This window comes from Ensifer sp. 22460, from assembly GCF_052044935.1.
Taxonomy (GTDB): Bacteria; Pseudomonadota; Alphaproteobacteria; order Rhizobiales; family Rhizobiaceae; genus Ensifer.
The window spans coordinates 57,091-148,682 of record NZ_JBQENZ010000019.1; the positions used below are offsets into that span (position 1 = coordinate 57,091).

At 60.7% G+C, this 91,592-nt stretch carries 78 protein-coding genes and 2 pseudogenes (1 of these 80 running past the window's edge); 55 read left to right on the forward strand and 25 right to left on the reverse strand.

The window, feature by feature from the left end:
* The 8 genes from ACTJKM_RS22505 to ACTJKM_RS22540 form a co-directional block, all read right to left on the reverse strand.
* A protein-coding gene (locus ACTJKM_RS22505; protein WP_058327568.1) for a VOC family protein crosses the window boundary here: on the reverse strand, positions 1 to 6 show its start. 369 nt of this gene lie to the left of the window's left edge; 6 of the gene's 375 nt are visible here — the first part of the coding sequence; its start codon is at positions 4 to 6; the stop codon falls past the left edge of the window.
* Positions 7 to 250: 244 nt separating this feature from the next.
* On the reverse strand, positions 251 to 1,183 hold the full coding sequence (locus tag ACTJKM_RS22510) for an FAD:protein FMN transferase (protein ID WP_440660968.1): 933 nt from the start codon (positions 1,181 to 1,183) through the stop codon (positions 251 to 253).
* 31 nt (positions 1,184 to 1,214) lie between these two features.
* Positions 1,215 to 1,763 (reverse strand): nitrous oxide reductase accessory protein NosL, encoded by a 549-nt coding sequence (locus ACTJKM_RS22515; protein WP_440660970.1) that lies wholly within the window; start codon positions 1,761 to 1,763, stop codon positions 1,215 to 1,217.
* A complete protein-coding gene (locus ACTJKM_RS22520; RefSeq protein ID WP_058327565.1) occupies positions 1,760 to 2,587 on the reverse strand; it encodes an ABC transporter permease in 828 nt (275 codons plus the stop codon). The genes ACTJKM_RS22515 and ACTJKM_RS22520 overlap by 4 nt, the downstream gene beginning before the upstream one ends.
* Entirely contained in the window at positions 2,587 to 3,504 is a 918-nt protein-coding gene (locus ACTJKM_RS22525) for an ABC transporter ATP-binding protein (RefSeq protein ID WP_058327564.1), read from the reverse strand. Before ACTJKM_RS22525 ends, ACTJKM_RS22520 begins: the two co-directional genes overlap by 1 nt.
* A gap of 2 nt (positions 3,505 to 3,506) precedes the next feature.
* Positions 3,507 to 4,877 carry a right-handed parallel beta-helix repeat-containing protein gene (locus ACTJKM_RS22530; RefSeq protein WP_113513959.1) on the reverse strand — a complete coding sequence of 457 codons (1,371 nt, stop codon included), beginning with the start codon at positions 4,875 to 4,877 and terminating at the stop codon, positions 3,507 to 3,509.
* Positions 4,874 to 6,787, reverse strand: coding sequence for a TAT-dependent nitrous-oxide reductase (nosZ, locus tag ACTJKM_RS22535; protein ID WP_440660971.1), 1,914 nt, complete (start codon positions 6,785 to 6,787; stop codon positions 4,874 to 4,876). The genes ACTJKM_RS22530 and nosZ overlap by 4 nt, the downstream gene beginning before the upstream one ends.
* 24 nt (positions 6,788 to 6,811) lie before the next feature.
* Positions 6,812 to 9,085 (reverse strand): NosR/NirI family protein, encoded by a 2,274-nt coding sequence (locus ACTJKM_RS22540; RefSeq protein WP_058327562.1) that lies wholly within the window; start codon positions 9,083 to 9,085, stop codon positions 6,812 to 6,814.
* Between the two features lie 173 nt (positions 9,086 to 9,258).
* Here ACTJKM_RS22540 and ACTJKM_RS22545 point away from each other — a divergent pair, with 173 nt between their 5' ends.
* Complete coding sequence (locus ACTJKM_RS22545; RefSeq protein ID WP_058327561.1) at positions 9,259 to 10,110, forward strand: ferritin-like domain-containing protein; 852 nt, start codon at positions 9,259 to 9,261, stop codon at positions 10,108 to 10,110.
* A 60-nt stretch (positions 10,111 to 10,170) separates the two neighbouring features.
* On the opposite strand, the gene ACTJKM_RS22550 is transcribed toward ACTJKM_RS22545, so the two are convergent.
* Positions 10,171 to 10,692: an A24 family peptidase gene (locus ACTJKM_RS22550; RefSeq protein ID WP_058327560.1), complete on the reverse strand. Its 522-nt coding sequence runs from the start codon at positions 10,690 to 10,692 to the stop codon at positions 10,171 to 10,173.
* Positions 10,693 to 11,022: 330 nt separating this feature from the next.
* Here ACTJKM_RS22550 and ACTJKM_RS22555 point away from each other — a divergent pair, with 330 nt between their 5' ends.
* The 14 genes from ACTJKM_RS22555 to ACTJKM_RS22620 all read left to right on the forward strand — a co-directional run bounded on the left by ACTJKM_RS22555 (position 11,023) and on the right by ACTJKM_RS22620 (position 24,205).
* Positions 11,023 to 11,226: a Flp family type IVb pilin gene (locus ACTJKM_RS22555; protein WP_058327559.1), complete on the forward strand. Its 204-nt coding sequence runs from the start codon at positions 11,023 to 11,025 to the stop codon at positions 11,224 to 11,226.
* Between the two features lie 98 nt (positions 11,227 to 11,324).
* Positions 11,325 to 12,326 (forward strand): Flp pilus assembly protein CpaB, encoded by a 1,002-nt coding sequence (gene cpaB / locus ACTJKM_RS22560; RefSeq protein WP_058327558.1) that lies wholly within the window; start codon positions 11,325 to 11,327, stop codon positions 12,324 to 12,326.
* A gap of 65 nt (positions 12,327 to 12,391) precedes the next feature.
* Positions 12,392 to 13,879: a type II and III secretion system protein family protein gene (locus ACTJKM_RS22565; RefSeq protein ID WP_058327557.1), complete on the forward strand. Its 1,488-nt coding sequence runs from the start codon at positions 12,392 to 12,394 to the stop codon at positions 13,877 to 13,879.
* Entirely contained in the window at positions 13,863 to 14,168 is a 306-nt protein-coding gene (locus ACTJKM_RS22570) for a hypothetical protein (protein WP_058327589.1), read from the forward strand. The genes ACTJKM_RS22565 and ACTJKM_RS22570 overlap by 17 nt, the downstream gene beginning before the upstream one ends.
* A gap of 100 nt (positions 14,169 to 14,268) precedes the next feature.
* On the forward strand, positions 14,269 to 15,873 hold the full coding sequence (locus ACTJKM_RS22575) for a TadE/TadG family type IV pilus assembly protein (RefSeq protein WP_058327556.1): 1,605 nt from the start codon (positions 14,269 to 14,271) through the stop codon (positions 15,871 to 15,873).
* Positions 15,873 to 16,352 (forward strand): TadE/TadG family type IV pilus assembly protein, encoded by a 480-nt coding sequence (locus ACTJKM_RS22580; RefSeq protein WP_058327588.1) that lies wholly within the window; start codon positions 15,873 to 15,875, stop codon positions 16,350 to 16,352. The genes ACTJKM_RS22575 and ACTJKM_RS22580 overlap by 1 nt, the downstream gene beginning before the upstream one ends.
* Entirely contained in the window at positions 16,346 to 16,969 is a 624-nt protein-coding gene (locus ACTJKM_RS22585) for a TadE/TadG family type IV pilus assembly protein (protein ID WP_058327555.1), read from the forward strand. The genes ACTJKM_RS22580 and ACTJKM_RS22585 overlap by 7 nt, the downstream gene beginning before the upstream one ends.
* Before the next feature lie 28 nt (positions 16,970 to 16,997).
* Complete coding sequence (locus ACTJKM_RS22590) at positions 16,998 to 18,140, forward strand: pilus assembly protein (RefSeq protein WP_058327554.1); 1,143 nt, start codon at positions 16,998 to 17,000, stop codon at positions 18,138 to 18,140.
* Between the two features lie 29 nt (positions 18,141 to 18,169).
* Entirely contained in the window at positions 18,170 to 18,742 is a 573-nt protein-coding gene (locus ACTJKM_RS22595) for a L,D-transpeptidase (RefSeq protein ID WP_082663542.1), read from the forward strand.
* Positions 18,743 to 18,761: 19 nt separating this feature from the next.
* Positions 18,762 to 20,219, forward strand: coding sequence for a CpaF family protein (locus tag ACTJKM_RS22600; protein WP_058327553.1), 1,458 nt, complete (start codon positions 18,762 to 18,764; stop codon positions 20,217 to 20,219).
* On the forward strand, positions 20,216 to 21,169 hold the full coding sequence (locus tag ACTJKM_RS22605) for a type II secretion system F family protein (protein ID WP_058327552.1): 954 nt from the start codon (positions 20,216 to 20,218) through the stop codon (positions 21,167 to 21,169). The genes ACTJKM_RS22600 and ACTJKM_RS22605 overlap by 4 nt, the downstream gene beginning before the upstream one ends.
* Before the next feature lie 7 nt (positions 21,170 to 21,176).
* Positions 21,177 to 22,124: a type II secretion system F family protein gene (locus ACTJKM_RS22610; protein ID WP_058327551.1), complete on the forward strand. Its 948-nt coding sequence runs from the start codon at positions 21,177 to 21,179 to the stop codon at positions 22,122 to 22,124.
* Between the two features lie 17 nt (positions 22,125 to 22,141).
* Positions 22,142 to 23,446: a hypothetical protein gene (locus ACTJKM_RS22615; RefSeq protein WP_058327550.1), complete on the forward strand. Its 1,305-nt coding sequence runs from the start codon at positions 22,142 to 22,144 to the stop codon at positions 23,444 to 23,446.
* Between the two features lie 273 nt (positions 23,447 to 23,719).
* The gene (locus ACTJKM_RS22620) at positions 23,720 to 24,205 is read left to right on the forward strand and encodes a hypothetical protein (protein WP_244495568.1); all 486 of its coding nucleotides are present in this window, start codon (positions 23,720 to 23,722) and stop codon (positions 24,203 to 24,205) included.
* A 201-nt stretch (positions 24,206 to 24,406) separates the two neighbouring features.
* Here ACTJKM_RS22620 and ACTJKM_RS22625 read toward each other — a convergent pair whose 3' ends face one another.
* A complete protein-coding gene (locus ACTJKM_RS22625) occupies positions 24,407 to 24,919 on the reverse strand; it encodes a tetratricopeptide repeat protein (RefSeq protein WP_057249407.1) in 513 nt (170 codons plus the stop codon).
* Between the two features lie 390 nt (positions 24,920 to 25,309).
* Between ACTJKM_RS22625 and ACTJKM_RS22630 the strand changes: the two genes are divergently transcribed.
* The 3 genes from ACTJKM_RS22630 (at position 25,310) to ACTJKM_RS22640 (ending at position 27,690) form a co-directional block, all read left to right on the forward strand.
* On the forward strand, positions 25,310 to 25,771 hold the full coding sequence (locus tag ACTJKM_RS22630; RefSeq protein ID WP_058327548.1) for a hypothetical protein: 462 nt from the start codon (positions 25,310 to 25,312) through the stop codon (positions 25,769 to 25,771).
* A gap of 223 nt (positions 25,772 to 25,994) precedes the next feature.
* Positions 25,995 to 26,447, forward strand: coding sequence for a DUF2721 domain-containing protein (locus ACTJKM_RS22635; protein WP_113513952.1), 453 nt, complete (start codon positions 25,995 to 25,997; stop codon positions 26,445 to 26,447).
* Between the two features lie 391 nt (positions 26,448 to 26,838).
* A complete protein-coding gene (locus ACTJKM_RS22640) occupies positions 26,839 to 27,690 on the forward strand; it encodes an alpha/beta fold hydrolase (protein WP_440660992.1) in 852 nt (283 codons plus the stop codon).
* Here ACTJKM_RS22640 and ACTJKM_RS22645 read toward each other — a convergent pair.
* From ACTJKM_RS22645 to alr, 3 genes are read right to left on the reverse strand one after another with little or no spacing between them, the layout of a single operon-like run.
* Positions 27,575 to 27,952, reverse strand: coding sequence for a RidA family protein (locus tag ACTJKM_RS22645; protein ID WP_058327546.1), 378 nt, complete (start codon positions 27,950 to 27,952; stop codon positions 27,575 to 27,577). The two genes, ACTJKM_RS22640 and ACTJKM_RS22645, sit on opposite strands and share 116 nt — an antisense overlap.
* A gap of 36 nt (positions 27,953 to 27,988) precedes the next feature.
* Entirely contained in the window at positions 27,989 to 29,239 is a 1,251-nt protein-coding gene (locus tag ACTJKM_RS22650; protein WP_058327545.1) for a D-amino acid dehydrogenase, read from the reverse strand.
* A 27-nt stretch (positions 29,240 to 29,266) separates the two neighbouring features.
* Entirely contained in the window at positions 29,267 to 30,400 is a 1,134-nt protein-coding gene (alr, locus tag ACTJKM_RS22655) for an alanine racemase (protein ID WP_058327544.1), read from the reverse strand.
* Positions 30,401 to 30,526: 126 nt separating this feature from the next.
* On the opposite strand from alr, the gene ACTJKM_RS22660 reads away from it, so the two are divergent.
* The 6 genes from ACTJKM_RS22660 (at position 30,527) to ACTJKM_RS22685 (ending at position 36,263) form a co-directional block, all read left to right on the forward strand.
* Positions 30,527 to 31,003 carry an Lrp/AsnC family transcriptional regulator gene (locus ACTJKM_RS22660; RefSeq protein ID WP_058321396.1) on the forward strand — a complete coding sequence of 159 codons (477 nt, stop codon included), beginning with the start codon at positions 30,527 to 30,529 and terminating at the stop codon, positions 31,001 to 31,003.
* Positions 31,004 to 31,088: 85 nt separating this feature from the next.
* On the forward strand, positions 31,089 to 31,928 hold the full coding sequence (locus ACTJKM_RS22665; RefSeq protein ID WP_058327543.1) for an inositol monophosphatase family protein: 840 nt from the start codon (positions 31,089 to 31,091) through the stop codon (positions 31,926 to 31,928).
* A gap of 61 nt (positions 31,929 to 31,989) precedes the next feature.
* Entirely contained in the window at positions 31,990 to 32,610 is a 621-nt protein-coding gene (locus tag ACTJKM_RS22670) for a dual specificity protein phosphatase family protein (RefSeq protein WP_058321398.1), read from the forward strand.
* Entirely contained in the window at positions 32,603 to 34,303 is a 1,701-nt protein-coding gene (locus ACTJKM_RS22675; RefSeq protein ID WP_058327542.1) for a metallophosphoesterase family protein, read from the forward strand. Before ACTJKM_RS22670 ends, ACTJKM_RS22675 begins: the two co-directional genes overlap by 8 nt.
* Before the next feature lie 2 nt (positions 34,304 to 34,305).
* Complete coding sequence (locus ACTJKM_RS22680) at positions 34,306 to 34,599, forward strand: MurR/RpiR family transcriptional regulator (RefSeq protein ID WP_058321400.1); 294 nt, start codon at positions 34,306 to 34,308, stop codon at positions 34,597 to 34,599.
* Between the two features lie 17 nt (positions 34,600 to 34,616).
* On the forward strand, positions 34,617 to 36,263 hold the full coding sequence (locus ACTJKM_RS22685) for a Na/Pi cotransporter family protein (RefSeq protein ID WP_058327541.1): 1,647 nt from the start codon (positions 34,617 to 34,619) through the stop codon (positions 36,261 to 36,263).
* Between the two features lie 9 nt (positions 36,264 to 36,272).
* Here ACTJKM_RS22685 and ACTJKM_RS22690 read toward each other — a convergent pair whose 3' ends face one another.
* The gene (locus ACTJKM_RS22690) at positions 36,273 to 37,262 is read right to left on the reverse strand and encodes a LacI family DNA-binding transcriptional regulator (protein ID WP_058327540.1); all 990 of its coding nucleotides are present in this window, start codon (positions 37,260 to 37,262) and stop codon (positions 36,273 to 36,275) included.
* Between the two features lie 591 nt (positions 37,263 to 37,853).
* Between ACTJKM_RS22690 and ACTJKM_RS22695 the strand changes: the two genes are divergently transcribed.
* The 7 genes from ACTJKM_RS22695 (at position 37,854) to ACTJKM_RS22725 (ending at position 45,955) form a co-directional block, all read left to right on the forward strand.
* Positions 37,854 to 39,704 carry an ABC transporter permease gene (locus tag ACTJKM_RS22695; protein WP_058327539.1) on the forward strand — a complete coding sequence of 617 codons (1,851 nt, stop codon included), beginning with the start codon at positions 37,854 to 37,856 and terminating at the stop codon, positions 39,702 to 39,704.
* On the forward strand, positions 39,704 to 40,834 hold the full coding sequence (locus ACTJKM_RS22700; protein ID WP_058327538.1) for an ABC transporter ATP-binding protein: 1,131 nt from the start codon (positions 39,704 to 39,706) through the stop codon (positions 40,832 to 40,834). Before ACTJKM_RS22695 ends, ACTJKM_RS22700 begins: the two co-directional genes overlap by 1 nt.
* Before the next feature lie 47 nt (positions 40,835 to 40,881).
* Positions 40,882 to 42,018 carry an ABC transporter substrate-binding protein gene (locus tag ACTJKM_RS22705; RefSeq protein WP_058321403.1) on the forward strand — a complete coding sequence of 379 codons (1,137 nt, stop codon included), beginning with the start codon at positions 40,882 to 40,884 and terminating at the stop codon, positions 42,016 to 42,018.
* An 85-nt stretch (positions 42,019 to 42,103) separates the two neighbouring features.
* Positions 42,104 to 43,183 (forward strand): ABC transporter substrate-binding protein, encoded by a 1,080-nt coding sequence (locus ACTJKM_RS22710; RefSeq protein ID WP_245296119.1) that lies wholly within the window; start codon positions 42,104 to 42,106, stop codon positions 43,181 to 43,183.
* 69 nt (positions 43,184 to 43,252) lie between these two features.
* The gene (locus tag ACTJKM_RS22715; protein WP_440660993.1) at positions 43,253 to 44,350 is read left to right on the forward strand and encodes an ABC transporter substrate-binding protein; all 1,098 of its coding nucleotides are present in this window, start codon (positions 43,253 to 43,255) and stop codon (positions 44,348 to 44,350) included.
* 70 nt (positions 44,351 to 44,420) lie between these two features.
* Positions 44,421 to 45,314, forward strand: coding sequence for an inositol monophosphatase family protein (locus ACTJKM_RS22720; RefSeq protein ID WP_057249313.1), 894 nt, complete (start codon positions 44,421 to 44,423; stop codon positions 45,312 to 45,314).
* A gap of 17 nt (positions 45,315 to 45,331) precedes the next feature.
* Positions 45,332 to 45,955 carry a dual specificity protein phosphatase family protein gene (locus ACTJKM_RS22725; RefSeq protein WP_440660972.1) on the forward strand — a complete coding sequence of 208 codons (624 nt, stop codon included), beginning with the start codon at positions 45,332 to 45,334 and terminating at the stop codon, positions 45,953 to 45,955.
* Positions 45,956 to 46,367: 412 nt separating this feature from the next.
* On the opposite strand, the gene ACTJKM_RS22730 is transcribed toward ACTJKM_RS22725, so the two are convergent.
* The gene (locus tag ACTJKM_RS22730; RefSeq protein WP_440660973.1) at positions 46,368 to 47,360 is read right to left on the reverse strand and encodes a GNAT family N-acetyltransferase; all 993 of its coding nucleotides are present in this window, start codon (positions 47,358 to 47,360) and stop codon (positions 46,368 to 46,370) included.
* A gap of 627 nt (positions 47,361 to 47,987) precedes the next feature.
* Between ACTJKM_RS22730 and ACTJKM_RS22735 the strand changes: the two genes are divergently transcribed.
* Positions 47,988 to 48,911, forward strand: coding sequence for an NAD-dependent epimerase/dehydratase family protein (locus ACTJKM_RS22735; RefSeq protein ID WP_058327532.1), 924 nt, complete (start codon positions 47,988 to 47,990; stop codon positions 48,909 to 48,911).
* A gap of 91 nt (positions 48,912 to 49,002) precedes the next feature.
* Here ACTJKM_RS22735 and ACTJKM_RS22740 read toward each other — a convergent pair whose 3' ends face one another.
* From ACTJKM_RS22740 to ACTJKM_RS22755, 4 genes are read right to left on the reverse strand one after another with little or no spacing between them, the layout of a single operon-like run.
* The gene (locus ACTJKM_RS22740) at positions 49,003 to 50,865 is read right to left on the reverse strand and encodes a hypothetical protein (protein ID WP_440660975.1); all 1,863 of its coding nucleotides are present in this window, start codon (positions 50,863 to 50,865) and stop codon (positions 49,003 to 49,005) included.
* Positions 50,866 to 50,871: 6 nt separating this feature from the next.
* On the reverse strand, positions 50,872 to 53,397 hold the full coding sequence (locus tag ACTJKM_RS22745; RefSeq protein WP_440660976.1) for a phosphotransferase: 2,526 nt from the start codon (positions 53,395 to 53,397) through the stop codon (positions 50,872 to 50,874).
* A complete protein-coding gene (locus tag ACTJKM_RS22750) occupies positions 53,397 to 54,239 on the reverse strand; it encodes a glycoside hydrolase family 16 protein (RefSeq protein WP_440638259.1) in 843 nt (280 codons plus the stop codon). Before ACTJKM_RS22750 ends, ACTJKM_RS22745 begins: the two co-directional genes overlap by 1 nt.
* Positions 54,229 to 55,317, reverse strand: a complete 1,089-nt coding sequence (locus ACTJKM_RS22755) for a GNAT family N-acetyltransferase (protein ID WP_440660977.1) — start codon at positions 55,315 to 55,317, stop codon at positions 54,229 to 54,231. The genes ACTJKM_RS22750 and ACTJKM_RS22755 overlap by 11 nt, the downstream gene beginning before the upstream one ends.
* A gap of 175 nt (positions 55,318 to 55,492) precedes the next feature.
* Between ACTJKM_RS22755 and ACTJKM_RS22760 the strand changes: the two genes are divergently transcribed.
* Complete coding sequence (locus ACTJKM_RS22760) at positions 55,493 to 56,542, forward strand: POTRA domain-containing protein (protein ID WP_440660978.1); 1,050 nt, start codon at positions 55,493 to 55,495, stop codon at positions 56,540 to 56,542.
* A 28-nt stretch (positions 56,543 to 56,570) separates the two neighbouring features.
* Here ACTJKM_RS22760 and ACTJKM_RS22765 read toward each other — a convergent pair whose 3' ends face one another.
* Positions 56,571 to 56,873: a hypothetical protein gene (locus ACTJKM_RS22765; RefSeq protein WP_058327526.1), complete on the reverse strand. Its 303-nt coding sequence runs from the start codon at positions 56,871 to 56,873 to the stop codon at positions 56,571 to 56,573.
* A gap of 710 nt (positions 56,874 to 57,583) precedes the next feature.
* On the opposite strand from ACTJKM_RS22765, the gene ACTJKM_RS22770 reads away from it, so the two are divergent.
* From ACTJKM_RS22770 to ACTJKM_RS22790, 5 genes and pseudogenes are all read left to right on the forward strand, one after another.
* The gene (locus ACTJKM_RS22770) at positions 57,584 to 58,429 is read left to right on the forward strand and encodes a glycosyltransferase family 2 protein (protein WP_245296116.1); all 846 of its coding nucleotides are present in this window, start codon (positions 57,584 to 57,586) and stop codon (positions 58,427 to 58,429) included.
* Positions 58,430 to 58,437: 8 nt separating this feature from the next.
* Positions 58,438 to 60,609 (forward strand): glycosyltransferase family 2 protein, encoded by a 2,172-nt coding sequence (locus ACTJKM_RS22775; protein ID WP_440660979.1) that lies wholly within the window; start codon positions 58,438 to 58,440, stop codon positions 60,607 to 60,609.
* On the forward strand, positions 60,569 to 61,441 hold the full coding sequence (locus ACTJKM_RS22780) for a polysaccharide deacetylase family protein (protein ID WP_082663534.1): 873 nt from the start codon (positions 60,569 to 60,571) through the stop codon (positions 61,439 to 61,441). Before ACTJKM_RS22775 ends, ACTJKM_RS22780 begins: the two co-directional genes overlap by 41 nt.
* A gap of 248 nt (positions 61,442 to 61,689) precedes the next feature.
* Positions 61,690 to 62,424: pseudogene (locus ACTJKM_RS22785) on the forward strand (tetratricopeptide repeat protein); the annotation flags it as partial.
* A 1,134-nt stretch (positions 62,425 to 63,558) separates the two neighbouring features.
* The gene (locus tag ACTJKM_RS22790) at positions 63,559 to 68,613 is read left to right on the forward strand and encodes a tetratricopeptide repeat protein (RefSeq protein WP_440660995.1); all 5,055 of its coding nucleotides are present in this window, start codon (positions 63,559 to 63,561) and stop codon (positions 68,611 to 68,613) included.
* 89 nt (positions 68,614 to 68,702) lie between these two features.
* On the opposite strand, the gene ACTJKM_RS22795 is transcribed toward ACTJKM_RS22790, so the two are convergent.
* Positions 68,703 to 69,740 (reverse strand): LacI family DNA-binding transcriptional regulator, encoded by a 1,038-nt coding sequence (locus tag ACTJKM_RS22795; protein WP_113513908.1) that lies wholly within the window; start codon positions 69,738 to 69,740, stop codon positions 68,703 to 68,705.
* 273 nt (positions 69,741 to 70,013) lie between these two features.
* Between ACTJKM_RS22795 and ACTJKM_RS22800 the strand changes: the two genes are divergently transcribed.
* From ACTJKM_RS22800 to ACTJKM_RS22875, 16 genes are all read left to right on the forward strand, one after another.
* Positions 70,014 to 71,348, forward strand: coding sequence for an ABC transporter substrate-binding protein (locus ACTJKM_RS22800; protein WP_440660981.1), 1,335 nt, complete (start codon positions 70,014 to 70,016; stop codon positions 71,346 to 71,348).
* Positions 71,349 to 71,557: 209 nt separating this feature from the next.
* On the forward strand, positions 71,558 to 72,505 hold the full coding sequence (locus tag ACTJKM_RS22805) for a carbohydrate ABC transporter permease (protein ID WP_057249298.1): 948 nt from the start codon (positions 71,558 to 71,560) through the stop codon (positions 72,503 to 72,505).
* The gene (locus tag ACTJKM_RS22810) at positions 72,502 to 73,440 is read left to right on the forward strand and encodes a carbohydrate ABC transporter permease (protein WP_058327521.1); all 939 of its coding nucleotides are present in this window, start codon (positions 72,502 to 72,504) and stop codon (positions 73,438 to 73,440) included. The genes ACTJKM_RS22805 and ACTJKM_RS22810 overlap by 4 nt, the downstream gene beginning before the upstream one ends.
* The gene (locus tag ACTJKM_RS22815) at positions 73,437 to 73,625 is read left to right on the forward strand and encodes a hypothetical protein (protein WP_057249296.1); all 189 of its coding nucleotides are present in this window, start codon (positions 73,437 to 73,439) and stop codon (positions 73,623 to 73,625) included. The genes ACTJKM_RS22810 and ACTJKM_RS22815 overlap by 4 nt, the downstream gene beginning before the upstream one ends.
* 4 nt (positions 73,626 to 73,629) lie before the next feature.
* Positions 73,630 to 74,727, forward strand: coding sequence for an ABC transporter ATP-binding protein (locus ACTJKM_RS22820; protein ID WP_440660982.1), 1,098 nt, complete (start codon positions 73,630 to 73,632; stop codon positions 74,725 to 74,727).
* Positions 74,720 to 75,715: an ABC transporter ATP-binding protein gene (locus ACTJKM_RS22825; protein ID WP_058327519.1), complete on the forward strand. Its 996-nt coding sequence runs from the start codon at positions 74,720 to 74,722 to the stop codon at positions 75,713 to 75,715. The genes ACTJKM_RS22820 and ACTJKM_RS22825 overlap by 8 nt, the downstream gene beginning before the upstream one ends.
* 10 nt (positions 75,716 to 75,725) lie before the next feature.
* Positions 75,726 to 77,345: a dihydroxyacetone kinase subunit DhaK gene (locus tag ACTJKM_RS22830; RefSeq protein ID WP_058327518.1), complete on the forward strand. Its 1,620-nt coding sequence runs from the start codon at positions 75,726 to 75,728 to the stop codon at positions 77,343 to 77,345.
* A 379-nt stretch (positions 77,346 to 77,724) separates the two neighbouring features.
* Positions 77,725 to 78,774, forward strand: a complete 1,050-nt coding sequence (locus tag ACTJKM_RS22835) for a LacI family DNA-binding transcriptional regulator (RefSeq protein ID WP_058327517.1) — start codon at positions 77,725 to 77,727, stop codon at positions 78,772 to 78,774.
* A 3-nt stretch (positions 78,775 to 78,777) separates the two neighbouring features.
* Positions 78,778 to 79,743, forward strand: coding sequence for an ABC transporter permease (locus ACTJKM_RS22840; RefSeq protein WP_082663532.1), 966 nt, complete (start codon positions 78,778 to 78,780; stop codon positions 79,741 to 79,743).
* Positions 79,743 to 80,645, forward strand: coding sequence for a carbohydrate ABC transporter permease (locus tag ACTJKM_RS22845; protein WP_057249398.1), 903 nt, complete (start codon positions 79,743 to 79,745; stop codon positions 80,643 to 80,645). Before ACTJKM_RS22840 ends, ACTJKM_RS22845 begins: the two co-directional genes overlap by 1 nt.
* A 49-nt stretch (positions 80,646 to 80,694) precedes the next feature.
* On the forward strand, positions 80,695 to 82,116 hold the full coding sequence (locus ACTJKM_RS22850) for an extracellular solute-binding protein (RefSeq protein ID WP_440660984.1): 1,422 nt from the start codon (positions 80,695 to 80,697) through the stop codon (positions 82,114 to 82,116).
* Positions 82,106 to 83,311 carry an ADP-ribosylglycohydrolase family protein gene (locus tag ACTJKM_RS22855; protein WP_058327516.1) on the forward strand — a complete coding sequence of 402 codons (1,206 nt, stop codon included), beginning with the start codon at positions 82,106 to 82,108 and terminating at the stop codon, positions 83,309 to 83,311. Before ACTJKM_RS22850 ends, ACTJKM_RS22855 begins: the two co-directional genes overlap by 11 nt.
* Positions 83,312 to 83,327: 16 nt before the next feature.
* Positions 83,328 to 85,427 (forward strand): ADP-ribosylglycohydrolase family protein, encoded by a 2,100-nt coding sequence (locus ACTJKM_RS22860; protein ID WP_440660986.1) that lies wholly within the window; start codon positions 83,328 to 83,330, stop codon positions 85,425 to 85,427.
* 30 nt (positions 85,428 to 85,457) lie between these two features.
* On the forward strand, positions 85,458 to 86,507 hold the full coding sequence (locus ACTJKM_RS22865; RefSeq protein WP_058327514.1) for an ABC transporter ATP-binding protein: 1,050 nt from the start codon (positions 85,458 to 85,460) through the stop codon (positions 86,505 to 86,507).
* A complete protein-coding gene (locus ACTJKM_RS22870; RefSeq protein ID WP_440660988.1) occupies positions 86,504 to 87,721 on the forward strand; it encodes a CaiB/BaiF CoA transferase family protein in 1,218 nt (405 codons plus the stop codon). The genes ACTJKM_RS22865 and ACTJKM_RS22870 overlap by 4 nt, the downstream gene beginning before the upstream one ends.
* Positions 87,718 to 88,560, forward strand: coding sequence for an HpcH/HpaI aldolase/citrate lyase family protein (locus ACTJKM_RS22875; protein WP_440660989.1), 843 nt, complete (start codon positions 87,718 to 87,720; stop codon positions 88,558 to 88,560). Before ACTJKM_RS22870 ends, ACTJKM_RS22875 begins: the two co-directional genes overlap by 4 nt.
* A gap of 98 nt (positions 88,561 to 88,658) precedes the next feature.
* Here ACTJKM_RS22875 and ACTJKM_RS22880 read toward each other — a convergent pair whose 3' ends face one another.
* The gene (locus tag ACTJKM_RS22880) at positions 88,659 to 88,913 is read right to left on the reverse strand and encodes a hypothetical protein (RefSeq protein WP_058327511.1); all 255 of its coding nucleotides are present in this window, start codon (positions 88,911 to 88,913) and stop codon (positions 88,659 to 88,661) included.
* Positions 88,914 to 89,076: 163 nt separating this feature from the next.
* Here ACTJKM_RS22880 and ACTJKM_RS22885 point away from each other — a divergent pair, with 163 nt between their 5' ends.
* A complete protein-coding gene (locus ACTJKM_RS22885) occupies positions 89,077 to 89,265 on the forward strand; it encodes a hypothetical protein (protein ID WP_057249285.1) in 189 nt (62 codons plus the stop codon).
* 104 nt (positions 89,266 to 89,369) lie between these two features.
* Here the strand turns inward: ACTJKM_RS22885 and ACTJKM_RS22890 are convergent, their stop codons facing one another.
* From ACTJKM_RS22890 to ACTJKM_RS22900, 3 genes and pseudogenes are all read right to left on the reverse strand, one after another.
* On the reverse strand, positions 89,370 to 90,353 hold the full coding sequence (locus tag ACTJKM_RS22890; protein WP_440660991.1) for a L,D-transpeptidase family protein: 984 nt from the start codon (positions 90,351 to 90,353) through the stop codon (positions 89,370 to 89,372).
* A 190-nt stretch (positions 90,354 to 90,543) separates the two neighbouring features.
* Positions 90,544 to 90,813 carry a hypothetical protein gene (locus tag ACTJKM_RS22895; protein ID WP_057249283.1) on the reverse strand — a complete coding sequence of 90 codons (270 nt, stop codon included), beginning with the start codon at positions 90,811 to 90,813 and terminating at the stop codon, positions 90,544 to 90,546.
* A gap of 319 nt (positions 90,814 to 91,132) precedes the next feature.
* A pseudogene (locus ACTJKM_RS22900) lies at positions 91,133 to 91,592 on the reverse strand (hypothetical protein); the annotation flags it as partial.

Sequence of the window (91,592 nt, forward strand, 5' to 3'; positions counted from 1 at the left end):
AAACATGAGTTCTCCTGACGTGTGCGAGCCCTGCCTGGCGGTGGGGCCCTCAGTGCTGCTTGTGCTGCAGATCGGTCGTTCCCGGCAGATTTGCATCAAGCCTAAATGGCATGTCTGAGCGATCAATGGCAAGGAACGGAGGCGAGTGACGAGGGGCGGTCGTTTCAGTTGAACGCCAGACACGCGCTGTATCAGGCAGGCTCTGGTGCCAGACGTTTGCCAGTCGGTTCCCGTCAGCCAACAGACCGCATCATCGGCTTTTGAGATGTACATCAACCAAGGTCTGTCGCTTTACCAGTGCATCGATCTCATCAGGCGCCATCAGCGAAAACGCTGTCGAAAGGGCATCAGCCGTCGAAGCCTCCGGCGCAACGACCGAAACCCGGACATATTGCTGTGCCGTTGCGCCGCTCCGTGGGTCCAGGATGTGGCTGAAGCGGCCTTTAGCGTCGAATTGGAACCCTTTTGCAGAGGACGTCGCGACCGCGCGATCGATGATATTCAGGGTCGCGTCGACATCATTCGCATCCTCGAAGTCGGCCAGGCCGATTCGCCAAGGTTGCCCGTCCGCCCTTGCACCGATCGCGCGGTTTTCACCCATGTCGACGAGGCTGCTGGTGACACCGGCCTCACGCAAGAGCTGGACGACGCGATCGGTGACGTAGCCTTGGGCGATACCATTGAGTGTCAGCGCCATGCCTCGGCGGGAGAAAGCGATGCGATTGCGGTCGATGTGTACCTGCGCGAAATCGGTCAACGCCAGCGCCTCGCGCACCTCGCCATGCGATGGCCCGGCAGGGTCGGCATCCGGCCTGGCGAAGTGCCGGGCGTAAAGCGCCCAGAGGGGCTGTATCGCGGGCTCGAACCGCCCGCCGGTGAGAGCGTGAAAACGCCGGGAGATCTCAAGGAGCTCCACAAGCTCCGTCGGCGGGGCTGCAAGGGCACCAAGGCGATTTAGTTGGCGAAGGGCCGAGACCTCGCGGTAGAGGCTGAAGATATCCTCCAGGCGTCGAACCTCTGCCACCACTCGGGCGATCAGCGCCTGCGCCTGTGCTGGGTCTTCATGGTTGAGGACCAGCGTGGCCGGTGCGCCCAGAGCCTGCCCGTGCCATACGACAGGCCCCGCCGGCAGCGCCGCCCAGCCTATTCCGCGCGAAAGCGGCAAGCCGCCGAAAGCAGCCATGATCGTGATGAAACGCCGGCGGCCGACGGGCTTATCCATGGTCGTGTCCTCCAGGTGCTTCCGCGCCGTCATCGCTCTCGTCACCTGCGCCCAGGATGTAGCTCTCGGGAAGAGCGGCGAAACTCACGATGCGGCCGCCATTCTTGGCAATGAAGGCCTGAGCGGCTTCCTCCGAAGAGAAGGGAACCGCTTCTTCCGCGCCCATGCCGCCTCTAACCCGGCTGTCGATGACGAAAACGGCCTTGCGTGCGTCGATCCAGTTATCGGCGCCAGGCTTTTCCCAGCTCGGCGCCTTGCCCATGTCGGATACGTAGATCGCGGCGATTTCCTTCGGTTCGTCCGGCAGCATCGTGAAGGCAACGGTGTCGCGGGCCGACGAAAACCAAATGGCCTCCGGTATCTTCTCAAGGATGATCTGGCCCTTGGGGCCGGCGTGTTCCAGGACGTTCATGCCGCAATAGCGGCCCATGGCGTCCTGGTTAAGGACATAGGGCGCTGGCATCTCTGCCGGCTCTTTGTTTTCGCAACCAGCAAGCGCCAGCGATGCTGCGACGATCAGGGCAAAGTGGACGGGTTTCAAATATCCCTCCTGGAGAAAAGCAGCGTGGCCAGAGCGAGCGGTGCGGCTGTCCAGACGCAAAGTGCGGCGAGCAGGACCTCGCCTGTGAGGATTGAGTTCTTGGCGACACCGCCCATGCCGGAGAGCGCGGCCGCGCCGCCGCTACCGAGATTGAGAAGTCGATAGGCATCCGTGGGATTGGCGAGCAGCAAGAGATCGAGCAGACCGTCCGGCAGCGAACGCCCCTGCGCTGCCACAAGTCCGCCGAGCAGGGCCATGTCGTAGATCAGCACGAAGAACAGCCAGAGCCCGATAGCAATGCCGCCCGCGGTGCTGCGCTCGCCCGCACTGGCACTGACGAAGTATCCGATCGCGACGAAGACCGCGCCGAGCAAGACGGACGATCCCGTCATGGAAACGAAAGCCAGCCAGCTTTGCGCGTCGGTTGCGCCTCCCATCAACGCGAGCGCGATGGCGGCTGCGCCATAGCCGCAAATGGTTGCGAAGCACAGTATGGCGATATGGCCGAGGAACTTGCCGAGTACGATCTGGCCGCGCCCGATGGGATAGCCAAGCAGCAGCAGCATGGTGCCGCGTTCGACCTCGCCAACGATGGCATCGTGAGAGATCAGAAGCGCAATCAGCGGCACCAGAAAGATCGTCAGGCTCGACAGGCTGACGATCACCACGTCGAGGCGGCTCGCCCCGACATTGCCGGTGGGTGCGCTTCCAAGAAAGGTCAACGTCAGCGCGAGTGCGGCGAGGACCAATGTCGTCGCAAGAACCCAGCGGTTGCGCATGCCCTCGCGAACTTCCTTGGCCGCTATAATCAGAATGTTGCGCATTACGCCGCCTCCTGGCTGTTCAGGAAATGAGCGTAGAGGTCGTCGAGTGTCGGCTCTATCATCGTCAGGGTATCGATCCCGGAGGCGGCATCGCTGAGGCGGTGTATCAATGGAAGCCTCTCGGCGTGTGCCACTTCGGTCTCCAGGCTGCCGTCGCCAGCTTCCGTCCACCGGACGCCGGTATCTTTGAGCGGACCGGGCCTTCCGCCGGAGACCGGTCGCACCCGGATGCGGGATGGCAGGCTGGCGATCCGCCTGAGGTCGTCGATGGTTCCGTCTGCGATCTGCGAACCGCGGTTGACGATGATCACGCGTCCGGCCCGATCCTCGAGTTCCCCAAGCGCATGTGAGGACAGGAGGATCGTTGTTCCGCCGGCACGCAGTTCATCGATGAGGGTGTAGAAATTGCGCCGCAGCGCCGGATCGAGACCACTTGTCGGCTCATCCAGAAACAGCACCCTTGGTGCGCCCAACAGCGCCTGCGCCAGACCAAGTCTTTGCCGCATGCCTTTGGAATAGGTGCGGATGGGGCGATCGGCGGCGCTGATAGCGAGCCCGACACGCTCGAAGAGCTCGTCGGCACATTTGACATCCACCCGCTTCAGACGCGCGTAGAAGGACAGGGTTTCGCGTCCCGTTAGCGCCATGTGAAACGATACGCTCTCGGGCAGATAGCCAAGCGCCCGGCGAACGCCGAAATCGCCCTTCGCCGGATCTTCGCCGAGGACGCGTACCTCACCGGAGGTTGGGCGGATAAGCCCGAGCAGCAGCTTGATCAGCGTCGTCTTGCCGGCGCCATTGTGGCCGACGAGCGCGACGGTCTCGCCTTCGTCGAGGGTGAAAGAGAGTTCCCGCAGCGCATCAACCTTGCCGCCATATCTTTTCGAAACCCCTTTGACGCTAACGGTCGAGGTCATGGTCATTGTTCCTTTCGTACCGGCATCGCCATCAGCGGATGGCTGTCGGTAACACCGCCGGGCAGAAGTGCTGGAAACCGCGCCTGGGCCCAGCGCACCACCTGAACGGCAGGGCTGCTCGTCAGCACGCGTGCCTGCGGCGCCGTCCAGAGCACCCGATCGATCAGGTCATTGGGCCGGTAGGCATTGTCAGAGATGCCGTCGCCATCGAGATCGAAGGCCGGGTTGTCGCTCCAATAGTTGCCACGTCCATCCTCGGACCAGTCGAGATAGCGGGCGCCGACATATTTCACCTGGTTGCGGTTGCCGACGAAGGCGTTACCGCTCAGTTTGTTGCTCTCAGAACCGGCGGTGAAATGGATGCCGATCGCGCAACCCTCGAACAAGTTGTCACGCAAGCGGTTCTTGTTGGCGTTGTAGATGAAGACACACTTGTCCGGACCGGGGCGCATCCCCGTCTTGTCTTCGACGGCTCCGCCGTCTCCCGCCGGGATCCCGTGCTCCTGTGAGCGGACGCCGCGCTCGTCCCAGCGCGAGATGGGCTGCAGGCGTCCTTTGACGATGTTGCCCGTAATGGTCGAACCGTTGGCGTAGTTCAGAAGCAGGCCGTGGTCGCGGTCGCCATCGGAGACGTTGCCGGTAATTTTCAGTCGGCTGGAGAACATGATGGCATAACCGACCGAGTTGCCGGTGGAGATGTTGTCGCTGATCTCACTGTCATTGGTATACATGTAATGGATGGCGAAGCGCAGGTTGCTGAAGCGGTTTCCACTAAAGACGTTGCGCTTGCTGGCGTTGGTGGCGATGCCGTCGCGCCCGAAGCTGATATCGTTTCCGGTCACTCTTGCACCCGGCGCATTCCACAGCGTCACGCCATTGCCGGTTTCGCTCAACCGGCCTTCCCCCGTACCGATGATGACGTTGTCTCGGGCAATAGAGCCTTCTGCACCGTGCAGATAGATGCCGTAGAGATTGCCCTCGATCCGGCTCTTCTCGACGACGGCCCGTTTCGCGGTTTGCGCAACGAAGACGCCCGAATTCATCTCTTCGAGAGAACTGCCCGAGCCCGAGACGGCAATGCCGCTGAAGACCACGTCTTCAGCGCTGATGGTGACGACGCTGCCGTTGCCGTTGCCCTTGATCGAAGCGCCGGGTTCACCGCGCAACGTTACCGCCTTGCCAATCGTGATGGGGCCGGAGAACTCTGCGTTCTCCAGCACCAGCTCATCGCCCGGTTTGGCAGCATCGACAGCTTGCTGCAGGGACGGTACGGCAGCAGGCGAGAGACGGATCGTTTCCGCCCCGGCCGTCGCCGGAATGGCGGCGACTACCGCCACCATCCCGAGCATTGCTGCCTCGTGAAGACGCATCATGCCTTCTTCGGCTCCACGAACATCCGGCCCTTCATCTCCATGTGCATGGCATGGCAGAACCAGGAGCAATAGTACCACCACACACCCGGCTTATCGGCAGTGAAGGTCACCGAGGACGTCGCTTGCGGCGCGACCTCCATGTTGATGCCGTAGTTGATGATCGAGAAGCCGTGCGTGAGGTCTTCCACCTCGTCGATATTGGTGACGTAGACGGTCACCTCATCGCCCTGCTTCACCGTGAAGCTCTCGAGCCCGAAGGCAGGTGCGGCCGACGTCATGTAGACGCGGACCTTGTTGCCGTCGCGGATCACTTCGGAATCGATCAGCAGGTCGATTTTGTCGGCCTTTGCCTGGGCGACCGCGTCGGCAAAGAAGCTGTCGTCGCGGCTCCAGACGTTGACCGGGTTGATCTTGGAGTTGTGAACGATCGTCGCATCATGCGGCTCGGCGAAGGTCGGGTTGTCGTGAACCAGCACCATCTCGTCGCCCGAGATATCGATGAGCTGATCGTTTTCCGGCTTCAGCGGGCCGACATTCAGGTAGCGATCCTTCGAGAACTTGTTCAGAGAAATCAGCCACTTGCCGTCGGCATCCTTCGTCTGCCCCATCGATGTGTGGTTGTGGCCGGGCTGATACTGCACGTCGAGCTTCTGGCGGATCGGATTGACCTTTTCGCCCTTGTAGGCGCGCCTTGCATCCTCAAGGTTCCATTTGCAGATCTGGCTGTCGATGAAGAGCGTCGTGTAGCAGTTGCCCCGGCCGTCATAGGCAGTGTGGAGCGGTCCAAGCCCGAGCTCCGGTTCGGCAACGACCGTGTCGCGCGGCTTGATCTTGTCGTCGAACAGGTCGTCGAACAGGCGCACGTCCATGACGGTGACCGTTGGCGACAGCTTGCCGTTGGCGACGATATGAATGCCGTCCGGTGCCGTGTTCATGCCGTGCGGGCCGTTGGAAACCGGAATGTAGCGGGTGTAGGGCGAGCCCTTGCGGCCATCCACCACCGGAACGCCTCCCATTTCCTTGAAGTCGCCTTTCGCGACAGCTTCCTCGATGCGCTTGAGGTTGAAGACGACGATCCAGTCCTGGTCCTTTGCCATCATCTCCGCGAGGTTCACGCCCTCTTCGGAGTTGTAGCAGGTGGCAAAGGCATATTTGCCCTGGTAGTCGGCGTCGACGTTGTCGAGATTGCCGTCGATCATGACCTGCCAAGCGACCTTCATCGTGTCGCCGTCGATCGCCGAGAAGATCGCGTGATACTGCTTGTGGTCGTCGAGAACCGAGCCGTTGTTCGGGATCGGCACACGATCTTCGCCATTGGCGAAGACGTAGCCGGTGCGCGGATATTTCTGCACGCGCAGGCCGTGAACGGTGTGCTGGTTCGGCAACTGGATGATCTTGTCGCACTTCATCACATCGAGGCGGATGCGGCAAACGCGCGTGTTCGCCTTGTCGTTTGCGAAGAGGTAGCGCCCGTCATAGGTGCCTTCCGTGAAAGACGGGTGCGGGTGGTGCAGGTCGCCGTTGAGATAGACGCCGCCCTTGTCCTTCAAATATTCCTTGGTCTCCGGCAGCAGACCTTCGGTCAGGATCTTGCGGCTTTCGTTCGTCTGGCCCCAGCCGGTTGCGCTGTCGCGGTTAAAGACGGGAATTCGCATCAACTCGCGCATCGACGGCAGGCCGAGGATGCGGACTTCACCGCTGTGGCCGCCGGAGAAAAAGACATAATATTCGTCGAGTTCGCCGGGCTTCACTTCAATGGACTGGCCACCGGCAGCCAGTGCCGGCGCCGCAGTGACGGTGGAAATGGTAACCGCGCCGCCGACGGCCGCAGCACCCGCGACAGCCGCCGCGGCGGTGGAGCCGAGCAGCTGGCGCCTGCTCAGCGCAGTTGGGATATTGGGATCTGACATGTCTTTGCTCCTTTTATGATGGCGTCAGGCGGGCTCGCCTGTGGCCTCTTCCTTGCCGCCGATCGGCTTGCCCTTGTGGGTAACCACGGTTTTTGCCGGCGCCTGTCCCCTCGATGCGGGGGTGGAAAGCGCCATGAATTTCTCTCGCTTCAGCCGCACCTGGATCATGTGCGGGCAGCGTTGGTCGTCCTGGTAGAGTTCCTGGCAGTGCATGCAGTAGATGCACTCGTTGACGTTGATCTGCCCTTCAGGGTGGATCGACTGCACCGGACATTCCTTGGCGCAGCGCTGGCAGGGCGAGCCGCATTCGGGCCAGCGTTTCAGCCATTCGAACATGCGGATGCGTCCGGGAATGGCGAGCGCTGCACCGAGCGGGCAGAGATAGCGGCAGTAGAAACGCTCGATGAAGAGCCCCGCGGCCAGCAGCGTCAAAGCGAAGAGGACGAAGGGCCACTCGCGCGCGAACTTCAGAATGATCGCCGTCTTGAAGGGTTCGATCTCGGCAAATGTCTCAGCCAGTGCCACCGAATAGAGCGACAGGCCGAACAGTCCGAGGAAGATGATGTATTTCACCGGCCAGAGGCGCTCATGCAGACCCCAGGGCAGTTTGATCTGGGGCACCTTCAGCCATCTGGCGATGCCGTTCGTAAGTTCCTGCAATGCGCCAAACGGGCAGAGCCAGCCGCAGAACGGACCGCGCCCCCAAAACAGCAGAGCCGCCGCCACTGCCGCCCAGAGAATGAAGATCAACGGCGCCGAGAGGAAAAACTCCCAGTGAAAACCGGTGATCAGCGAATTCACGAACGTGAGGACATTGACGACGGAAAGCTGCGCATTGGCAAACCAGCCAAGCCAGACCAGGGCGAAAAGCAGGTAGCCGCGCCGTACCCAGCCGAACAGTTTCGGCCTGCTGACGAGCCAGTTCTGAAAGAAGAAGATCGCGGTCAGAACCAGCAGTCCGGCAAAGGTGATGACGATGGAGATGCGGCTCATTTCCCAGATTCCGACCCAGAGCGGCGCCTGTTCGTCATCCAGCGGACCTGGCTCCGCAGCGGTTTGCGCGGGGGCTGTGGCAGGCTGGGCTGCCGCCGAAGCAGGAGCTGCTTCGACGATCATGTAATGCTCGGGCAGCGTGTATCCGAGGTCGTAGGGCAGGGTGGCCTTGTCGCGCACGCCGGTGCTGCGCTGGACCAGGAGCTGCAGTTCCCATGGCTCGGTGACGTCGAAGGTGAAGCTGTCGGGAATGATGTAGAGGGCGATTTCGCGCAAGCGAGGGGCGCCTTCGGCGGCGATCTGTGTCAGCCGCGTGTGGTCGCGGTCGCGGAAGCGCAAGCCTTGCCCGTCCTGCAGCAGTTCGATGCGATCGAAGATGCCGCCGCGCACATAGCCTGACCCCTTGAACGAATAGGTACCGTCACCCGCGACCAGGATGGCCGACTGTCCCGGATTCAGCCGCTTGGCAAGGCGCGCATAGCCCTCTTCGCCAAGCAAGCTCTTGCCGATGGAAGGCACGCTGACGGGTGCGAGATAGAGATCGATGAAGCGGTCCTTGGGTTCGGTCGTTTCGGGCTTGTCGGCCGCGTCCTTGTGACCGGCCCTAAGGAAAGCCTCCGACACCTCACCAACGTCGAGTCGAAGGCTGCGGATCGAACCGTCTCCGAGAAGAGTTTGCCAGTCGCGGATATCCTGTTGCGCAGCATCGAGCTTTCGGACCGGTGCAGTGCTGGCAACCGCCCTTGCGGCCTTGTCGCCGAGCCTGCCGCTCCGCACCAGCTTGACGGCCGAGCGCACCACGCTGTCGCCCATTACCAGGACGGTAACGGTCGCGCCGCTGACGATGTCGACCTGAGGCGGGCGCTCGGCGCCCGAGGCAACGCGAGATAGATCTCGGCCAATGACCGAGTTCAGCGCTTCGACGACGCGGGCTTCCGGTATGCCGATCAGCACGATCGGCTCCTTGTGATCCACTAGCTTCAGCCCACGCACAACGCCGGTCTTGTCGATCCCGACGACGATATGGATCGGCTTGCCGGAATAGCCGGTCGAGTTCGTGAAATCAGAGTTGAGATAGGCGTAGCCGGCGATGTCGGCACCCTTGTAGACGGGCACGATTGCCGGTTCGCCGACGGGGTCACCGAAGCGATCGGCGCCGGCGAAAAGCTCCGTCGGCTGTACCTTGGCGAGGTAGGCGGAGAGGCCGTCGGCGGCGAAAGCTTGGCTCGCAGCGGTAAGGGCCGCGATGAAAAACGCAAGAAAAACGGCCAGACCGTGTTTTCGGATGGGGACGTTCTTCGGCATTCGCATTCCATCTGGCGCAGCGGCTGTTCTCACATCGATCCTGTGCCGCGCCGCGATCTTCGGCACAGGAATTCGGGCGGAAGTTAGCGGCACAGACGGCGTAATCGTTGCGCCAGATCAACCAACGGTTTTTTTGTTTCCGTAGGATGGGGCACTAATATCGGAGAGACTTCATGCCAAAATTGACCGAAGAACCGCCCGTGCTGGATACCATGGAGGGCCTGATGCAAACGGCCGCGCGTATGGAGCAGGAGGCAATCGACGGATATGAGGCGCTACGAGACAGGATGAGCGCCGAGGGACGACCCGAGCTGGTCGCAGTCTTCGAGCGCCTGATCGCTGAGGAACGATCGCACTTGTCTGAGGTCACGGGCTGGTCGAAAGCAAGCGGCGTTGAAGCCACCGGAAACGCGGCCGGGCTTTCGTCGCCGCCTGATCTCTTCGACCAGGAAGGCGCCGATTTGATTCCCGCCGAAGCCCTAAGCGCCTACCGTGCCTTCTCCATCGCGGTCAGAAACGAAGAGCGAGCCTTCGAATTCTGGAGCTACGTTGCCGGGCGAGCCCCCTCGTCAGAAATCCGGCAGGCAGCCGAAAGGATGGCCGGCGAGGAATTGGGGCACGTCGCGACGTTGCGGCGCGAGCGGCGGCTGGCCTTTCATCGCGCACGCCAGGATGCCGCCTCCGGTGCCGACCCCACGCTTGAAGATCTCGAGCGGCGGCTCCACCAGCAGCTGCTAGGACTCGGAGATCTTGCAGATTTGCGGGAACTAACCCGCTTTGTGAAGGACGCGAAAGAACGTCTCGCGAGATGTAGCGACCTTCACGTGGCCTGCAAGCCCAATATCGACGGGTTTTCTCCGGCAGCGTTCGAACGTCCAGCCGTGCTTTGCGGCATCGTGCTTGACTGTTACCTCGATCTCATGGCGCGCGAGAAGAATGAAGATGTGCTTGTCTTCGCCCAGGAGGCTGCCTCCCAACTGGTGCAGTGCCTTCTGTTCTTGCGCGAGTTGCCGCCGCGGGCGTGAGCTTGCGTTTGCGACGACACTGGATCGGGTCATCTCGAGAGGTCATGACGGGCTGCGTGTCTAAGCCGAGCGGTGACTTAGGGCCATCGTGACGAGTGTGGCGAAGACCATAATGACGCCGTAGGGGATCTTGCGGGTGGTGCGGATCTCCTCGATACGCATGATCACGGCGTAGTGCGCGAACGCCAACGGCGTCGGCAGCCTCAATGCCAGCATGGTCAATATCCCGCCGATCAATAGGAAAACGGCGAAGGGGAGCATGCCGTGCCATCCGACGAAGAGGCCAATCGGCAGGAATAGTTTGGCGTCGCCGGCTCCGAACAGCCGAAAGCCCCAGAGCGCCACCCCGAGCGTGAATAGCAGTAAGCCAGCCCCGATATCGCCACCGACGCTGTCGAGTGAGAAGAGCGCGGCGCCGATGTCCCGTGTTGTCGTGAGCCGGATCATGGCGCCCAGCGCATAGACGGAGACGAGCGCGAGCACGACGCCGTTCGGAATGCGCCAGCTCTGGAAGTCGCTCCAGGCGGAGTAGAGAAAGAGTGCCGCCGCTACCAAAGGGATTATATTGATAAGTTCGGTCATGTTTCACCAGTTCTGCGCGATAGGTGATTTCAGATGCAATTGTGTAGCTCATCCAAAGGCTTCGCAAGAAACCGCGGAACAGAAAAGTTCAAGAAATATTAACGGATGTCATGTTTCCGCAAGCAATCTCTCTATTGACCCTTAAAAAGTAGGGGTTCTGATTTTAACCATAACCCAAAGATGGCCCACACCACTTCGTATTAGAAGTTGACGATATATTAATTAAGGGATTATTAATGATGTCAGTCGGAGAGGTGGTCTCGATGACAGGCGAGGGCCGGGGAAATAAGCGGTCACGCAAAGATAATATTGTGTTGGAGGTAATTCTCGATGAAAGTACTTTTGACAAAATTCCGCGCTTTCGTGAAAGAAGAAGACGGCGTAGCGCTGACTGAATACCTTATTCTCCTAGCTCTGCTCGTCGGCGGAGCAGTCGCGTCGGTCACTCTGATCGGCACGGACCTAGGTACTGCGTGGAGTAGCTGGCAGACGTGGTTCGCTGCCCAGCCGCTCGATGCACCCGCTGCAGGCTGATACAGCCTATGATATATAAAGGGAGGAGTTTCTTAACTCCTCTCTTTTAAATTAGGTAATATTGATATTTCTATTCCGATCAGGTGTGAGTATCGGCAATGCGTTTTTCAGCGATCATTAGCCTTGCAATCGCCCTCGTTCTTGCCGTTGCTGCGGTGTTTGCCACGCGCACTTATCTTGCTGACGAGCGAGCGCGTCTCGCGGCGAACGGTGGCTCCAAGCCATCCGAAAAGACGCTTGTCGTTGCGGCCAAGCCAATGCGTTTCGGCGATCGAGTGCGCCCGGAGAACCTGAAAACCATTCCCTGGCCTTCCGAGGAGAGACCCGAAGGCTCTTTCCAGGCGATCGAGGCGGTCCTCGGCGACAAGGAAGAGCCGCGCTATGCCATGGAGGCGATCGATCCCGGCGAGCCGGTGTTGTCATCGAAGATTACCGGCGCCGGCGAGCGCGCCACTTTGTCGGCGGCGCTTGACGAGGGGATGAAGGCCGTTTCGATCCGCGTCAACGACGTACTCGGTGTTGCCGGTTTCGTGCGTCCCTCGGATCGGGTGGACGTGCTCCTGACCCGTCTAATCCGTAACCCCAAGAGCGGCAATGAGCAGACCTCGGTGGATGTCCTGTTGCAGGGGGTCAAGGTGCTCGCCGTCGACCAGACGGCCGACGAGCGCAAGGACGAACCCTCGATCGTGAAAACCGTCACTTTCGAGGTGACGACCGACGAGGCCCAGCGGCTGACGCTTGGTGCCAATATCGGCACGCTCTCGCTCGCACTGCGCAATATCGCATCGGCTTCTGTCGAATCGACCCGGCGGATCACGGTGGCGGATCTGGGTGGAGGGCCTGTCGCCGCCGAACTCGCGCAAACTTCCGACGACGGGCGATTCGAGCTGATCGAACGCATGGTTCGCAAGGTCGGCGACGACCTTGGCGGCCGGATCAATTCCGTCGAAAGCAAGATGAATACGCCATTTCGCGAAAAACAGGTGCAAATTGTCGAGCGAAATGTCGAGCCGGTCTTGCCGGCGGAACCGAAGTGGGCGACCGTCGGTGTCTGGAGCACGAACAAACGGGAAGAATACCGGGTGGGGCAGATCCAGTAACGGGAAATCCAACCTACCCTGAGGCTGGGTAGGGCCAACTTCGAGGAGAGGGGGCGTACGCCGAAATGTTGAGGGGAAGCATAAAATACAAGGCAAGACGCAGGGGCTTGGCGGCCACCGTTGCGCTTGTTTCGGCCTGCAGCTTTTGGGCTCCCGATCTTATTGGTTCGGCGGACGCGCAGGAGAAGTTCATCAATCTCGGCGGGTCGGTCCAGCAGGTGGTGCTGCCACCGAACGACACAATGACGATCGCGACGGGCAAACCGTTCGGAGATCTTGTGATCGGAAGTGCTGATCTCATTGATGTCGTGCCACTCTCCGACAAGTCGCTTTTTATACGCGGGAAAAAGACCGGGGCGACCAACATCTCTGTCTATGGCGATGACAAGAAGCTTCTTGGTGTTATCGACATTCGCGTCGCCAGTGATTTCAGCGAAGTGGCGTCCGCCATACGCGCAGCATCGCCAGGATCGCGGGTTCGGGTGGTCAACTCGAATGACCGTATCCGCCTGACCGGCATGGTGCGCGATGCCACGGAGTTACAACGGGTGCTCGAAATCGCCCAGTCCTATTCGGAGCAGCCGGTTCTCAATCAGTTGCGCGTCAACGACTCTCAGCAGGTCATGCTGGAAGTTCGGGTGATCGAAGCGTCGCGCCAGACCGGTCGCGATCTCGGCATCGGTTGGGCAGGGGCGGGCAGGAATGGCATCGGCAAGGCCACGACCAGTCAGGGCATCGGAGTGAAGGATGGTGCCCTGGTTCGAACCCTCGAAGATGCAGCGGGCGCAGCCACCGGCATGCAACCCTTTGGGCAACTAATTGCCAAGGTTCTCGAGATCTCCGGCGGCCAGATCGATGTCGTCATCAACGCCCTCGAACAAAAGGGTCTGGTTCGACGCCTCGCACAGCCAAACCTGATTGCCATGAGCGGCGAGACAGCCAGCTTCCATGCCGGTGGTGAAGTGCCGATTCAGACGACGGTGGCCAACGGTGCGACCGTTGCAACGGAGACCGACTACCGCCCCTTCGGTGTGCGGCTGACCTTTACGCCGGTGGTGCTCGATGGCGGGCTGATCAGCTTGAAGGTCGAGCCGGAAGTCTCGGAAATCGATACCTCCATCAACGTCAACGGCAATCCCGGCTTCATCTCGCGCGCGGCCAAGACAACCGTGGCACTGCGCGATGGTCAGAGTTTCGCCATGGCCGGCCTGCTGCAATCGATCAACTCCAAGGATATTCAGCAGCTCCCGGGTTTGGGGCAGTTGCCGGTAATCGGGGCGCTTTTCCGCTCGACGAGCTTCCTGAAACGGGAGTCCGATCTCGTGATCGTCGTAACCCCGCATATCGTGCGGCCGGCGGCACCCGGCGAGGCGCTCTATAGTCCGCTCGACCAGACGCGTTCATCCAATGACGTCGAGCTTTTTGCGCTTGGCGTACTGGAAGTGGACAAGGACATGCTGCGCCGTTTCCGCAATGGCGAGGGCGTCACCGGGCCTTATGGCCACAGGCTTGATCTCGATACGGGAGGCGTCCTTGCTGTTGCAAAGAAGTAAGCGTGCACTCCTGATTCTGGCGGTGGCGAGCCCCGTTTCCGGCTGCGCCGACTACCTGAACCATCGGGACTCGATCACCTTCGGGCTTGGAAACGCGGCGGAGGCCAACAAGGGTATCCACACCCAGGATCCATTCCCGCGTGTCGCACAAAACACGCACATCTCGACCGATGGCAAGGTGGTGAGCAGGGTCATCCGTGGCTACCAAGGTGGGGGCGGCGGGGCACCAGCGATTATCATCCCAGCGCCCGCCCAGACGGGCGGCAACGGAGCTGCCTCCGGCAACTGACGGGGGCAGGCGGAATTCGATGCGGCAGCAGTGCCGGAAAGGAATGCAATAAAAACAACGCGACACGACGGTAAGCCGCCGCGATCGGAGAGGCATGCCAATGTTGAACAGGGCATTCAAACGGTTTTGGGACGACCATCGAGGCTACGTCATCGCGTTGACGCTTATTGCCATGCCTCTGTTGCTTGGCTTCTCCCTCATCGTCATCGACGTCGGACGCAGCGCCAATCTCCACACTGATCTTCAGAATGCGGTCGATGCCATGGCGCTGGCGGGGGCCCGCGAGCTAGATGGTCGCGACGATGCGATCACGCGCGCTGAGGCTGCGATCGAAAAGCTTGCCAACACTGCGGCCTTCGGCGAGGGCGGTGAAGGCATGTCGCTCGGGACATATATCACCGTCTCCTACGACGCCGCAGATGACGACTCGAGCACAGTGACGGTACGGTTCCTGAAGGGCATTCCAGGCGACGGAACCTTCGCGGGCGATGACGATGACCCTATCACCGAGGAGATGTGGGCAGATGACCCAAGCGAGGCAGGCTATGCCTGGGTTACGGCCAAGGACCAGGCAATGCAGACGATCTTCCCGCTGCCAGTCGGCCTCAACCGCGATACGATCAATGTTTCCGCAGATGCGGTTGCAGCCTACCGGGTCAGCGCCTGCGACGTCACGCCGATCTATATCTGCAATCCGTATGAAAACCCGGCGGGTAACAATGACGCAGATGCGGCCGAGGCGCTGCACACGAACTTTGCCAACGGCGCGCTGTATGGGGCGCAGATCGAGCTTCATAGCACCTCGTCGAGTTCTCCCGGTCCGGGCAATTTCGGGTTTCTGTCGACCTATGGGAATGGCGCGAATGTGCTTGCCGAGGCGCTGGCGACGGGCTCACCGGGGGTGTGCTACAAGCAGGACGAGCTGGAAACCAAGACGGGCGCCAATGCCGGCCCTGTCGAAGCCGGCCTGAACACGCGCTTTGACCAATATTCGGGCTCGTTCAAAAACTCGCGCAACGACGGTCGTTACCGTCCGGCCCAGAACGTGCGTGCGGCAAGGAAGGACAACTCCTGCGGCGACTATGATCCGGTGATGGCCGGAAGCACGGTCGGGGATCCAACCAAGGCCGTTCCCCTAGGGTACGGGGCGTCGATGACCACCCTCGCCGGCGGCAAGATCAGTACCGGCAACAATTGGAACTATGCCACCTATTGGAGCGTCGCCCACCTCCAGGGGGAACCGGGTACGACGCCTTCCGTCGACACGATCCTCAGCAACTATTCGAGCTACCCGTCGCCGGCCGGTGCGCCGTCGCAGCCCTCCGCTTACGACGTTTATCGCTATGAACTTGACAATGCCACGCTCATAAGTGACCCCTCCAAGAATGGTGAAACCGGAACGCCCGGGACGGGTGGCCAGTGTTACACGGGGCCGTCGCTTTCGGACTATACCGCGGACGAATATGGCGACCGCCGCGAGATCTTTTCCGCCATTGTCAATTGCAAACACGAGTACAACGAAGGTCGCCTGAGGGGACGTTCCGATACCCGAGCGGTTGCCTTCGCCCGTATGTTCCTGACGAAGCCGGCGGTCAAGTCGGGGAGCGAACGCTATCTTTCGCTAGAGATGATCGACATCACCGGCAAAGGCGGGCGCGGGACGCTGGCCGAGTTCCTGCGGGAAGAAGCGGAGCTGGTCCGATGATCAGGGCTCTGCGAAACTGGATACGTGATCGCCGTTTCGGCCTGTGGTCGAGCGATGACGGAGCAGTGCTGACCGAAGCGTTGGTCGCAGTGCCCTTCATCACGATATTTGCCGCCGGTATTCTCGAATTCGGCAATATCTTCTGGGAGCGAATGCAGATCGATGCCGGTCTCAGGGATGCGGGGCGCTATCTCGCCCGATGCCGGCCGGATTCGGGAACTTACGACCCGACATGCAATGAGACGACCGCCAAGCTAATCGCCTTCTATGGAACGCAGAGCCCCGCGGACGGCGCTGCCTTGCGCGTCACCGGTTGGGGGCCTGATCTTGCAGACATCACGATCGTTCCCGTCGATGCCGATGGCACGATCACGGTGCAGACCTCACATGTCTACCAGAGTTCACCGGTCTTTTCCTGGCTCGGGCTCGATGCAATTACGATCACTTCCTCTCACGAACAGAGGTACATCGGATGGTAGATCGTCGGCCCCACGTCACCTTCTGGCAGGACCAGCGTGGTGTAACGCTCACCGAAGGGCTGATAACACTGCCGCTTGTGCTCTTGGCGATTTCGGCTTTCGTCGAGTTCGGCTACGCCATGTCGCAGTGGAACCAGACGGTCAAGGCGCTGCAATTTGGCGCTCGACTGGCAGCAGTATCCGATCCCCTTACTGAGGACTTTGCCGACGTCTTTCCGACCGATGCGGACGATCCCCTGGACAATGGCGACGCGACGCCGAACGATGCCGCGATATCGTCCACCTGCGGGCCGGCTCTCGCCAATTGCAGCGATGAGTTGAGCCGGGTCGTCATGGGAAGTGACGGCCAATGTGGTGTGACGGGGGACCCGAACCCGGGCATCTGCGACCTCAATTGGCGCATCCAGCCCGCAAACCTCGTGGTGACCTATCAGCGATCCGGCCTTGGCTACTGGGGACGGCCGAACGGGCCGGTTCTCACCATGCGGCTGGAAGTGCGCGACGTTACCTTCGACCTGCCGCTTCTTGGCGGCCTCCTGGGACTGGATCAGATCGAAGTCCCTGCCCATCCGGTGACGCTGACAACGGAAGACCTCGAAACATGTTCAAGCTGCTGAACCCTGCAATATTGCGCTGGGGAGCGAGATGACCGCACATATGAACTTTGCAACGACGACCAAGATCCTCGTTCTCTCCGACGATGCGGCGGCGGCAAGCCTTATGCTCGACACCTTTGGCTCGCTGTCGCGTTACGAGGTGCGCCACATGGCGCTGAGCGCGCTTGGCGAGGCGGGAAAGCTCGATCCGACGCAGTTCAACCTGATCGTGCTCGACGTCGACTGCGGCGACATGCTCTGCCACCCGGAGATTTTTGCGTTTCGAGCCAGCCATCGCAATATTCCGATGGTGATCGTTTCCGAGGTTCTGTCCGATGAGCTGATGCGGCCGCTCTTTCGGCTGAACGGTGACGACTGGCTAAAGAAGCCGCTTGAGCGCCGTGCACTGATCGAGATGATCTCGACCCATGCGCCAGGCGTCGGCGGCAACGAGAGCCGGGTTCATGCCATCGTTGCTGCCGTGGGCGGTGCCGGCGCGAGCGTCATTTCCTCGTCGTTTGCCCATCTCTTGGCGCAGCCGATAAAAGGCGTTACGCCGCGTGTTGGCCTGTTCGATCTTGATTTCTCGTCCGGATCGCTCGGCTACTACCTCAACCTTCTCAACGACTACGATCTGAAGACCGTCATCGCCAATCCGGCGCGTGTCGATCTCGAATTCATCGATCTGGTGCGCAAGCATCACCCGGGTGGCTTCACGCTGCTCTCGTTCAAGCAGCCGTCGGTGCTGCTCGAACCCAAAGGTGCCGAACTCGTGCTGCGCATGCTGGATGTCGCCGCCTTCGAGAGCGATCACCTGGTGATCGACATGCCCTATTACGAAACCCCCTGGAAGAGCGATGTGCTGGGGTCGGTCAACAGCGTTTCCATCGTCACGGAGATGACGATCCCGGCGCTCCATCAAGCCAAAGACCTTTACCTCGATCTCGTACGGTTGCGGGGCAGCGCGGATTCGATCCAGATCGTCATCAATAAGTATCATACCAAGCTCTTCAGCCTTGGGGTGCGCCGCGAGCAGGTGGACAAGGTGTTCAAGGATACGCATGCGCACATCATCCCCTATGACTGGGACACGCTCAGCGAGGCGGTGAACCGCGGCGTTCTGCCCAACGAGGTCAACTCGCGCTCGCCCTTTTGCGGTGCCGTCGGCAAGCTGGGAGCACTCGTGAGATGACGGCACTCCTCCACGGCAGCAGTGGATCGATGGACCGAAGCGGCACTGGATCCGGGCGTGGTCGGTGGACGCTGGCCGTCCTGCTCTTGAGTGGGCTGGCGCTCACGCCAGCCGCGACATTGGCGGGCGGGACCGTGCCACGTAGTCTCGGGCCGAAAACGAGCACGGTCGTAATGATCGAGAAAAAGTATCCGACCGGCACGATCGTCGTCGGCAGTCAGGAGCGGACGCTCGATCTCGTTCTCTCCGGCAAGCGTGCGATCCGCTATCGGATCGGCGTCGGCCGCGACGGTTTCCGCTGGAGCGGCGTCGTGAAGGTGGGGCGAAAAACCGAATGGCCCGATTGGCGGCCGCCGGCCGAGATGAAGGCGCGCGCACCGGAACTGCCGGAACTGGTGCCTCCTGGTCCGTTCAACCCGCTCGGCGCCCGCGGCATCTATCTCTACCGGGGGAGCGCAGACACGCTCTATCGCATTCATGGGACGAACGAGCAGTCGACCGTCGGGCAGTTCGCGTCCTCGGGCTGTTTTCGTATGAGCAATGCCGACATCATCGATCTTTACGAGCGGGTGAAGGTCGGAGCAACGGTGATCGTCAAATAGTGGAACAGGGTAGGAAGCAATGGCAACCGGGTTCATTGGACGTTTCTACAAGCAGCGACAGCCGGATGGCGGGGACCTCAGGGAAGCCGCGGAACCCTCTCCGATGTCAGCGGCCGAAGCTGCCGTCATTTCCGATCCGGAGGCTGCCGGCGCCGCGGCAAGTGCCAGATTGGAAGAGTCGCTCGGGCTCGACATGGTTGCGGAGCGGGTCAGTCTGCACCGCTACCTCCTCGATCGCATCAACCTCGGCATTCTCGACACGATGGACGACGAGGAGATCGCTACCGAGATCAGGCCACTGGTCAAGGACTATATCCGGCGCAACAATTTCCCCCTAAATGCCAAGGAAATCAACGACCTGATCCGCGATATCACCGACGAGATGCTAGGGCTCGGGCCGATCGAGCCGCTGCTTGCCGATGACTCGATTGCCGATATCCTGATCAACGGTTACAACAGCGTCTATGTCGAACGGCGTGGCAAGCTCGAAAGCACGGCGGTGCGTTTCAAGGATGAAGACCACCTGCTGCGGGTGATCAACAAGATCGTCTCCGCTGTCGGGCGCCGAGTGGACGAATCGACGCCGCTGGTCGATGCGCGCTTGAAGGATGGATCGCGTGTCAACGTCGCCATCAGGCCGATCTCGGTCGACGGACCGCTCGTCTCGATCCGCAAGTTCACGCGCAAGCCGCTGACTTTGGAGCGTCTGGTCGAGAATGGCGCGATGGCGAACGCGATGCGGATCCTCCTGAGCGCCGCCGTCAAGGGTAGGGTGTCGATGGTCGTCTCCGGCGGCACCGGCTCGGGCAAGACGACCCTGCTCAACGCCTTGTCATCGCAGATCTCGGTTAAGGAGCGCCTGATCACCATCGAAGACGCGGCCGAATTGCAGCTGCAGCAACCGCATGTCGGTCGGCTGGAAACAAGGCCGCCGACCCTCGACGGCCGCAATGAAGTGCGCCAGCGCGAACTCCTAAAGAATGCGCTGCGCATGCGACCCGATCGCATCATCGTCGGTGAGGTGCGTGGCGAAGAGGCGTTCGACATGCTGCAGGCGATGAACACCGGCCACGAAGGCTCGATGACGACCATTCACGCCAACACGCCGCGCGACGCAGTCGGCCGGCTCGAGCAGATGGTCGGCATGGCGGGCATGCCCATGTCGCAGCTCAGCATCCGCTCGCAGATCGCCTCGGCGATCACGATCATCGTTCAGGTTCAGCGCCTGAGTGACGGCAGCCGCAAAGTGGTTTCGATCTCCGAGATCACCGGCATGGAGGGCGAGGTCGTGCAGATGCAGGAGATCATGCGGTTCAGGCGAACCGCTACCGACGAGAATGGCCGCATTCACGGCGAATTCCGGGCGACCGGCCTTCGACCCCGCTTCGTCGAGGAGTTCGCGCAGCTCGGGATCGTGATCCCTGCGGCGATCTTCGATCCGGGGAAACCGTTGCAGACGGGGGCGATTGAACCATGACCTTGCTGCTTCTCTACGCCGCGGTCTTCATCGCGTCGCTGGTTTCTGTCGAGGCGCTGCTGCGCAGCTACTTCCGGAAGTCCGAACGCAAGCGCGCCGTCAATCATCGACTAGGCCTGCTCAATGCGAGCGAGGACCACCTCAAGACTTACCGAGCGATGCTGAAGGAGCGCGGCGCCGACGAAGATTGGCGATCCTTGCCGCCGGTTCAGCGCATCCGGCAGTTCTATACACAGTCAGGCATCAAGTTCGACGCGCAGCGTTTTGCTCTCTACGGGATCTCCGGCGCGGTGCTGGTCTGGTTTGTCGTCCAATTCCTGGTTCCGAGCACCCTGGTCCGGATTCCCGTCTTCCTGCTAATCTGCCTTCTCATCCCGGTCATCGCCGTCTGGCGCATACGGGCCAGCCGGATCCGCAAATTTACCCTCAAGCTCCCCGAGGCACTCGACGTTGCCAATCGCAGCCTGTCCGCAGGTCATCCGCTGCCGGCCGCGATTTCCCTTGTAGCGCGCGAAATGCCCGATCCGGTCGGAACGGAATTTGGCCTGCTCACGGATGAACTGACCTATGGCACCACCTTGGATGACGCCCTCGTCAATCTCAGCCACCGCGTCGGCGCGGAAGACCTGAACCTGCTGGCAATCGCCTTGAGCGTCCAGGCGGGCACGGGTGGGAATCTCGTCGAAATCCTCCATAATCTCTCAAAGACCCTGCGAGATCGCACGATGCTGAAGGCCAAGGTCAAAGCAATTTCGTCGGAAGGGCGGATCACCGCGATTTTCATGTCGGTCTATCCGTTCATGCTCTATGCGATGATCAAGGCACTCTCGCCGACATACTTCGATGCTGTTTGGGCGAGCGGCCACGGCGCGACGATCGTCGCCGTGCTTCTCGCCATCATGGCGGTCGGAAACGTCATTCTCTACAAGATGGTCAACTTCGAATACTGAGGCCGCGATGATGGGTGAATATGGAATCTACCTCGTCGTCTTCTTCGCGGTGCTGATATTCTCCGGTGTCGCTTCCGAGCTTGTCTTCCGGCGACGCGAGGTCGGTATCCGGCTGTCGGAAACGACGGCGAAGACGAGCGGCGACGACCTCCAGCTCGGCGATAGCACCCTTGTCGACCTCGGCGAGGCGGAAAACCGCTTGATCCGCCGCTATTTCGAAATCACCCGGCGCGACCAAAATGCCAATTCCATCCAGAACCGGCTGATCCGGGCCGGATATTTCGGAGCCCCCGCGGTCACTGTGTTCCAAGTCGTGCGCGCGCTTGCTTGCGGCGCGGCCATGGTCGCGGCGGTCTGGGCCCTGGACCGGTTCGTCCCGGAGATGTCCAGGCTTGCGATCCTTCTCGTCGCAATGATTGTTGCAGGCATCACCTTTGTGCTGGTCAATATCTACATCGACCGCCGTGGCGACGCCAAGGAGCGGGAATATAGGCGGCTCTTCCCCGATTTCATGGACATGCTGATCGTTTGCCTTGATGCGGGCATGAGCATCGAGGCGGCGGCGAACCGTGTCGCGCGCGAGTTCGTCCAGAAGCGACAGGATTTCGGCCTGCATCTTTCGATCATGATGCTGGAGGTGCGTGGTGGTCGCCGCTTGCGCGAGGCCCTGGCCAATCTTGCGACGCGCTTGAGGATCGACGAAGCACGCGCGCTCGCCGTGCTCTTCCGTCAGTCGGAGGAACTCGGAACGAGTGTGACGCAGACATTGCGCGTCTACAGCAAGGAAATGCGCGATCTGCGAATGGTGCGGGCCGAGGAGAAGGCCAACGCCCTGCCGATCAAGATGCTGCTGCCGCTCGGCGCCTTCCTGTTTCCTGTCAGCCTCATCATCGTGCTCGTCCCCATCGTCATTCGTGTCGTCAGTCTTCTCAGTGGTTTGAAGGTCGGCGGATAGGCAAGAGCGAGGTCCAAATGCAATATTCGCCCAGTCAGGATCGTGAAGACTTCGCCGTCGCGCTTGACCCGCGCATGCCGGTAATACCGCTGAGTCTTGAAGAGACCGGGCTTGAGTTGTCGTTCCTGTTGCGGCTCGCTGCCAAATGTGCGACCGAACAGGATACCGTTACAGCTTCGCACCTAGCCGAACGGATGAAGCTGTCGAAAGTACTGGCAAACCTCCTCATCAAGGAATTGGTGAAGCTGTCCTATCTCGAAGCGAGAGGGCTTGCGGGAGAGGACATCAAGTCCGACATCCGCTATGCGCTTTCGATGAAGGGCTTGGACTACGCGCAGACGGCGGCGCGGCAGTCGGGATATGTCGGCCCTGCTCCCGTGTCTCTCGATGTCTTCTGCCGCCAGATCGGCTTGCAGTCGATTCACCACGAACGCGTCACCTGCGAGCGGCTAATTCGGAGTCTGGAAGGGTTGGTGCTGTCGCCGGCGCTGGTCGAGAAACTTGGGCCTGCCGTCAATTCGGGCCGTTCCATCCTGCTCTATGGCCCCCCGGGAAATGGCAAGACCAGCATTGCCGAGCGAACCTCGGAGCTTTTCCTCCAGACGATCTGGGTGCCCTACGCCATCGAGGTCGGCGGCTATGTCATCAGTTTCTATGATGAAGCGACGCACCAGCCTGTGCGCGAGCCCGCGGTTAGGCCGCATCCGAAGGCCGATCAGCGGTGGGTGGAATGCCGGCGACCGGTCATCAAAACCGGTGGCGAGCTCACCCTGGATCTGCTCGACCTGACCTACAACCCGGGGTCCAATGTCTACGAAGCGCCGGTGCATCTGAAGGCATCGGGTGGCGTCTTCATCATCGATGATTTCGGTCGCCAGCAGGATCGGCCGCAGGCGCTGATCAACCGCTGGATCGTACCGCTCGAGCGCGGCTATGATTTCCTGACACTGCATACCGGCAAGAAGTTCAAAGTGCCGTTCGATGAGCTCGTCGTCTTTTCGACCAACATTGCGCCGCGGGAACTCTCCGATGAAGCCGGCCTCCGGCGCCTCAAATATAAGATATATGTGAATAACCCTTCGCGAGATGAATATATCCGCATCTTCGAGTCCTACGCGCGCGAGGTCGCGGTAAATTTGTTGAGCGATGATTTGCGCCTGTTCTACGATCGAAAATACAAGGGAGATACGCTAGCGTCTTGTTACCATCCCAAATACCTCCTGGATTTCATCTCCTCCTATTGCGATTTCAACGACCTGCCGAAGGTCGCGTCGCTGGAGATGCTGGATCGGGCTTGGGGAGGGGTGTTCACACTGGACTGAGGCGGGAACTGAACCGGGCGAGCATGTCGTTAAGGAATGTACGAAATACTGTTGCAGACCAGCCATCGGCGCGATAGCGAGGGATGTCTTGAGTGAGCGTGATCCCGGGGGATCATTCGGGGTTTCGGGGACACGGAAAGTCAGGGCTGCAGCTCAGCTTCGTGACGGAGGAATTCGATGACTCATATTTCGAATGTCGATATCGAGAGCGAGCCGGACGCCAAGCTGCGGCGCAACGAGCACGCCGCGAAGGAGCTAGGCCGTTCGAGGAACATGTCGATCATCGCGCTGGCACTCATGCTGCTGCCGCTCAACGCCGGCATCTTGCTCTACACAGCCAAGAACGCCGCAGATGTGCGAGAAAGCCGGGAGACCCTTTCTGCCCTCAAGCGTTCGATCGACGGCTTGAAGCAGCAGATCAGCAAGCAGGCCGTGAACATCGCAAACGGCGCCAAGGCCGACGATATAGCGGCCGTTCGCAAGACTGTCGAGGACCTGCAAAAAGATGTCGCCGATCTCGATGACCGCATGAGCCCGAGTATCTTTACCTCCAGCGGCGGCAGCATGATCATCAGTGCGCCTGGGAAGGAAGTAACACAGCGGCTGGCGCCATCATCCTATTCGGCCTCCTCTCCGGAAACCGCCGTCGACGATGTCTTGGCCGCAGCCGATCCTCAGGGCGGTTCCGTCGCTAACTTGCCGCGCTATGAACGGTCCGTCTCAGCGGATGGGAAGCTAGTTTTGCGAAAGGTCCGGTAGGGCAAAGCCACGTTGAAATCGATTCTCGCCCCGCAAATTCTTTAAACCGAAGCCGCCGAGGCAATAGCTGTCGTGTTGGCTCGGCGCACTTCGCATGCGCCAGCGATACCACCACCTCGTTCAGCGTGAAACAAAACCGCATGAGGGAACTCACCCAAGCGCTTTGGCGCCTGGCGGACCTGAGTCGGTGGCGTCAGGTCCTTACCGTTGGGCGTATTTGACGCTGTTCTTCAACAGTTCGAGGTTCCTCGCCGTGGTCTCGTTCGAAGGGTCAATCTCATATGCTTTCAGGAAGTAGGTTCGAGCCCCGGGCAGGTCACCGCGCAGCAGATGGGAATAGCCGATATTGTTGTAGTAGACGGCTGTACCACCGATCATCTTGGAAAGCTGCGCATAGGCACGATCCGACGTATCAAAGCGACCAACCATGTCGGACGAGGCCGCAAAGCCCAGCCATGCCGCAGGATCTCGCGGAAAGACCTCAACCGCCCGCTTGTAGATCGCGTAGGACTTTCCGTAGTTCTTCTCCTGGAACTGGAGCTTGCCCGTGGTCACCAGCTCATCGTCCTTGTAGAAGGCGACCGCCGAATCATCGTTGAGCGTTTTCGCGCTATCGCCGAAGGCAGCGACATCGTCGAGTGCATCCGATTGGCACCCGCCTAGCAACAGCGCCCCCGCGAGCAGCGTAACGCGGCCTATTTTGCTCCGAGACATTTCCATTACATTCCCCCGATTGCGGGCATCCTAGCCTCGCCTAGAAATGAGCTCACCGGAAATCTTCCAGAAAAATAACTAATAAAGATAGAATTGAAACTGAGAGTCGCAATAAAGAGACACATGCCGGCTGGCCGGCCGCATCTGCCTCCGTAATTTCGCCTTTCAGCCCCGCAAATCAAGGGGTTGGAGCCGACAGACTTTGATGAGGGCGTCCCCGTGAAACCGCGAGATATTCCGAATCCAGGCTGCAATCCCGTAAGCTTCAATTAAGCATCATCTTATATTTTATGTCTCACACATCCCACATCGGGTGGACGGGCATGAAGGAACGGAGCCATGCGAGCGTTAGCGCTGACAATCATTCGACTTGGGCCCTGCGGAGCCTGCTTGCTCGCAACCATCTCGCTTCTGAGTGTCGCGCTGCTTGGCAACACTCCGTCCAGCCCGCTCGCCTGGGCTTTGTACACGACCATGTTGCCGACGACGCGCACGCTTATACTGACGCTCGTGACCGCTTCCGACATGGTCTTTTGGGGCGTGACCTTTACGCTTATTGTCGCCGCCGCCGTTGGCGGTTATCTCGCGGTTCGGCCGGAGCGAAATCTTCAGCTTCGCTTCATTCATGCGCACGCGGCGCTCATCGCCTCCGGGCTCGCTGTACTTCAGATATCGCAAAACAGCGCCGGGCTCGCCAGTGTTTCGTTTTCGCAACTTCCGCCAGTTGGCTGGTCACTCGTCGACGGCTCGTCTGTGGCGTTCGCCTTGTTCGTTCTGATCCTCTTGGCCTGCCTTAGCGCTCACGCGGCGCTCATCAAGAGCATCCGTTTCGCTCGTCATTGCACCAAATGAAATGACGAGCCTGCCGAGGATATCTTTTCAACGAGAATTCACGGACTTCATATCCGGGGTCGATCTCGCTTCACGCATTGATCTGATGCTATGCGATCAAGCGGACGGCTCTCGGTAAGGAGTTGCAGAAAGTCGTCCGGGCTGCCGCCGGAAAATTGTCTATTTTGCGGCTGTAGGTTGATCGGACGCTACTCACATCAAGGCGAATTTATTAAGAGTACTCATGGAGCCACCAGCAATCGTCAACGACTTGGCCTCGATCATCCAGACGTCCCTGGCGCCTGTCTTCCTGCTCGCCGGTACAGCCGGTTTTGTCAATGTCTATGCGACACGTCTCGGCAGGGTCTCAGATCGGGTTAACGAGGTGGGGGAAAAGGATGGGGACGATGAGGCGCGTCGCATACAACTGGACTATCTGCGCCGGCGGACGTTTGCCCTGGAGATAGCGGTCGCCTTGGGGACCTTGGCTGCGATCTGTACTGGCTGCGCGATCCTTAACCTGCTTGCCGGCGCGCTCGCGTTCGGCTTCCGCGAGGAGAACCTCTTCTGGTTCTTCGGCGGTGCGATCGTCTCGCTCATCGTCTCGCTCGTGGCGTTCCTGTTTGAGATGCTCATCGCCGGGCGGAACATGCTGCGCCAGATGCGGATGGATCAGTCGGCTGCCGGACGAGACTGAGCTTCGCGAAACGACGGCCGGCTGCGAATGCAGCCCGCCGTTTCCCGTCTATCTCGGTTCGCGTTGGGGGGCGTCCGGACCGTTTCAGGAGGGCGTTCCTACGTTTTCCCGTTGAGCTTTATCTCGCCTCGGCAGGCCCTCTGCCTTGCCCATCTAGAAGCCAGGCGATGTTCACCTGCAGAATTCGCGCCAGCATGTCGGGGCTTTCATACCGGAGCTGCGACCAGGTCAGGTGGCCGGAACAACTGACCGTGAGGGAGCCGGAACTGAACTCGGCTTTTGGCTCGAAGCGAGGACTTTCCTTGACGACTTGTCTTCTTTCTTCCGATACCGTCACTCGACTTGCGCGACGAGGTAGTGAGAAATGGCGATGCTTCTGGTTCCGGGTTTCATGCTCGACGCCGATCTTTGGCGTGACGTGGCTCCGGCGTTAGGCGAATATGGCCCTACCACATACGCCGATCTTTCGCAGGACAGTTCCATACCGGCTATGGCCGCCCGCGGCCTAGCGCAAGCGCCGTCCAAATTCGTGCTGGTCGGCTTCTCCATGGGCGGCTACGTGGCTCGGGAAATCGTCCGGCAAGCTGCCGACCGGGTAACCGCGCTCGTCCTCATCGCAACGTCCCCACGTGGTGACAGCGATGTCGAGCTTCAGCGGAAGAAAGCAATCGCCGGGCAGACAGGCAGTGCCGTGTTCAAGGGGCTGAGCCGGACGGCCGTAATCTCGTCGCTGCATCCTGACAATGCCGAGCGGGCAGACATTATCGAACGCATCCAGGCGGCAGGGCAGCGGTTGGGAGGTGAAGTGTTTCGCCGGCAGTCGCTGATCGACCGGCGAGACGAACGGGATGATCTGAAAACGATCCAGTGTCCAACCCTCGTCATCGCGGGGGAACGGGACCGATTGAGGTCTCGAACCGAAGCGCTTGAGCTTCACCAGGGCATCGCCGGCTCAGGCTTCGAAATTATCGAACACACCGGACACATGGTTCCCATGGAGGCGNGCCAAGGTCATCGCGGAATGGCTGGAACGACAACGCGCCGGAAGCTGATGGACGCTGCCGGTGCGATATTAAGCTACGGAGGATGGGCGGCGTTGGCCGCCCACTTGGCGAAGTCTCCGACGCTTAGAGCGCGATTACCGCCTCGATCTCGACCTTTGCACCCTTTGGAAGCGCGCGGACTTCGTAGCAGGCGCGTGCGGGGAACGGCTTGGAGAAGAAGCCGGCATAGACCTTGTTGATTTCGGCGAAGTTGCCGAGGTCGGTCAAAAGGACCGTCGTCTTGACGGTGTTGGCGAGGCTCGTGCCGGCGGCGGCTGCAATGGCTGCAAGGTTCTTGAGGCACTGATCGGCCTGCGCGATCGCGTCATCCGAGTTGAATTCGCCGGTTGCTGGATCGATCGGCAGCTGGCCGGAGACGAACAGCAGATTGCCGACCTTGATCGCCTGCGAGAAGGGACCAACGGCGCCTGGCGCGTCATTCGTGTGGATTTCCTGGATCATGATCTGTTTCCTTGAAAGTGGTTGTACGGAGCCGGCCTAAGCGTAGCGAGCTACTGCGAGATCGGTTGCGTCGATCTCAGGCTTGCGGCCGCTGACGAGATCGGCGATCACTCGGGCCGAACCGGAGCTCATCGTCCAGCCGAGCGTACCGTGACCGGTGTTGAGATAGAGGCCCACGACCCTCGTCGCACCGATGACCGGCGTGCCATCCGGCGTCATCGGGCGAAGGCCCGACCAGAAGCTGGCCCTCGATACATCGCCGCCAGGGAAGAGGTCGGTGACAGAATGCTGCAGTGTGAGGCGGCGGGGCTCGCCGAGATCGTTGGTATAGCCGGAGATTTCGGCCATGCCGCCGACGCGGATGCGATCGCCGAGCCTTGTGATGGCGATCTTGAAGGTCTCGTCCATCACAGTCGATTCCGGCGCGCGCGACGCGTCGGTGATCGGGATCGTCAGCGAATAGCCCTTGACCGGATAGACCGGCAGACGGATGCCGTGTGGCCTGACGAGCAGCGGCGAAAAGCTGCCGAGCGCCACGACCACGGCGTCGGCCTGCAGCGTTCCGTGCGCGGTGACGACGCCGCGCACACGGCCGCCTTCGACGTCGAGGCCGCGGATGATACTGCCGTAGTTGAAGCGCACGCCGAGGTCTTCGGCCTTTTTCGCAAGTGCGTTGCTGAACTTGAAGCAGTCGCCGGTCTCGTCCTTCGGTGTCAGCAGGCCGCCGACGATCTTTTCGCGCACGTGCTTCAGCGCCGGCTCGACCCGGATGCAGCCGTCGCGGTCCAGCACCTCGTAGGGAATGCCGTCCGCGGCGAGCGCCTTGACGTCTTTTCCGGACGCATCGAGCTGCTGCTGTGTGCGGAACAATTGCAGCGTGCCCTGCATCCGCTCGTCATAGGCGATGCCGGTCTCTGTGCGCAGTGTGGCGAGTGAGATGCGGCTGTAGTCGGCGAGGCGCAACATGCGGCTCTTGTTGATGGCGTAGCGCTTGGACGTGCAGTTGGAGAGCATCCTCACCATCCACGACAGCATGGCGGTGTCGACCTTCGGGCGCAGGATCAGAGGTGCATGCTCCATGAACAGCCACTTCATCGCCTTCATCGGAATGCCGGGCGCGGCCCAGGGTGAGCAGTAGCCGAAAGAGACTTCGCCGGCATTGGCAAAGCTCGTCTCCAAGGCGGGGCCGGGCTGACGGTCGATGACCGTCACCTCATGTCCTGCCTTGGCAAGCTGGTAGGCCGAGGTCACGCCGATGATGCCGGCGCCGAGAACGATAACTTTCATGATGTCCTCACGGGAGAAGAGAAGGGGTCAGCGGTATTGCCGCTCGTAGCGCTGGCCGAGGCCGGTCAGGATTTCGTAGGATATGGTACCGGCGTCGCGCGCAATGTCTTCAAGCGCCTGATTGGAGCCGAGCACTTCCACAAGGCTGCCAAGATGCAGGCGACCATCCGGCAAAGCGGAGATGTCGATGGTGATGCTGTCCATCGAAACGCGGCCGACGATCGGCAGGCGAATGCCGTCGCAATAGACCGCGCCCCGGCCGCTCAGGCTGCGCGGCAGGCCATCGGCATAGCCGGCGGCAATGGTGGCAAGGCGGGTTTCTCCCGTGGCAATATGGGTGCCGCTGTAGCCGACGCGCGCGCCGGCAGGCACGGTGCGGGTCTGCACGACAGCCACATCGAGGCGCAGGACGGGTTCCATCGGATTGGGCTGGTTGGCGGTCGGCGCGCCGCCGTAGAGTGCGATGCCGGGGCGGGCAAGTACACCATGATAGGGTCTGCCGAGGAAGATGCCGCCCGAATTTGCGAAGCACAGGTCGAACTCGGGGAATTCAGCCGTGATGCGGTTCATCTCGGCTAGCTGACTTCCGTTCTGCTCGCTCTCGGCCTCGTCGGCCGAGGCGAGGTGGCTCATGATGAACTGGACATCAATGCTACCGCTTGCTGTCAGCAGGCTGGCAACGGCGGCGCGTTCTGCCGGTGGAACGCCGAGGCGCGACATGCCGGTATCGAATTGCAGAGCCGCCGGCAGCTTGCGGCCGAGCGTCTTCGCAGTCTCGTTCCAGCGCTGCAACTGCTCCAGCGAATTGATGACCGGCACGATGCGATGCTCGGCGCAGTCCGTTTCATTGCCGGGCTGGAGACCGTTCAACACGTAGACGGTCGCGTCCGCGGCGAGACTTGGCTGCAGGCGCAGGGCTTCAACAAATTGGGCGACGAAGAAGTGACGGCAACCATGTTCGTAAAGCCTGGCGGCGACCCGGTTGGCGCCGAGCCCATAGGCATCCGCCTTGACGACTGCGGCTGCGCGCGCAGGCGCTACCTCAGCCGCCAGCTTTTCATAGTTGCGAGCAATGGCCCCTAGATCGATGGCCAGGTAGCCCGATGCGCCGCCCGTGGCGGTCGCCGTACCTTGCCTTCTTGCCTGTATTGCCCCGTCCATTCCAGCCTCCCCCGTGTTGGCGGGAGATTAGTGAAACGATCGTGAAATTGCCAAGGAAAGAATGATTGATCGTTGCGTAAAATCATGATCATTAAAAGAAACGATGATAAATTGGAATAATCTGCAATGGCCGCACTTGATGCGATAGACCGCAACATTCTTCGCCTGCTTCGTCTCGATGCCCGGCGCAGCAACGCGAGCCTTGCCGCCGAAGTCGGCCTTTCGCCATCGGCCTGCCTCAGGCGCATAAAACTGATGGAGCAGGCCGGAGTTATCCGCGGCTATACTGCGCTGGTAGACACATCGAACGTCGAGGCCACCATCGCCGTGATCATCAACATCACGCTCGATCGTCAGACGGAGGATTACCTCGACCGCTTCGAGGCTGCGATACGCAGGCACCCCGAAATAAAGGAGTGTTTCCTGATGACGGGCGGATCGGATTATCTATTGCGCGTCGAAGTCGCCAATGCCGGTGAGTTCGAGCGCATTCACAAGGAAATCCTCTCGGCTCTTCCCGGTGTTTCGCGAATACATTCGAGTTTTGCGATCCGTAACGTGCTCGCGACGCGAACCGGTACTAAGCGCCCCATGCGGCCGTAGAGACGACGAGGCGGCGGCGCAGATTCTGCTTGCGCGCCGTGCACACGCGTGCAAATGTGCACGCGTGTGCAATGGAGTCCCACTGATGAACGTTCAAAATCCGCGCTATTCGAATGATCTCGCAGGGCGAGCGTCGTTATGTCGGGACGTCATTCGCTCCGCCGGCGAGCTGGTGCTCGCCGGTTTCAAGGAGAGTTTCAGGCGCGGCTTCTCGTTGAAGGGCCCTCAGGACTTTCTGACCGAGACCGATGCTGCGTCCGAGGCTCACATCCGTCAGGCGATTGCGACACACTTCCCGGGCGATGCATTTCTGGGGGAGGAAGGCGGCGGCTTGATCGCCGAGCGCATGTGGGTCGTCGACCCGGTGGATGGCACTGCCAATTTTGCGCGCGGGATTCCGCATTTCTGCATCTCGATCACCTATGTGGAGCGGGGCAGGGCAGAGATCGGCGCCATCTATAATCCCGCTCAGGACGAACTCTATTTTTGTCGAAGGGGGGCTGGAGCGACATTGAACGAAAAACCCATCGGCATCTCGTCGACGGTCGCATTCGATGCGGCCTCCATCGAAATGGGATGGTCACGCCGCGTGCCGGACGAGGCCTACCTCGAAACCATGCGGCGGATGCTCGCCAAAGGAGCCAATGTCAGACGCGGCGCGTCGGGCGCACTTGCGCTTGCCTATGTTGCCGACGGGCGCTCGGACGCCTATGTGGAATTGCATATGAACCCATGGGATTGTCTCGCCGGACTCCTGCTCGTGGCCGAAGCGGGCGGCGTCGTGTGCCCCTTCATGGAGATCGGCAGCCTTCAGGAGGGAGGGCCGGTGCTTGCGTCGACACCGGCCATCGCCGCTGGTGTGAGCGAGGCTTCGGGCATTCCGGTCAGCGCCCGCGAAATGACGGCTGCGCTTCAATCGGCCTGAAACAACGAGTGGCGGGATCACCGGCCGAACGACGCGTTCGCCGCCCTAGAAGGAAACACCAATGAATGCACCGGTATACGCGCGCCCCGCAATCAGTCTGATCGCAAAGGGGCTCGGACCGCACAGCGCCGATCTCTATATCGGCGGTAGCGACGGCGCGCGCGACATGGATCTGCTCAAGCGCCACGGGATCACCATCGTCGTCAATTGCGCGGTCAACTTGGATATCAATCTGGTGCGCGAAGAGGAAATTGCAGTCAACGATGACCTCTGTGCGAGTGGTTACGCCGACATACGCTACTACAAGCTCGGCATGATTGACGGCGACGGCAGCCCGGACACGATGATGCTCGGCGCTTACTACATTCTCGATGGCGCTTTGCGCCAGACGATGCCGAAACGCTCAACCTACCCCTTCGTCGACGGCGGCAACATTCTGGTCAATTGCCGCGGCGGGCGAAGTCGCTCCGTATCGTTGGTGGCGCTTTTTCTGCACAAGCAACAGCCGCATCTGTTTCCAACGCTGGACGCCGCAGTCGCCCACATCCGGGAGCACCGCGAACTGAGGCCGGACGAATGGTTCGAGACGCCGAAGCCCATGCTGTACGAAGCGGCGAGGCGTGCCTCCGCCTGGATCGATCTCGTCGAAACATCCCGTGCGCAGGTCAATTCCAATGGCTGATTTGCCGCGGATCGCCGTCATTGCCGATGCTCACTTTCATGATCTTGAGGGCAACTTCGAATTTCCCGCCATCGAGGTCGATGGCGAGAGGGTTGCCATCAGAAGCTGGGCCGATACCCGCGAATCCACCCGCGTTTTCAACGAGAGTGCGAAGGCATTGGACGAGGCGCTTGCGGAGGTGGTTCGGCGCGACATCCGGCATGTCGTCCTTCTCGGCGACTACACGGATGACGGCCAAAGGCAAACCACCGAACGGCTGCGCGCCATCCTGGAGCGACACGAACGCGAGCACGATACGCGCTTCTATGCGCTTCCCGGCAACCACGACATCTTCGGCCCGAAGGGGCGCCATCACACGAAGCAGTTCCTTGGCGCGAACGCCGCGAGGGTCATTGTCACGAGCGACGGCGAGAAGGCTGGCCCTGGCACGTACGCAACGCCGCTGATGTACTGTGAGGGATATCCGAAGGGTCTCGCCCCCATGGCCGCGTTCGGATACTTCCGGAGGCCCGGCGACATCCATTGGGAGACGCCGTTCGGCACATCGGACAAGGCCGAGGACCGGCTATATCAGGTTTCATCCCCCGATGGCCGAAACAGCTACACGCTGATGGACGCTTCCTATCTGGTCGAGCCGGCGCCCGGCCTCTGGCTGATGATGATCGATGCCAACGTGTTCGAGCCGCGCGACGGAACGTTCGAGGAGGGCGGCGAGGACGCCTTCGTCGACAGTACCGGCGCCGGCTGGAACGCACTGTTGAGGCTGAAGGCGTTCATCATCGAGTGGATCGCCGAGGTATCGGCGCGGGCCAGGAGGCTCGGCAAAACGCTTCTTGCCTTCTCGCATTACCCGGTGCTCGACCCCTTCGACGGCGCAACGGGAGCCGAAGGCGTGCTCTTCGGCGAGACCAACATTGCCCGCAGGACGCCACGCGAGGCCGTCGCGGAAGTGCTCATCGACGGCGGGATGACGGTGCATTTCAGCGGACATCTTCATGTCGAGGGCGTCACACGCCGAGAACGGGGCGGTCGGCAGCTCACCAATATTGCCGTGCCGTCGCTGGTGGCCTTTCCACCAGCCTTCAAGGTCGTCGAGTCATCCGCATCGGATTTCTTGGTTGAAACTATTGAACTGTATTCCACTGCTGTCGATCCGCGCATCCTGCACGGCTATCGCCGCGAAATGGCGCAACTGGAAGAAAACCTTGATCCCGCCTTTGATCCGTCTGACTACGGAGCGCTCCTGAAGGCGCACAAGCGTGCTCTGGTCCAGCACCGCTATTTCCCGAAGGAATGGCCGAAGGAAGTCGTCGACGAAATTTCCGGGCTCACTGTCGAAGGTGTCTGCGAACGCCTCGGTGGTCCCGGCACGATAACAGATGTGGTCGCGGCATGCGCGCTCGAAGATGCCGGTCAGTTGGCTCGCCTCGATATGCTCGAACTGATCGCCGATTGGTATTGCCTGCGGCAGGCCGCGGTGCTTGCACTCGACAAAATTCCCGCGCCACGCCTTTGGCTTTATCGCGCACTCGCTGAACGGTTTGGGCGCCCTCCGGAAAGCGGCTGGGATGGCTCGACGGACGGGTTCCTTTCGATCTTCTTCGGCGCGTTTGACGCCTTCCTCGATCGCGCCGAGGCTGGCGGTCTTCGCATCCGCATTGAGAACGCGTCCGCGAAAGAGGAGGCGGCCTGAACATGACGCATCAGTTGTCCTTCTGCGCGACCTCCACCGCCCCGCCTGCGACCTTCATCGAACTGCGAGAGTCCTGCCGCCTCGGCGTTCGGCGATTGAAGGGCGGGCGCCTCGAGGTGGCGAAGTTCGTGCTTGCTCACCCCTATGATGTCGCCTTTGCGAGTGCGCGCGAAGTGGCCGAACGCAGTGGTGTCTCGACGACGACCGTGATGCGCCTGGTCAGTGATCTTGGCTTCGAAAGCTACGCGGCCTTTCAGCGGCTCTTCCGGGCCGAGTTGATGCGCGGCAGACAGTAGCGTTCAGGGGAGAGGCCATGGATTCGGCGATCGTCAGCATCAATCTCTTCGGCGCCGTGGCCCTGCTTCTGTTCGGTCTCGGTCTGGTGCGTGACGGCATGCAGCGCGCCTTCGGTGCTCGCCTGAAGGCGGGTCTGGCGACCGGAACGCGCGATGGTCCGCGCGCCTTCTTTGCCGGCCTTGTCGCGACCGTCGCGCTTCAGAGTTCGACCGCCACCGCCCTCATGGTCTCGTCCTTCGTCGAGCGTGACCTCATCCTGCCCCGCATGGCGCAAGTGGTGTTGCTTGGCGCCAATGTCGGAACGGCAATGACTGCCTGGATCGTCGCAATGGGCGTGGGTTGGCTTTCGCCGCTTCTGTTGCTTTCTGGCGTTGTCGTGGGGCGTGGAAGCTCGAACGCACGCAAGGGGGCAGGTGCTGCCCTTGTGGGCATCGGGCTGATGTTGCTGTCGCTGCATCTGATCGGCGCCGCGACGGAGCCGCTTCGCACATCAGCCGCGCTTTCGGCCTTCCTCGCGCTGCTCGACAACGCCTGGCCGGTCGCCCTCATCATCTCCGCCGTCCTCGCCGTGCTTGCCTCGTCCAGCCTGGCGATCGTGGTGTTGATCCTCTCGCTTGCGGCGTCCGGGCACCTTTCGACAGGCCTGCTCATCGTCCTTGTGCTCGGCGCAAATCTTGGCGGGGCCGTGCCGCCGGTGCTGGCCACGCTGCATGCAGCGCCGAGCGCCAGGCGCGTTGCGGTTGGTAACCTGATCGTGCGGGCGGTCGGTTGCTTTCTGGCGCTGCCGCTCGCTGGCTATTCCGCCCAATTGCTCGAACTGTTGCCCCTGTCGCACGACAAGCTGCCGGTCGACGCGCATCTCGGCTTCAATCTTGCGCTGGCGGTCCTGGCTGCTCCTTTTACTGGCTTGCTTTCTCGCCTAACCACGCGGCTTTTGCCGGAGCCGGCTAAAGCCGAGAATGGCCGGTCGTTTCTGGAACACAGCGATCTACAGACACCTGTTGCAGCCCTCGCTGGCGCCAGCCGCGAGGTCCTCGGCGTCGGTGACATGATCGAGCGCATGCTCGTGCAGGCAAACGACGCGCTACAGCAGACGGACATTTCCAAGCTGTCGACGATCAGTGCGCTCGAGGGGCGGGTCGATCGCGTTCAGCACGAAATCAAGGTGTATGTCTCCCGCGTGGACCAGAACGAAATCGGCGACCAGCACCGACGCCGGGCCACGGACATCGTCGACTATGCCATCAACCTCGAGCACATCGGCGACATCATCGAAAAGGGTTTGTTGGCCGAACTCGCGAAGAAGATCACTCGAGGCCTGACCTTTTCCCGCGACGGCCATGAAGAACTATCGCGGCTATTCGCGGTCACGATCGACAACCTGCGCATGGCGCAGGCGGTATTTGCCACGCGCGACAACGCCATGGCGCGGCGCCTTGTCGAAGCGAAAGAAGATGTTCGCAGATTGGAGCGGCAATCGGCCGAACGGCATCTCCAACGGCTACGCGACGGACGCGCCGAAAGCATCGAAACCAGCTCGCTTCATCTCGACATGTTGCGCGACTTGAAGCGCATCAATGCGCATATCGCGTCGGTTGCGCATCCGATCCTGGATCAAAGCGGACTGTTGATCGACAGCCGCATCAGGCCGGCGGCTTCTTGAGGAAATGGCTTAGCGTCTTGCCGTCTTGCGCTCGACCATCGCGACGGGCACGACCTGGAGACGGGTTTCGGCATCGTCGGAATCAAGCGCGGCCAGCACGTGATCGGTCAGCGCGGTAAAGGATTGCGCGACGGTGGTGAGCTCGTAGCTCTTCCAACTCGCCTGCGGAATATCGTCGAAGCCAACGACGGAAAGGTCGGCAGGGATGCGGCGATGCATCTCGGTACGCGCCGCATCTAGAAAGCCGAGGGCGAGCAGATCGGTGACGCAGAATGCGCCGTCAATGGCCTCATCTTTCAGCACCTCACAACCGGCCTGATAGCCACTCTCGTAGCTGGTCGGGCCGCCCGACCAGGCAACGACTTCAACGCCTGCCGTAGCCATCTTCTGCTTGAAAGCCGTTGCCCGACGAACCTGCGCCGGTGTCTGACTGCCGCTTGAAATGACCGCGACCTTCTTGCACTGCGCCTCAATCAACCGAACGGCCGCGAGATCGGCGCCACGGGAATCGTCGCTCAAGACCATGCTCGTATCGGTGCGTTCGAGTTTCTGGTTGATGAGGATCAACCTAACGCCGTTCGCGATGCACTGGTCGACGATCGATTCCGGCGGCTCTCCGGAAAGAACCACGATGGCCTGCGCGCGGAACTCGAAGAGCAGTTCGATCAGCGGCGCGATATCCTTGCGGGCATCCGCGGCATTGAGTAGCAGGCACTGCAAACCCTTTCGCAAGAGGCCGATGCTCAGCAGATCGAGCTGTTTCGAAATGAAGGGTGAGCTGAGGTTGGCGCCGACGACACCGATCAGGTTCGATCGGTCGTTGTTCAAGCCTTGCGCCAGCCGGTTGACACGGTAGCCGAGCTCCCGGGCCGCCTTCAAAACCTTGCGCCTCACGGACTGGGAAACGCTGGCTCCAGGTGTAAAGGTCCGAGAGACCGCCGAGCGCGAGACGCCCGCGCGCTTTGCGACTTCCTCGGCCGTCACGAACCCTCTTGCCATGCCTTCCCCCTTGAATCAGACATTTCCATCAGGGCCATAAAAGCTGCCCCATTCCAACGAAAAAGTGCAAGCAATCGCTTAGGACCGACGGTCCTCGGTTCCCGCTCGACAGCCCCTATCCACGGTACTTTTACCTCCGCGCTCGCCATTGATCGTAGCCCCGGAAAGACCCTTCGATAGGCGATTGATCACGTGTTCTAAAATGAATAGCCAACCATCAAAAAAATATCAATTAAAACAGATGGATAAATCATTGCGCACGTGTGCATTTTTTTATTGACAAGATATCGTCGCCGTTGGATCATGCATTCCACAGCCGGAGAGTTTTTGGAATATTTGTTCCGTCTGTGTTCGCGACAATGGCGGCGCCTTTGAGGAGTTGGAGCTGTCGTTTTGGCAGGGCGTTCGTACCTGTCCGCGAGTGGGGAGGATTGGAGCCGGGCGGGTGCGGTATCTTGTGTCCGTGTGCGGCGCTGCGCGCGCTGCGTAGAGCGAAGCGCGAACTCTGCTTTCCCCATCAATATTACTGGAGCGCTGCCCGGCGTCGATCGCCGCGACAGATTGCGCATGTCGAGTTCCGAGGGGAAGAGCATGGCCTTATTGAGTGAAACAGCCAAGGCGCCGACAGTGCCAGATGGCGCGATCGCGCCGACGCCATGGCAGCGCTGGCGCTATCGCGCGAAGGTCGCTTCCCGAGAGCCGACCACATTGATCGGAATCCTGACGGCTCTTCTGTTCACCTATCTGATCGTCGTGCCGATCATTTCGATCGTCTTGGATTCAGTTCGGGTTCAGTTCGGTCACGAGCGGCGGCTCGGCAAGGATTTTGGTAATCTGACGCTCTACTATCTTGATCGTGCGTTCCTTTCACCTGTTTCGGTTGATCTCTTCTGGCGGCCCCTCCTGAACACCCTGTCGGTCGCCCTCGGGGCCATCAGCCTGTCGCTACTGATCGGGACTGTGCTCGCATGGTTGATCAGCCGAACAGATATGTTTGGGCGCCGCTGGTTCGCGACCGCGCTCATAGTGCCGTACATGCTGCCAGCCTGGACCTTCGCGCTCGCCTGGACGACGCTCTTCAAGAACAGGACGGTTGGCGGCCAACCAGGGTGGTTCGAGGCGATGGGGCTGACGCCGCCCGATTGGGTCGCCTATGGTCGCTTCCCGATCATCGTTATCCTGGCGCTGCACTATACGCCGTTCGTCATCCTGCTGTTTGGTTCGGCTCTTCGCCGTTTCGACTCGCAGCTCGAAGACTCCGCGCGCATCCTGGGAGCCAAGCGTTACCAGGTGGCGATCCAGATCATCCTGCCGCTGATGCGCCCGGCGCTGCTGTCCTCCATGGTGCTGATCTTCGCCAAATGCCTCGGCGAGTTCGGCGTACCCTATGTCCTCGGCCTGCCGGTCAAGTTCGAAGTGCTCTCGACGTCTCTCTTCCGCAGCATCGCCTCCCGTCAGACGGGCGTTGCCGGTGTCGTCGCGGCCTCGATCATGCTGATCGGCATCATTACCCTGATGATCGACGCCCGGCTTGTCCGCGAAGCCAGACGGTTTGTCACCGTCGGCTCGAAGGGCTCGATGAACCGCCAGAGCCGGCTTGGTAAGTATCGTCTGCCGGCGACGGGTTTCGCCGCGCTTATCTTCCTGCTGAGCGTCGGGTTGCCGCTGCTCACCCTGTTCCTGTCCACCATCATGAAGCTGCCGGCACAGTTTACACTCGACAACTTCACGCTCGACTACTGGATCGGCCGTGATCTCAACACCGTGGCGCTGCAGACAGGCATACTCTTGAGCCCGGACCTCTGGGCTGCCGCCAAGAACACGCTCATGATCGTCGGTCTTGCCTCGCTGACCTCCGGCATCCTCGGCCTGCTCGTCGGCTATGTCGTCATCCGCACACCGGTCAAAGCGCTCTCGGTCTATCTGCGCCAGGTGACCTTCCTGCCCTATCTGGTGCCCGGCATCGCCTTCGCCGCCGCCTACCTCTCGCTCTTCGCCGTGCCGCGTGGGCCAATGCCCGCTCTCTACGGCACGGTCACGATCCTGATCCTGGCGCTGATTGCCGACCAGATGCCCTATGCCTCGCGCGCCGGTATTTCCGCCATGACCCAACTCGGCAAGGATCCCGAAGAGGCCGCCCAGATCGCCGGCGCCGGCTGGTTCCGACGGATGATCTCGATCGTCATCCCGATCCAGAAGGGGTCGCTCGTCACCGGCGTGCTGCTGCCGTTCATCTCCGGCATCAAGGGGCTGAGCCTCTTCGTCATCCTCGCCGTGCCGAGCACCGATGTGCTGACGACCTACTCGCTCAGGCTCGTCGACTACCACTACACCCAGGCGGCAAACGCGGTCGTGCTGATCATCGCCGCCATCGCCTATCTCGGAACCCTGGCAGCCCAGAAGCTGACCAAGACCAACCTCGCAGAAGGACTCGGAAGCTGATGCCCACCATCAATCTCAGCGGTGCTCAGAAGAACTATGGCGTGAATTCCGCCAATGCCGTTTCGAACCTTGACCTCGAAATCCGCGACGGTGAGTTCATGTGCCTGCTCGGGCCGTCCGGCTGCGGCAAGACCACGACGCTGCGTATGATCGCCGGCCTCGAAAACCTCTCCGATGGAGAAATCCGCATTGGCGAGCGTGTGGTCGACTCGGTCAGGGCAGGCGTGTTCATACCGCCGGAAAAGCGCGAGATGGGGCTTGTTTTCCAGAGCTACGCGCTGTGGCCGCATCTAACCATCGAACGCAATACCGACTTCGGTCTGCGCCTGCGCAAGCTGCCGAAGGAAGAGCGGGAGCAGCGGGTAGAGAAGGTCATGCAAGCGCTCGACATCGCCAAATATCGCGACCGCTACCCCTCGCAGCTTTCCGGCGGCCAGCAGCAGCGTGTGGCGCTTGCCCGGATGCTCGCGGTCAATCCGGGCGTGCTTCTGCTCGACGAGCCGCTCTCCAACCTCGATGCGCGGCTGCGTCTCGAAATGCGGGCGGAGCTCAAGCGCATCCACAAGGAATTCAAGACGACGATCGTCTTCGTGACCCACGACCAATGGGAAGCGATGACGCTGGCGACGACGATTGCCGTCATGAACGAAGGCACGTTGCAGCAGATGGGCACGCCGAACGATATCTACGACCGCCCCGCCAATCGCTTCGTTGCAGAATTCGTCGGCAGCCCGCCGATCAATATCCTGACCTTCGGATCGTCCGCATCGGCGATGTCGCGGGCCGCCGCAGCCTATCTCGGCGAGCGCTATCCGTCGTTGCGCGGCGTCGGTTCGGCCGGCATCCGGCCGGAAGCGATCGGCTACGCGACAAAGGGCGGGGATGTTCCGGCCGGAAGCTTCACAGGTGAGATGACGGTGACGGGCGTCCTGCCGACCGGCGGCAGCTGGATCCTTGAACTTAGGAACGACAACGACACGCTGTTCCTGACAACCAATGCGCTCCCGCGCGTCGAGACCGGATCCAGGGTCGATTTTTTTGCGCCACCCGATGCGCTGCACCTCTTCGACAAAGACGGCCAGCGCATCGCCGAAGCGGACGCGCTTCTGCGCGCGAGCACGCTGAACTAAGGCGCCACAGCGATAAACCGAAACACGCTCTGAGGGAGGAACAGACGATGCAATTTCGGAAGACTGACAGGACAAGACGGGCAATCAGACGCGCGTTGCTGGCATCGGCCATCGCCACACTGGGTGGCCCGGCGCTGGCGGAGGAGCCGTTCGATCTCAACGCGCTGATCGAGGCTGCGCGCAAGGAGCCGCCGATCACGGTCTACGACAGCACCGGCAAGATCGTCGAAATGGCCAAGGCCTTTGCCGAGAAATACGGTGTGGGCGCCGAGGGTTCCAAGGTCAAGGCGACAGCACAGCTCGAGATGATCATTCGCGAAGCCCGGGCCAACAATATCCAGGGCGATGTCTCGATCATCAGCGACGCGCCGGCCGCGATGGCGCAGCTCATTCCGCAGGGCTTTGCCGAGAGCTGGCTGCCGCCGGACCTCGCATCGAAGATTTCCGCGCAATACCACGACCCGCTCACCGTGGTCACCAGCGCCAATGTCTGGGCCTACAACACCGAACTCTTCGACAAGTGTCCGGTCACGAACATCTGGCAGCTGACCGGACCGGAATGGAAGGGCAAGGTCGCGATGCAGGACCCGCTCGGCAAGGCGTCCTATGTCGACTGGTTCAACCAGATGGCCAAGCACGGCGACGACAAGGTTGCCGCCGCCTATAAGGAACTCCATGGCAAGGACCTTCAAACCGACGACGGCAGTGCAACCGCCGCCTGGGTGAAGGCGCTTGCCGCCAATGCTCCGCTCCTGACCGATGCCGATGCGGCGGCTGCCGATGCCGTCGGGGCGCCCGGTCAATCGCAGCCGTTCATGGGACTGATGAGTTCCGCGAAGTTCCGTGACAATGCCGAGAAGGGCATGAAGCTCGGGCTTTGCAAGGACCTGAAGCCGTGGCTCGGCTGGATGTATCCGGGTGTCGGGCTGATCACAAAGGGCACCAACAGCCCGAACGCCTCGAAGCTCTTCATCCACTATGTGATGACCGCCGAAGGCATCGCCCCGCAGGCCGAAGACGGGAAGATGTCGACGAACAAGGATGTCTCGCTGCCTGCCGACGAACCGTCCGGCATCGGCGCCGTCCTCGACCAGGTCATGCCTTATGAGATGTCGACCAGCCTCGACGACTGGGACGCGCGCGAAACCTGGCAGGACCTCTGGCGCATCAACTACCAGAAGTGAAGCGAGATCCGAGGATAATTTTATGAGCACTCAAATCATGGAGTCCCGTCGGCTCGGAGCGGTTGTGTCCGTCACCGCCTTGGGTATGGCGGCCGTTATATCCTTCGCTTCCGCAGCCAAGGGCGAGGAAATCTTCGATCTTGAAGCGACGATCGCGGCGGCAAAGAAAGAACCGCCGATCACGGTCTATGCCGTGACCGGCAAAATCGTCGATACTGTCAAAGACTTCACCGAAAAATACGGAATTGAAGCAAATGGCAAGAAGGTAAATGAGGCGACGCAGGTCGAACTCATGATCCGCGAGCATCAGGCGGGCAACGCCGTCGGCGATGTCAGCCTCGCCATGGATGTTGCTTCCGCAGTTGGGCAAATTCTTCCCGAGGGCATCGCCACCAGCTGGACGCCGCCCGATCTTGCGGGTGACATTGCCGAGACGTCGCGCAACCCGTTGGTGGTCGTCTCCGATCCGCACGTGTGGACCTACAACACGGAGAAGTACGAGAAATGCCCCATTACCAACATCTGGCAGCTGACCGAGCCGGAATGGAAGGGGAAGGTCGCGATGCTCGATCTGTTCGACAAGCCGCTCTATGCGGATTGGTTCAATCAGATCGCTGCTCATCGCGACAACGACGTCGCGCGCGCCTATGAGGCGCACTACGGCAAGACGCTCGATAAGCAAGGCGAGAGCGCAACGGTCGCTTGGGTCAAGGCATTTGCCTCAAATGGCCCGCTGCTCGCCGATTCATCAACCGTGGCCGAGGCCGCAGGTGCGCCCGGTCAGGCCGAGCCGTTCTTTGCGATTACCTCGACTGCAAAGTACCGGGAGAATGTCACCAAGGGACTGAAGCTCGGTATTTGTGCCGGTGTCGAGCCGTTCACGGGCTTCCTTTATCCCGGCTTTGGCTTGATCGCCGCCCAGACGAAGAGCCCGAACGCGGCGAAGCTTTTTGTTCGGTATCTCATGACCGCCGAGGGGATCGCGCCGCAGACCGTTGACGGAAAGGTCTCCGGCAACAGGACGATTGCCCTGCCTGCGGACGAGCCTTCCGGCGTCTCCAAACACCTCGGTGAACTGATGGTCTTTGATGCCGCGACGGCCGATGACGATCTCCAAAAGCGCGAAACCTGGCAGGACCTCTGGCGGATCAACTACCAGAAATAGCTTCGTGAATTTGAAACGGTCTCCTTGGGAGGGGAAGCCATGAAAAAAGGCAACAGCAAGTTTCTTGCAATGGGGGTGGCGTTTGCCGCCCTTGCGACTGCCGTCGCAGTTGAGGCGCGCGCCGAAGAAGCCTTCGATCTCGAAGCGTTGGTCGAGGCTGCGAAGAAGGAAAAACCGATCAACGTCTATGACAGTACAGGCAAGATCGTCGAAATGGCCGAGGCCTTCACCGCAAAATACGGGGTCAAGGCAACGGGCGTGAAAGTGTCGGCAAACAGCCAGCTGGAGATGATCATCCGGGAGGCGCAGGCCGGCAATGTCCAGGGCGACGTCGCGCTGATCACCGATGCACCCGCCGCGCTGGCGCAGCTTCTGCCGCAGGGCTTTGTCGAAAGCTATCTGCCCGGTGATATGAAGGAAAAAATACCGGCGGCCTTCCAGAGCCCTCTGGCGATTTCGACCAATGCCAATGTCTGGGCCTATAACACCGAGGCCTATGACAAATGCCCCATCAGCAACATCTGGGAACTGACGGAGGCGAAATGGAAAGGCAAGATCGCGCTCGTCGATCCCCTGACCAAGAGTACCTATACCGACTGGTTCAACCAGTTGGAGAGACACGCCGACGCCAAGGTCGCGGAGGCCTACAAGGTCCACTTTGGAAGGGACTTGGAGACGAGTGAAAAGAGCGCCGCGGCGGCATGGATCAAGGCGCTCGCCCAGAACGGACCGCTCGTCACGGATGGCGACGACCCGGTGGCTGAAGCGGTTGGCGCCGCCGGCCAGAAGGAGCCCTTCTTCGGGCTCCTGAGTTCGGCCAAGTTCCGCGACAATGAAGGCAAGGGCTATAAGCTCGGGCTGTGTACGGAACTCCAGCCATGGGTCGGTTGGACCTACACCAAGCTCGGCCTGGTCGCGACAAAGACCGCAAGCCCGAACGCCGCAAGGCTCTTCATCCATTACGTGCTGACGGAAGAGGGGATTGCGCCGCAGATGAAGGACGGCAAGCTGCCGACCAACTCCGATATCAAGATGCCGGCGGACGAGCCGTCGGGGATCATGGAAGTGGCGGACCGCCTGTTCCCCTACGATGCCGCAACGGGTCTTGAGGATTTTGACCGGCGCGAGGAATGGCAGGACTTCTGGCGAGTGAACTACGGCAAATAGAAACTTGGGCTCGGCGCGGCCTCACGAATGCGGGTCGCGCCGGCCGTTTCTGAATGAACGGAAAGAGAGCATGGACAACGCCTATCCGCAGGCAAGCCAGAGCCGATCGGACGATGCCGGCCGATTTGGCCGCTCGCGTCATCTGATGAAGATTGCCGAGGGCGCTGCCCGCGCCGTCGGACCGTCGCTGATTGCCGCCTTTCGGGCCGAAATGGCGGTCGATTACAAGCGCGACCTGCACGATATCGTGACGATACATGACAGGAATGCCGAGGCGTTGATCCGCGACGTCATCTTCGCGAACGAACCGAACTCCACCATGCTTGGCGAGGAAGGAGGCCAGATCGGCAAGGGTGACATCCAGTGGTATGTCGACCCGATCGACGGAACGGCCAATTTCGCCAGAGGGCTTGCTTTCTGGTGCGTGTCGATCGCCGCGGTCGAAGCCGGGGCCGTCGTGGCAGGGGTCGTCTACGATCCGGTCGCCGACATGCTCTTCGCGAGTGATCTCGAGCGCTCCTATTTGAATGGGCACGTCATCGTCTCAAAGTCGGTCAGCGATGAAAACCGTGCGACCTTGATCACAGGATATCCCGTTTCCAGGGACTTTCGCCTCGATGGGCAGGATGTCGCGCTTCGCCGCTTCGGCGATCTGGTCGAGACCTTCTCGACGTTGCGAAGGCCCGGTAGCGCCGCGCTCAGCATCGCGCATGTGGCCGCGGGCTTCGCCGATGCCGCCGCCGGCTTCGGTGTCAATGCATGGGACGTGGCGGCCGCCACGCTGATCCTGAAGAACGCCGGCGGCCGCTATGTGCCTCTGACCCTCGGCAAAGTGCCGGCCGGTTCCCCCGATTATCTGTGCCCCGGTTACGTCGCATACGGCGCCGGCGCGGATTATCCGACCTTGAACCGTGTCGCCATGGCCATTTCGGATGGCCGTGTTGCTAAAGTCCTCGCACCATGACTGCCTATGAGGAAATCATGCAAATTAGCGCGACCGACACCCCAACAACCGAAAAGACCAGCAGCGTGTTGCCAAAGCTCAGCCTCATATACGCCAAGCATCCGGCCTATGGTGTCGACATCTTCATCGCGGGCAAGGAGGGGGCGAGCGATCTCGATCTCCTGCGCAGCAATGGCATTACCGCCGTCGTCAACTGCGCGGTCAACCTGGATTTCAATTTCGTCCGCCAACCGCAACTCGTCTCGGATCATCGCAACAATGTCCATGGTCCGGGTGAGATCCGTTACTACAAGGTCGGGCTGATCGACGGGGACGGGAATCCGGATACCCAGATGTTGGCAGCGTACTATATCCTACGCGCTGCGCTGGAGCAGATCCTGCCGGAAAAGCCGTCCTACCCAAGGCGCGAGCGCGGTGGGGTTCTCGTCAATTGCCGCGGCGGGCGTTCGCGGTCCGTAGCCGTCGTGTCGCTGTTTCTGCATCTTACACTACCCGAGCAGTTCCCAACCCTGGAGGCCGCGATCGACTTCGTTCGTGATAGGCGCAACCTTCCTGAAGAGGAATGGTACAAGGCACCAAAGCCCGTGTTGACGGAAGCGGCGCGGCGCGCGGCCGAATGGGCACGCGCAATTGGTTGCTGATACACCAAGGACGATGGCCTCGACACTCGCGCGAGGCCCGGGAGCAAGCTGACAAATCGGGGCCTGCGAAGTGGCGTGTGTGCGAATGACGGTGGAGCACGCTGCGGGATGCGGCGGCCCCGCAGAGTGCCGTTACGACCGAGGCGTCACTTGAACGCCGCCGACGACTTCGATCAGCGTGTCGCCGCCAAGATCGGCAACGCCGACAGTTGCGCCGGTGGGCAGCTCCTCGGGAGCCATCCGGGCCTTCCATTTGGCATCCATTTCCGGCTTGCCGAGATCAAATGCCGATTTGTTGGTGCGCTCGCGGCGATTCAATGCGTATAAGTGACGCAAACTTGTGCCCCATTTAACGGCCCCCGGCACATTCTCGTTAAATGGGCGGGGCGCGGTGAACGGGACGAACGCGGATTCAGTCCTTGAAGCCGATCGCTCGCTTGACGCCTGATTTAAGCAGGTATTCGGCTCGGGAAATCGGGAATCGCTCGATGAATATCTCGGAGTAGTCGTAGTGTGTCGCGCCAAAGCGCTCCTTGAAATGTGAAAGTGAGGCCGAATTGCCACTCTCGCCAAGGTGATAGAAACGGCAGCCCGCCCGGCACGCATCTTCGATGGAGAGCTTTTGAAGGAGATCGTTGGCGCGCGACGTACCCAATGCAACCCGGTCGATTGCGCCGCGTGCGTCGTTCACATTCTTCCCCATCAAGACCAGGGACGCTGCAACGGGTTGTCCGTTCACCCATGCTGCCCAGACCTTGCAGGATGCTCCGAGCGCCTCCTGAATCCGATAGAGCTTTTTGATGGGATCCCGTCTCCCGAAGCGAAACTTCGCCAGCCAGTGCGGTTCGTTGTGCTGTTCGGCCCATCTCTTGACGGACGTCTCAAGCAAGCTGTGGAGCAACGGGATCAACTCGCCGCTGCTGCTGCTCTTAACGACAACGGCCTCCCTCTCGGCCTTGCGAATACTGACCCTTGTCGCCTTGGTGAAGAGCTTGCTGTAGACGTGATCGAAACCATCCTTGAGATCGATAACGTGCGCGCGTCGCGGTTTCGTCATCAGACCCAGGCCGCCCGCCGCTTCGGACCATCGTTTTCCCTGTAATGGGTTGGGCCTGATCCGAATGCTGAGGAAACGCAAAGCCATGAGATCCTTCAGGACTTCCCTGAGGTGGCGGCTGGTCGTGTTCTCGCAGCATACAGCCCCGCCCATACCGCAACCATCGGGATACGATCCCGCAACAAGGTCCACGGGACCAATGGCCGTCACGGTCACGAGCGGAACTAGGATCTGACACCCGTCTTCGAAATGGTAGTAGCGGCTGATGTCCCTGAGCCTGCCCTCAGCGCAGATTGCATTGTTCCACTCTGGCGATTGATAAGGCATCGCCTCCGGATCATGGTTCATCAATTGCCTCCACGCGTCACGCGGAGCGGGGCTTGTGACGCGATAGCAAATCGTGGGTGCGATCCGGTTGTCGTAAGTGTGTTGCATTGGCCCAATACGCAAGAAGAGTGGACACGCAAGAACAAGAAAATTATTTTATGCAAATAAATCGCGTGGAATCCGACACTTAAGCGTCGGTCCGCGAAGAAGCTAAAACCCATAATTCACTTCGGCAGTACAAATTTCCGCGTGATATATATTACGTATGTTTTAATTTAAGGAAAGAGGGCGCAGACTACATTCGCGCGCCCCCCGGCACGGAGTAAACCCACAACTAGTTTGCGACCAGGAACGGCCCTCAAGTTTCGGCAGCCAGGAATTAGCGCTTCGCATGGCGTCGCGACGAGTACATATAGACGGGGACCCGCTCTCGACGCCCGCTACCTGGACGCGAGTAGCAAGGATGTGGGGGCATCGGTGACTTGACTGCTGGGCAGCGAAAATGGAGGATTGAATAGAGACGCTGAGAGCGTCGGTGGTGGCGCAGAGACACCAAATATTGGTTTCGTTCGCAACTCATTTGCGCGTTCTGGTTGGCTAATTGCCGCGACAACTTTCGCCGAGACCAAATGTCATGGGGGAAACGGGTTGAAAACGATCTTGGTTACCGGGGGAGCAGGGTTCATCGGTGCGCATCTGGCGCGGCGATTGCTGGAAACTGGCCGCGAGGTTGTGGTGCTGGATGACCTCAGTTCAGGAAAGCGTGACAATGTGCCGAAGGCAGCCACGTTTATTAACGGTTCTATTCTGGATAAAGAGGTCGTTCGCGGTGCGCTTTCCGGTGTCGATGCCTGCATTCACCTGGCCGCCGTCGCTTCCGTCGAAAAATGCAATCGAGAGCTGACGCATTCTCACGCAATCAACATCACCGGGTTCCTAAATCTGGTTGAGGAAATTGCGAAGTCTGGCACCAAGCGAACAGTAGTCTACGCCTCCTCAGCCGCCGTTTACGGGGCGAGCCAGAACCTGCCGCTCTCGGAGGAAGGCAAGTGCGTTCCGCTTTCGCCCTACGGCGCCGACAAGCTTTCGTGCGAATTGCACGCCCGAGCCGCCTACGAAGTCTATGGTCTCTCGACGACGGGCCTTCGCTTCTTCAACGTCTTTGGACCGGGCCAGGATCCGCAGTCACCCTATTCCGGCGTGATCACCAAATTTGCGCAGCGGCTGGGAAACAACGAGGACATCGTGATCTACGGCGATGGTATGCAGACCCGTGATTTCGTTTACGTCGCTGATGTCGTCGAGGCGCTTATCCGATCAGCGGAGCGGATTCCGGACGGTGCTCGGATCTTAAATGTTTGCAGCGGTGTCGAGACATCGATCAATGAGCTCGCGCGGATCATGATCGAAGAAACCAGGTCTCAATGCGCAATCAGTTACGTGGACGGACTGCTCGGCGAAGTCAGGCGTTCTCAAGGGTGCACCCAAGCGCTCCAGGCAGAGCTCGACCATCGATGCCGCACGGATCTTCGCGCTGGACTGGCACAGTTGCTTACGCAAGGGCGGCAATAGCCTGAAAGTCCTTGTTGCGGCCCCCACGCATGACTACACCATAATGTGCGCTCCGATCCGACACACCTATCTGATGTTGGTTGAGCTCCGCTCAATGGTACCGATTGTCGCGGGCGCTGCCGTCCGCAGTCGCGGGCAGTAAGCGAAATACTTTCGCATTGGTCGATGCCCGCACCAGCTTAAAGCGAGGCGAGGTCAGCAGGTCCCGTTCGATGTGGTCAAAGTCGCCCGGCCGCAACTGCCCGTTGGCTTCAAGAGAAGCTTTCTGGCTGCGTGTGAGAATCACGTAGGCGTCACGCCATTGGGGACTGTCCATCCACCGCAAAAAGACACCTGATGGGTCGGCGGCAATTTCTTCTCGCGTTGACTTCGCTTCCAACGAAATCGCCAAATAGTAGAAATTCTCGTAGTTCATGAACTGCGACGGGTAGCTACGCGAACCTTCGATGAGGAGTGTGTCCTCAGGAGCTGTGCGATAGAGCCATTCGGCCACCGCGACCTCATCTTGCGCAAAGCGGTATTCGCGGTCCTTGCCATTGTTTGCGAATAGGAAACCGATGGTCGAAAAAAGAAGCACGATAGCAAGCGGCAGGAAGACATAGGCCGGCTTTCCCGCCCGCGTCGATGGAAAGAACGCGGCGGCAGCGAAGAAGGCAAGGAAGGGCGACGCAAAGAGGTAAACGCGAAATATCGACTCTCCGCCATACGCAACCGCTATCAGCGGCATTGGTGAGAGCAAGAGTGCGGCGGCGGTGAGGTCCCAGTGGCCATTTAAGAGCCGACGCAAACCGCCGAGGAGCGCAAGGACTATGACGCCTGCCGAAAGCGCGCGCCCGAACAAAACCACCCATGCACGTTCGGCACTCACGTCGGCCACATTCGCGAGCTTGCTGGTGGCTTCTGACAGCGTACCCATGCTGGCCAGTTCGCTCAAAATTTGCTCGTAGACAAAGGGGGCCGCTGGCCAGAGAAGCCATCCAATTTCAGCGACGATAGCAAACACCAGATAGGCGGGCGAAAGCCATCCGAGGACAGTCAGCGATACCGTCGCGAGGATGATCATGAGAGGCGTCAGCTGATGCGTGACCACGACCACGCAAATGAGCACCATCGCCAGCAACGCGGAGAAGGTACGCACAAAGCGGCTGCCCGTCCAGGAAGGTAGCCCGATGGGGCGTGAGACAGGGCCGAGCACATACAGAAAACCAGGTCGTCGCGCCGCCCATGTCGTTTCGCGTTTGCGCAAGGGGCCAAGAAATAGGCCCATGAGAATGAGGTAACAAAGAAATGTAACGCCTTGCGGCGAAAAATAGTCCTGGCCGACCCAGTTGGCGACTACGAATAGCCAACAGGCCGTCAGTTGTAGGCGGCGATCTGCGGACAGGCGTTTGGCAGTTCCCAGAAACGCCCCGACAAGCCCGAGCGTGAGGACCGGCGGGGTGAAGCTTACGATTGGTGCGAGATCGACCGATCTCAAGCCGAAGCGGTCGGCCAACCAAGCCGTCGCCGCGAACAGCCCGGGCCAATTGTGATAGGCCGCGAGGAAAGATGCATTTCGGTCAACGGCTCCATAACGTTGGATGTAGTCGACGACGCCGAGGTGCTTCCAGGCCCAGGAATAGCGCAATGTTCCGTAAACGATCGGCGGGGTCGCGTGAAGGACGATGACGAGCGCGATCAGATAGAAGACGGGTAAGGGGCCAGCGGTACGCCCAGCACATACCAGCCAGGCAAAACCTGCTGCTAGCAACGCCAGTGACAGAAAGAAGCTCCTGGGCAATACCGAAACCAAGCCGACGTCGGTCATCCGATCGGGCTCGATCGCAGGCAACGATATCGCCCAAAGGACCAGCGTCGCAAAGAGTATAGCGGCCAGGGCTACGTCATATCGCTTGGAGACTGTGTCAGCGCCTGTGTTCAATGGCATGTCTTCGACGCGGGCAAGAACGGTCATTACCTGTTACCCCCTCTTCGTGGAGCCGGCAGGAATGGGGTAGGACGACGTCGCGCTTGTCTTGCGCTTTTGTCTGCGGAGGCAGCCGATCGCAAGTATGTGCGGTGCCGCGTTCACCTTACCGCCGTACCAGGCCAGGACCAGGTCGATGTTGACTGCCAGCCATAGCGCCTTATCAGCAAAACAAGACGATTTGGTCAAATTGGTCGCAATGTGGTGCCACCACGCCAACCCGCAAAGCGCGCGCAACACGGCGGGGTCCGTAAGTGCACCGTAGCTCTCCTCAAGTGTGGCACGCATTGGTGCCATGGCCTTCATCTCCTCGGGTGACAATTGCGGCACTTCCAAAAAACGGCGTACAACGAAACCCAGGTCTTCGCCGCTGCGCAAGGCGCGCGCGGTCAGCAACAGGAAGATGACATCAAGGCCGGGCGGGGTATCCTGGGTGGCCGTCTCCCAGTCAATAATTGCACTCAAGCGGACATCAGCTTCATCTGGGCCGGACGTGAAAAGCAAGTTTCCCGGGGCGAAATCCCCATGGCCGAGACTGAGAGACAACGAACGACCGCTCCAGAACTCGCGTTGCTGCGCCTGAAAGACAGCAAGTGCCTCTGCGCGCGACGCCGGGCCGAGCAAATGCGATTGCGATGCGCACACAATATCGGAACCATAATAGAGCCAGCTTTCCAGCCAATCCTGGTTGATTACCCCTTTTGTTCCAGTGCGCGAGTGCATTATGTGGATGGCGTTTATCGCTTGGGCGAGTGCGGAAGGGTACTGTTCAGACTTGGCAAAAACCGAACGACCGTCGGCACCCGGCAACGCGCGCTCCGCGAGCTTTGCTCCTGATGGGTCAACAGAACTCGCGATAATCGTTGAAACCGCAAAATCAAGGTGTCGGAACGCGGGATTGGTGGCGAGCTCACGGCTGCGTTCGATGTGGCGGGTAACTGCTCGGTGACCCTCTGGCGAGGTCGATGCCTTGAAGACGAGGAGTTCGTTCGCAGCGTCATCCGTCCGGAACATGCCTGTTCGTACGTCGCTTTCACGGTAAAATTCCCGCACGGACTGCACAGCTGGCATGGCAAGCCCGGTGGCGGCACAGAAGCTCGCAATTGACGCCTCGAGTGGCGGCGCTGAATGCCGCCGCGGTGCGACATTGCTCCAGATCCGCGCCAGCGACGATAACAAACGCAACGTAAGATCGATCCGACCGGACGGTCCGAGACGGCGCGACAGGTCGCCCAACAGGCCGACCGTCGTTACGCTGTGGGCGATCAGCCACGCGGCCGCCATCCCTAGAGCGCCATAGGCTGCGACAAGCGGAGTGCCAAGACCAAGCACAATGACTAACGTTACGACTTGTGCCAGTGCAACAACTTGTGTCCGACCCGTCGCACGGTGGACGGCGAGAACGAGCGTGACGAGGCTCCAAGGCAGGCAGGATATAGCGAGTAGGCGCAGCAGCGTCGAATTTGTAAACGAGACATCGATACCGAGCACCGTCAACAGAAGTGGCGCGCCTATGATCAAAACCAACACAACAGCTGCCAATGGCGCGATCGTGTAGAGCAAGGCATCTACGGCCAGCCGATGCAATTTCGACTTATCGAACGCGATTTCTGCCAACAGGGAGACGCCCATCGAACGGCTGATCAAATAGACCCCGTAGACGATTTCCCAGCTGATATAATAGACAGCCAGATTGGCCGAGCCGCCATAATGCAGGACGACGAGAGGCGCGATGCCCATTGCCGTCATCGAGGCGAGCGTACCCAGATAGTCCCACCCAAAATATCGAGTGAGCGCCCTGCGGTCCGCTCTCTGGGATTCGCCGTTGATGCGGTGTTGCGGAAGAAAACGGATAAAAATCAGCCAGTTAATGCCGGCCAACAAGAGTGGCAGCGGCAAGATCCACGCCGCATAGAGGCCAGCACCGAGAATGGATGAGCCTGCAAATAGTGTAAGCAACAAAAGCTTGGCAACGGCGAATATGGCGTTTTCAATGGGCACGACCGTCGCCCGCCGCAAACCCGCTAACACGCTATCCTGTAGGGCAAAGAGGGTCCAGGCGACCGTTGCGACCACGAAGGCTGCGGCTGAGATGGGCTGCTCTCGCAGGAAACCCAATTCGGGTGTGATACGGGAGATGAAAATGATGGCGAGCGTGGAAAGAAAAGCCGCTGCGATGGCGGCTAATGCATAGGCCCAAAGCACCAGACGCCGGACGCCCTCCTTCGCGGTCGCAGGTAGATAGCGGTTCAGAAAGTTGCCCATGTTGAGCTGCGAGATGTTTCCAAGCGCCAGCATGGTAGAGATGAGTGCTGCCCCAAGCCCGACTTGTTCGGGGGAGTAAAAGCGGGAAGCCAGGCCCCAGAAGGCGAGTCCGAGCACCGAAGTGAGCCCGGCGCTCGCGATTAGCGCGTAGCCATTTTTTAGGAGTGACGATTGGGCAAGCGCAGCCAACGCGGGATAGGCCCGCGAGACTCGGGCCATGAAGTTGATGTGGTCGTGGTTGTTACGCTGCAACATCAGCCGTCGTCCCGCTGCCAGATACGTACGTAGTCGACGAGGTATGCGGAGGGAAATTTCGTAGTCTTCGATGGAGCCCCCGCCCACTCACCGCCAACAGCCAGATTGAGGAGCAGGTACATCTCTTCACTCGATATCGTCGGGACGTCCGTGTGTCGCCAGACCTCCTTGCCGTCGAGGTACCAAATGATCTTGTCCGCGTCCCAGGTCAGACTGTAGACGTGCCAGTTCGCCGTCAAGTCTGATGTCTCGACGTCCTTCCCGACGCTCTTCTTCTCAGAGGCCGCGTCAAGGTAATGATAGTGCATTCGCAACGTGGAGGATGAATCGCCCAGAACCTCCATAATATCGATTTCCGGACGGGATTTGCGTGTCTCCGGCAGAAGCCATATCGCGGCCCAGAGCCCCTTGCCCGCAGGAACTTTTGCCTTGACTTCAACGTGGCCGTAACGGAACCGAACACGCGAGGGACGAGGCAGTTCGTCGTAGTCGCGCCCCGTGGTGACGATGCCGGAGGTGTAGTCGAAAGTCCGGTCTTCGATGCCCTTGGCCTTTTGTCGTCGAGCAGTGAGCCGCAAAAGTCCTTCGGACATAGTGACGTTTTCTGGTCGGTACCATTGCAGTTCGGCATTGCCGAGATTGGTACAGCCGTCCTTGTTCCACCAATAACAGGTGGTCCACTTTTCCCGGTCAAGTTCGGGTCCGTCGAAGCTATCTTCAAAGATCAGCCGCCACGAACCTTTGGCAGCGATCGGAACCGGTCCGTCAGCACGTGCCGCCGATGTTGCGAGACAGAGAGACAAGAGTATGGCGGTGATGGTGATCGATTGCCTAAGATGCATCACGAAACCCCACCACGCGTTTGACTGTGCTTCGGGCGAAACTGTCGAGGCTTGCGAGGGGAAGTCGCTCATAGCGGTATTCCGCATAGGGGATGGCGACCGCGCCGAAGCGAGATTTGAATTGGGCGAGCGAAGCGGAATTCCCAGTCTCGCCCATATGATAATGTGTACTGCCGAGCCGGCAGGCATCTTCGATTGCCCGGGCTTGAAGCAGGTATGTGGCGCGGCTTTCGCCCGCGAGCTCCTCATCAATCGCGCCGCGCGTGTAATGGGCTTGGTGATGCATGAGCACCAATATTGCGGCAACGGGCCGGCCGTTGATGCGCGCCACATAGAGCCGAAAAGCCTCGCCGAGATGGCTCGCCATTTCGGCGAACTTTGAGCGAGGATCACGGCGCAACCCACGGAAGCGTGCAAGTACTGCAGGTTCATGCTGCTTGCGCGCCCAACGCAACAACGAAAGTTCGAGCAGGCTGTGAAACTCATCGATCAGTCGAGCGCTGTTACCTGCTTCCACCTCAACGCCACATTTTTGGGCGCGTCGGATGTTAGTTCCAGCATTAGAGCGAAAGCGCGCCCGTACAACCTCAATCCCTCCGGCCAAGTCAACGACATGCGCCATGCGGGGAATGGTCGTCCAGCCAGGGCGGACAATCTCAGCCCACATAGTCGCTAAAAGAGGGTTTGGTCGGATTTTAAGTCCGACATAGGGCAACGTCTCAAGATGAGCGAGAACGCAACGCAACTTGTCAGGCGAAATTCCCTGGTCAGAAAGCGGGCCACCGAACCCCCAGGCCGGCGGTGGCGACCAGGCGTAACGCAATGAGGCGACACCCTTGGTAAATAGGGGCAATACCGCTTGGGCACCGTCGGCGAAATGGAAGTGCTGTGGGCTGCATCGGTAGTTGCCGCTGGCAGTGACGGCTTGTGCCCATTGGTGCGATTGGCTGACGAGCGCGGTCCGGTCACTTTGATAGAGGTCAAGCCAAACGGCATCTGAGGCCGGCCCACTTGATTGGATGAGGTGACCAAAGGCGTTAGGGCCGATCGGTTGCGTTGATGCCGTCTCCAAACTCATACAGCCGATCCAGCGCTTCCCTCATGGTCGTTCATCGGTGCGTTTCACAAGCATAGGACGAATAAGCAGGAAATGAAATGCCCGAGAATGATCTCTTAGGGGGCGTGCATCTTCACAATTTTGTGCTTTACTAATGTAGGACAGCACACTGGCAGGTTATGCTTGGAGCCAGCAAATGCCGCATCGATCGCAAAACCGAATATTAACGGCGAAACAGAAGCTCAAAAAGATGAACTGGCGCGTCACAAGGTTCCTTACCGCGGGCGCCGTCTGGATGTTTGCGGTCTTACCGGCGTCAGCCCAATCGGTGGTGCTCGACACGCAGGACATTTCCTTACCCTATCTCGCGCGGGCACTTGAGCAGGCTTACCAATTGCCGCTTCTGTTAGGCGCCGGCGCTTCGCCGGCCGAACGAAAGGAGGCGCTCGCGACCGAAAAGGCCCGGCTCAAGGGCGTGATCGCCGGCTTTGGCTATTTGGACGCGGATGTCTTCGAGGAGGATCAGAAAGGGCAAATAGTTCTCCACCCCAAGCTTGGTGATCTCTACAGGGTGACGTCCGTCGAACTCAAGGGCATTCGTCCATCGGAACTGGACCGTGAGGTCCTCGATCGGCTCGCCGCGATCATTGATGAGTTTGTCGGGCAGCCCGCGACGACATTCGTCGTTGATACGTTCACTCGGCGTATCCTCCAAATCGTCACCGCCCAAGATTTCGCGCACGCACGGCGACGGGCAACGGATTGGGTCCGTAAGGGCGAGGGTGTCGCGACTGCTGTCATTGATCTCGACTTGGGCCCCCGCAACCGTTTCGGTGAGGTTCGGTTTAGTGGCGCTCTTCGCATGCAATCCGAACTCCAGCGCCTCGTTCCCTTTCGTTCCGGCGACCGCTACAGCGCCGCAGCTGTTGAACAGCTACGTCACAATATTGAGGCCCTTAGTACTGTGAAGTCTGTAAGGATTGCCATGGGTAAAGACGAAGACGGAATGGTCCCGATCGATGTCAGAATCCGCGAAGCGCCTGCAAATCTCGAGACGTTGCGCCATTCGAACCCGCTCGACGTTGGAAGTGGCCTCGCCGCGATCGCAGGTCTATTTTTTGTTCAGATGGGAGCACAGACTGGCTTGCCGCGATCCCGGTTGCGCCCATTAATATGGTGCACAGGTGGCTGCCTATTGATATTTGCAGCGTTGGCGGCTCTCAGGCTCGTTAGCTTCTTAGCTTGACGCCGGCATGGGTTAGGCTGGACGTGTGCTATTGCTCGCCTTTGGGCGTCGGAATAAGGGTTCCGACAATCAGTGGGCCGTTGACCGGCTGGCGTTGACTGGCGGCATCGCTGAGAACAGCGTCAATCTCTTCCTTAAGCGCCTGGCCTTTGGCGACGAGCGCCGCCTCGGCCTGGATTAAGGTAGCGTTATCCGCGCTCGCGGTTGTTGCGATGGAACGTCGCAATTCCCTCAAGTCCGCAATTAGAGCGTTCCACTCTTCCATGAGCTTCATCCACCGCTTGACTGGGTCCGTTGTCGGTGCCTTGGCGATATGTTCTTCCGACTGCATCAGCCTCGCTTACCTTTGTTTGCACGGTAATCTGCATCATGCCACGCGCTGCAAGATACGCGATTCCCGCTTGATAAGCCATCGGTCTTGCAACCTTAGTGGGTTGCAACCCTCCGTTATCCCTCATAATTAGGCAAATTCAATCGGTTAGATTCGACTGAGCTCAGCTTTGCGAGGCGCTATGTTGTGCTTCTACGGCACACAAACCAGCATATCCGAAGGCGAGCTGTTCTTTAACTGACGCGACGACGAGGCGCTCTGGTCACGACAACGTGTGTGGATAGCAGTCAGCCATATGCGCTCACAGTGTGGCTCCGCTCGTCATGGATCTCCGACGAATTCTTTCATTTAAGGGGTTGCTGATATTAAGGTTTATGTATTGAAATTCGGAAAATATCTTATATTCCAGAGAAAAATAAAGGGTATAAATATAACGACACCGGAGAAATTGCGTCCGTGAGAGAATTTGTTTCCTAAATTTTTTTGTGAGCGGAACTATTCCATCCGTTATACTGTGACATATTTCTGCAATAAAACGGTACCGTCGAGCCTATCTTGGAATAAACCAAGGAAAATAACGGTTTCTGCTATAAAATGCTCTTTTTCAAGAAATTCACGCGGTAGTTTACAAAGTTAGAATATTGTAATAAAACTGAATATGTACAAGTAATACACACTTTTCTCTTCCGCGGCCATCTGCATGACCGGGGATGAACGCTTATTGTTTTCAATTTTCTTTTTTTGGTTGGAGGATTTTGAATAAGATGGGTGAGCATTTTCACAATTCGTTAAGAGCAGCCCTCCGCCCGTCCACCATGGACAGGGCCATCGTTGTCCCAAGGGTCAGTGTCATCGTCCCTACGGTAAATGAGGCAAAAAACCTACCGCATGTCCTGCCACGCATACCCGCCTGGATAGACGAGGTCATCCTTGTCGACGGAAGCTCTACCGACGGAACCGTCGCCGTTGCGCGCGAACTTATGCCCGATATCGTCGTAATAGAGCAGCCGCGCCTTGGAAAAGGGGTGGCGCTTGCTGCTGGTTTCGCCGCGGCCCGCGGAGACATCCTCATCACCCTTGACGCGGATGGTTCCGCTGACCCGGAAGAGATGACTGGTTTTGTGGGTGCATTGCTTGCAGGCGCCGATTTTGTAAAGGGTTCGCGGTTTCTCCAAGGCGGCGATACGCGTGACATGGAGTGGTACCGACGTCTTGGAAACTGGGGTCTGCTGCAATTGGTGCGTCTGCGCTTCGGCGGCCGCTATAGCGATCTTTGCTACGGTTACAACGCCTTCTGGCGTGACGTTTTACCCCATTTGCGGGTCGAGTCCGCGACCGGTTTCGAGATCGAAACGCAAATGAATATCCGCGCACTCCAAGCAGGCCTCGCCATAGCGGAGCTTCCGAGCCGGGAATATGCGCGGATTCACGGCGTCAGCAATCTACGCACGATCCCCGATGGCTGGCGCGTCCTGAAGACAATTGCTCGGCTGGGCCTCAGTCAACGCAGTCGCGCCGGTGCCATGGTCAGAAACCGTACGCAGCGGGCAGGTTGAGGCCTGCCATGTCTTCGATTGCGGTTGTGATCTGCGCTTACTGCGATGAGCGCCGCCTACAACTGGGCGACGCTATTAACTCGGTATTGAAACAAGCGCGCAAACCTGATCGGCTCGTCGTCGTCATCGACCACAACGACGACCTGCTGCGGGAGATGCGGACCTCTTACCCCGGTGTCGAGGTGATCGCCAATGACGGGGCGCGAGGCCTCTCGGGTGCGCGAAACACCGGCGTGCGTGCCGCCGCGCCCTGCGATATCGTTGCGTTTCTTGACGACGACGCTGTCGCCGAAGCCGACTGGCTGCAACGGCTCACGCTGCACTTTGTGGATCCAAACATTATCGGCGTCGGTGGCAAGGTGCTGCCACTTTGGCCAGATCAGCGACCGCGCTGGTTTCCAGAAGAATTCCAGTGGGTGGTCGGCTGCAGTTACAAGGGCCTGCCGAACAGGCTGAGCCCGGTTCGCAATCCGATTGGCTGCAACATGTCGTTCCGACGGACGGTCTTCGATGCCGTGGGCGGCTTTCGCGAAGGTCTCGGTCGCAGTGGCCAGGATGCCGCCGGGTGCGAGGAAACAGAGCTTTGCATTCGCGCCCGCCGGCACTTCCCGGCAGCAGTCATTCTCTACGATCCGCTAGCCGTGGTTCATCACCACGTTACCAGAGAACGGACGCGGTGGGCCTACTTCCGCAGACGATGCCAGGCTGAGGGACGCTCGAAAAGTGCTGTGGTCGAAACCGCAGGGGCGGGCGACAAGCTTGGTGCCGAGCGTGCCTATGTTACCCGCACCTTGCCGGCTGGCGTCTTTCGCGGCTTAATGGATATGGTGACGCGACTTGACCCTTCGGGGCCGATGCGTGCGTTCACAATCGTCGCGGGGCTTATTTTTACCACGACAGCCTATCTTGCCGCAAAATTCTCCAGACACTCAAGTCCTTTCCGCCCAATCAAGATCGTAGACATAGACCATACCAAGCCACTTCCGGCGATCGACCTTACCAGGCCGAGCGGCGATGTGCCCTATGGCGGCGTTTTCTGTTTGATCCGCTCTGGCGCGCAGCCGCTCGCACTCGTCGAGTTGCAGCATTCTGGCCCCGTGATTGCGCCTGCAGACTTGCTCGCGGAGATCGGCTCCGTGCGCTCCTTGCCTTCAGTCAACTCCAACCGCGCGCCTGCGCGTGAAAGAGTGGCGGTGGTGATTGCAACGCGTGATCGCGCAGAGAGCCTGGATCGCTGCCTCGCCTCGCTGTTTGATCAGACCCGCGCCCCCGATGAGGTGCACGTTGTCGACAACGCTCCGGCCTCGGCGGCGACATTGGATCTGATTTCGACACATTACCGCGGACGGGTGCACTATGTGCTCGAGCCAACCCCGGGGCTCGGACGGGCACACAATACTGGCCTGCGCTACGTGTCCAGCGACATCGTTCTCTTTACCGATGATGACGTCGTGCTCGACAGACATTGGGTCGAAGCGATGGCAGCGCCGATGGAGGAGGATAAGGCTGTCGGTTGCGTGACCGGTTTGATCCTGCCAGCCGAACTCGAAACTCGGGCGCAGGTCTGGACGGAGCGGCATGGCGGCTTCGGGAAGGGGCTGCAACGTCGAGTTTACGATTTGGAGGCGAACCGTCCCAAAAGCATGCTCTTTCCCTTCACCGCTGGTCAATTCGGTTCAGGTGCCAACATGGCGTTCCGGGCAAGTGCGTTGCGCCGGGTTGGCGGCTTCGATGCAGCACTGGGTGCTGGAACGCTGGCGCGTGGCGGCGATGACCTTGCTGCCTTCTTCGCCATCGTTAGCGGCGGCTTTAGACTGGTCTACCAGCCTCAGGGCATTATCTGGCACTACCACCGCCGCGGCGAAGACGGCATGCGTCGGCAAGCCTTTTGTTATGGCATGGGGCTTGGTGCCTACCTGACGAAGATCGTTGTCGACGAACCACGTCGGGCTATTCGGCTCGCTGCGGCATTTCCAGCAGGTATCTTACACATGGCCGGGCCGACATCGCAGAAAACCGCGCGGCTACCGAGCGATTACCCGATACGACTCGTCTGGATGGAGCGCCTTGGCATCCTTGCAGGTGTGCCAGGCTATTTGCGCAGCCTAGCAAAACGTCGGCGCGACGATCGACCGCGTAATGGCATTGGCGAAAGACGACCGGCAGAAAGAGAGGTTTGACATGCAAGCTATCCCGATCCTGGTCTATCACAGCGTCGGCCGCACTTGCGGCCCGGCCTATCGACGCTGGCTGGTGACCGAGCGGGAGTTGGACGCACATCTCCAGGCCCTGACGCAGCGCGGCTACCGCTCAATGACGGTTCGCGACCTTGCGCTATTGCGTTGCGGCGGACAACCGATCCCTCCGCGCACCTGCGTCATTACCTTCGACGATGGACTTCGCGACTTTGCCGAAGCCGCAATGCCAGTTCTGGTCGACCGGAAGTTTGCCGCCACACTCTATGTCGCCACCGGTTTCGTGGGGGCGACCGCTCGATGGCTTGCGGATCTCGATGAAGGCAATCGCCCAATGCTCAACTGGACCGCGCTGCGTGACCTGCACGACGCTGGGATCGAGATCGGCGCGCACTCTGTAACTCATCCCGAACTTGACACACTGTCCTTTGCAAAGGCTACCAGCGAGCTTCGCGACAGCAAGAGGGCCCTGGAAGACGGGTTGGGCGCGGCAGTCACCACATTCGCATACCCTCACGGCTACGCGTCCCGCGCAACGCGCAGGATTGCAAAAGATGCTGGATACCTCGCCGCCTGCCGTGTTCGTCACGCGCTCAGCGACGAGACGGAAAATCTCTTCGCTCTTTCTCGCATTGTTGTCACCAGTGAAGTGACGCCAGACGCGCTCTTGGATATGATCGAGACGCCGCAGCTTCCCGTCGCACCACCAGCCGATCGGCTGATTGCCACCGGTTGGCGCGCAGCAAGACGCCTGCGCGCCTTGCACCGCTCGGTGTTTCCAAGGCGCCAAGTGGCCGGAGCAGAAAGTGGGGCGTGATGAGTTCCTCGGGCTGGATCGGACTTGTCGCTGTCGCTGTCGGTGTCCTGTGGGCCGGGTCGGCGTCTGCCGCCGCGCCGGAAACCTCAGCGATCGACCCTCTATCCCAACACGATCGGCCTGAAGGAGGGCAACAGCTTGTCTTCCAACCCAACCTAGGCCGGGCACTGGCGCAACTGGCTGACCTCTACATTGCACGCAAGGTCGATGCCGCGACCGTGGATCGTCTGCTCGGCGAGTATGAAGGCATGCTGCGCAATGCCGGGCCGGATGCGATTGTCGCGGTATCGCAGCCGAGAGGCTCGGGTGAGGTTGTTAACGAAGCGCCCGATGGCGCCCGCGTGCTTACTCTTTACGAACGTGCGGCGGCCTACGGCTATCGGGGCGCGCTGTTTGGTCTCGGTGATCTCTACAGTCGTGGCGAACTCGTCCCTCGCAATCCCGAAAAGGCATTTGCCGCTTATGCCGAGGCGGCAAATCAGGGGATCCCCGCGGCGCAGTTGCGGATGGCGGAATTGATGATCCGGGGTGAGGGCACGAAACGCGATGTGACGGCAGGCGAGGCGAGCCTGCGCGTGCTCGGTCAATCCGAAAATCCCAGCGTGCTGGAGCTAGTAGCTGAGCTTTGCCTTTCCGGACGCATACCGGAACAGACCGATATCGCGGTTTCGGCGCTGCGCAAGGCGGCAGATATGGGTTCCGCAAGGGCGCACTTCAGGCTCGGCGAACTCTACTACGCCGGAACAGTCCTGGTTTCGGACTATTCCGCCGCGCTTGTTCATTACCGTCTGGCTGCGGGACACGGAAATGTGGATGCAAAAGTTCGGATTGCCGAAATGCAGGCGCGCGGTCAAGGCATGGCCCGCGACGTGACGAAGGCGGTGCGCGAATTGCAGGCTCTGGCCGATCTCGGCTCGCCGATTGCCGACCTCTCCCTTGGAAGTCTCTATCTGAAAGGCGATGTCGTGCTGGCTGACCCGGTTCGTGCGGCAAAATACTTCCGTCAGGCCGCCGCCCGTGGCAGCGGGACGGCGCTGATGCAGCTTGGAGACCTCTATGCGGATGAGGGGGCGGTGACTGGCGACTATGGTCCAGCCGTTCAAAGCTATCAACAGGCCGCAGCGAACGGCAATCCAGGCGCGAGAGTACGGCTTGCGGAAATGAAGGCGCGAGGGCGCGGAATGCCGAGGGATCTTGCCGCGGCGACGACGGAACTTATGACGCTTGCAAGTGCAGGGGAGGCCGGTGCCTCTTTGGCGCTTGGCGATCTCTATGGCGAAGGGCGCGCGTTAGCCATCGAGCCCGCCAAGGCTCTGATCTACTATCGACAGGCCGCCGCTCAGGGCAGTGTCACGGCGTTGCTCCGGCTCGGGGAATTCCATTCGCAAGGCGAGTTATCCCGACCCGAGTACGGACGTGCGTTGGAATACTATCGTGCCGCAATCGCTAGGGGCAGCGTCAGTGCAAAGGTCCGGTTGGCAGAAATGACGGCCATGGGCCGAGGCGTGCAGCAGGATGTCGTCGCCGCCAAAGCCGAACTGGAAAACCTTGCAGCCCGCGGCGAGGGGGAGGCATCCCTTCTTTTGGGTGATTTCTACGCCCGTGGGGATGTCATGCCAGCCGATCCTGCCCAAGCCTGGCTCCACTATCGACGTGCTGTCGATCAGGGAAGCGTCGCTGCGCTGACACGGCTTGGCGATCTCTACGCTGGCAACGGTAGGGCTAAGCCAGACTATACCCTCGCGCAGGACTACTATCGGCGCGCCGTCAGCAGAGGAAGCGTGAGCGCCCAGGTGCGGCTCGCAGAAATGGAGGCTCACGGGCAGGGGGTCGTTCGCAACGTATCGACGGCGACGCGAATTTTGACGTCGCTTGCCGAACGGAGTGAACCGGCTGCCGCCCTTAGCTTGGGTGATCTCTATTACTCCGGAGAAGTCACCCGAGCGGATCCGGCACGCGCAACCGGATATTACCAGCACGCTGCCGCGCTTGGAAGCATAACGGCCTTGCTTCGACTGGGCGATCTCTACCTTACCCAGGGCGCACTAACGGGCGACTATAGGGCCGCAAGAGTAAGCTATGAGCAGGCAGCGGCGAGGGGAAACGTCGGTGCGAAGGTGCGGCTCGCGGAAATGAAGGCGAGAGGACGCGGCACAACGCAGGACGTTGCAGCCGCGAAGGCAGAGTTGGATTCTCTCGCGTCGGCCGGGGACGCGGGCGCTTCGCTATCGCTCGGCAATCTGTATAGTGACGGACAGGCTCTGGCAGCCGAGCCAGCTCAGGCCCTCCTCTACTATCAGCAGGCAGTTGCACAGGGCAGTGTCACGGCGCTTCTTCGCCTTGGCGACCTTTATTCCGACGGTGAACGGACCGCCGCCGATTACGCGCGCGCCATCGAGTTCTATCGCAAGGCCGCAGATGCAGGAAACGTCAACGCAAAGATACGGATGGCGGAGATGAAGTCGCGGGGGCGCGGCATCAACCAGGACATCGCCGCCGCGAAAGCCGGACTCGAGCAGCTCGCAGCAGCGGGCGAGGCAGATGCCTCACTGGCTCTCGGCGACCTCTATGGTAGGGGCGAAGTTGTCGCGTTCGATCCTGAGAAAGCTCTCAGCCAGTATCGGCGGGCTGCCGATGGGGGCAGCGTGACCGCCTTGTTGCGGCTCGGCGACTTTTATTCACAAGGCCAACCGACGATGCTCGACTACGGGCTTGCGCAGGACTTTTACCGTCAAGCGGTCGGCCGGGGGAATGTGAGCGCCAAGATCCGGCTCGCCGAAATGCAAGCACGCGGGCAAGGTATTGCGCGGGACGTATCCGCCGCGACCCGGGAACTGACCGAGCTCGCGCAGCGGGGTGAGACGGCTGCCGCGCTGGCGTTGGGCGACCTCTATGGCAGGGGAGAAGCCGTACCGGTCAATCCGACGCAGGGTTTGCAATATTATCGCCAGGCGGCCACGCAAGGCAGCATGACTGCGTATTTGCGGCTTGGCGACCTCTATTCCGCCGGCACCACATCGGCGACGGATTACGCGGCAGCGCTAGACCACTACCGCCGCGCTGCTGAACGAGGGAATTTGGTGGCGAAGGTTCGGCTCGCCGAAATGAAGGCGCGCGGCCAGGGTATGGCGCCGGATGTCGCGTCGGCGACAAGCGAATTGACCGCCCTGGCAAAAGGAGGAGAAAAAGCCGCAGCGATTGCGCTTGGCGAACTCTACAGCAATGGACAGGTCGTGCCTGCCGACCCAACCCTTGCTGCCGGCTATTATCGCCGCGCCGGAGAGCTTGGTAGCGTTGAGGCAAGGGTGCGGCTTGCGGAGATGGAGGCAAGAGGGCTGGGCGTCCAGCAAGACGTGACGGCTGCCACCGCCGATCTGGCGGCGCTTGCCAAGGGAGGGGAGGCCAGCGCGTCCCTCGCCCTTGGTGATCTCTATGCCGAAGGAAAGGTCGTACCCCAAGATCCATCGGCCGCCGTCAACTACTATAGGCAGGCGATCTCGCAGGGAAGCGCCACCGCACATCTTCGCTTGGCCAATCTTTACTCTGCTGGCGGTCTTTTGGCGACGAACTACGCCGGAGCATTCGACCAATATCGCCAGGCGGCAGAGCGTGGCAGCAACGAGGCAAAGATCCGGATGGCTGAAATGACGGCGCGGGGCCAGGGGACTGCCCGCGACGTAGCAACGGCAACGCGTGAATTGATTGCGCTCGCCGACAGGGGAGAGACCGCCGCTGCGATCTCGCTTGGGGACCTTTATGGCGCGGGAGACGTGGTCCCAGCCGATCCGGTGAGAGCGCTGCATTACTACCGGCAGGCCGCCCAGAACGGCAGCATTACCGCGTTGCTGAGACTGGGGAGCTATTACTCCGAAAGCGGGTCGCCAGTGGCGGACTTTGCTCTGGCGCAAAACTATTATCGGCAGGCTACCAGTCGGGGGAACACGGAGGCCGCAGTCCGGCTCGCCGAAATGAAGGCTCGGGGACAGGGCATGGCGCGGGATGTGGCATCGGCCACACAAGAATTGGCTGCCCTGGCCGAAAAGGGAGAGACGGTAGCCGCGCTTTCTCTCGGTGAGCTCTATCGCCAGGGGGAGGTTGTGCAAGCCGACCCTGGGCGCACGGTCGAGTACTATAGCCAGGCGGCCGAACGCGGCAGCGTGACGGCGATGATACGTCTCGGCGAGTTTTACTCCAAGAGCCAGACGGCCATGACTGACTACGCTCGCGCGCAAAACTTCTACCGTCAGGCGGCAAGCCAGGGTAGCGTTGAGGCGAAGGTCCGGCTTGCGGAAATGAAAGCCCGGGGCCTTGGCGTTCCGCAGGACCTCGCGCCGGCCCAGGCCGAGCTTAAAAGCCTTGCTGCATCTGGCAGACAGGAGGCTTCACTGGCATTGGGTGATCTTTATAGTGACGGAAAAGTAGTCCCGGCTGATCCCGCGCAAGCAGTGCAATATTTCCGGCAAGCCGCGTCGCAAGGCAGCACCACGGCGAATGTTCGATTGGGCGACCTCTATTACGCGGGCAAGGGGGTGAGGACGGACTTTGCGGCCGCCTTCGATCACTATCGCCGCGCGGCAGAGCGGGGCAATTTGGAGGCCAAGGTTCGGCTTGCGGAAATGCGGGCGCAGGGCAAGGGCATCCCCCAGGACCTCTCCGCTGCCAAGACCGAGCTGGAAAACCTTGCCGCGCGCGGCGGGGCCGAGGCGTCGCTTGCCGTCGGCGATCTTTATAGCAAGGGCGAGGCGGTGCCGGCCGATCGCGCCCGCGCGGCGGACTATTATCGACAGGCCGCCGCGCAAGGCAATGTCGCCGCATTGCTGCGGCTTGGGGATTTCTATTCGCAAAGCGAGGCGGCCACGACCGACTTTCCGCTGGCCCAAAGCTACTACCGCCGGGCGGCAGAACAGGGCAACGTCGAGGCGAAGATACGGCTTGCAGAGATGCAGGCCCGAGGCCAAGGTGGAGAGCAGAACATGGAGGCCGCCAGTGCCGAATTGGCGGCGCTTGCCGACAGAGGCGAAGCCAGCGCTGCACTCGCCCTTGGCGATCTCTATGGACGTGCAGGCGTGATGCCCAATGATCCGATCCGGGCCGCCCACTACTACGAACAAGCCGCAAAACAAGGGAGTTTGACGGCGCTCCTGCGGCTCGGCGACGTTTATCGAGGTCGCGAACCAGGCAAGGCCTTCGCCGCCTTTAGCGCAGCGGCCAAGCAGGGTAGTCTAGACGGCAGCCTGCGTGTTGCGGAGCTGACGATCCGTGGCGAAGGAACGTTACGCGATGTCCCGCAAGGCGTTGCGACGATGCGATCGCTCGCCGAAAGTGACAATCCGAACGTACTGGAAGCGCTTGCCGACCTCTGCTTGTCCGGTCGCGTGCCCATGCAGCCGGAACTCGGCATCACAACCTTGGAGCGCGCTGCGCGCCTCGGCTCGGTGCCGGCGCATGTACGGCTCGGCGATCTCTACGCCGCCGGGGATGCCGTGACGGTCAACTATGCTCTCGCACTAGAGCACTATCGCCAGGCGGCCGATCAAGGCAGCCTGGAGGCGAAGGTGCGGCTCGCTGAAATGAAGGCACTCGGCCGGGGCATGGCTCCCGACGCGGGAAGCGCCACCGGCGAACTGGCGATGCTTGCCGCCCAAGGTGAAGCGGGCGCGGCCTACTCTTTGGGTGACCTTTACGCCAAGGGCCAAACGGTGCCAGTTGATCCGCTGCGGGCTCGGCAATATTACCAGCAAGCCGCAGATCAAGGCAGCGTGAGGGCCATGTTGAGGCTTGGTGACGGCTATCGGTCGGACGATCCAGCTAAGGCGTTTGCGGCCTATAGCACCGCAGCAGATCAAGGCAACCTGGAAGGCCACCTACGTGTCGCCGAACTGACAATCAGGGGTGAGGGGACAGAACCAAATGTGAATGCCGGCATGGCGGAGCTTCGTGCACTCGGAGCAAGCGAGAGCCCGGATCTCCTGGTCACACTCGCCGAACTCTACCTCTCCGGACGTATCCCATTGCAGCCAGCGCCTGCCGTCGCGGCGCTTGAGAAGGCGGCGCATTTGGGATCCGTCCGGGCGCATCTACGGCTGGGCGACCTTTATTCCGAGGGAGATGATGTAAAGGCGGACTACAGCGCTGCGCTTGAGCACTATCGCCAGGCAGCCGAGCAGGGCGATGTGGACGCCAAAATACGCCTTGCCGAGATGGAAGCACGCGGCCAGGGCATAAAGAAGGACGTCGCTTCGGCGGTCAATGTGCTTTCATCGCTGGCGGCCGAGGGCTCAGCTTCCGCCCTGCTCTCCCTCGGTGACATTTACGGCGGGGGGCAAGTTACTGCGCAAGATCCGAAGCTGGCTGTGAAACATTATAAGGCCGCAGCGGAGCAGGGTAGCGTTTCAGCGATGCTCAGACTCGGTGATGCCTACAACAACGGACGTCTTGTCCCGCGCAATACGAAGGAGGCCGAAAGGTACTACCAGATGGCCTTCGAAACGGGGAACCCGGGTGCCAATGTGGCGCTCGGCCGCTTCAAGGCGTTGACAAAGACACGCAAGAATGCAGCTGCGGGAATGGCCTTGCTCCAACGCTCCGCAGACGAGAAAGTGGTCGGAGCATCATCGGTTGTCGCCGAGGCCCTATTTTACGGTCAAGGCGTCACGCGCAGCAGCAAGAAGGCTCTCGCCGTCCTGCAGAAAGCTGCCAAGGAGGGTGATCGGATTGCCGCAATCGATTTGATCGAAGCCTATCGTGATGGCAAGCGCGATGGCCGCACACAACTCGTGAAAAGGGACAACGCGAAAGCGAAGTCGGTCTTGCTCGCGTCGGCCGACCTGCTCTCGGGCCCCGAAAAAAGCATTCAAACCTTTCTGTTGGATGCCTCGACGGCAAAAGCCAGCGCGTTTGCGGCGCTCAGCAACAGGTTTAAGTCCCTGACACAACCGGAACGCCAAAGGGTCGTGCGTGATTTGGCAAGGACCAACCCTCGACTGTTTGCCTACCTGATAGAAGCACAATTGCGCCAAAACGGTGTGCGCGTCGGGCCGGTTGACGGACGGCTTAACGTGGCCGCCCAAAGGGCAATGGCCCGGCAATGCCGCACGCTTCTTCCGGCGCGCCAATGCAATCAAGGTCTCTCGACGCCGCGGGTCGTTGAGACGCTTGCCCAGATGTTCTGAAGCAATCTCGCGATCGGGGGACGCCCGTCTTCCCGTGCGACCCTGATCGCCACTGCCTGTATAGACCGGCGGTGGCTGCCAACGGCTCTCTAGGGGCCCTGAAACTGAAGATTTTCCTTGAGCAGGATCTCGATGCGAATCCTCTCCTGCGAAGCCAGCAGCTCGCGATGATCTGCGCGGGCGCGCATGATGCGCAGTGCGCTTCTGACCGCATGGCCGGGGTCCTGGGCGATCAGGGCATCAATGCGTTCGTCCATCAACGCCCGCTCGCTGAACGGCGTGCGCTCGTGAGCAACGACGGTGAGCTGACGCGAGCCCTGCGCATTCCAGACCGCCGTTAACGGCGCTCGCGCCTCGGAACTCAGCACATAGACGGCAAGCGTATCGGGGTTATGTTGCAACGTCCTGTTGATGATCAATTCGGCGCGTTTCTCGTCGGCATAGGTTTCGAGCGAAGGCAGACACTGGAGATGCGGAAACTGCGCATTGATGATGCTGTCGAAGCCGAGACGGCGCTGGATGCTGTCGAGTGCCATCATGGTTTCCGCCACGACCATGATCTTGCCGGGCTGGTTGCCGATGAAGCGGCCTGCGATCTTGCCGGCCGTGGCGCCGGCCGCGAAGTTGTCGATGCCGACATAGTCGGCCCTTTCCAGCCGTTCCTGGCCTGACAGGAACTGCACGACCCTCACGTCTCGTTCCACGAGCCGCACGAGCGCATCGCGCACCTGTGGCGATTCCGGTGCCATCACCGCGACGCCATCGACAGTTTCGTGATCGATGAGGCTCAGATACTTGGCGACGTGGTGCGGGTCTGCCATCGGGATCTGCACGGCCTCGACCTCGGTGGAATCGGCGCGCAGCGCGTCGCGTGCCTCGGTGACGCGCCCAATCAGTTCGCTCAGATACTGGTCGCCGGAGACGGGAAGGACGAAGCGAAACCGGTAGGTCTTGTTGCGCGCAAGTGCTACCGCCGCCGGGTTCCTGACGAAGCCGATGCGCTCGATGGCGTCGTTGACCTTGCGGAAAGCCTTCATGCTGACATTCGGCCGGTCGTTCAGCACGCGGTCGACGGTGGCCAGGCTCACGCCGGCTGCCTCTGCCAGATCTTTCGCGGTAGGGCGCATGCAATCGCTTCTCTTTGCTCTCGATCCTTCAGGGCGATTCCTCCAACAAAAGCAATCGAAAAGCAAGAATTGATGTGCGCACCTCAAAATTTGCTTGCATTGAGGTGCGCACCTCAATAAAAATAATGCTGTGGCCGGCAGAGGAGTGCGTGAGGCCACGGAGCGATGCGAGGGAGGCCTGCCCACGAAGAAACGTCGCTTTGCGCCCGCTATTCGCCACAGGCGTTTTCAGCTTCCGATGGAGGTCGGGAGGAAGGGGAGGAGGCCCCAGCTATGGAACTTCGTCATTTCAAATCATTGGCCGCATTGGGTGCCCTGCTGGCGGCAAGTGTCGCAAACACCGGCAACGCAAGCGCAGCCGAGCTGACGCTCTGCTGGGCGGCATGGGATCCGGCAAATGCCCTGGTCGAACTCAGCAAAGATTTCGAGGCCAAGAGCGGCATCAAGATGAAATATGAGTTCGTGCCATGGCCGAACTTCGCCGACCGCATGCTGAACGAGCTGAACTCCGGCGGCAAGCTGTGCGACCTGATGATCGGCGACAGCCAGTGGATCGGCGGTGCGGCTGAAAACGGCCAGTACGTCAAGCTCAACGATTTCTTCGACAAGGAAGGGATCAAGATGAGCGACTTCATCCCCGCAACCGTCGTCGGCTATGCCGAGTGGCCGAAGAACTCACCAAACTACTGGGCGCTGCCGGCATTCGGCGACGTCGTCGGCTGGAGCTACCGCAAGGACTGGTTCGCCCGCCCCGAACTGCAGGCGGAATTCAAGAGCAAGTACGGCCGCGACCTTGCCGTGCCGAAGACCTTTGCCGAACTCAAGGACATCGCCGAATTCTTCCAGAAACGCGAGATCGACGGAAAGACGGTCTATGGTGCTGCGATCTACACCGAGCGCGGATCAGAAGGCATCACCATGGGTGCGATGGACGTGCTCTACAGCTTCGGCTTCGAGTATCAAAACCCCGACAAGCCCTACGAGCTCGAGGGATACGTGAATTCCGCCAAGGCGGTGAAGGGGCTGGAGTTCTATAAGGCGCTCTACGACTGCTGCACGCCGCCTGGGCATTCCGACGCCTACATGTCCGAGGACATCGACGCCTACAAGTCAGGCCAGGTTGCCCTTCACATGAACTTCGCCTTTACCTGGCCCGGCATCAATGCCGATGCCAATGTGGGCGGCGACAAGTCGGGCTATTTCCCGAACCCGGCCGGTCCCGATGGCGTTGCCTTCGCGCAGCTCGGCGGCCAGGGCATCTCCGTAGTCTCAGCGTCCGAGAAGCAGGACGATGCCCTCGCCTACATCAAGTGGTTCGCCCAGCCGGAAATCCAACAGAAGTGGTGGCAGATGGGCGGCTATTCGGCGCTGCGCAAAGTCGTCGAAGATCCTGGCTTTGCAACCAGTCAGCCCTATGCCCAGACCTTCCTCGACTCCATGGCGATCGTGAAGGACTTCTGGGCTGAGCCCTCCTATGCCTCGCTGCTTCAGGCGACGCAGAAGCGCTTCCACGACTATGTGGTCGCCGGCCAGGGGTCTGCGCAGGATGCACTCGACGGTCTTACCAAGGACTGGACGCAGATCTTCGACGACGAAGGCAAGTACTGACCGCCATCAGGCCATGGCTGTGCACCTCCCAGCGCGCCATGGCGCGACACGGAGCCGGGGAATTTCCCCGGTTCTGTCGCCGCCTTCTGCATGGTTCCTTCGATCGTGGTCGATTGAAGGACGAAAACATGCAGCAATTCAAAGTGCTGCAGCGGCCTTTGCGCCTCGATTGAGACGCGCGGCGCGGCAGTCAAATGAGGGAACTACCCATGCTGAAATCAACAGTGGACCGGGTCGCCGGAGCGACACCGCATGCCCTTGCCAAACGGGTCCGAGGTCTCTCGGATCGGTCGCTGGCCTGGCTGTTCGTTGCCCCGTCCATCGTCCTGCTTCTCGCGGTCAATATCTTTCCGCTGATCTGGACGGTCCGACTGAGCTTTACGAATTTTCGCGTCAACAGGCCGAATGCCGAGGTCCAGTTCATCGGGCTCAAGAACTACCTGAGCATCCTGTCCGACAAGGACATCTGGCTGACCATGCAGGCGACGGCCCATTTCCTGATCTGGACCATCGTCCTTCAGGTGCTCATCGGCTTTTCCCTTGCCTACCTGATCAACAAGAAGTTCCGCGGCAACGATCTGTGGACCACGATCATCGTTCTGCCGATGATGCTGAGCCCGGCGGTGGTCGGCAATTTCTGGACCTTCCTCTACCAGCCACAGATCGGTCTCTTCAACTACGCAGTCGGTTTCCTGACAGGGGCTGATCCCTCAAGTTTCTCGATGATCGGCGATGTGTCGCTTGCCCCTTGGGCAATCATCATCGTCGACACCTGGATGTGGACGCCCTTCGTGATGCTGATCTGCCTTGCGGGCCTTCGCTCCATTCCGAGTAGCATCTATGAGGCCGCCGAATGCGACCGCGCCAGCAAATGGCGGCAATTCTGGACGATCACCATTCCGCTCGTACTGCCGTTCCTGATGCTCGCCGTGCTCTTTCGCGGCATCGAGAACTTCAAGATGTTCGATCTCGTCGTGCAGCTGACGGGCGGTGGACCGGGATCGATCACCGAACTCACCTCGATCAACCTGAAGCGTGAAGCTTTCGAGAAGTGGCGCACCGGCTACGCATCCGCCTACGCCGTCATCCTCTTCGTCACCGTCTTCGGCCTGGCGTCGATCTACGTCAAAGCCCTGAACAAGGTCAAACAACGATGAGCTATTCCGTTACCGAGCCGTCGCAACGGCAAAAGTGGTTCGCCGGGATCCTGGTCGTTGGCTACGCGCTGATCACGATCCTACCGCTTGTCTGGATCATCGCGACGAGCTTCAAGTCGCCGGCCGACGCGATCGCCTATCCGCCCAAGACCTTCTTTACGCCGACGGTGGAAGGCTATGTCAACGTCTTCACGACGCGAACCCGGCTCACCGAGGAGCAGTTGAAGGCGGTCGGCGAGCCGCAGACCTGGTATGACCGGCTGGTTCGCAAGGATGGCCTCGTCATCTCCGGTCCGTCGCGCTTTGCCGAGCGCTTCACCAATTCGGTGATCATCGGCTTCGGCTCGACCGTGCTCTGCATCGTGCTCGGCACGGCCGCCGCCTATGCCTTCTCGCGCTTCAAAGTTCCGCTGAAGGATGATCTGCTGTTCTTCATTCTATCGACGCGCATGATGCCGCCGATCGCCGTCGCCATCCCGATCTTCCTGATGTTCCGGTCATTGGGCTTGAACGACACCCATGCGGGCATGATCCTGCTCTACACGGCGGTCAACCTGTCGCTGTCGGTCTGGCTGCTGAAGGGCTTCATCGACGAGATACCTGTCGAGTACGAGGAGGCGGCGCTCATCGATGGCTACACCCGGTTCCAGGCTTTCTACAAGGTGGTGTTGCCGCAGGCGGCGACGGGCATCGCCTCAACCGCGATCTTCTGCCTGATCTTTGCCTGGAACGAATACGCCTTCGCGGTGCTTTTGACATCGGGCAACGCCCAGACGGCGCCTCCCTTCATTCCAACCATCATCGGCGTCAGCGGTCAGGACTGGCCGGCTGTTGCCGCCGGGGCGACCCTGTTCCTCGTGCCGGTCATGGTCTTCACCATTCTTCTGCGCAAACACCTGCTGCGCGGCATCACTTTCGGAGCCGTCCGCAAATGACACGATTTTTCAATGGATTGCTGCACTTGCGCCGCGGTGCCTGGGAAATGCTGGCATCGGCCCTGATCGCAGCGGGCGTCTTCATGCTCATGCAGCCCTTCGCTCTCGCGCTCTATTCCTGGTCCTTCGTCATAACCTTGCTGGGTACGGTGATGTTCATCATCGTCAGCCATTTTCCGGAGTAAGCCGATGGCGCAGATCAGAATTCAGAATGTGCGCAAGGAGTTCGGCGCCTTCACCGCGGTGCGCTCCTCGAGCTTCACCATTGAGGATGGCGAGTTTTTCATGCTGCTCGGGCCCTCCGGCTGCGGCAAGACGACGACCTTGCGCATGATGGCAGGCCTGGAACTGCCGACGAGCGGCGAGATCTTCATTGATGGTGAAGAGGTCGGGATGAAGCCGGCCAGCAAGCGCGACATCGCCTTCGTCTTCCAGATGTTTGCGCTCTATCCGCATATGAATGTGCGCAAGAACATCTCCTATCCGCTGGTCAGCCAGGGCTTGCGCGGCGAGGAAGTCAGGTCACGCGTCGCCGAAGTCGCCCGCATTCTCAAGATCGAGAACATTCTCGACAAGCCCGTCGGCGGCCTTTCGGGCGGCGACCGCCAGCGCGTCGCGCTCGGGCGCGCCATCGTGCGTCGCCCCAAGGCCTTCTTCATGGACGAACCCCTCGGCGCACTCGATGCCGAGTTCCGTGAGCACATGGCCGAGGAACTGCGGGCACTGCACGACCGCATGGGTGCGACCACCGTCTATGTGACCCATGACCAACTCGAAGCGATGCAAATGGGCGACAAGATCGTCGTCATGAACCATGGGGTCGTCGAACAGTTCGGTAAGCCGCAGCAGATCTACGACTGGCCCGCGACGAAATTCGTAGCCCAGTTCATTGGTTCTCCGCCGATGAACTTCCTGGAATTCGAGGGGATGATCGGCGTGGGCGGCGGCGCTATCGATCTCGGCGGCATAGAGGTCAAGGTGCCGACCTCGCGGGAAGGACGCGCCGGAAGGCTGACGCTTGGCGTCCGGCCGGAACATGTGAAATTTGTCAGTGACGGCGCCTATCGGGGCCGCGTGAGCGCTGTCGAATATCTCGGGACCACCCAGATCGTGACGCTCGCAACGAGCCACGGCCACCTGAAGGCACGCATTTCATCGGGCCACCGGGTTCAGGAAGGCGAGCAGATCGGCCTCGAATTCGATGCGAGAACGCTTTCGGTTTTCGATGCGGAATCCGGCAAGGTGCTGTTATCCGACGGCAATCAAGGAGTGCTGAGACATGGCTGAAGTCGTCTTGGAAAACGTGACGAAGACGTTTGCTGGTACGGTTGCTCTCGATAATGTCTCACTGACGGTTCCGGACGGTTCTTTCGTCGTGCTGCTCGGGCCGACCGGTGCTGGAAAGACGACGACACTGAGAATGGTCTCCGGCTTGGACACCCCCGATCGCGGCGAGGTCTATATCGACGGAGAACCAGTGAAAGGGCTGGCGCCTGCCGAACGCAACGTAGCCATGGTCTTTCAACAATACTCGCTCTACCCACACCTCACGGTTCGTCAGAATCTGGAGTTCCCGCTGAAATCTCCGCTGCTGAAGACGCCAAGGGAAGAGATCGACCGGAAGGTGAGGGAGGTTGCCGAGGTTCTCCAGATCACGCACAAGCTCGACAACAAGGCAACGGCATTGTCAGGTGGAGAGATGCAGCGCGTTTCCATCGGTCGTGCTCTTGTCCGAGACCCGCAGATATTCCTCATGGACGAGCCGTTGAGTTCGCTCGACGCCAAGCTCAGGGCCGATCTTCGCATCGAGCTCAAGCGCATCCAGGCAAGGTCGGGCGCAACGCTGCTCTACGTCACTCACGACCAGATCGAGGCGATGACGATGGCGACCCATGTCGGGGTGCTGAATGAGGGCAAGCTCGTTCAGTTCGGCTCGCCGCGCGAGGTGTATGAGCAGCCCGTCAGCGTCTATGCGGCGACGCGGCTGGGACAGCCACGGATCAATGTGCTTCCGGCCGACATTTTTGCCGGCGCCCCCTTAGGCGCGGCAAGCATCGGGCTAAGACCGGAGCACATCCAGCAGGGTGCGGGGGAGGATGCTCTGGTCAAGCGCGTCGAGCACTTGGGCGACCAGACGCGTCTGCATCTGACCTTCAGGAAACACGATCTCATCACCGTCACGGACGCCCACACGCCGCTCCGTGGCGGTGAAACAATCAAGATTCAACCTTTAAAGCCGCTCTACTTCGATGCGGCAGGCATGCGTTTGGCTTAAGGAGCTCGATATGGCGCAATTCATCAATAAGCGGGAAGATGTCGTGACAGAAGCGATCGACGGTGTTCTGGCCCTGTCCGGCGGCGCGCTGACCCGCCTTGACGGCTATCCGCACATCCGGGTCGTGTTGCGCAGCGACTGGGACAAATCGAAGGTCGCGGTCGTCTCAGGCGGCGGCTCGGGCCATGAGCCCGCTCATGTCGGCTTCGTCGGACGGGGAATGCTGACGGCTGCGGTCTGTGGCGATGTCTTTGCTTCGCCGAGCGTCGACGCGGTTCTTGCCGGTATTCTCGCCGTGACCGGTCCGGCCGGATGCCTGCTCGTCGTCAAGAACTATACCGGCGATCGGCTGAATTTCGGTCTTGCGGCAGAGCGCGCCCGCGCCTTCGGGCTGAAGGTCAGCATGGTGATCGTCGGCGACGACATCGCTCTACCCGACCTGCCGCAGGCGCGCGGCGTTGCCGGCACTCTGTTCGTGCACAAGATCGCCGGCGCGCTCGCCGAACGCGGGGCGGACCTCGAGACGGTAACGGCGGCGGCCAAACGGGTGATCGCGGGCACGCGCAGCATCGGCATGTCGCTGGACACCTGCCGGGTACCGGGTTCGCCAAAGGAAGCGCGGATACCTTTGGGCAAGGCGGAGCTCGGCCTCGGCATCCATGGTGAGGCCGGTGTCGAACAGATCGATTTTGCGGGCGCCCGCTCGGCGGTGGCGACCATGGCTGAGCGTCTAGCAGCCGTCATGGGGGAAGGCGCCCATGTCGCGCTGATCAACAATCTGGGCGGCACCTCGGTTCTCGAAATGTCGGTGCTCGCCCACGACCTCATCAATTTGCCTCTCGGCAAAAGGATCACTCACACGATTGGTCCAGCGCCGCTGATGACATCGCTCGACATGCAAGGCTTCTCGGTCTCGGTTTTTGCCGCAGACCAGGCGGAACTTGAGCTCTTGAAGGCACCAGTGGCGATCGCCGCCTGGCCGGGTGTCTCGGAGGTCCGACCGATCGCCGTCAGCGCGTTGCCGGATGGCTTGACTCCGATCACGCCGATGGCATCCGACCATGGGGCAACGCGTGCATTCCTGATCGACTGCTGCAAGGTGTTGATCGCCGCCGAGCAGGATCTCAATGCGCTTGACGCGAAGTCCGGCGATGGCGATACGGGCTCGACGCTGGCGGGAGCCGCTCGCGCCCTGATCAACGCGATCGATCGGCTGCCATTATCCGATCACACCCAGCTTTTGCGTGCGATCGGCCAGGAGCTAAGCCAGACTATGGGCGGTTCCTCCGGCGTCCTGCTTGCCATTTTCTTCGCAGCCGCCGGCGACGGAGCATCAAGCGGTCTACCGATGCGCGAGGCGCTTCGAACCGGGCTTGCGCGCATGCAGGAGATCGGCGGCGCCAAGATCGGCGACCGAACGATGATCGATGCTCTGTCTCCCGCGCTCGATGCGCTCGGCGACAGCGTGGTCGCGGCAGCGGCTGCGGCACGAACGGGGGCGAACTTCACCTCCACCTTGACGCGTGCCAAGGCCGGTCGCGCGGCCTATATCAACGCAAAGCAGCTTGAGGGCCATGTCGACCCCGGTGCCGAGGCCGTCGCCCGGCTGTTCGAGCACCTGGCCGCCTAGGCTGTCGTGCCGCTCATGAGACGCCGCCGAGCCTAGCGTTCGGCGGCGTAGGGGATTTGCCTCCCGTCTATGTCTGATCGAAAGCACGCCACATCTCGCCGATGGTTCGTAAGACGCCGCCAGGACATCAAGGGCATCGAGCATTCCCAATCAGAGACTGCAAAGGCACAGCCGCGACTTCCGCTTTGACAGTGCGCGAAGGGACGAAGGGCAATTTCGAGCCAGGATCGACATTCCCGCACGGTCGTTGGCGGCCTAGCAGCAAAGATCGGGATATTTTCTCCTGCATATTGCTAAAGTATCTTTCGTCATGGTAACGTTCCCACAGAGATCAGGTGATGCCTTGAGAGGCATTGCTTGAGCTTTGGGAGGAAGCTTCATGAACAACACGACGGGTCGAAGGGCGACCATTATCGACGTTGCCAAACGCGCAGGCGTTTCGAAGAGCACCGTCGCGCGTGTTCTCGGCGGCTCCGCCAACATTTCCGAGGAAGCGCGCGACCGCGTATTGAAGGCGGTTGCTGCCACCGGTTACGAGCCCAATCAGCTTGCCGTCGGAATGCGTTCGGGTCGCAGCGGCCTGCTCGGCATCGTCATTCCTGATATCACCAACCCGTTCTGGGCCGAAGTTGCCCGCGGAGCGCAGGATCGGGCGGCGAAGGATGACATATCGCTTCTGATCTTCTCGTCGGATTGGGATGCGCACAAGGAGGCGACCCACCTGCGCGCCCTGCGCAGGGCGCGTGTTGACGGGGCGATCATCAATCCCGTTGCGGATAATTTCGACGACCTCGACCGTTTTGGCATGCCTTTCGTCTTCATCGGCTCCAGCGCCGAGCGCTTCCCCGATACGTTGAGCGTCGGATCCGACATCGCTCAGGCGGTGCGGCTCGGCATGGATATTCTTGTCGAGCGCGGACACCCGGCGCCGGCCTTGATGCTCGGGCCGAGGTCTCGTCTCGCGCGCGCCCGCTTCCTGCGCTCGGTCCACGAGCACTGCATCGCCCGCGATGTCGATCCCGAAGTCCTGATGGTCGAAGAGTCCGACTATACGGTCGAGGGCGGTCGCAGCGCGATGGCCCGCCTGCTTGCGAAGCAGTGGAGAGGAAACCGCGCCGTGTTCGTCGCCAACGACCTGATGGCGCTTGGGGCCATGATAGCCGTTCGCGAGGCGGGGCTGAGATGCCCTGAGGACATCTCGATCCTGGGCTTCGATGGCATTCCGGCAGGGGCCTTTTCCTGGCCGGGCCTGACGACCATCGAAAAGCCCGGCCGGCAGATCGGCATTCGTGCGGTCGAATGCCTGATCGATCAGATTGCTGGTGGGCGCCAGCGCGAGCGGATTTATCTGCCGTGCCGATTGGTGGAGCGCGGCTCGCTTGCCGACGTTTCAGCCTCGGCACCCGTGCGTGTTGCGGCAGGGAGGTAAGCAATGGCGGTAAGCAACGAACTTGCAATGAACGCGACTATGCCACGAAATGGGAACGTTCCCAAAGCTCGCCGCCGGAGCTTCGCCAAAAGCGTTCGGCAATGGTGGCCCTATTACCTGATGATGGCTCCTGGCCTGATCTTCTTCGTGATCTTTCACTATTTTCCGATCTGGGAAGCCAAGATCGCTTTCGAGCAGCTGCGTATCATCCCGCCGAACATCTGGGTCGGTATCAAGCATTTCCAGACGCTGTTCTCGTCTCCGATCTTCTGGCAGGTGCTGGCGAACACGCTGATCCTGTCAACGATGAAGATTGTCTTCTTCTTCCCGGTCCCGATCATCACCGCGCTCTTGCTCAACGAGATCCGGGGAGGCGCCTTCCGTAAATTCATCCAGTCGGCAATCTACCTGCCGCACTTCCTCTCCTGGGTGGTCATCGCCGGCGTGTTCATCGCAGTGCTCTCGCCGAGCGACGGCGCGGTCAATGACATCATTGGTTTCTTCGGCATGCAGCCGGTCTCCTTCATGACCGACACCGGCTCGATCCGCTGGGTGCTGGTCTTCTCGGAGATTTGGCGGTCGGCCGGCTGGGATAGCTTGCTCTATCTCGCTGCCATCATCGCCATCGACCAGGAGCTCTACGACGCGGCCGAGATCGATGGGGCGAACCGCTGGCAAAAGATCCGCTACGTTACCATTCCCGGCATCGTGCCGACGATCGCGACGCTCTTCATCCTGAACGCCGGCATGTTCCTGAACGCCGACCTCAACCAGGTGATCAACTTCTCCAACGACGTCGTGCGCAGCAAGATCGATATCATCGACACCTATGTCTACCGCATCGGCCTGCAGACCGGCGAATACTCGCTGGCGACAGCGGCCGGCCTCTTCAAGGCCGTGCTCGGCATGCTGATGATCGTCGCAGCGCACCTTCTTTCCAAACGTCTTACCGGCAAGGGGGTATGGTGATGGCCGCCCACAACGTCCGCAGAACACCGCTTGAGCGGCTCGAATATGCGATCATCGTTTCGACGCTCTTGTTCCTTGTCGTCCTGACGGTCCAGCCGCTCCTCAACCTGCTCGCCATTTCGTTCTCCGACCCGGGCAAGGTCGCAGGGATGAGTGGCTTGACGGTCATCCCCAATGGGTTTTCGACCGAGGTCTGGGATCTGCTGATCAACAATTCCGCCGTTCAGCGGGGCCTCCTCAACTCGATCTTCATCACGCTCGTCAGCACGGTTCTTGGTGTCGTGCTGACGGCGCTGATGGCCTGGGCGCTTTCGCGTCCCGGTCTGCCCGGCCGGCGCATCATCTTCGTCTTCGTGCTGGTCACGATCGTCTTCGAGCCCGGCATCATCCCGGACTACTTCATCAACAAACGCCTCGGCCTGCTCGACAGTTATTGGTCGCTGATCCTCTTCAAGGTGGTCAACGCCTGGTACCTGATCATCCTGGTGCGCTTCTTCGAGGAGGTGCCGAAGGAACTGATCGAGGCCTCCGAGCTCGACGGCGCCAATCCGTTCCAGATCTTCTGGTACGTGGCGCTGCCGCTCGCCAAATCGGCGCTCGCAACCATCGCGCTCTTTTATTTCGTCTTCCACTGGAACGAGTTCTTCCGGGCGATGATCTACCTCAACGACCAGTCGAAGTGGCCGCTGCAGGTCGTCCTGCGCCAGTTCGTGGTCGAGGGCGACAAGCTCGCCATGGTCGGGGTGGTCGAAAGCAACACTTACACGGGTGCGAGCCAAATCAACATCCGTGCGCTGAAGGCCGGCATGATCCTGCTCACCATCGCGCCGATCCTCGCGATCTACCCGCTCATCCTGAAGTTCTTCACCAAGGGCACCATGAGCGGTGCGCTGAAGGGCTGACGATGTCGAACCGAACATAAATGGCCAAAGCATATTGGGAGGAACAAACATGCTTGGAAGACTGATCCTTGGCGCAACGACCGCCGTGGCACTGATGGCGAGCGTCGCGATGCCCGCCTTCGCCGACCCAGTAACGATCCGCGTCGTCTCGAAGGACCTCACGACGAGCAATCCTGACGACGTCAAGCTCATGAAGGCCTACGAGGAGGCGCTAAAGGCGAAGGGCACCGACATCCATATTCAGGTCATCGACCTGCCGTCCTCGGGTTACGCCGACAAGCTGAGCGCCATGCTTCTGTCAGGTGATATCCCGGATCTCATCTATTTCCAGGGCGGCGACGCCAAGATGGCCGAACAGGGCGTGCTCGAAGACTGGAACAACTGGCTGCCGAAGACGACCCATCTCAAGGACGCGCTTTTTCCGCACAATGTCGAGCGGCTGAAGAACTATCCCTATCTGCTCTATGTCTATCCGCCGCGCATACCGCAGCCGGTCATTCGCACGGATTGGCTCGAGAAGTCGGGCGTCGCGGCGCCGAAGACGACAGACGATTACGTCACCCTCTTTAAGGCGATCAAGGACGGCGATCTCGACGGCAACGGCAAGGCCGACAGCTATGGCGTCACCACTGCCGACAACACCCAGGAGCTCGATGCGATCTTCAACCAGGCCTTCGGCGTCACCGGCACTTGGCTGAAGAACGATGCGGGCGAATGGATCCATGCCCGCGTCTCGGCAGCGGAAAAGGCGAAGATCGCCTTCTATGCCTCGCTTCGCGAGCAGGGCCTCTATGACCCGGAGTTCATCACCACCAAGTGGGACGTGAAGGAAGACAAGTTCTATTCCGGCCGGGCCGGCGTGATCTTCGGCTCTTCCGCAGAGGTCATCGACATCTATGGCGGCAAGATGCGCCAGGCGCATCCTGACGTGACGCTGAGCCTGCTTTCGCCGCCGAAGGGGCCGGCCGGCCAGGGCTTGATGGCACTTGACGTTTCCAAGGAATCCCGCGGCCTCGCCATCGCGACGACTTCGCAGCACAAGGAAGAGGTGGTCAAGCTGCTCGATTTCATCGCCAGCCCCGAGGGCCAGGCGATCGAACGCCTTGGGTTTGAAGGCGAGCAGTACACCAAGGACGGCGAGACCATCAAACCGACCGACAAGATCGCCACCTGGTATGCCCGCTTCCTCGTCGCCGCCAACTGGCAGCCACCGGTGCAATGGCTGAGCGAGGCCGCGCAGCAATCGCTGAAGACGATTTCAGCCGACTTCAAGCCGGACAATGCCTTCGTCTGGCCTGCCGAATACGCCACCGACATCGATGCGACCGAAAACGTCTACCGGGCCTGGGTGTACAAATTCGTCTCTGGTGAAGCCAAGATGGACCAATGGGACCAGTTCGTTTCCGAATGGAACGCTGCCGGCGGCGAGAAAATGACCGAATATGCAAGGACGGTTCTCAATGACAAATGATGCTGCAGGGCTCTCCCTCAAGGGAAGGGTCCGGGCGCTTCTTTTTGGCGTCGCTTACGGCGACGCCATCGGGGCGCCGGTCGAAAAACTCTCTGCCGCCGAAATTCGCGAGCGCTATGGCCGGGTGACGTCGCTCGACACCGAGTGGCACCGGATGAAGCAGAGCGAAGCGGCCCGCAACGGCCGTGTCCGCGGTGGCGGCATCGTTACCGACGACACGCTGATGACGCTCTGCGTCATGTCGATCTACGACGACGTCAAGCGTCACCTCGATGCCTGGGATATGGCCTCCGGCATGGTGCGGGAGATCGCCTGGACGCCGCGCTGGGTGCCGGAGCTGCAGCGCGAGACGATGCTGATCGAGCGTCTGTTCTATCCGGAAAAATGGATCTTCCAGCGCCATCAGCTTTCCGGCTGCGATCCGCGACAGGGCGGGATCGGCAACATGGTGAACTGCGGCGCGGCCATGTACATCGCGCCGATCGGCGTGGCGAACGCCTGCGATCCAAAGGCAGCCTATGACGAGGCGATCGCCTTTGCCTCCGGCCACCAGCAGAGTTTCGGCCTCGAGGCTGCCGGCGTGCTTTCGGCAGCCGTTGCCGCCGCTTTCGTGCCGGGCACCACGCTTGACGCCGTCATCGAAGAAGCCCTTGCCGTTGCCAAAGACGGTACGCGCAATGCGATTGCCGATATCGTGGAAGCTGCGCGCGCACTGAGGGGCGCGGACCATCAGACGGTCGTCGGCGAGTTCCACCGTATCATCGCCCGCTATTCGCCGATGGGCGACAACGTCCAGCATACGCCGCAGAAGGCCGGCATTGCCACCGACGCCTACCAGCCGTCACGCCTCCACGCAATCGAGGAATTGCCGCTGGCGCTCGGCTTTGCCGTCGTCAATGACGGGGATTTCTACAAGACGATCATCGACGGCATCAATTCCGGCCGCGACACAGATTCGATCGGCGTCATGGCCGGTGCGATCCTCGGCGCGATGCACGGCGAAACGATCATCGACCCGGCGATGGCCTCCCAACTCGACCGCGTCAACAGGCTCGATCTCTTCCGCTCCGCCGACCTTTTTACCGATGCGGTGACCGTGATCCAGGCGGCCGATCACAAACGCGAAACGGCGCGGGCGCAGGCACGCGCAGGGCTCATTGCCGCCCGCGAGCTCACCCAGGTTTCCAGTCTCTAGTCTTTGAAAGTATCCGATGCTCAGCACCACAGAAATCTTCGAGCGCATCTATTCCGGCTTCATCGGCAAGGCGATCGGCGTGCGCCTCGGCGCGCCTGTCGAACCGACCATCTGGAGCTATGAACGCATCCGGGACACCTATGGCGAGGTGACGGAATATCTGCGCGACTTCAAGAATTTCGCAGCGGACGACGACACCAACGGCCCGGTCTATTTCATCCGGGCGCTGCGCGACTACGGCCTCGGCGCAACCGCCGAAGAGGTCGGCAAGACCTGGCTGAACTATGCGGCCGAGGAACATGGCATGTACTGGTGGGGCGGCTTCGGCAATTCGACCGAGCATACCGCCTACCAGAACCTTCGGGCCGGTATCCCGGCGCCGCAGTCCGGCTCGATCGCCCAGAACGGCACCACGGTTGCCGAGCAGATCGGCGGCCAGATCTTCATCGACAGCTGGGGCTGGGTGCATCCGGCCGATCCTAAGACGGCGGCCGAAGCGTCCGCGCGTGCCGCGAGTGTCGCCCACGACGGCGAGGGATTGAACGGCGCGCGTTTCTGCGCCGCGGCGATCGCCCAGGCCTTCGTTGCAAAAAGCATCGAGGAAGTCATCGAGACGGGCCTCGCGACGATCCCGGCCAATTCCATCTACGCCAGGGTCTCTCGCGCGGTGCTTCGTTTCCACGACAGCAACCCGAATGACTGGCGCGCCTGCCGCGACATGCTGACTGCGGAATGGGGCTATGACCGCTATCCCGGCGTCTGCCACATCATTCCGAACGCCGGCGTTCTCGTCATGGCGCTGATCTATGGTCAGGGCGACCTGCCGCGCACGGTCGAGATCGCGACGATGGCCGGCTGGGATACGGACTGCAACGCCGGCAACGCCGGCGCGATCGTCGGCACCCTGCAGCAGGTTCAGCCGGGCTGGGACAAATACCGCAAGCCGATCAACGATTTCGTCGTAGCCTCGGGCGTTACCGGCACGATCAACGTCGTTGATATTCCCTCTTTTGCCCGCGAGCTGACCGTGCTCGCGCTCCGCCTGCAGGGGCGAGAGGCCCCGGCGCTCTGGGTCGAAGATTTCGAACGTCGCGGCGTGCGCTTCGATTTCGACGCTCCCGGCGCGACCCATGGCTTCCGCACGGAGCCGTTCAACCAGATCTCCGTCAAGGCATCGGCGGAGCGCCATACCGAGAATGCCAAGGGATCGCTGGAAATCCTGCTCGACCGGCTGGAACGCGGGCAGGGTGGGCGGATATTCTGGAAGCCCTTCTATCGCCGCTCCGACTTCGACGACGAGCGCTACCGTCCGATGTTCACGCCGCTTGCCGATGACGGCCAGACGGTGAAGTTCAAGCTCTGGCTCGACCCGTGGAATGGCGACGGCAACCTGCGCGTAGCGCCCTACGTCCGTCGCGCCATGACCGACACCATCCAGGAAACAGGCGCCTGGCACGTGCCCTCGGCCAGCGGCTGGCAGGACTACGAATTCACCATCCCTGATGGCAATGGCGAGGCGGTCGATGAGATCGGTATCCTGGTCGAGTATTTCGGTCGTTTGAAGTTCCTCGGCCGGCTGTTCCTGGCGGACTTCACCGTGTCCGGCAAGGGTCGCGCCGTGATCGACCCGGCGAAAGAAGTGCACGAATGGGGCGGCATCACCCGCTTCACTTGGAACCGCGGGCACTGGAGTCTGCAGCAGGGCCGCATCCATGCGCATACGGCCACCGATGCGGACGCCTGGACCGGCAATGCCTACCTGCGGGACGTCAGTGTCATAGCGGAGCTGCAGCCGCTCTCCGGTGCCTCGCATCTGGTGGTGGCACGCGCTCAAGGAACAAGCCGTTTCTATGCCGCCGGTTTTGAGAATGGCGAGGCCGTGATCCTTCTGGAAAATCACGGCACCACGATCCTCGCCCGCAGCCCGTTCCGTATCGAATACGGCCGAAGCTACGCGGTCGATCTCACGGTCGAAGGTGGCGAGCTGACCCTTTCCGTCGATGGCGAGCGAGTGCTCCAAGCGGACGATGCGACGCTCCGCTACGGCATGGCGGGTCTACGCATGGCCTCGGCTGGACGCATGTCGATCGGCCGGGTCGAGGTATCCGAGCGCTAGTCGCGCGACGAGGAAAGGAAGGGAGGAAACATGTCCGAGATAGAGCTCAGAAGTGTCGGCAAGAGCTATGGCAGTGTCGCCGTGCTCAACGACATCTCGCTGGAGATGGGCGATGGCGAATTCGTCGTCCTCGTTGGTCCTTCGGGCTGCGGCAAGTCTACGCTGTTGCGCATGATCGCCGGGCTGGAGGATATTTCAGCCGGCGAGATCACCATAGGTGGCAAGATCGTCAACGACATGCCGGCGAAGGAGCGTGACATCGCCATGGTCTTCCAGTCCTACGCGCTCTATCCGCACATGAAGGTCGCGGAAAACATGAGCTTCGCGCTGAAGCTTGCCGGCGCGCCGAAGGCGGAGATCCACAAGCGCGTGACTGAGGCCGCCGAAATCCTCGGCTTGGAAAAGTTGCTCGACCGCTTGCCGCGGGAACTCTCCGGCGGCCAGCGCCAGCGTGTCGCCATGGGCCGCGCCATCGTGCGCGACCCGCGCGCCTTCCTCTTCGACGAACCGCTCTCGAACCTCGACGCCAAGCTGCGCGTGAAGATGCGCGGCGAGATCAAGAAGCTGCACCAGCGGCTGCGCCGGACGATGGTCTACGTCACCCACGACCAGACCGAGGCCATGACCATGGCCGACAAGATTGTGGTGATGAACGGCGGAAAGATCGAGCAGGCGGGCGCGCCGCTCGAACTCTACAACGATCCCGCCAATCTCTTCGTTGCCGGCTTCATCGGTTCGCCGGAGATCAACCTCATCGAGGCGATCGCTGACGGCGAAACGGCATTGACCCGCGGCGGGGTCTCCTTGCCGCTTGGAAGACAGGTGCAGCCGGGTACGCGCGTCGTCTGCGGCATCCGCCCGCAACATATCACGCTTGGAACAACGGGTGTGCCGGGCCGCATCAGCCTGGTCGAACCGACCGGCGAAGATCAGGAAATCGTCGTCGATATGGGCGGCCAGGATATTTCCGTCGTCGTCCATGGCGGCAAGCTGCTTTCGGCCGGCCAGGATGTGACGCTTACGATCGACGTCGACAAGGTTCTGCTCTTCGACAAGGAAACCGGGGAGCGCATTCGATGAGCGGGTTTGCCAAGCGACAGTTCGATCCCGCTGCCACGGGGCCGCTTGTCGGCACAAGGGTTCTGGATCTCTCACGCCTCGTCGCCGGCAACATGTTGTCGCTGCAGCTTGCCGATGCCGGTGCAGACGTCATCAAGATCGAGGCGCCGGCCGGCGATCCGCTGCGGGACTGGAAGGACGACGGCCACTCGCTCTACTGGAAGACCTATAGCCGCAACAAGCGCTCCGTCGTGCTCAACCTTCGGCAGGAGGCGGCCATGGCGGCGCTCTGGGCGCTGATCGAAACGGCGGACGTCTTCATCGAGAATTTTCGGCCGGGGACGCTGGAGCGCATGGGCCTTTCGCCGGAAGCGCTGCATGCCCGCAACCCCAACCTGATCATCGTGCGGATCTCTGGTTTTGGACAGACCGGCCCCTATGCGCAGTTCCCTGGCTTCGGCACGATCGTCGAAGGCATGAGCGGATTTGCCTACCGAACCGGCTTTCCCGATCGCGAACCGGTGCTGCCGCCGCTGGCGCTCGCCGACATGATCGCCGGTGTCTACGGAAGTTCGGCCACCGTGACGGCGCTGCTCGCGCGTGATCGCGGCTACGCAAAGGGGCAGGTGATCGACCTCTCGCTGCTGGAGCCGATGTTCTCGGTGCTCGGACCTGAAGCCGCGATATACCAGACGACTGGCAAGATCAAGGAGCGCGTGGGCAGCGCCTCCAACACAGCCGCGCCGCGCAACGTCTACCGGTGCCGCGACCGTAAATACGTGGCGCTGTCCGGTTCGACACCCCAGGTCGCAAGGCGGATCTTCGAGATCATCGGCCGTGCCGACATGAACGACGATCCGCGCTTTGCAACGAATTCGGAGCGCGTCAAGAACCGGGATCTGGTCGATGAGGCCGTCGGCGGCTGGTTTGCCCGGCACGACCACGACGAAGCGCTGAAGATCATGCGCGACGCCGGCGCGACGGTTGGGCCGATCTACAACATCGCAGATGCCGTTTCCGACCCGCATTTTACCGAGCGTGAAATCATCGTCGACGTGGAGGACGCGGAGTTCGGTAGCCTGCCGATGCACAACATCGTGCCACGGCTTTCGGAGACGCCGGGTGTCTGGCGGAGACCGGCGCCAACGCTTGGGGAACACACGGCTGAGGTCCTCACCGAAGCAGGGTTGGATGCAAGCGCAATCGACCTCATTCTAAAAGGCAGGGCGGCATGAGACTGCGATCTCTTCTCTACGTGCCTGCCTCGTCCGAACGCTTCATCGCCAAGGCGCATGAACGTGGCGCTGATGCCATCGTCCTCGATCTCGAGGATTCCGTCGCCGACGGCGAAAAGCAGGCGGCACGTGCTGGACTTGCGCAGTCAGTCCCCATGGTCGGGCGAAGCGGCGCCAAGACCTTCGTGCGGATCAATGCCGAACCGGGACTGCAGAAGGCGGATGCCGAGGCCGCCTGCCGCGCAGGCACTTTCGGTCTTTTCATCGCCAAGGCCCGTTCGCCCGAGCAGGTGGGCGTTCTTGCAGAACATCTGGCACCGATCGAACGTGAGCTCGGGCGCGAGCCGCTCGTTTTCGTCGCGCTGTTGGAGGATGCCGGCGCGGTGCTGGACGCAAGACCAATTGCCGCCTGCCAGCGCGTATTGGGCCTCGTGGCCGGTGGAGAGGATATTGCCACGAGCATGGGGGCCGAACCACTCCCCGAGGTGTTGCGTCTGCCGAAGTTGCTCGTGCATTTCGCAGCGAAGGCCGAGGGCAAGCTGTCCTTCGGCACTCTGACGACCGTTGCCGACTATCAGCAGCGCGATGCCCTTGAGGCTGCTGCCCGCGAAGCAAGCCACCATGGCTTCGACGGTGTAACCTGTATTCATCCCTCGGCCGTGCCGATCATGAATGCGGCATTCTCACCCAGCGAAGAAAAGGTCGCCTGGGCGCGCGCCGTGCTCGATGCCGCGGCAGGTGCGACCGCCGATGGCAGGGGTGCCTTCCTTGTCGGCGACCGGATGGTCGATGCACCGATCATCGAACGCGCCCGCCGCATTCTGCAGAAGATCGATTAAGTCAAAGCCCGCGAAGACCCCGCTTTTTTACTGGGCGCCGGCCTGGGTGTCACGCCACGCGGAAAGTGGCGAAACACCCGAGCCGCCGCAACCTGAAATCACATGGCGTCCTTGCCCTTCATGGCATTCTCCATGTGGGTCTTGCATTTTGCCGTATCTTTCGCCGCCATTGCTTCCTTGGCCATGGCCAGTTCCTTCGTTGCCATGTCCTTCTTGGTGGCGTCGGTGATGGAGCCCACGTCCGTTTCCAGCTTTGTCATGCCGGCCTCATCGCAGGTCATATCGGCCTGGGCCATGGCGGCGCCGGTGAAAGAAGCGGCCATGACGGCTGCAATTAGAAGCTTGTTGAACATCGCATCTGCCTCCTGTTTTGGGTGGTATTTCGCGCCCCAAACCAGCGGGCGGAAACTACGTTCCCTTGAAGGCGACAATTGCCGTCCGCGCGTTGGCTTTCAGCGGCTCGCGCGGAACCAAAGCGGCCTGCCAACGTTATGCGCTCGCAAGGGGAGGTGCAGGATGAAACACGCGGATATCCGAACAGTCGACAACCCCCAGGCCAGGCATATCTGGGATGTCGCCGATTATTGCCGGCGCACCGGCATTCACAAGACCGAAGAGCAGCGCCTGATCAAGGTGCTGGGCAGATACGCGACGAGTCATGAGCTTCAGATGAACATCGTGCGCGTTCAGACGCGCATACGCTGATTGCTCGATACAGGCTCGGAGTACCACGGCTCGACCGCTCGTTTTGCGGGGCTTCACTTTCTCATTCGCGACGTCGTTTCAGTCCTTCGCAGCGTTGACGAGGCTCAGTCGACAAACTCAACGATGACGCCGGGTTTGACCATCCCTGCCAATTCTTCCGCATCCCAGTTCGTCAAGCGAACGCATCCGTGCGATCCGGACTTGTCGATCATTGATGGTTCCGGCGTGCCGTGGATTCCGTAGGTCGGCTTCGACAGGTCGATCCAGACGCTGCCGACAGGGCCGTTCGGACCGCCGGGCAAGGTCAGTATCTTCCGGTTGTCGCCCTGCTGAAAATTGATCTTCGGATTGTAGACATAGGGAGGCGTGCGAGCGACCCCCTTGACCTTATGCGTGCCGGAAGGCGACGGGGCCTCTCGGCTGCCGATCGTGGCTGGGTAGGCGGCGATCACCGTTCCGTCGCCTGCAAAGGCCATGACCTGGCCCAGGCGTCGGTGCACTTCGATGCGTTTGACTGTCCCCTGCCTTGGGGCTCCGGGGACCATAACGGACACGGTATCGCCGACCGAAAACATCGAGGCCGCATTGAGCGCCTTGAAGAGATCGATGTCCATGTGAAAGCGCTCGGCCAGCTTCTCGGCGACGCTCGTATATCCGAGCTGATCCATTTTCGCCTGTTCGGAGTAGTCTTTGGGTATAGTGGCGACGAGCCCTTTGATGTCCTCTTCGGAGATGACATAGGGCTGTACCGTCGGCGTCCGGTCCGAAATTCGTTCAATGACATCCGGGTCCAGTTTGCCGTCTGCAGGCAGATCCTGCATGGTTTCGAAGGCGGCAATCGCCTTGCGGACGTTCTCACCGTAGTAGCCGTCGATCACGCCAGGCGATGCACCCGCGCGATCCAGGAGAACTTGAAGCCGAACGATGGCGGGGTCGGGTTCGTCCGAGGCTCCAGTCTTCGGCTTCAACGAAGTGGGCGCGATCGAAGCGTTGTTGATCGCATCGGGCTGAAGCGGTTGGGCCAGAGCCATAGCGGCGGGAAACAGCATCAACAGTACTGTCGACAGGGTCATGTTTTTCATGACCATTCAATCGACTGGCGCCGGATTTGTTCCCGCCCATCGAGATACCGCAGCCGGCCGGATCATAGCCGAGAAAGTCGACACGCCGTTGATCGCGACAACAGCCATTTCTGTAGCGTCCCGATGGCCGCGGAAACGCTTTGCCCTCAAAAGGGATCAACCTTGCAGGTCTCGCGGATCTATCTATCGGGCGGAGCTAGTTGAGCACACGCATCGGCGCGCCGCGTCGGGGAAAGGACGTCGCCTCCGAACGCGATCGCTCCAGCAACATGGCGTTTTCAAACAAGGTACCCTCGTCGCAGATGCCGCCGCGAAGCTGATCTGTCAAATACCGAACCAGGCGCCCTGCACGCAGACTGTTCGCAGGGATGTTCTGCCACAGGCAGACCCGGTCGAATGTGCGCTGGAGCATTTCAAGCTCGGTTGCATTCCATTGGCCATTGAGATCATTGACTGCCCACTGCATTGAAACCCTCCCTGGCGGCCGCGGTTTCCGGCCCATCTTCCAGTTGACGCTTTCACTTTCACGCGGAGGTATCGCTGATATTGGCTTCCCCCGCGGGCCTTCTTGAGGGAGACAGTCATCGATCGCTCGGTCTCCCATGCAGTCATTCCCGGTCGTTGGCTCTGGGGCGACGACCGGCCGGTCAATTTATACCTCTTCATGGAATTAAGCCAGTGACGTTGGGTTGCCGTGGACTCGGCACCCGCAGCACGTGTCTTTCATGGCGATCATCGCTATCTGCAAAAAGGGAGCGTATGAATCGTCCGATCACAGAGCAAGATTAACCGAAGGTCCCGGCGATCAGCCGGCACCAGTGTTCTCCGGCAATGCCGTTGAAGAAGCCTTGTCCGTCCCGACAGGCTTGGACGATCGCGGGGTCACGGGAGTGGAGTACTGTTGAGTAAACATGGACGAAGGCAATCCGACGTCCGAGCATCGCTTCCATAAGTGCCGGCTGTGTCCGTCCCCGTAGGCCCGGAAGTCCACGCTTGGCGGCATGATCGACAAGACAGTCGATGACCGGGCCGGCCTGGCCCGGCTGCGCCAAAACCTGCAGCACCCGTCCGATCGCGCCCGCCTTGGCGTAATAGGCGAACGCGCCAACGAGCGTGCCGGTGCGCGCCGCAACCACAGCGTAGACGAGCTCGCCTTGTTCGGGCTTTTGCTCCGCATCGCCGAGAATGTAGTCGAGCTGCCCTTCAGCCCATTCGGGGCGCAGCGGAAACTGCGCGAGGAAACGA

Coding starts and splice junctions, on each gene's coding strand:
- ACTJKM_RS22510 (WP_440660968.1), bottom strand. CDS start 1,183: ATGGCTGCTTTCGGCGGCTTGCCGCTTTCGCGCGGAATAGGCTGGGCG.
- ACTJKM_RS22520 (WP_058327565.1), bottom strand. CDS start 2,587: ATGCGCAACATTCTGATTATAGCGGCCAAGGAAGTTCGCGAGGGCATG.
- ACTJKM_RS22525 (WP_058327564.1), bottom strand. CDS start 3,504: ATGACCTCGACCGTTAGCGTCAAAGGGGTTTCGAAAAGATATGGCGGC.
- ACTJKM_RS22530 (WP_113513959.1), bottom strand. CDS start 4,877: ATGATGCGTCTTCACGAGGCAGCAATGCTCGGGATGGTGGCGGTAGTC.
- nosZ (WP_440660971.1), bottom strand. CDS start 6,787: ATGTCAGATCCCAATATCCCAACTGCGCTGAGCAGGCGCCAGCTGCTC.
- ACTJKM_RS22540 (WP_058327562.1), bottom strand. CDS start 9,085: ATGCCGAAGAACGTCCCCATCCGAAAACACGGTCTGGCCGTTTTTCTT.
- ACTJKM_RS22545 (WP_058327561.1), top strand. CDS start 9,259: ATGCCAAAATTGACCGAAGAACCGCCCGTGCTGGATACCATGGAGGGC.
- ACTJKM_RS22550 (WP_058327560.1), bottom strand. CDS start 10,692: ATGACCGAACTTATCAATATAATCCCTTTGGTAGCGGCGGCACTCTTT.
- ACTJKM_RS22555 (WP_058327559.1), top strand. CDS start 11,023: ATGAAAGTACTTTTGACAAAATTCCGCGCTTTCGTGAAAGAAGAAGAC.
- cpaB (WP_058327558.1), top strand. CDS start 11,325: ATGCGTTTTTCAGCGATCATTAGCCTTGCAATCGCCCTCGTTCTTGCC.
- ACTJKM_RS22565 (WP_058327557.1), top strand. CDS start 12,392: ATGTTGAGGGGAAGCATAAAATACAAGGCAAGACGCAGGGGCTTGGCG.
- ACTJKM_RS22575 (WP_058327556.1), top strand. CDS start 14,269: ATGTTGAACAGGGCATTCAAACGGTTTTGGGACGACCATCGAGGCTAC.
- ACTJKM_RS22585 (WP_058327555.1), top strand. CDS start 16,346: ATGGTAGATCGTCGGCCCCACGTCACCTTCTGGCAGGACCAGCGTGGT.
- ACTJKM_RS22590 (WP_058327554.1), top strand. CDS start 16,998: ATGACCGCACATATGAACTTTGCAACGACGACCAAGATCCTCGTTCTC.
- ACTJKM_RS22595 (WP_082663542.1), top strand. CDS start 18,170: ATGGACCGAAGCGGCACTGGATCCGGGCGTGGTCGGTGGACGCTGGCC.
- ACTJKM_RS22600 (WP_058327553.1), top strand. CDS start 18,762: ATGGCAACCGGGTTCATTGGACGTTTCTACAAGCAGCGACAGCCGGAT.
- ACTJKM_RS22605 (WP_058327552.1), top strand. CDS start 20,216: ATGACCTTGCTGCTTCTCTACGCCGCGGTCTTCATCGCGTCGCTGGTT.
- ACTJKM_RS22610 (WP_058327551.1), top strand. CDS start 21,177: ATGATGGGTGAATATGGAATCTACCTCGTCGTCTTCTTCGCGGTGCTG.
- ACTJKM_RS22615 (WP_058327550.1), top strand. CDS start 22,142: ATGCAATATTCGCCCAGTCAGGATCGTGAAGACTTCGCCGTCGCGCTT.
- ACTJKM_RS22620 (WP_244495568.1), top strand. CDS start 23,720: ATGTCGATCATCGCGCTGGCACTCATGCTGCTGCCGCTCAACGCCGGC.
- ACTJKM_RS22625 (WP_057249407.1), bottom strand. CDS start 24,919: ATGTCTCGGAGCAAAATAGGCCGCGTTACGCTGCTCGCGGGGGCGCTG.
- ACTJKM_RS22635 (WP_113513952.1), top strand. CDS start 25,995: ATGGAGCCACCAGCAATCGTCAACGACTTGGCCTCGATCATCCAGACG.
- ACTJKM_RS22645 (WP_058327546.1), bottom strand. CDS start 27,952: ATGATCCAGGAAATCCACACGAATGACGCGCCAGGCGCCGTTGGTCCC.
- ACTJKM_RS22650 (WP_058327545.1), bottom strand. CDS start 29,239: ATGAAAGTTATCGTTCTCGGCGCCGGCATCATCGGCGTGACCTCGGCC.
- alr (WP_058327544.1), bottom strand. CDS start 30,400: ATGGACGGGGCAATACAGGCAAGAAGGCAAGGTACGGCGACCGCCACG.
- ACTJKM_RS22660 (WP_058321396.1), top strand. CDS start 30,527: ATGGCCGCACTTGATGCGATAGACCGCAACATTCTTCGCCTGCTTCGT.
- ACTJKM_RS22665 (WP_058327543.1), top strand. CDS start 31,089: ATGAACGTTCAAAATCCGCGCTATTCGAATGATCTCGCAGGGCGAGCG.
- ACTJKM_RS22670 (WP_058321398.1), top strand. CDS start 31,990: ATGAATGCACCGGTATACGCGCGCCCCGCAATCAGTCTGATCGCAAAG.
- ACTJKM_RS22675 (WP_058327542.1), top strand. CDS start 32,603: ATGGCTGATTTGCCGCGGATCGCCGTCATTGCCGATGCTCACTTTCAT.
- ACTJKM_RS22680 (WP_058321400.1), top strand. CDS start 34,306: ATGACGCATCAGTTGTCCTTCTGCGCGACCTCCACCGCCCCGCCTGCG.
- ACTJKM_RS22685 (WP_058327541.1), top strand. CDS start 34,617: ATGGATTCGGCGATCGTCAGCATCAATCTCTTCGGCGCCGTGGCCCTG.
- ACTJKM_RS22690 (WP_058327540.1), bottom strand. CDS start 37,262: ATGGCAAGAGGGTTCGTGACGGCCGAGGAAGTCGCAAAGCGCGCGGGC.
- ACTJKM_RS22695 (WP_058327539.1), top strand. CDS start 37,854: ATGGCCTTATTGAGTGAAACAGCCAAGGCGCCGACAGTGCCAGATGGC.
- ACTJKM_RS22700 (WP_058327538.1), top strand. CDS start 39,704: ATGCCCACCATCAATCTCAGCGGTGCTCAGAAGAACTATGGCGTGAAT.
- ACTJKM_RS22705 (WP_058321403.1), top strand. CDS start 40,882: ATGCAATTTCGGAAGACTGACAGGACAAGACGGGCAATCAGACGCGCG.
- ACTJKM_RS22710 (WP_245296119.1), top strand. CDS start 42,104: ATGGCGGCCGTTATATCCTTCGCTTCCGCAGCCAAGGGCGAGGAAATC.
- ACTJKM_RS22715 (WP_440660993.1), top strand. CDS start 43,253: ATGGGGGTGGCGTTTGCCGCCCTTGCGACTGCCGTCGCAGTTGAGGCG.
- ACTJKM_RS22720 (WP_057249313.1), top strand. CDS start 44,421: ATGGACAACGCCTATCCGCAGGCAAGCCAGAGCCGATCGGACGATGCC.
- ACTJKM_RS22725 (WP_440660972.1), top strand. CDS start 45,332: ATGCAAATTAGCGCGACCGACACCCCAACAACCGAAAAGACCAGCAGC.
- ACTJKM_RS22730 (WP_440660973.1), bottom strand. CDS start 47,360: ATGAACCATGATCCGGAGGCGATGCCTTATCAATCGCCAGAGTGGAAC.
- ACTJKM_RS22740 (WP_440660975.1), bottom strand. CDS start 50,865: ATGACCGTTCTTGCCCGCGTCGAAGACATGCCATTGAACACAGGCGCT.
- ACTJKM_RS22745 (WP_440660976.1), bottom strand. CDS start 53,397: ATGTTGCAGCGTAACAACCACGACCACATCAACTTCATGGCCCGAGTC.
- ACTJKM_RS22750 (WP_440638259.1), bottom strand. CDS start 54,239: ATGCATCTTAGGCAATCGATCACCATCACCGCCATACTCTTGTCTCTC.
- ACTJKM_RS22755 (WP_440660977.1), bottom strand. CDS start 55,317: ATGAGTTTGGAGACGGCATCAACGCAACCGATCGGCCCTAACGCCTTT.
- ACTJKM_RS22760 (WP_440660978.1), top strand. CDS start 55,493: ATGCCGCATCGATCGCAAAACCGAATATTAACGGCGAAACAGAAGCTC.
- ACTJKM_RS22765 (WP_058327526.1), bottom strand. CDS start 56,873: ATGCAGTCGGAAGAACATATCGCCAAGGCACCGACAACGGACCCAGTC.
- ACTJKM_RS22770 (WP_245296116.1), top strand. CDS start 57,584: ATGAACGCTTATTGTTTTCAATTTTCTTTTTTTGGTTGGAGGATTTTG.
- ACTJKM_RS22775 (WP_440660979.1), top strand. CDS start 58,438: ATGTCTTCGATTGCGGTTGTGATCTGCGCTTACTGCGATGAGCGCCGC.
- ACTJKM_RS22780 (WP_082663534.1), top strand. CDS start 60,569: ATGGCATTGGCGAAAGACGACCGGCAGAAAGAGAGGTTTGACATGCAA.
- ACTJKM_RS22795 (WP_113513908.1), bottom strand. CDS start 69,740: ATGCGCCCTACCGCGAAAGATCTGGCAGAGGCAGCCGGCGTGAGCCTG.
- ACTJKM_RS22800 (WP_440660981.1), top strand. CDS start 70,014: ATGGAACTTCGTCATTTCAAATCATTGGCCGCATTGGGTGCCCTGCTG.
- ACTJKM_RS22805 (WP_057249298.1), top strand. CDS start 71,558: ATGCTGAAATCAACAGTGGACCGGGTCGCCGGAGCGACACCGCATGCC.
- ACTJKM_RS22810 (WP_058327521.1), top strand. CDS start 72,502: ATGAGCTATTCCGTTACCGAGCCGTCGCAACGGCAAAAGTGGTTCGCC.
- ACTJKM_RS22815 (WP_057249296.1), top strand. CDS start 73,437: ATGACACGATTTTTCAATGGATTGCTGCACTTGCGCCGCGGTGCCTGG.
- ACTJKM_RS22820 (WP_440660982.1), top strand. CDS start 73,630: ATGGCGCAGATCAGAATTCAGAATGTGCGCAAGGAGTTCGGCGCCTTC.
- ACTJKM_RS22825 (WP_058327519.1), top strand. CDS start 74,720: ATGGCTGAAGTCGTCTTGGAAAACGTGACGAAGACGTTTGCTGGTACG.
- ACTJKM_RS22830 (WP_058327518.1), top strand. CDS start 75,726: ATGGCGCAATTCATCAATAAGCGGGAAGATGTCGTGACAGAAGCGATC.
- ACTJKM_RS22835 (WP_058327517.1), top strand. CDS start 77,725: ATGAACAACACGACGGGTCGAAGGGCGACCATTATCGACGTTGCCAAA.
- ACTJKM_RS22840 (WP_082663532.1), top strand. CDS start 78,778: ATGGCGGTAAGCAACGAACTTGCAATGAACGCGACTATGCCACGAAAT.
- ACTJKM_RS22845 (WP_057249398.1), top strand. CDS start 79,743: ATGGCCGCCCACAACGTCCGCAGAACACCGCTTGAGCGGCTCGAATAT.
- ACTJKM_RS22850 (WP_440660984.1), top strand. CDS start 80,695: ATGCTTGGAAGACTGATCCTTGGCGCAACGACCGCCGTGGCACTGATG.
- ACTJKM_RS22855 (WP_058327516.1), top strand. CDS start 82,106: ATGACAAATGATGCTGCAGGGCTCTCCCTCAAGGGAAGGGTCCGGGCG.
- ACTJKM_RS22860 (WP_440660986.1), top strand. CDS start 83,328: ATGCTCAGCACCACAGAAATCTTCGAGCGCATCTATTCCGGCTTCATC.
- ACTJKM_RS22865 (WP_058327514.1), top strand. CDS start 85,458: ATGTCCGAGATAGAGCTCAGAAGTGTCGGCAAGAGCTATGGCAGTGTC.
- ACTJKM_RS22870 (WP_440660988.1), top strand. CDS start 86,504: ATGAGCGGGTTTGCCAAGCGACAGTTCGATCCCGCTGCCACGGGGCCG.
- ACTJKM_RS22875 (WP_440660989.1), top strand. CDS start 87,718: ATGAGACTGCGATCTCTTCTCTACGTGCCTGCCTCGTCCGAACGCTTC.
- ACTJKM_RS22880 (WP_058327511.1), bottom strand. CDS start 88,913: ATGTTCAACAAGCTTCTAATTGCAGCCGTCATGGCCGCTTCTTTCACC.
- ACTJKM_RS22885 (WP_057249285.1), top strand. CDS start 89,077: ATGAAACACGCGGATATCCGAACAGTCGACAACCCCCAGGCCAGGCAT.
- ACTJKM_RS22890 (WP_440660991.1), bottom strand. CDS start 90,353: ATGGTCATGAAAAACATGACCCTGTCGACAGTACTGTTGATGCTGTTT.
- ACTJKM_RS22895 (WP_057249283.1), bottom strand. CDS start 90,813: ATGCAGTGGGCAGTCAATGATCTCAATGGCCAATGGAATGCAACCGAG.